General features: G+C 71.5%; 88 protein-coding genes. 43 read left to right on the forward strand and 45 right to left on the reverse strand.

Annotated elements, in window-relative coordinates:
* Positions 1-207: 207 nt before the first annotated feature.
* From AB0M36_RS04500 to AB0M36_RS04525, 6 genes are all read right to left on the reverse strand, one after another.
* A complete protein-coding gene (locus AB0M36_RS04500) occupies positions 208-372 on the reverse strand; it encodes an Imm1 family immunity protein (protein WP_364154246.1) in 165 nt (54 codons plus the stop codon).
* Positions 373-512: 140 nt separating this feature from the next.
* Entirely contained in the window at positions 513-953 is a 441-nt protein-coding gene (locus tag AB0M36_RS04505) for an Imm1 family immunity protein (protein WP_364152310.1), read from the reverse strand.
* A gap of 299 nt (positions 954-1,252) precedes the next feature.
* Positions 1,253-1,669: an Imm1 family immunity protein gene (locus tag AB0M36_RS04510; RefSeq protein WP_364152313.1), complete on the reverse strand. Its 417-nt coding sequence runs from the start codon at positions 1,667-1,669 to the stop codon at positions 1,253-1,255.
* Positions 1,656-2,087 (reverse strand): DddA-like double-stranded DNA deaminase toxin, encoded by a 432-nt coding sequence (locus AB0M36_RS04515; protein WP_364152316.1) that lies wholly within the window; start codon positions 2,085-2,087, stop codon positions 1,656-1,658. The genes AB0M36_RS04510 and AB0M36_RS04515 overlap by 14 nt, the downstream gene beginning before the upstream one ends.
* Positions 2,088-2,159: 72 nt before the next feature.
* Positions 2,160-2,426 (reverse strand): hypothetical protein, encoded by a 267-nt coding sequence (locus AB0M36_RS04520; protein WP_364152319.1) that lies wholly within the window; start codon positions 2,424-2,426, stop codon positions 2,160-2,162.
* Positions 2,427-2,490: 64 nt separating this feature from the next.
* Entirely contained in the window at positions 2,491-2,823 is a 333-nt protein-coding gene (locus AB0M36_RS04525) for a hypothetical protein (RefSeq protein WP_364152322.1), read from the reverse strand.
* 648 nt (positions 2,824-3,471) lie between these two features.
* Between AB0M36_RS04525 and AB0M36_RS04530 the strand changes: the two genes are divergently transcribed.
* A complete protein-coding gene (locus AB0M36_RS04530; RefSeq protein ID WP_364152325.1) occupies positions 3,472-4,677 on the forward strand; it encodes a Tat pathway signal protein in 1,206 nt (401 codons plus the stop codon).
* A 36-nt stretch (positions 4,678-4,713) separates the two neighbouring features.
* The gene (locus AB0M36_RS04535; RefSeq protein WP_364152328.1) at positions 4,714-5,196 is read left to right on the forward strand and encodes an SAM-dependent methyltransferase; all 483 of its coding nucleotides are present in this window, start codon (positions 4,714-4,716) and stop codon (positions 5,194-5,196) included.
* Positions 5,197-5,870: 674 nt separating this feature from the next.
* Here AB0M36_RS04535 and AB0M36_RS04540 read toward each other — a convergent pair.
* Positions 5,871-7,034, reverse strand: coding sequence for an RNA ligase RtcB family protein (locus AB0M36_RS04540; protein ID WP_364152331.1), 1,164 nt, complete (start codon positions 7,032-7,034; stop codon positions 5,871-5,873).
* 442 nt (positions 7,035-7,476) lie between these two features.
* On the opposite strand from AB0M36_RS04540, the gene AB0M36_RS04545 reads away from it, so the two are divergent.
* Complete coding sequence (locus tag AB0M36_RS04545) at positions 7,477-9,066, forward strand: methyl-accepting chemotaxis protein (RefSeq protein ID WP_364152334.1); 1,590 nt, start codon at positions 7,477-7,479, stop codon at positions 9,064-9,066.
* 15 nt (positions 9,067-9,081) lie between these two features.
* On the opposite strand, the gene AB0M36_RS04550 is transcribed toward AB0M36_RS04545, so the two are convergent.
* The 3 genes from AB0M36_RS04550 to AB0M36_RS04560 all read right to left on the reverse strand — a co-directional run bounded on the left by AB0M36_RS04550 (position 9,082) and on the right by AB0M36_RS04560 (position 11,210).
* A complete protein-coding gene (locus AB0M36_RS04550; RefSeq protein WP_364152337.1) occupies positions 9,082-9,447 on the reverse strand; it encodes an STAS domain-containing protein in 366 nt (121 codons plus the stop codon).
* Positions 9,444-10,226, reverse strand: a complete 783-nt coding sequence (locus AB0M36_RS04555; protein WP_364154249.1) for an ATP-binding protein — start codon at positions 10,224-10,226, stop codon at positions 9,444-9,446. The genes AB0M36_RS04550 and AB0M36_RS04555 overlap by 4 nt, the downstream gene beginning before the upstream one ends.
* A gap of 141 nt (positions 10,227-10,367) precedes the next feature.
* Complete coding sequence (locus AB0M36_RS04560; protein WP_364152340.1) at positions 10,368-11,210, reverse strand: nitroreductase/quinone reductase family protein; 843 nt, start codon at positions 11,208-11,210, stop codon at positions 10,368-10,370.
* 329 nt (positions 11,211-11,539) lie between these two features.
* On the opposite strand from AB0M36_RS04560, the gene AB0M36_RS04565 reads away from it, so the two are divergent.
* Both AB0M36_RS04565 and AB0M36_RS04570 read left to right on the forward strand, forming a co-directional pair.
* The gene (locus AB0M36_RS04565; RefSeq protein ID WP_364152343.1) at positions 11,540-12,124 is read left to right on the forward strand and encodes a hypothetical protein; all 585 of its coding nucleotides are present in this window, start codon (positions 11,540-11,542) and stop codon (positions 12,122-12,124) included.
* Between the two features lie 128 nt (positions 12,125-12,252).
* Positions 12,253-13,056, forward strand: coding sequence for a hypothetical protein (locus AB0M36_RS04570; RefSeq protein ID WP_364152346.1), 804 nt, complete (start codon positions 12,253-12,255; stop codon positions 13,054-13,056).
* Between the two features lie 42 nt (positions 13,057-13,098).
* Here the strand turns inward: AB0M36_RS04570 and AB0M36_RS04575 are convergent, their stop codons facing one another.
* The 5 genes from AB0M36_RS04575 to AB0M36_RS04595 all read right to left on the reverse strand — a co-directional run bounded on the left by AB0M36_RS04575 (position 13,099) and on the right by AB0M36_RS04595 (position 16,812).
* Positions 13,099-13,281 carry a hypothetical protein gene (locus AB0M36_RS04575; protein ID WP_364152349.1) on the reverse strand — a complete coding sequence of 61 codons (183 nt, stop codon included), beginning with the start codon at positions 13,279-13,281 and terminating at the stop codon, positions 13,099-13,101.
* A 284-nt stretch (positions 13,282-13,565) separates the two neighbouring features.
* Positions 13,566-13,976 carry an SSI family serine proteinase inhibitor gene (locus tag AB0M36_RS04580; RefSeq protein ID WP_364152352.1) on the reverse strand — a complete coding sequence of 137 codons (411 nt, stop codon included), beginning with the start codon at positions 13,974-13,976 and terminating at the stop codon, positions 13,566-13,568.
* A gap of 266 nt (positions 13,977-14,242) precedes the next feature.
* A complete protein-coding gene (locus AB0M36_RS04585) occupies positions 14,243-15,265 on the reverse strand; it encodes an SMP-30/gluconolactonase/LRE family protein (RefSeq protein WP_364152355.1) in 1,023 nt (340 codons plus the stop codon).
* A 58-nt stretch (positions 15,266-15,323) separates the two neighbouring features.
* Positions 15,324-16,046, reverse strand: a complete 723-nt coding sequence (locus tag AB0M36_RS04590) for a GAF and ANTAR domain-containing protein (protein WP_364152358.1) — start codon at positions 16,044-16,046, stop codon at positions 15,324-15,326.
* Positions 16,047-16,086: 40 nt separating this feature from the next.
* Positions 16,087-16,812, reverse strand: coding sequence for a GAF and ANTAR domain-containing protein (locus AB0M36_RS04595; protein ID WP_364152361.1), 726 nt, complete (start codon positions 16,810-16,812; stop codon positions 16,087-16,089).
* A gap of 245 nt (positions 16,813-17,057) precedes the next feature.
* On the opposite strand from AB0M36_RS04595, the gene AB0M36_RS04600 reads away from it, so the two are divergent.
* Positions 17,058-17,213, forward strand: coding sequence for a hypothetical protein (locus tag AB0M36_RS04600; RefSeq protein WP_364152364.1), 156 nt, complete (start codon positions 17,058-17,060; stop codon positions 17,211-17,213).
* 66 nt (positions 17,214-17,279) lie between these two features.
* Here AB0M36_RS04600 and AB0M36_RS04605 read toward each other — a convergent pair whose 3' ends face one another.
* The 3 genes from AB0M36_RS04605 to AB0M36_RS04615 form a co-directional block, all read right to left on the reverse strand.
* Positions 17,280-22,928, reverse strand: a complete 5,649-nt coding sequence (locus AB0M36_RS04605; protein ID WP_364152367.1) for a peroxidase family protein — start codon at positions 22,926-22,928, stop codon at positions 17,280-17,282.
* A gap of 159 nt (positions 22,929-23,087) precedes the next feature.
* Positions 23,088-23,837: a hypothetical protein gene (locus AB0M36_RS04610; RefSeq protein ID WP_364152370.1), complete on the reverse strand. Its 750-nt coding sequence runs from the start codon at positions 23,835-23,837 to the stop codon at positions 23,088-23,090.
* Positions 23,838-23,866: 29 nt separating this feature from the next.
* The gene (locus tag AB0M36_RS04615) at positions 23,867-25,537 is read right to left on the reverse strand and encodes a multicopper oxidase domain-containing protein (protein WP_364152373.1); all 1,671 of its coding nucleotides are present in this window, start codon (positions 25,535-25,537) and stop codon (positions 23,867-23,869) included.
* A gap of 196 nt (positions 25,538-25,733) precedes the next feature.
* Between AB0M36_RS04615 and AB0M36_RS04620 the strand changes: the two genes are divergently transcribed.
* Positions 25,734-27,452, forward strand: coding sequence for a BTAD domain-containing putative transcriptional regulator (locus AB0M36_RS04620; RefSeq protein ID WP_364152376.1), 1,719 nt, complete (start codon positions 25,734-25,736; stop codon positions 27,450-27,452).
* 55 nt (positions 27,453-27,507) lie between these two features.
* Here AB0M36_RS04620 and AB0M36_RS04625 read toward each other — a convergent pair whose 3' ends face one another.
* Together AB0M36_RS04625 and AB0M36_RS04630 are read right to left on the reverse strand one after the other, a co-directional pair.
* Positions 27,508-29,631, reverse strand: a complete 2,124-nt coding sequence (locus AB0M36_RS04625; RefSeq protein ID WP_364152379.1) for a hypothetical protein — start codon at positions 29,629-29,631, stop codon at positions 27,508-27,510.
* A gap of 96 nt (positions 29,632-29,727) precedes the next feature.
* Positions 29,728-31,140, reverse strand: coding sequence for a PepSY-associated TM helix domain-containing protein (locus tag AB0M36_RS04630; RefSeq protein ID WP_364152382.1), 1,413 nt, complete (start codon positions 31,138-31,140; stop codon positions 29,728-29,730).
* A 206-nt stretch (positions 31,141-31,346) separates the two neighbouring features.
* Here AB0M36_RS04630 and AB0M36_RS04635 point away from each other — a divergent pair, with 206 nt between their 5' ends.
* The 5 genes from AB0M36_RS04635 (at position 31,347) to AB0M36_RS04655 (ending at position 35,381) form a co-directional block, all read left to right on the forward strand.
* Positions 31,347-33,158: an alpha/beta hydrolase gene (locus AB0M36_RS04635; RefSeq protein WP_364152385.1), complete on the forward strand. Its 1,812-nt coding sequence runs from the start codon at positions 31,347-31,349 to the stop codon at positions 33,156-33,158.
* 198 nt (positions 33,159-33,356) lie between these two features.
* A complete protein-coding gene (locus tag AB0M36_RS04640) occupies positions 33,357-33,572 on the forward strand; it encodes a hypothetical protein (protein WP_364152388.1) in 216 nt (71 codons plus the stop codon).
* Entirely contained in the window at positions 33,569-33,853 is a 285-nt protein-coding gene (locus AB0M36_RS04645) for a hypothetical protein (RefSeq protein ID WP_364152391.1), read from the forward strand. Before AB0M36_RS04640 ends, AB0M36_RS04645 begins: the two co-directional genes overlap by 4 nt.
* A gap of 374 nt (positions 33,854-34,227) precedes the next feature.
* A complete protein-coding gene (locus AB0M36_RS04650; RefSeq protein WP_364152394.1) occupies positions 34,228-35,103 on the forward strand; it encodes a hypothetical protein in 876 nt (291 codons plus the stop codon).
* On the forward strand, positions 35,100-35,381 hold the full coding sequence (locus AB0M36_RS04655) for a hypothetical protein (RefSeq protein WP_364152397.1): 282 nt from the start codon (positions 35,100-35,102) through the stop codon (positions 35,379-35,381). The genes AB0M36_RS04650 and AB0M36_RS04655 overlap by 4 nt, the downstream gene beginning before the upstream one ends.
* A gap of 51 nt (positions 35,382-35,432) precedes the next feature.
* Here the strand turns inward: AB0M36_RS04655 and AB0M36_RS04660 are convergent, their stop codons facing one another.
* The 8 genes from AB0M36_RS04660 to AB0M36_RS04695 all read right to left on the reverse strand — a co-directional run bounded on the left by AB0M36_RS04660 (position 35,433) and on the right by AB0M36_RS04695 (position 43,244).
* Positions 35,433-36,293 carry an EamA family transporter gene (locus tag AB0M36_RS04660; RefSeq protein WP_364152400.1) on the reverse strand — a complete coding sequence of 287 codons (861 nt, stop codon included), beginning with the start codon at positions 36,291-36,293 and terminating at the stop codon, positions 35,433-35,435.
* A 165-nt stretch (positions 36,294-36,458) separates the two neighbouring features.
* Positions 36,459-37,133, reverse strand: a complete 675-nt coding sequence (locus AB0M36_RS04665) for an alpha/beta fold hydrolase (protein ID WP_364152403.1) — start codon at positions 37,131-37,133, stop codon at positions 36,459-36,461.
* 37 nt (positions 37,134-37,170) lie between these two features.
* The gene (locus AB0M36_RS04670) at positions 37,171-37,842 is read right to left on the reverse strand and encodes an enoyl-CoA hydratase-related protein (protein ID WP_364152406.1); all 672 of its coding nucleotides are present in this window, start codon (positions 37,840-37,842) and stop codon (positions 37,171-37,173) included.
* A gap of 122 nt (positions 37,843-37,964) precedes the next feature.
* Positions 37,965-38,603 (reverse strand): transcriptional repressor LexA, encoded by a 639-nt coding sequence (gene lexA / locus AB0M36_RS04675; protein ID WP_364152409.1) that lies wholly within the window; start codon positions 38,601-38,603, stop codon positions 37,965-37,967.
* Between the two features lie 55 nt (positions 38,604-38,658).
* Positions 38,659-39,441, reverse strand: coding sequence for an isocitrate/isopropylmalate family dehydrogenase (locus AB0M36_RS04680; protein WP_364154252.1), 783 nt, complete (start codon positions 39,439-39,441; stop codon positions 38,659-38,661).
* Entirely contained in the window at positions 39,326-39,718 is a 393-nt protein-coding gene (locus AB0M36_RS04685; protein ID WP_364152412.1) for an isocitrate/isopropylmalate family dehydrogenase, read from the reverse strand. The genes AB0M36_RS04680 and AB0M36_RS04685 overlap by 116 nt, the downstream gene beginning before the upstream one ends.
* Positions 39,718-41,325, reverse strand: coding sequence for a DASS family sodium-coupled anion symporter (locus AB0M36_RS04690; protein WP_364152415.1), 1,608 nt, complete (start codon positions 41,323-41,325; stop codon positions 39,718-39,720). Before AB0M36_RS04690 ends, AB0M36_RS04685 begins: the two co-directional genes overlap by 1 nt.
* A 14-nt stretch (positions 41,326-41,339) precedes the next feature.
* A complete protein-coding gene (locus tag AB0M36_RS04695; RefSeq protein WP_364152418.1) occupies positions 41,340-43,244 on the reverse strand; it encodes an acyl-CoA dehydrogenase family protein in 1,905 nt (634 codons plus the stop codon).
* A 200-nt stretch (positions 43,245-43,444) separates the two neighbouring features.
* Here AB0M36_RS04695 and AB0M36_RS04700 point away from each other — a divergent pair, with 200 nt between their 5' ends.
* Positions 43,445-44,740 carry a sensor domain-containing diguanylate cyclase gene (locus AB0M36_RS04700; RefSeq protein WP_364152421.1) on the forward strand — a complete coding sequence of 432 codons (1,296 nt, stop codon included), beginning with the start codon at positions 43,445-43,447 and terminating at the stop codon, positions 44,738-44,740.
* On the opposite strand, the gene AB0M36_RS04705 is transcribed toward AB0M36_RS04700, so the two are convergent.
* Positions 44,718-45,872: an alkaline phosphatase PhoX gene (locus tag AB0M36_RS04705; protein ID WP_364152424.1), complete on the reverse strand. Its 1,155-nt coding sequence runs from the start codon at positions 45,870-45,872 to the stop codon at positions 44,718-44,720. The two genes, AB0M36_RS04700 and AB0M36_RS04705, sit on opposite strands and share 23 nt — an antisense overlap.
* Positions 45,873-46,088: 216 nt before the next feature.
* On the opposite strand from AB0M36_RS04705, the gene AB0M36_RS04710 reads away from it, so the two are divergent.
* Positions 46,089-46,895 (forward strand): universal stress protein, encoded by an 807-nt coding sequence (locus AB0M36_RS04710; RefSeq protein WP_364152428.1) that lies wholly within the window; start codon positions 46,089-46,091, stop codon positions 46,893-46,895.
* A 12-nt stretch (positions 46,896-46,907) separates the two neighbouring features.
* Here the strand turns inward: AB0M36_RS04710 and AB0M36_RS04715 are convergent, their stop codons facing one another.
* The gene (locus AB0M36_RS04715; RefSeq protein WP_364152431.1) at positions 46,908-48,410 is read right to left on the reverse strand and encodes an FAD-binding oxidoreductase; all 1,503 of its coding nucleotides are present in this window, start codon (positions 48,408-48,410) and stop codon (positions 46,908-46,910) included.
* Between the two features lie 144 nt (positions 48,411-48,554).
* Between AB0M36_RS04715 and AB0M36_RS04720 the strand changes: the two genes are divergently transcribed.
* The 10 genes from AB0M36_RS04720 (at position 48,555) to AB0M36_RS04765 (ending at position 59,175) form a co-directional block, all read left to right on the forward strand.
* Positions 48,555-50,174 (forward strand): methyl-accepting chemotaxis protein, encoded by a 1,620-nt coding sequence (locus AB0M36_RS04720; RefSeq protein ID WP_364152434.1) that lies wholly within the window; start codon positions 48,555-48,557, stop codon positions 50,172-50,174.
* Between the two features lie 141 nt (positions 50,175-50,315).
* On the forward strand, positions 50,316-51,353 hold the full coding sequence (locus tag AB0M36_RS04725) for a GAF domain-containing protein (RefSeq protein WP_364152437.1): 1,038 nt from the start codon (positions 50,316-50,318) through the stop codon (positions 51,351-51,353).
* A 175-nt stretch (positions 51,354-51,528) separates the two neighbouring features.
* Positions 51,529-52,470, forward strand: coding sequence for a sigma factor (locus AB0M36_RS04730; protein WP_364152440.1), 942 nt, complete (start codon positions 51,529-51,531; stop codon positions 52,468-52,470).
* Complete coding sequence (locus AB0M36_RS04735; RefSeq protein WP_364152443.1) at positions 52,467-53,315, forward strand: ABC transporter permease; 849 nt, start codon at positions 52,467-52,469, stop codon at positions 53,313-53,315. Before AB0M36_RS04730 ends, AB0M36_RS04735 begins: the two co-directional genes overlap by 4 nt.
* Before the next feature lie 471 nt (positions 53,316-53,786).
* Positions 53,787-54,965 carry a S8 family peptidase gene (locus AB0M36_RS04740; protein WP_364152446.1) on the forward strand — a complete coding sequence of 393 codons (1,179 nt, stop codon included), beginning with the start codon at positions 53,787-53,789 and terminating at the stop codon, positions 54,963-54,965.
* Between the two features lie 105 nt (positions 54,966-55,070).
* Positions 55,071-55,724 (forward strand): HNH endonuclease family protein, encoded by a 654-nt coding sequence (locus tag AB0M36_RS04745; protein ID WP_364152449.1) that lies wholly within the window; start codon positions 55,071-55,073, stop codon positions 55,722-55,724.
* Positions 55,725-55,770: 46 nt separating this feature from the next.
* Entirely contained in the window at positions 55,771-56,841 is a 1,071-nt protein-coding gene (locus AB0M36_RS04750) for a hypothetical protein (RefSeq protein ID WP_364152452.1), read from the forward strand.
* Positions 56,838-57,446: a TetR family transcriptional regulator gene (locus AB0M36_RS04755; protein WP_364152455.1), complete on the forward strand. Its 609-nt coding sequence runs from the start codon at positions 56,838-56,840 to the stop codon at positions 57,444-57,446. The genes AB0M36_RS04750 and AB0M36_RS04755 overlap by 4 nt, the downstream gene beginning before the upstream one ends.
* 71 nt (positions 57,447-57,517) lie before the next feature.
* On the forward strand, positions 57,518-58,222 hold the full coding sequence (locus AB0M36_RS04760) for a transporter substrate-binding domain-containing protein (RefSeq protein WP_364152458.1): 705 nt from the start codon (positions 57,518-57,520) through the stop codon (positions 58,220-58,222).
* Complete coding sequence (locus tag AB0M36_RS04765; RefSeq protein ID WP_364152461.1) at positions 58,219-59,175, forward strand: cation transporter; 957 nt, start codon at positions 58,219-58,221, stop codon at positions 59,173-59,175. Before AB0M36_RS04760 ends, AB0M36_RS04765 begins: the two co-directional genes overlap by 4 nt.
* Positions 59,176-59,185: 10 nt before the next feature.
* Here AB0M36_RS04765 and AB0M36_RS04770 read toward each other — a convergent pair whose 3' ends face one another.
* Both AB0M36_RS04770 and AB0M36_RS04775 read right to left on the reverse strand, forming a co-directional pair.
* Positions 59,186-60,076: a sulfotransferase domain-containing protein gene (locus tag AB0M36_RS04770; RefSeq protein ID WP_364152464.1), complete on the reverse strand. Its 891-nt coding sequence runs from the start codon at positions 60,074-60,076 to the stop codon at positions 59,186-59,188.
* 232 nt (positions 60,077-60,308) lie between these two features.
* Positions 60,309-61,187, reverse strand: a complete 879-nt coding sequence (locus AB0M36_RS04775) for a hypothetical protein (protein WP_364152467.1) — start codon at positions 61,185-61,187, stop codon at positions 60,309-60,311.
* Between the two features lie 197 nt (positions 61,188-61,384).
* Here AB0M36_RS04775 and AB0M36_RS04780 point away from each other — a divergent pair, with 197 nt between their 5' ends.
* Positions 61,385-63,385: a S8 family peptidase gene (locus AB0M36_RS04780; protein ID WP_364152470.1), complete on the forward strand. Its 2,001-nt coding sequence runs from the start codon at positions 61,385-61,387 to the stop codon at positions 63,383-63,385.
* Between the two features lie 6 nt (positions 63,386-63,391).
* On the opposite strand, the gene AB0M36_RS04785 is transcribed toward AB0M36_RS04780, so the two are convergent.
* The 5 genes from AB0M36_RS04785 to AB0M36_RS04805 form a co-directional block, all read right to left on the reverse strand.
* Positions 63,392-63,757, reverse strand: coding sequence for a response regulator (locus AB0M36_RS04785; RefSeq protein WP_364152473.1), 366 nt, complete (start codon positions 63,755-63,757; stop codon positions 63,392-63,394).
* 25 nt (positions 63,758-63,782) lie between these two features.
* Positions 63,783-64,922, reverse strand: a complete 1,140-nt coding sequence (locus AB0M36_RS04790) for an alpha/beta fold hydrolase (protein ID WP_364152476.1) — start codon at positions 64,920-64,922, stop codon at positions 63,783-63,785.
* Positions 64,919-66,736 carry a phosphatidylglycerol lysyltransferase domain-containing protein gene (locus tag AB0M36_RS04795; protein WP_364152479.1) on the reverse strand — a complete coding sequence of 606 codons (1,818 nt, stop codon included), beginning with the start codon at positions 66,734-66,736 and terminating at the stop codon, positions 64,919-64,921. The genes AB0M36_RS04790 and AB0M36_RS04795 overlap by 4 nt, the downstream gene beginning before the upstream one ends.
* A gap of 217 nt (positions 66,737-66,953) precedes the next feature.
* Complete coding sequence (locus AB0M36_RS04800; protein ID WP_364152482.1) at positions 66,954-68,399, reverse strand: peptide MFS transporter; 1,446 nt, start codon at positions 68,397-68,399, stop codon at positions 66,954-66,956.
* Positions 68,400-68,451: 52 nt separating this feature from the next.
* Positions 68,452-70,413: a methyl-accepting chemotaxis protein gene (locus AB0M36_RS04805; RefSeq protein ID WP_364152485.1), complete on the reverse strand. Its 1,962-nt coding sequence runs from the start codon at positions 70,411-70,413 to the stop codon at positions 68,452-68,454.
* A gap of 107 nt (positions 70,414-70,520) precedes the next feature.
* On the opposite strand from AB0M36_RS04805, the gene AB0M36_RS04810 reads away from it, so the two are divergent.
* From AB0M36_RS04810 to AB0M36_RS04825, 4 genes are read left to right on the forward strand one after another with little or no spacing between them, the layout of a single operon-like run.
* On the forward strand, positions 70,521-71,753 hold the full coding sequence (locus AB0M36_RS04810; RefSeq protein WP_364152488.1) for a hypothetical protein: 1,233 nt from the start codon (positions 70,521-70,523) through the stop codon (positions 71,751-71,753).
* Positions 71,750-72,289: a hypothetical protein gene (locus AB0M36_RS04815; protein ID WP_364152491.1), complete on the forward strand. Its 540-nt coding sequence runs from the start codon at positions 71,750-71,752 to the stop codon at positions 72,287-72,289. The genes AB0M36_RS04810 and AB0M36_RS04815 overlap by 4 nt, the downstream gene beginning before the upstream one ends.
* On the forward strand, positions 72,286-72,942 hold the full coding sequence (locus tag AB0M36_RS04820) for a hypothetical protein (protein ID WP_364152494.1): 657 nt from the start codon (positions 72,286-72,288) through the stop codon (positions 72,940-72,942). The genes AB0M36_RS04815 and AB0M36_RS04820 overlap by 4 nt, the downstream gene beginning before the upstream one ends.
* On the forward strand, positions 72,939-76,019 hold the full coding sequence (locus AB0M36_RS04825) for a hypothetical protein (protein WP_364152497.1): 3,081 nt from the start codon (positions 72,939-72,941) through the stop codon (positions 76,017-76,019). Before AB0M36_RS04820 ends, AB0M36_RS04825 begins: the two co-directional genes overlap by 4 nt.
* A gap of 28 nt (positions 76,020-76,047) precedes the next feature.
* On the opposite strand, the gene AB0M36_RS04830 is transcribed toward AB0M36_RS04825, so the two are convergent.
* Positions 76,048-77,112, reverse strand: a complete 1,065-nt coding sequence (locus tag AB0M36_RS04830) for a hypothetical protein (RefSeq protein WP_364152500.1) — start codon at positions 77,110-77,112, stop codon at positions 76,048-76,050.
* 386 nt (positions 77,113-77,498) lie between these two features.
* Here AB0M36_RS04830 and AB0M36_RS04835 point away from each other — a divergent pair, with 386 nt between their 5' ends.
* From AB0M36_RS04835 to AB0M36_RS04865, 7 genes are all read left to right on the forward strand, one after another.
* Entirely contained in the window at positions 77,499-78,947 is a 1,449-nt protein-coding gene (locus AB0M36_RS04835) for an FAD binding domain-containing protein (protein ID WP_364152503.1), read from the forward strand.
* The gene (gene xdhB / locus AB0M36_RS04840) at positions 78,944-81,382 is read left to right on the forward strand and encodes a xanthine dehydrogenase molybdopterin binding subunit (RefSeq protein ID WP_364152506.1); all 2,439 of its coding nucleotides are present in this window, start codon (positions 78,944-78,946) and stop codon (positions 81,380-81,382) included. The genes AB0M36_RS04835 and xdhB overlap by 4 nt, the downstream gene beginning before the upstream one ends.
* On the forward strand, positions 81,375-82,223 hold the full coding sequence (gene xdhC / locus AB0M36_RS04845) for a xanthine dehydrogenase accessory protein XdhC (protein ID WP_364152509.1): 849 nt from the start codon (positions 81,375-81,377) through the stop codon (positions 82,221-82,223). Before xdhB ends, xdhC begins: the two co-directional genes overlap by 8 nt.
* Entirely contained in the window at positions 82,220-83,518 is a 1,299-nt protein-coding gene (locus AB0M36_RS04850) for a guanine deaminase (RefSeq protein WP_364152512.1), read from the forward strand. The genes xdhC and AB0M36_RS04850 overlap by 4 nt, the downstream gene beginning before the upstream one ends.
* 311 nt (positions 83,519-83,829) lie before the next feature.
* Positions 83,830-85,386 carry a polymer-forming cytoskeletal protein gene (locus AB0M36_RS04855; RefSeq protein WP_364152515.1) on the forward strand — a complete coding sequence of 519 codons (1,557 nt, stop codon included), beginning with the start codon at positions 83,830-83,832 and terminating at the stop codon, positions 85,384-85,386.
* A 196-nt stretch (positions 85,387-85,582) separates the two neighbouring features.
* Positions 85,583-87,112, forward strand: coding sequence for an FAD-dependent oxidoreductase (locus tag AB0M36_RS04860; RefSeq protein ID WP_364152518.1), 1,530 nt, complete (start codon positions 85,583-85,585; stop codon positions 87,110-87,112).
* Positions 87,113-87,212: 100 nt separating this feature from the next.
* Positions 87,213-87,830 carry a GNAT family N-acetyltransferase gene (locus AB0M36_RS04865; protein ID WP_364152521.1) on the forward strand — a complete coding sequence of 206 codons (618 nt, stop codon included), beginning with the start codon at positions 87,213-87,215 and terminating at the stop codon, positions 87,828-87,830.
* A gap of 158 nt (positions 87,831-87,988) precedes the next feature.
* On the opposite strand, the gene AB0M36_RS04870 is transcribed toward AB0M36_RS04865, so the two are convergent.
* Together AB0M36_RS04870 and AB0M36_RS04875 are read right to left on the reverse strand one after the other, a co-directional pair.
* Complete coding sequence (locus tag AB0M36_RS04870; RefSeq protein ID WP_364152524.1) at positions 87,989-88,648, reverse strand: HAD family hydrolase; 660 nt, start codon at positions 88,646-88,648, stop codon at positions 87,989-87,991.
* A 7-nt stretch (positions 88,649-88,655) separates the two neighbouring features.
* A complete protein-coding gene (locus AB0M36_RS04875; protein WP_364152527.1) occupies positions 88,656-99,665 on the reverse strand; it encodes an amino acid adenylation domain-containing protein in 11,010 nt (3,669 codons plus the stop codon).
* Between the two features lie 81 nt (positions 99,666-99,746).
* Here AB0M36_RS04875 and AB0M36_RS04880 point away from each other — a divergent pair, with 81 nt between their 5' ends.
* Positions 99,747-100,730 (forward strand): pyridoxal-phosphate dependent enzyme, encoded by a 984-nt coding sequence (locus AB0M36_RS04880; RefSeq protein ID WP_364152530.1) that lies wholly within the window; start codon positions 99,747-99,749, stop codon positions 100,728-100,730.
* Here the strand turns inward: AB0M36_RS04880 and AB0M36_RS04885 are convergent.
* Positions 100,700-102,574 carry a PAS domain S-box protein gene (locus AB0M36_RS04885; protein WP_364152533.1) on the reverse strand — a complete coding sequence of 625 codons (1,875 nt, stop codon included), beginning with the start codon at positions 102,572-102,574 and terminating at the stop codon, positions 100,700-100,702. The genes AB0M36_RS04880 and AB0M36_RS04885 overlap by 31 nt on opposite strands.
* Before the next feature lie 267 nt (positions 102,575-102,841).
* Here AB0M36_RS04885 and AB0M36_RS04890 point away from each other — a divergent pair, with 267 nt between their 5' ends.
* From AB0M36_RS04890 to AB0M36_RS04900, 3 genes are all read left to right on the forward strand, one after another.
* The gene (locus AB0M36_RS04890; RefSeq protein WP_364152536.1) at positions 102,842-104,329 is read left to right on the forward strand and encodes an alkaline phosphatase family protein; all 1,488 of its coding nucleotides are present in this window, start codon (positions 102,842-102,844) and stop codon (positions 104,327-104,329) included.
* 98 nt (positions 104,330-104,427) lie between these two features.
* The gene (locus AB0M36_RS04895; protein WP_364154255.1) at positions 104,428-105,753 is read left to right on the forward strand and encodes a GH1 family beta-glucosidase; all 1,326 of its coding nucleotides are present in this window, start codon (positions 104,428-104,430) and stop codon (positions 105,751-105,753) included.
* Entirely contained in the window at positions 105,750-106,985 is a 1,236-nt protein-coding gene (locus tag AB0M36_RS04900) for an MFS transporter (protein ID WP_364152539.1), read from the forward strand. Before AB0M36_RS04895 ends, AB0M36_RS04900 begins: the two co-directional genes overlap by 4 nt.
* A gap of 21 nt (positions 106,986-107,006) precedes the next feature.
* On the opposite strand, the gene AB0M36_RS04905 is transcribed toward AB0M36_RS04900, so the two are convergent.
* Complete coding sequence (locus AB0M36_RS04905) at positions 107,007-110,156, reverse strand: penicillin acylase family protein (protein WP_364152542.1); 3,150 nt, start codon at positions 110,154-110,156, stop codon at positions 107,007-107,009.
* 205 nt (positions 110,157-110,361) lie between these two features.
* A complete protein-coding gene (locus AB0M36_RS04910) occupies positions 110,362-110,838 on the reverse strand; it encodes a GNAT family N-acetyltransferase (protein ID WP_364152545.1) in 477 nt (158 codons plus the stop codon).
* A gap of 122 nt (positions 110,839-110,960) precedes the next feature.
* Between AB0M36_RS04910 and AB0M36_RS04915 the strand changes: the two genes are divergently transcribed.
* From AB0M36_RS04915 to AB0M36_RS04925, 3 genes are read left to right on the forward strand one after another with little or no spacing between them, the layout of a single operon-like run.
* Positions 110,961-111,539, forward strand: coding sequence for a dihydrofolate reductase family protein (locus AB0M36_RS04915; protein WP_364152548.1), 579 nt, complete (start codon positions 110,961-110,963; stop codon positions 111,537-111,539).
* Between the two features lie 10 nt (positions 111,540-111,549).
* Positions 111,550-111,891: a YciI family protein gene (locus AB0M36_RS04920; RefSeq protein ID WP_364152551.1), complete on the forward strand. Its 342-nt coding sequence runs from the start codon at positions 111,550-111,552 to the stop codon at positions 111,889-111,891.
* Complete coding sequence (locus AB0M36_RS04925) at positions 111,881-113,086, forward strand: sigma-70 family RNA polymerase sigma factor (RefSeq protein ID WP_364152554.1); 1,206 nt, start codon at positions 111,881-111,883, stop codon at positions 113,084-113,086. Before AB0M36_RS04920 ends, AB0M36_RS04925 begins: the two co-directional genes overlap by 11 nt.
* Before the next feature lie 41 nt (positions 113,087-113,127).
* On the opposite strand, the gene AB0M36_RS04930 is transcribed toward AB0M36_RS04925, so the two are convergent.
* Both AB0M36_RS04930 and AB0M36_RS04935 read right to left on the reverse strand, forming a co-directional pair.
* Positions 113,128-114,540 (reverse strand): serine/threonine-protein kinase, encoded by a 1,413-nt coding sequence (locus AB0M36_RS04930; RefSeq protein ID WP_364152557.1) that lies wholly within the window; start codon positions 114,538-114,540, stop codon positions 113,128-113,130.
* A 221-nt stretch (positions 114,541-114,761) separates the two neighbouring features.
* Positions 114,762-115,271, reverse strand: a complete 510-nt coding sequence (locus AB0M36_RS04935; protein WP_364154257.1) for an Lrp/AsnC family transcriptional regulator — start codon at positions 115,269-115,271, stop codon at positions 114,762-114,764.
* Between the last annotated feature and the right edge of the window lie 72 nt (positions 115,272-115,343).

Here is a 115,343-nt window from a genome sequence, read left to right on the forward strand (position 1 = left end):
GCAGCGGCTGCAACGCCGCCCACTGCGAGTCGGTCAAGTCGTGGCGCCTCGCTGCCGCTACGCTCGGCACGAGGTCTCCGGAAGGTCTTCGGTTTGCTTGGTCGCTAACCGATCTACCGGAGACCTCAACCTTTACCGATCACCGCCACGCCGCGACGACTTCAAGAGCCAGCCGTTACGAAACACGGCCTAGGTACGTAGGTTTAGTCAGGCGCTTCCCCAGGAAAGGCAAGTGGGCCGTTGGCCGGTTCGAACAAACTCCCGGGCAGCCTCGCGGGCCACCTTCTGGCTGACGCGCAGGGTTTCTGGTGTTTCCTCCGTGGGGACATGTCCATAGTCAAATTCAATGACTTCTCCCTGCCGCGGCTCCAGGTCGGGTTGGTCAGGTACGGAACGACCGCACCGCCTGCAAGGCCAGCGACAATAAGCTTCGCAATCTCAGAAGCCACGGACGATCGTCGCCCAGAAGCCGAAGGCGGGGGTGAAGTTGAAGATGGGCCAGACGATCCGGATCACGGTCGCCGAGTACGCGCCTGTCGACCCGACCCCCAGGACAGGCAAGTAGGGCGCTCGTTCGTCCGGATGAACTCCCGGGCCGCTTCTCTAGCCTTCTCTTGACTTACGCGTAGCGCCTCAGGCACCTCCTCCGTTGGGAGGTGGCCATAGTCGAACTCAATCATTTCGCCGTGCCACGGCTCTAGTTCTGGTTCATATCCGATGCCATCGCCAGGCCCCATCCAAAATACCCTGTTCCGGACCGGGTGCCCGACACTCATATGAAGGCCGATCGGGACGCCAATCTCATCTTCGCCTTTTGTGATGTCAACGACGAAGACGCGTCCTTTCGGGCCGCGCTCCTTTTCCACCCTGTCAAGAGCGGCGTCAAGTTGTTCGACGGTCTCAACATCAACGGTCTTCTTGCCGTTGTCCCATTGCACCTGAAACGCTGTCACCGGGGTTAACCGTCCTTCCGTTGCCTTATCGAGACGTCCTGGCGCAAGCCGAGGGGCAAGGAGCAAGCTGGCACGATCGTCGCGCAGAATCCCAAGCCTGGGGCGACGTTAAGCTCGGGCAGACGATGCGCGTCACGGTCGTGGACTGGCAGCCTGGTGACAGCTCCGGCAGCAGCTCGGTTGACTTGCCGAACATCGACCTGCCGAACCTTTGCCGGCGTACCAAGTGGTGCTGAATCCGAGACGCAGAACAGCCCGGCCCCCAAGCACACAAGGGGACCGGGGCTGGACCGATCTGGCTACGGCTTGTCCCAGAGCAGACAGGTCGGCCGCATGTTTGTCCGAATGAACTCCCGTGCAGCTTCCCTAGCCTTCTCCGGACTGACGCGCAGGTACTCAGGCGGTTCCTCGGTAGGGAGGTGCCCGTAGTCGAACACGATCTCCTCACCATGCCACGGTTCAACGTCAGGTTCGCATCCGATACCGTCGCCGGGCCCAATCCAGATGACCTTATTGCGAACGGGGTGCCCCACAGTCATGTGAAGGCCGATCGGAATGGCGTCGAAGTCCTCTCCATTGGTGATATCGACAACGAACACGCGTCCCTTCGGCCCGCGTTCCTGGGCAACCCTGTCTAGCGCCGCGTCGAGTTGGTCGACGTTTTCAACAGGAATGATCTTCTTTCCGTTATCCCATTGCACTTTAAACGTCACCACGGGGTAGGACCACCCTTCCGTTGCCAATGTACTTCTTGAAGAATCTGAGTCCGCCGCCTTCACGGACATACAGAGTCAGTGTCGATCCTGCCGGTAGCATATCTGGTAGCCGCTCATCGCAGCCATACGGGCCATCGCAAGGATCACGGGTTATAACAAGACTTACGTGTCGCGGACCATTTTGCTCGCGCATCAGCGCTGCTACATGGCCCTCGACATGAGCTAAAGCAATGTTGCCCCTCATGTTCCATGGGCGCGCTTCCATGCGAAGCGTCGCTTGGTTATTGACAAGTTGCCCAACCGCACCGCTGACGATTGCACCAAGATGAAGCGCCTGCCCATTTTCGCCGATGGCGATGCCTGCGACCTCTGCTCCCGGAGGGATTCGAAGCTTTCCCGCAATAGCACGAATAATCAACGGGATTTCAGGCAGGCCCAGTGGTGCACGATCCCCGGATGCCGCTGGGCTGGCCGCACCGCCTGCGCCTCCTCAACCTCCGCCGAACAGCCAACGGGCGTACGAGTTGAGCGATTCCCGAACGCCTTCGATCGCTGCTCGCGCCCGGTCGATGTCTTCCTTCGCAGTGCTGAGCTGGTGGTAGGCGCCCATGATGTAGTCATTCTGGGTTTCCCCGACCAAGCCTTGAATCTGACTCTCCACTTGATCTACCTCGTCGCGCATCGCCGCCAGCGATTGCGCCGGTAAACCGTTCTCTGCGAGCGACAGAATGGCTGACGCTTCGTCCGCAACGGACATGACGTACCCACCTCCGCGTTCAAGAGCACCTAATCGGATATTTGAGCGGGTGGTTCCTTCGTAACTAAGGTCGCTGCCGGATGCGCGCGGACGCCAAACGCTCAGCGCGAAGATAGAACTCGACGGACCGCCAGCCTGGGGCATGTCGCTCGGGCGTGCCGGGTGTGTAGTCGGCGGTCACCTGCCACCACGGCTCACCGTGGTAGGGCAGGAGCGCATTAACGGAGACAATGTGGACCAGGACTGGCCCGATGCCGTACCGATAATTCTCTTCGGGTAAGGCGTACACCTCACCGGGCTGCGGTGGGGTGTAGTCGGTGGCGTCCACTTCACCAATCTCGAATTGCATCGCGGAGCCGTTCGAGGTCACGAATGGTGAGATGCGTTGCGTCGTCATACCTGATGCCCTCTGGCAATGGGACTTTTGCCCGGCCCGCGTACTGGGCTGGCGCGTTCGTCGGCAACTGAGCGCCTGGTATTCGCTGGGGAAGCGTTGGAGTAGGAGGCATGTTGAAACCTTCGCTGCCATTGGATCGACGGTTGTTCCAGGCGCGGCCAGGGCAACCCGCAGGTGCGGCGGGTGCGGCAGAGCCATCTCCGTGCTTGTCGCTGGTGCATCGGATCACCTCAGCAAAGATCAACGGCTCATTGATGGACGCCTTGGAGAGGTCGAACACTGCTCCTGGGCCGAGCTGGCCTGTGACGTTGTACAACGGACAATGGGCCTCGTCGACGGGACTGATCTGCGATACCTTGAGCCAACCGCGGATCGGCCCAGAAGGACAGCGAGTCAAGCCAGGCAACCCGGTGAACGTGGTGAAAGATCCACTCGTCAATGAGGTTGAACGTGCCGACACGACGGACGACCAATACAAGGCTCGCAGGAATAGTCGCCGAGGCCGGCCTCACCCATGGACAACTAGCGCGCGAGATCATCCGAGTGGCAAACGAAGGCAACACGAACAGTGCGTCAGCCCCCGACGTGGCTGGCCTGGGACGCTCCCATGTCTCTCACTGGATTGCAGGCGTCACGCCCTCTGGTCGCATGCCCGCTCTACTCTGCGAAGCCCTATCGCGCAAGCTCGGCCGCATCATCACCTTGGATGAGCTCGGCCTGAGCAGCGATCTGCCCTCCACCAACCACCTGCTCGACTGGGATCTCGATACGGTAGTGGGGCTGACGGATCTTGGGAGAGTGGACGTGAACGCTGCGCGACGGCAGGTACTGCTTGACGTCGCCTACTCGGTTGCCGCACTAGCACTACCCGGTTCATCCTGGTGGACTGAACAGGCTCGGCGCTCGCGGACCCCCATCGACAGCCGGCGAGTGGGCCGCGCAGACGTTGAGGCAGTCCGCGACACTGTCGCCCTGTTCCAGCAGATGGATCAGCGCCGTGGCGGCGGTCATGCTCGAAGTGCTGTCGTCCAATATCTAACTTCAGACGTCGCACCTCTACTGCGCGGCAGCTTTGCACAAGATCAAGTACGGCGTGACATGTTCAGCGCCGCTGGCGAGCTGGCCTACCTATCAGGCTGGATGGCCTTCGACAACGCCGAGCATTCAGTCGCCCAGCACTATTTCAACGCGTCGATCAAGCTCTCCGCCGAGGCGGGTGACGCAGCAATGGCGGGCCATGTCCTGCGGGCGATGGCACATCAGGCAGTCGACCTCGGACACTTCAGGCAAGCACTGAACCTCGCAGCCGCTTCCATGACGAGCGAGCGGTACGGGGCTGCGACTCCCCGAGAGCGTGCTCTTCTAGGAGTGGTACATGCCCGTGCTCTTGCCGCCAACCAGCAAGGCAAGCAGGCCGCGCAAGCGCTGATCCTCGCTGAGGAGGACTTGCGAAGCGCTAGGACGGGAGACGTCGACCCGCAGCGGGTCTTCTTCTTCGGAGAAGCCAGCCTGGCACACGAGACGGCGTGCACGCTCAGAGACGTCAACGACCTGCAAGGTGCCATCAACCATTTTCGGCGGAGCGTCAGGACCCGAAAAGCAGCCTCGTTCACTCGCACACATGCGGTCACCTTGGGTTATCTGGGCGCTACGCAGGCACGCAAAGGGGAAATTGAGGCCGCGTGCCGAACGTGGGCCAAGGCTCTCGACGCAATGGAGGGTGTTCGCTCCGGGCGAACGCGCCAAGTTGCCGCCACCATCCGCTCCACCCTCGCGCCTTTCCGTAGGCGCCAACTGCGATACGTCGCTGAGGTAGACGACCATGCCGCCAACTACCTATCCGCCAGTTCATAGCCAGCCGCAAGGCGACTAACAAAGGGAGCGCAGCAGATGCCGGGTGAGGTCTTCACAGTTGAGCCGATCGCGCACGTCGTGGGTGGGCGTGTCGAGCCGACCGACGACTACTGGGGCGGAACGCATTCGATCATCCGAATCGACGGCAGCAGGTTCACTTCCGATTCCACCAAAGGGTTGGAAGATTTTTCCCATTTAGAGGTGGTGTTCCGCTTCCATCTCACCGACCAGAGCGACCTAAACCTTGGCGCTCGTCGTCCTCGGGACAACCCGCAGTGGCCCGAGGTAGGGATTTTCGGTCACCGCAACATGCGTCGGATCAACTGGCTCGGCGTATCACGCTGCCACCTCCTGAAGGTCGACGGCCTCGACCTGCATGTCGAAGAACTAGACGCAGTGGACGGAACCCCTGTGCTGGACATCAAGCCATGGTTTGCCGAGTTCGGGCCCCGGGGCGAGGTCCGCCAAGCGACTTGGACTACCGAGATGTTGCCGCTCTACTTCGCACAGCAGGCATAATTTGGCCATACCAAGCAGGCAGGGCCGGCGTTCCTCATGCGCGGGGGGTGATCTCGACATGATTCAGGCCGTTCAGATGTGCACCAAGTCTTCCCCGCGCATGCGGGGGGTGATTCCGAGGTTCATGCCCTCGACATCGACTGCACCGGGTGCTCCCCGCGCACGCGGGGGTGGTTCCCCTAGAAGATTGGTGTACCCGTGGAGTCACCTATTGTCCCTGGTCGCTCGGGGGTGATCCCGCCACCACTGGTGAGGTCCAGATCGCGAAGCCGTGTTCCTCGCACTCGCGGGGGTAGGTCGGTCGGGTAGTCAGGCCCCCGAAGCTGTCACGGCAAGCGCGTCGCGTAGAGCTCAGCGGGAGATTCCCAGTCTTTCGGCGGCCTACTGCTGGGTGATCTTGGAGTTCTCCTGCTTTTGCGCCTCCCAGAGGCGCCGGGTTTCAGTCGCCGCCCGTCCGCCTGGCGGGGGAGGCAGGATGCCGAGCGGACCCGCTGAGAGATCATCTGCGGTCGTGGAGGCACCTGGGGTGGTACACGTCCAGGGTCGCGATCTGCGAGCCGCTGACGGCGTTGATCAGCGGCGGGAGTCGGACGCCTGAGGGAAAGCTCACGCGTCGAGGCCCCTTGCAGTCCATGAGTCGAACCGGCGGCGGCACGTACGCACTTGTCGCGCGCTCACCGGTTCCTCGCCGGTCGGCGGCGGTCGCCCCGGTCGCGGTGTTCCCGCGCTCCGGGGCCGACCGTCTTGTACGTGACCAGCGGAACGGTGCTGGCCACCGGCGTGGCCAGGCCGTGCTCCGTGAGATCGGCGATGACCTGTTCGATGCGCTTGTAGGCCGTCGGCGCCTCCTCGAACAGCAGCTGCCGGTCGCCGCAGACCACGACGGAGCCCACCGGTGTGCGGCGGAGCTCCTCGACGGTGTGCTTGGCGCGGCCCCGGCGCAGGGCGTCCGCTCGCGACATCTTGCGGCCGGCGCCGTGCGCGACGGAGTGGCCGGCCTCCGGGCCGGCGTGGGCGGCCACGAGGTAGGAGTGTGTGCCGCGGGTGCCGGCGATGAGCACGTCGCGGCCGTCGCCTCGGGCGGCTCCCTTGCGGTGCAGGTAGATGTCGTTGCGGATCTCCACCGAGTTGTGGCACTCGTCGATGATCGGCTCGGTGGGCGCGGCGCCCAGGACGTGGGCGATTCGGGCGGCCATCAGGCGGCGGTTCAGCGACCCCCAGCGGACGGCCTCGTCGTGGCGGGCCAGGTAGGCGGCGGGATCGGGGGCCGGGCCCGCGCCGTGGACCTCGGTGTGGTCGCGCAGAATCCGCTCGCCCAGGCCTCGGGAACCGCTGTGCACGATGAGGACGAGGTCTCCGGTGGCGAGACCGAGGCGGACGGCATGCTCCGCTTCGAGGATGGCGTCGACGCGGGCCAGCTCGGCGAAGTGGTTGCCGCGGCCGACGGTGCCCAGGCTGTCGGTGTGTCCGGCGGGAATGTCGCCGGGCACCGCCTCCCAGGCCGGGTCGTCGGGGTCCGGCGTGCGGTCCAGGTCGGGGAAGCGGGCCGCGAGTTTTTCGGGTACGGCGCGCTTGAGCTTGATCGGGAAGACGGCGATGCCGCATCCGATGTCGGAGCCCACCAGGAACGGGTACAGCACCGTCGAGGCCATGGCGGCGCCGATCGGCGCGCCCTTGCCGGGATGCAGGTCGGGCATGCCGGCTACGTGGATCATGCCGTCGAGCTCGGCCACCTGGTGGCACTGTGCCACGGCGTCGGACTCGATCCAGCTCGAGGGGGAGGCGAACACGGTGACCGTGGCGCGGGCGGACTGCGGCAGGGACTCCTGCTGAGACAAGGGACGTTCTCCTACGGACGGAAGCAGCTGCGAAGGGCGGGAAGCGGGGTGTCCGTCAGAACGTCATGAGCACCACCTTGGCTCAGCCGCCCCATCCCGGCAACGGAATTTCCGCGGTGAGCACCAATCTTTGCGGGCAAGGCGGTCAAGTAGGCCGGGGTTTTGACGAAGAATCGGGCATCAGTGGCCTGTCCGGGCCGCCGGACCACCGACAGGAGCCGTCGTGACGAGCGCTGCCGTGCCCGCTGAGCCCGCTGAGCCCACCGCTGAGCCCGTTGAGCTCCTTGTGCCCACTGAGCCTCTTGAGCCCACCGGGGCCACCCAATCCACTGCCACCGAGGCCGGTGCGCCCGCTGCGGGCGGCCGTGTTCGGCGGCGCCTGACGGGTGCCGTTCGCCGTCGCGGCCGCCGCCGGCACGCCGCCGCGCCGAGGCGGCTCAGGATGCCCCGCCGGTTCGGCGATCTGCCGACCGGCGTCAAGATCCTTACCGCCGTGGGTACGGCGGCGGTGGTGGCCCTGACCGTCGGCCTGGTCGGCATGCAGGCCCTGGCCGGGGTGAGCGAGTCGGCGCAGCGCATCTACAGCCGCAACGTCGTGGCGGTGAACGCCATCGGGCAGGTGCGCGCCGCCCTGGTCCAGGCGCAGGTCAACGTCGCGAACCAGGCACTGGCCCCCTCTCCGGAGATGAAGATGGCGTTCCGGGACGCCTTCCTGGCCGACGTGCGGGCTTTCAACGCGGCCCTGGCCGCGTACCGGGACAGCCAGCCCGACGCCGACACCGCGACCGTCACCGAGCTCCAGACGCAGTGGCAGGTCTACACCCGCCTGGTGGAGTCGGACCTGATGTCGATCAGTGACAGCCAGGACATCGGTAACTGGACGAAGATCCGCGACACCCAGGTGGTGCCGCTCATGAGCAAGATCACGGCGGATGTCGACGGGCTCGTCGCCGTGGAGACCGCTGACGCGGCGAAGGCCGCCGCGTCAGCGCAGAGCCAGTACGACTCCAGCCGTACGCTGTCGATGGCCTTGTTGATCGGCGGGGTCCTCCTCGCCGCCCTCGCCGGGGTGTTTGTCTCTCGCGGCATCGTCCGCTCTCTGGCCCGGGTCGAGGAGGTCTGCAACGCCCTCGCCGACGGCGACCTCACGCACACCAGCGGCCTCACCGCCCGCGACGAGCCCGGACGCATGGGACGGGCGCTGGACTCGGCGGTCGCCCGGCTGCGGGAGACGGTGTCGACCATCGACGGCTCGGCGGCCTCGCTGGCCGGAGCCTCCGAGGAGATGTCGGCCACCGCACACCAGATCGCCGAGTCGGCCGAGGAGACCTCGCGCCAGGCGATGACCGTCTCGTCGACGGCGGAGCAGGTGTCCTTCAGCGTGATGACCGTGTCGGGCGGCGGCGGGGAGATGGCGGCCTCGATCCAGGAGATCGCCGTCAACGCGGCGCAGGCCGCGCAGGTGGCTCAGGAGGCGGTGGAGGCCGCCGCCGTCACCTCGGCCACGATGAACCAGCTCGGCGTGTCGTCGGCGGAGATCGGTGACGTGGTCAAGGTGATCACCTCGATCGCCGGCCAGACCAACCTGCTCGCCCTCAACGCCACCATCGAGGCTGCCCGCGCCGGCGAGGCCGGTAAGGGCTTCGCGGTAGTGGCGGCCGAGGTCAAGGAGCTGGCCCAGGAGACCGCCCGGGCCACCGAGGAGATCTCCCGCCGGGTGCAGGCGATCCAGGCGGACGCGGGCGGCGCGGTCACCGCCATCGAGACCATCACCGACGTTATCACCCGGATTAGCGACTTCCAGACCACCATCGCCTCGGCGGTGGAGGAGCAGACCGCCACGACGGCGGAGATGAACCGCAGCGTCGGCGAGGCGGCCTCCGGCACCGAGGACATCTCCCGCACCATTCACGGCGTCGCCACGTCGGCCCGGGCCACCAGCGACGGGATCACGGAGACCCAGCAGGCCACGGTCGAGCTCGCCCGGATGTCGAGCGAGCTGACCAGCCTGGTCTCCCGGTTCCGCTACTGATCGGCGGGACGGGGCCTAAGGCTCGCCGGCGGGCTCCAGCAGATGCCCGGCGTCGAGATGGAGCAGGAGCCATCGGATGTGGGCGCGTGGGCCTCGCAGCCAGTACGCCGCGCCCGAACCGGTGACCTCCTGCCGCAGGTGCAGGAACATGCGCGCCCCCGCGATGTCGCAGAACTCGAGGCCGGCGACGTCGATGACCACCTGCCGCACCGGGCGTCGGTCGAGGATCGTCCGCATCCGGGCCGACAGGGTCGGTGCGGTCGCGCAGTCCAGGTCCCCTTCCAGCGCGATCGTCAGCCGCCCGCGCACCGGGTCCGACTCCACGGTCATTCGGGGAGTCGGCGGCACGGTCGCGAAGAAACACTGGCTGATGCTGGTCATCGGCGGCGTGCCCAGGGGTAGAGGGTGGCCCACACCATCTTGCCCTCGCGGGTGGGCAGCGCGCCCCAGAGGGTGGCGGCGGCGTCGACCAGTTGCAGACCCCGGCCGCTCGACGGCTCGCTCGGCATCTCGTCCGGCAGGGGGAGGGGCGCCGGCGTGGCACGCGGTGCGGGTGGCCGGGGCAGGCGCGGATCGCCGTCGGCCACGACCACGTGGATGCCGCTGCTGCGGCGGGAGATCAGCACGGTCATCGGCGTACGGGCGTGCAGCGCGGCGTTGGCGACCATCTCGGAGACGACCAACCGGCCACGGTGCAGCAGCGTCGGCATCTCCCAGGCGGTGCAGACGTCGGTGATCAGGGCGCGGGCCTCCGCGGCGGCCTCGATCTGCGGGGGGAGAAGGAGCCGGTGCCGGTCGGCCGGCGACGGCGGGCCGGTGGCGTCCGCATGGGCCTGATCCACGCTGACGCACACCGGCATGAACCGGGGAGCGCCGAGGCGACGCAGCCGGTCGGCCAGCACGGTGTCGGTCGATACGCAGACCAGGACCTGCACCGGCGGGTCCATCGCCTGGCCGACGCGTCGCGCGGTGAGCCACGCGGTCAGGCTGGCGGCGTGCGGGTCGTACATGCCCTGAAGGTCGATGATGAGCGTGCCGGGATGTTCGCTCATGCATTTGTTGAGGATGCGATGTGCCTCCGCGCCGAGGCACCGGTCCCAGTTTCCGTGTACGGCCATGACCACCGTCTCGGTCTCGATGTCCGCGCTGACGGTCAGCATGGGGTGCACGCAGACATTGCGGTGGCCGTACCAATGAGGGGGCTCACGTGGGTACAACGGGCGTGCTGTCTCGAGAGTGACGGATATTCACCCGATCGGGTCACTCCGCTGCCCGGCCGGTCGGCCGGGCAGCGGCGTCGGTCAGAAGGCTCCCGCTCCATCCAGGACCGGGATCAGTTCCCGTTCTTCGTAGTCCAGGTGGCTTTCGACGGCGGCGGTGAGATCGTCGACCCGACTCTGCACCTCGGCCCGGCCGAGGTCGGCGTCGCCGAGGACGTCCTGGAGTCGGGCGAGGAGTCCGGCGATCTTCTCGTGCTCGGTCCGCAGCCGATCCACCACCGGGTCGAGGTCGGGCCGGAGCCGCTCCACGCCCGGGAACATCGCCGCGTCCTCCATGGTGTGGTGATGGTGCAGGCCACGGCACACGCTCAGGCAGTTGACGCGCAGCTGTGCGCCGAGCACGGGACCCGACCTCGCCACCTCCTCGCGGATCAGCCGCAGTTCCCGGCGGAACGCGTCGTGGATCATCGCGAGCGCCCCGCCGGTGGAGGTGGCGCCCGTCCGTGGCGGGCCGGGTATGGCGGTGAGGGCGACCACCGGCAGGACCCGGGTCGTCTTGGCCTGGTAGTCGGCCCAGCCCGGATCGGCCTCGACCGCGCGGGCGAACAACCGGTCCCGCTCGTCGCCGGTCAGGACGGTCGCCGTGGCCTGGTAGGTGAAGACGCCGTCCTCGACGGTCACGATCGGATCGGCGAGCAGGTTGTGGAACCAGGCCGGGTGCCGCGGCGCGCCGCCGGCCGAGGCGATGACGAGAACCCGGTCGCCGCCGTCGGGCAGGTAGCCGACGGGCGTGGTGTGCGGGCGGCCGGACCGGGCTCCGGTCGTCGTGAGCAGCAACAGTCGGGTGCCCTCGAACCAGCCGCCGACGCGGCCGTTGTTGGCGCGGAACTCTTCGATGATGGGCGTGTGGAAGTCGTTCGGCATTCTCAGCTTTCTTCAGGCAGGAAGGAATGGGGACGGCGTTCAGCCGCGGAACAAGACGATGAGGGTGACGCGAGGTGGTGACGCGGGCAGCGGGCGGCGCACGGGGCCGCCCGGCGATCATGCGTCGGCCGGGTGCCCCACTCGGTAATGGCGCAAGGCCGACCCGGCAGTCACGTCAGACACGCTAGACGCATCGCGCACCTCCAGGCAAGATCCATATTGGTGCGGGCCGGGGTGAACGCGCGGATTCCCGACTCGACGTCTCCCGCCCTGGCCGGAGGCGCTCATACTGCCTTGACCAACAGCCGCACTCGTCCTCGGAGGCAGTCATGCGGCGTCTTCGAATTGTCACCGTCCTCATCGTCCTGCTGGCTCTGACCGGGGCCGGCTCCGCGGGCGCCACGGCGTCCCGCCCGGTGCACCGGCCCGCCATGGCCGCCGCGCCCTACTGCGGCATCACCTGGGGCAGCCTTCCCAAGGCGGGCGGCGTCCACAGCGTGGCCTCCCTGCTGCGCGTCACCACCAGCCGGCAGGAGTGCTACGACCGCACCGTCTTCGAGTTCACCGGTCCGGTGAACGGCTACCGCGTCGAGTACGTGGACGCGGTGCTGACCGGTGGCGAGGGGTTCGACGTCACGCCGTACACGGCGGGCGGGGAGCACCTCGAGGTCGTGCTGCTCGCGCCGGTCTACACGACCGACGGCACGGTCACCTACAACCGCAAGCTCGGCGACCATGCCGTCACGGTGGTGCGCTACAGCACGCTTCGCGACATTGTGTACGCCGGGAGTTTCGAGGGCTACACGACCTTCGACCAGGGTGTCCGGGCCCGACTGCCGTTCCGGGTGACCACCTCGACGGGTTCGGACGGGCACGGCCGGATCACCATCGATGTGGCACACCGCTGGGAGTAGCGGCCCGAACTTGAGTGTTTTCCTCGTGGAAAATGCCACATTCAAGGCAAAAACTGTCATGAGGTACGTGGCCGCGCGGTCCGAACGGCTGAGCTGTTCGCGCCCGCGGCTGCCTACCTTTGGTAGTCATGGACACCGACATTCTCCGCAATACGACCTCGCGCCGGCGCTTCCTCTCCCTGCTGGGCGCGGGCGTCGTAGCCGGCACGGCCGCCTCGGCGGGCCTGGCCGCGCCCGCCCTGGCCGTGGGCGCCGGGACCAGCACGGGCAGCGACCTCGCCGGCTGGACGACCATCGTGGGCGACGGGGTCTACGCCGCCGCCGGGCAGAGCCCCGTCACCGACGCCGACATCGCCGCCGAGCACGGTGGCACCCAGACGCGCCTGCGTGCCAACGTTCGCAACCGTGGCGTGATGGCGCACGTGCTGTCGTTCCACCGGCTCACCGACGTGTCCATGATGGCCATGGCCCACCGGGCCGCGTACTCGTTCCGGATGCCGTTCGTCCCCTCGGCGGCCGGCGGTGCCCGCAACGCGCAGACGGTGGAGGGCGGCCTGTTCGTGTGGGACGGGATCAACACCCGGGTCGACCACGGCACCGCGTTCCAGTGGGTGCTCAACCCGTGGCAGTCGAACTTCGGTGCGATCCTGGTGTGGACCGACGCGGGGTGGAAGCCGGGCGGCTACCTGAAGCCGGACACCGGCTGGCACACCGTGTCCTACCTCGTGGACCCCGCGAACCAGGCGGTGGAGCTGGTGATCGACGGCGTCAAGCTGCCGGCGCCGTACAGCCGGACGCCGAAGAGCGGCTGGGGCACGGACGTCTCCGCCCGCCTGCAGGCCGAGGCGATCTCCATCTGGCCGGGCTCGACGGCGACCTGGGGCCCGCAGCACGAGGCGGAATTCAAGAACTGGAGCTGGACCCGCGGCTGACGCTCTTTCGCCCGGCCCGTGCGGGGCCGGGCGGGAGTCTTATCAACCGTTCTCGTCGAGAATCTCGCGCACCTGCGAGAACATCCGGAAAATCTCGACGCGACCGTCGAGGAAACCCATCCGGTAATCCGCTCCCGTCCGCGGATGCTGCGCCTTTTCCCCATCGCGGCATCCCGCCAGGGCGTCGCCGCGGCCGGCAGCGTACGCCAGCAGCGCGTCGTCCACGAAGCTCTCCTGGGGTGTCACAAGTCCCGCCCTCCCACACCGATCCGCGCGACAATGTCGCACGGCGCGGCACGACGTGACACCGGCTGACCGCCCGACCCCGCCCCGACCGATCCGCCAGTCGACATACCGTCGGTGATCAATCGATCACGTAGGTGCGACAAGCGGCCGACGCCCGGCTCATCCCAAAGGTGAGCCGGGCGTCCGGCAGTGTGCCTGGCTGTCCTGCGGCGAGCGGGTCCCACCCGGAGGCCGAAACCCCGGCATCGCGCACGGGGCCGGCATCAGAAGTCGAAGATCGGTCCCGTCTGGCGCAGCATCTCGCAGCGGTTCGAGAACGTCTCGGTGTAGCGGACCGGGCGCCCCTCCCAGTAGCCGAGGGCGCTCGCGGTGACCGGCTGGTATTCGCGGGTGCACGCGCCGTTGGGGTTCAGGTCGAGCACGCCGAGGTGACCGTTGACGGTCGCGACGGCGGCGCACGCGTCGGCGGCCTGCGGGTGCGCGCCCCCGGCCGGCTGACAGGTGAGCAGTGCCATCCTGGGGTCCGCGCCGGTCTGGTCGTGCACCATCAGCGCCAGGGTGGACGAAGCGGCGCGGGCCGTCGCGGCGGCGGGCGCCGCCGTCGCGGCGAGAACTCCGGTGCCCGTGGCGCAGGCGGCGAGCAGGCTGAGGGCGCCGCGCGTGAATGCGTTCATTTCTTCCTCCTTGAATGGGTCCGTCGTGAGGACCTTGTCGCCCGTGTCGTCGTGTGATCCGGGCCGCCGGTGAGCCTAGGCCGTTATTGCGTCGTTCCAAGGAACTGCCTGTTGCTTTCCTGAGGGCGCACTGTTAACGGTGAGCGACAATTCACGGGTCATTGTGGAGGAAAGAAAAATGACGGGAGTCAGGCGGCCTTCATCATTGCGGAAATCGCACACCGGGCCCGCCGGGAATCACCGGGACCGCCCGGCGGGCCCGCCGATCACGACAGGGACGTGCGGGCGATCGCCTTCTCGGTGAGGCTGCCGAGCCACAGGGTGTCACCGTGCTGGCGCACCCCGGTCGCCATCACATAGCGGCCGGCCGGGCCATGCAGGGCCCGTAGCACGGCGCCTTCGCCGTCGACCTGGGCGGCGATGGTGTGCGGCAGCGGCTGTGGTTGCAGCCGCGAGGGCAGGACGGCCGCCAGACGGCGCAGCATCGGATGCGGCAGCAGCCGTTCGGCCAGGGCCACCCGCGGACTCGCCAGAGCGATCCAGTAGGTGCCGTCGCCGACCGCCGACATGTTGTCCGGGTACGCCGGCAGATCGCGCAGAACCCGCACCGTGCCGTCCGGCAGCGACAGCCGCAGCAACCGGTGGGCCACCGTCTCGCAGAGCAGCAACGCGTCCTCGTCCGGGGTGAGCGCCACCCCGTTGGGGAAGTAGAGGCCCTCGGCCACCACCTCGGTGCTTCCCGAGCCCGGGTCGTAGGCCAGCACCCGTCCGTTGGGGCGGTGTTCCAGCAGGTCGCGCCGCCAGTGCGAGACGGGGAAGCGGTTTGAGCTGTCGGTGAAGTAGACGACGCCGTCGCGGGCGACCGCGGCGTTGTTGCAGAACAGGATGCGGCTGCCGCCGGCCCGGTGGGCGAGGTCGGTGATGGTGCCGTCCGGGGTTACGCGCAGCAGGCCCCGATAGGCGTCGCAGACCACGAGGCTGCCGTCGCGCGGGTCGATCTCGATGCCGAGCGGGCGGCCGCCGGTGGTGGCGATCAGCTCCGGCGTCGCGCCGGGACGGGCGTCGGGTGGCCAGCGCCAGATGCGGCCGTCCTCCGTACCGGAGAAGACATGTCCTTCCGGGCCGACCACGACGTCCTCGGGGCCGTGGCCGCCCGGCACGGCCAGCAGCTCGACGTCGTCGAGCCGGGTGTCCGTCGGTGACCACGCGCCGGTCAGCGGTGGTGGGGTGGTGGCCGGGAGCTTCACGGGACGGATGAGCCAGGGCGCGGGAGGACGCGGAACATTCATGCCATGCATGATGCCCGGAAACACTGACATCGATCGATAGCAACGCCGTGCCGGGGCGTCACGGTCGCAGGGTCGGCAGGTTCGGTAGTCCGGTGACGATCGTGTGGGCGACCTCGCTGAGGCGCCGGTTGTTGTTGCGGGCGTAGAGGCGGATCAGGACGAACGCCTCGTCGGGGTCCACGCCGTGTGACTGGGCGACGATTCCCTTGGCCTGCTCGATGACGACCCGGGTGTTCAGGGCTCCCTGCAACTGCTCGGTGAGGATCTCGCCGCGGCGGATGGCGCGCTCCTGCAGCAGTCCGATGACGGCGACATCGGCCAGGGACTGCACGATCCGGCTGTCCGCGTCGTCGAGCTCGGAGGCGCTGCTGAACACGCTCATGGCGCCGATCACGTCATCGCGCAGGCGCAGCGGGAAAGCGTGCACCGCCTGGAATCCGGCGAGGGCGGCGCGGGGTGCGAACTTCGGCCACCGGTGTGCGGCTTCCGCGAGATTCATGTTGGTCACCGGGTGGGCCGTGCGGAACGCGTCCAGGCAGGGGCCGTCGTCGTGCTGGAGCTGGAAGACCTCCATGAGTCGGGCGTTCTCGTCGGAGGCGGCCATGAAGATCAGCCGGTCATGGTGATCGGCGAGCATCAGGCCGACCGCGCCGGTGTCGAACAGGCCGGCCACCCGCTGGGTGAGCATCTGCAGGAACTCGATGAGATCGAAGTCGTCGACGAGCGTGTCGGCGACTTCGACGAACACCGTCGCGAGCCGCTCGGCAGAAACAGTGGACATGATGCCTACTGCCCTCCTCCGGATACCGTGCCGACGGCGGTCACGACTGGTCACTGTCGAACTGAAGCCTACGCGCCACGACATCGCGCGCGACGTCTCCCAGGCGGCGGTTCTCGGCAAAGGCATGGGCGCGCAGCCGTGCCAACGCGTCGGTCAGCGACACCCCCAACCGCACCGCCACCATGCCCTGGGCCTGGAACAACTCCGCACGGTTGCCCATCGCGTCGTCGAGCCCGGCGGCCGCCGAACCCGGCGTCGCCTGTTCCTGCCCGTCGAGCAGCGTCGTGACAGCCACGTCGGCGAAGATCAGCGCCCGGCGGAGCTCGACGTCCGACAGCAGCCCCGGCTCGCGCCGGAAGACGTCGAGGACGCCCAGGCGCGCCGCGCCGATCTGCAGCGGGAACGCGAACACCGCCCGCAGTCCGTGGTCATGAACGGCCGGCGTATAGCTCGGCCACCGCCTCGTGGCTCCATCCGCCAGATCGGGCACCAGCACCGGTCGGCGAGTGGAGAACGCCTCCAGGCAGGGACCTTCGCCCAGCGTGAACTGCAACTCCTCGAAATGTGCGACCTTCGGATCCGAGGTGGCCGCGATGCCCCGCATTCCGTCCGTGGACATCACGCTGACGCCCACTCCGGAGGCCGACAGCGACCGCCCGGCCGCGCTGCACAGCCGCCGCAGAATTCCCGCGACTCCGACGCCGTCGTCGGCGCGTGCCGGTTCGTTGGCGATGAGGCGCACGACGTGCGCGAGTCGCTCACCCACGGTGCGCACCCGGCACTGGACTGCGCGCGTGGCGGCTGTTCATGGCTGCACCTCTGCCTGAACCGGAAAGCCGCCTGGGGCCAGGGCAGCAGCGTGTCGACTCATTGGTGGTTGCGACGATACGCCGATGGGGCTCCGCGAGCGTGCTGGCAGGCCGAACCTGTTCGTCGAGGAATCGACGCTTTTCGCCATCGTCATGCCGGTGCTCCGATTGCGCCTATGCTGGGGCCATCTACACCGGTTCCGTGCTCATCCACTTTCTCGTCGATGTCCACGCCGCCGCTCCCCGCGCGTCGATCCGCCTACGCCAGGCCAGCGCGATGATCCGGTCCATCGTCGTCGTGGCCGGCGTCGACGAGTTCGTCACCGTAGAGGATCCATTCTCCTCCTGGCTGGACTGACGCCAGCCGGCGGCGCTGCTTACGCAGCGCCGCCGGAGGGTGTGCATCACCAGATATCGAGGGCTGTCACCGCACCCGGACGACGAGGGCCCGGCCCCTGCCCGCCCCGGCCGTGTTGACGGCCTGGACGGTGCAGCGGTAGCGGCTGTTCGCGCCGCTGAAGGTGAACGAGCGGGTCTTGGCTGACACCGTCGTCACGATCGGCGCGCCTCGCAGAGAGCCGTTCGCGGCCAACCGCTGGCGGGTGATCCGGTAGGCGGTGACGGGCGCACCACCCGTCGACGACGGAGCCGTCCACCGCAGCGTCGCCGTGAGCGCGCCGCGGGCCGCGCCCTGGGTGCCGGTGAGGCGCCCCGGCATGCCCGGAGCCGTCCGGGGCGTGATCGTCGCCGAGGCGGACGACAGGGCGCCCGCGCCGATCTCGTTCACGGCCCGTACCCGGAAGCGGTAGGCCTTGCCGTTCGCGAGGCCGGTCACCGACAGCACCGAGGCGGTCGCGGGAGCGGTCCGGGGCTTGCCCAGCGGGGTGCCGGTCGCGCCGTTGAGCACCTGCACCTCGTAGCGGGTGATCGGCATGCCGCCGTTGTTCGACGGCGCGGTCCACCGGACGATCGCGAGGCCCTTGCCGGCGGTGACCCGCCCGACCCGCGGGCTTCCCGGCGCCGTGCGCTGGTCGGCCGGCGGCGTGCCCGGGGTGCCGGGCGTGCCGGGCGTGCCAGGCGTGCCCGGGATGCCAGGCGTGCCCGGGGTGCCAGGGTTGCTGGGCGTGCCGGGGTTGCCGGGCGTGCCGGGGTTGCTGGGCGTGCCGGGCGTGCCCGGGTTGCTGGGCGTGCCGGGGTTGCTCGGTGCGGGGCCGGTCGGGACGACGCGGTTGGAGATCGCCGAGAATTCGCTCGCTCCCGCGCCGTTCACCGCGCGCACCCGGAAGGAGTACGCCGCACCGCGAACCAGTTCCGTGAACGTCAGCTCGGTGGCGTCCGGCCCGGCGACGTCCACGCCGATCACCGTGCCGGTCTCGTCGTCCAGCGCCTGGACCTCGTACCCGTAGACCTCGGTGCCGCCGTCGTGGGCCGGTGCCGTCCAACGGACCACCGCCGTGCCGTCGCCGGCCGTCGCGGTGCCGATCGCCGGGGCGTCCGGTGCCGTGGGGGTGACCGGCCGGGGGTCGGTCGGGTTGGTCGGGTCGGTCGGCGTCGTGGGGGTTCCCGAGCCGGGCTCCACCGGCGTCTCCGGTGCCGGATCCACGGGGGTCTCGCCCTCGCCGTCGCCCTCGTCGCCCTCGCCGTCGCCCTCGTCGCCCTCGCCGTCGCCCTCGTCGCCCGCGCCGTCGTCGTCGCCCGGCTCCTCGGCGCCGTCGTCGTCACCGGGTTCCTCGGTAGCCGGCGTCGGGGTGACCGGTGTCGACCACGCGGTCCAGTCGCCCGGGCCGCTCGCCGTGGTGGCGCGGATCCGGAAGGTCACCGCGACGCTGTTGGTCAGCTCGCGCACCACCAGGCTGCGGGCGGTGGCGTCGGCCACCTCGGTCGTCACGGTCGTGGTGCCGTCGTTGCGCTCCAGCGTGAAGCCGGTGATCCGCTCGCCGGCCGTCTCGGCCGGCAGCGTCCACAGGACCGTGGCCTGGGCGTCGCCGGCGAAGGCGGTGATGCCCGCGAAGGCGACGGGCGCCGTGACCTCGACGGTCTGGTCGGCGAAGGCCAGCTTCTCGATGTTGCGCAGGATGTCGCTGCCGTCCGGGCCCGACACGATCAGGGCGTCACCGAACGGGTCGATGGCGTACTGGTCGCGGGTGCCCGAGAAGACCGCCGTGTCCTGGCCCGCGGCCGGCGCCGTCAGGATCTCGCGGACGACGACGATGTTCCTGGGGTTGATCTTTCCGGCGAAGACGTCGGCCTGGAGTTCGGCCATGCCGCGTGCCGAGCGGATCTCCTTGCCCTCGGCGTCGCGGACGCTGAGCCGCACGTTCAGGTAGCGGTTGCCGTCGATGATGTCGTCGCCCAGCCGGCCCTCGATGGTGTCGTCGCCGGCACCGCCGAGCAGGATGTTGCCCTCGCCCCAGACGTCGCCGCTCAGGTCGCAGGGACGTCCGCTCTGGTTGCTCACCGCGGAGACCGGGGTCGGCAGGTGCGTGACGACCTGGTCCAGGCCCTTGATCCGGGCGATGCCCGCGGCGTCGAGAGCGTCGCAGCCGAGGAAGCCGCCGCCGTCGCCGCCCACCGTGGACGGAATCACGTCGTCGCCGCGCAGGACGTCGTTGCCCGCGCCGCCCGAGAGGGCCTCGACCTCGTTGTAGCGGTCGCGGACGCCGACCGCCAGGACGTCGAGCGGGTTCAGCGGCAGGTCGAGGTCGGCGTCGATCGCCTGGTCGTCGCCGCCCTGGTCGCGGGTCGCCGCGATCGACCAGTCATAGCCGGAGCCGCCGGCGTTCTTCTCGACGCCGGGGCCCTGCACCCCGATGTCGTCGCCGCCCTCCATGTCGTAGTCGTCGTCGCCGCCCTGGCCGGCGAACACGTCGTGGCCGGGCTTGTTGGAGTCGTCGAGGAAGAACAGGTTGCCGCTGTCGCCCTGGAGCAGGTCGGGGGAGTTGCCGCCCTCCATCCAGTCGTTGCCGGAGTCGCCCCAGGCCGCGTCCTCGCCGTCGCCGGCGATGATGAAGTCGTCGCCCTCGCCGCCGAACGTGTCGTTGGCGTTCGCGCCGCCGTTGGTGAAGTCCTTGCCGTTGCCGCCGTTGACGATGTCGAGGCCCGGGCCCGCGTCGATGGCGTCGTCGCCGTCGCCGCCCTTGGGCATGTCGTCGCCGCTGAGGTCGGTGAGGACGTCGTCGCCCTCGCCGCCGAGCGGGTGGTCGTTGCCCGCGCCGCCTTCGAGGACGTCGTCGCCCTCGTTGCCCCAGATGGTGTCGTTGTCGTTGCCGGCGACGACCCGGTCGCGGTTCTCGGTGCCGTTGTAGACGGACTGGCCGTTGATGCCGGGCGCGTCGACGCCGTTGCGGGCCCGGTACCCGATGGTGCCGTCGGCCATCCGGATCAGCAGCGCCTGCTCGTCACAGTCGGTGCCGGGGTCGTCGGTGACCCGGTTGCCGGAGGCCTCGAAGCCCGCCTCGGTGCCGGCGAGGTTGTCGAGCTGGAACTTGCAGTCGGCGGTGGCGAACACGTCGGCCTTGAGGGTGTGCGCCGAGGTGTTGCGCATGATCAGCTCGGCGAAGGAGTTGCCCTCGAGCTGCGTGCGCAGGTTCATGCCGGGCGTACGGGCCAGGTAGTAGAGCCGGTCGCCGTTCTGCAGGTTGGTGAGCTGGCTCTCGAAGACGTAGTCGAAGGTGCTGCCGAGCAGGCCGCCGAAGGGCTGGGTGGTCTCGGCCAGGCCGCCGACCCACAGGTCGACGTCGTCGAGGCCGGAGGTCGCCGGGGTCCAGGCGCCGGTGGCGTTCATGAACGCGGCCGCGTCGGCCGGTGCCACGTCGCCGGGCAGCGGGTCGACGATCGCGCGGGCCGCGGCCCGCTTCGCCGCCACGGTGCTCGCGGCGCGGACCGACGGGTGCTTTCCGTACGCGGCGACGAAGTTGACCAGCGACTCCGGGTGCTTGAGGTGCTCACCCAGGTCGACCCAGCTCCGGTACGGCGCCAGCCGCCCGTCGTTGGTCTTGTCGTGCAGGACGCGGCGCAGGTTGTTCAGCGAGGGCACGCCCTCGGAGCGGCCCCGGGCGAGGTTGATCGCGGCCAGGTCCATCGGCAGGCCGAGCAGGTTGTTGCGCAGCGTGTCGGTCATGAACTCGTCGAGCTCGTTGCCGACCTGGTCGGACATGCCCATGACGATCCCGCCGGCGGCCTGCTCGGGGGAGAGCGTGCCGTTCGCGGTGTACGCCGGCGGGTTGAGGAACCCGTCGAGCAGCGACATCGAGGAGTCCGAGCCGTCCGTGGCCGTGCGGGAGATCCGCTCGGTCAGCATCGAGTGTCCGAAGCGGTAGACCGAGTGCGCGAACTCCGCGTAGACGGCCGGGTTGAGCTCGTTCTGGGTGAACGCGAACGGCTGGAACGGGTTGATGCCCGGCTGGATCTTGCGGGCGAACTCCTCGAAGACCAGGTGCTGGTACTCCATCTCGTCGATGAAGCGGGCCGCCTGGAAGAGCCGCTCACCGTTCCAGGCCGCGCCGAGCTTCCACTCGGCGAGAGCCGGGCCGCCGGCTTCGGTCAGCACCCGCTCGATGTCGCCGACGAGCCGCTCGTGCTCGGAGTGGAAGATCTGGTGCACGGCGGTCAGGCCGATGTTCTCGTTCGCCCGACCGTCGCCGGCGATGTAGTGCGCCGCGAGCATCTCGTCGTCGTACGTGCCGGCGGGCTGGCCCGCGAAGTCCGCGGAGGCGCTCTGGTCGTCGTCGGGACGCGGCGCCACCTTGGCCGTGGCCGGATTGTGGTCGTGGTCGACCGGGGTCGGGTCGGCGTGGTGCGCGATGTCGGTGACGAACGGCGTGTCGAAGTGCAGCGTGTCCGCGGGCACCGGCACCGGGTTCGCCCGGTCGCCCTCGACGAGGCCGGTCGCCGTCACGTACTGCGGCAGGCCGCGGGCCGGGCCCGGGACGAACTTGCCGTACGCGTCGGCGAGGACCGACGGCACGTTCAGCACGTCGGCGTCGCTGAGGGCGAGGCCGAGCCGCTCGCGCGCCTGCCGCTTGGTGTCCTCCCAGGTGGGCAGGCCGCCCGCCGCAGCGGACAGCAGCCGGCCGGTGGAGACCGGGCGGCCCGCGGCGTCGTCGGCGTACTCGCGCAGGAAGACCTGGTGCGCGGCGTGCGACGTGTACGTCTGCGAGAGGTCCACGAACGGGGAGTCGGTGTTCTTGGCGTCCTGCACGTCGTCTGCCGTGCCGAGCTTGCCGTCCTCGCCGGGCTGGTTGGCGGCGCGGGTCAGCGCCATGAAGCGCATCGACGGCGGCACGTAGCGCGCGTCGCCGGGCAACGGGTCGTCGGCCGTGCCCGGGGTCCGGTCGGCGCCGGCGATCAGCGGGTCGTCGGCGCGCAGCGGGACGACCACGGTGCCGCCGCCCTTGACGGTCTGGTCGATGCCGTGGTCGAAAAACTGCCCGAAGAGGGTGAACCAGGAGTTGTAGGGGGCGCTGAGCCCGATGTCGGTGGTGACGTTGGGGATGAACAGCGTCGTCGCGCCGTCGGTTGCCGGGGTGGTGGCGCCGGACTGGCTGCGCACCGGGTTGCCGGCCGCCGCGACCGCCGCCGGGTTGGCCGCGGTCTGGTCGACGATCAGGTTGCTGATCATGCGGGGCTGCGAGTCGACGACGGTGTTGTTCGCGCGCTTGTCCGCGTACGTGGTGGGGAACGCGGGGCTGCCGGGGCCGAAGAGGCCGGCGGGTGCGTTCTCGGCCGCCTTGAAGTCCTTGCCGCTCAGCCGGGGGAAGAGCTGGTCGGCGGCGCCGTACTTCTCCTGGCCGGGCACGAGGTTGTTGCAGGAGCCGTCGACCGTGCGCAGGCCCATCGAGAGCAGCGGGCTCGAGAGCTGGTCCGGCCCGGTGCCGAGCAGCGCCCCGCAGGGGCCGGTCTCGCTGGTGGTCGCCGCCGCGTGCGCCTCGGCGATCTTGATCTGCTTGAGGATGTAGGCCAGGTCGGCGGGCGTGACCGTGAAACCCTGGCCGGCCGGCGCCGCGGCGGCCGGGGTGGCGATCAGGGTCGTCGCGAGCAGGGCGCCGACGGTGAGACCGAGGGGGAGCTTCATGAGGCGTTCTCCGGGGGAGTCAGGGGAGAATCCGTGTGATTCGCACATCCTGGACTTGGCGGGTGTGGTCCGGCTGAGCAGGAGCTGAAGGTCCGGCTGAGCACGAGCTGAAGGCCGCCCCCGACGTGGGGGACGGCCTTCAGGCACGCGTGGAGAAACTCAGCCGTGGTGCGGCCGCGGTCCCTCCGCCAGGTTCGGCAGGCCCTGCGAGAGGTCCACTCCCGGGCCGGGCAGGTTCGCCGACACCGCGACGCGCTCGGCGGGCACCCCGGCGGCCCGGCCCAGCGCCTCCCGCACCGCGAGGATCCGGCCGTCGCTGAGGATCGCGCCGAAATAGCGCACGGTCAGCCCGGATCGCTGCACCGTGGGCTCGTAGTGGTTGAGCGAGTCGGCCAGGATGCCCTCGCGGTCCACGCGGGCCAGGACGTCGGCCGGGGAAACCCCCGCCGCCGGCACGACCCCGAAGGTCAGGTCGTGCACGACCACCGGCTCGACCAGGTAGAACGCCACCGTACGGGGCTGATGGTCGCGCATGAACGCCTCGGCGTCGGCCGCCAGGGTGCCCTCGGGCAGCACGAACGTCAGCTCCGGCACCAGATACTCCAGCAGCTGGGCGCTGAAGACGGCGAACGTCGCGTCCTCGAGCGGGCCGACGCCCGCGGTCTTCGCCGACGCCCGCAGCTCCCGGGCGATCCGCGCGCGGTCGGCGCCCTTCGCCGGGTGGATCGCGATCGCGGCCCGCTTGCGCACCATCGGCCCGTCGTAGCTCGTGGTGGCGAGCTCGTCGCCGGCGTCGTCGGTGACGACCCCGGCCGGCTCCATCGCCTCGGCCGTGGCGAACCAGCCGCCCGCGCGGAGCATCAGCGCCGCGCAGACCAGCACCAGCACCACGGCGACACTGCGCCGCACCCGGGTACGGACACCTCCGGCGGCCGCCATCACGTGCCCAACGGGTAGGACGGGGCATACACGACCGCGCGTTCCGGCTCGTCGTCCACGTACGCCGGATCCGAGCTGATCGGGTCGTTGGCGTTGATGTCCCCGACCGCGAACTGGATCATCATGTCGTTGTCCTCGTGGATGAGGTTGTGGCAGTGCACCATGTAGCGCCCACCCGCGTTGCCGTCGCCGGTGGTGAACTGCATGAGCGCGCTGACCGTCTCGTTCTCGCCCAGATAGAAGACGTCCTTGCCGCCGCCCTCCCAGGCGTGCGCCTTGCGGTCGCGCGTCGTGTTACGGGCGATGATCTTCGAGTCGACCAGATGGATGTGCAGCGGGTGGAACCAGCCCCCGGACTCGTTGACCAGGTCCCAGATCTCCACGGCGTACGGCTTCGGGTTGGCGAAGACCCGCTGGAAGTTCGTCTTCTCGACGTCGTCCCAGGTCTCCCCGTTGATGGTCCACAGGCCGTGCTTGCGCTCCAGCCGCATCGTCCGGCGGGCCGTGGCCATCTCCGGCTTCAGCTCGTTGACGTCGATCGCCCCGCGGTTCGCGAACGGCTGCGGGCCGAGGTCGAGCACCTTGGGGATCACGTACGGGTCCGGCCCGGCCGGATCCGCGACCACCTCGAACTGCATCACCTTGCCGGTGTTCTTGAAATCGGTGTTGTTCTTGTTGCTGAGGTTGCGCAGCTCGATCTTCGTGCCGGGCTTGTACTTGCGGAAGTCGATCAGGATCTCGTATCGCTCGGCGGGCGCCTGGCGGTAGGAGGGCACGGCGGCGACCTTCGGCGTCATGCCCGCGTCCGTGGCGACCACGTGCATGGCGTCGCCGGTGCTGAGCGTGAACCGGTACGAGCGCGAGATGCTCGCCACCAGCACCCGGAACCGGTAGACCCGCGGCTTGACCCGCATCTTCGGCCACGGCACGCCGTTGACCAGGATCACGTCGCCCATGAAGCCCTCGTGGTCCTCGCCGTCGAAGGCCACCGAGCCGTCGGCCTTGAACGCCAGGTCGCTGACGACCAGCGGGACGTCGTACTCACCCTGCGGCAGCTGGGCGCGCTCGTACTTGTCGCTCAGGTGGTACATGGCCGCCAGCCCGGCGAAAACGTTCTGCGCCGTCGTGCGGTGGTTGTGGTCGTGGTACCAGAGTGTGCGGGCCTGCTGCCAGTTCGGGTACTTGTAGGTCTTGCAGCTGCCCGGGTCGGTGTGGTCGTTCGCATAGCCGTCGTACTGCGGCAGCGACGCCGAACCGTGCAGATGCGTCACGCTGCTGAACTTCTTGCCGTGCAGCGGGTTCACGGTCAGCTTGTTCGCGATGCGGATCTCGGAGCGGGTGCCCTGCGGGACCCGGATGGTCGGCCCCGGGAAGATTCCGTTGTAGCCGGCGATCGCGGTCGTCAGCCCGGGCACGATGCTCGCCCGGCCGAAGCACTGGGTCAGCCGGTAGCGGTGGAACGGACCCTGGTCGTCGACGCCCTGCTCGAACGGCATCAGTACCGGCGGCCGCCGGAACATGTTCGTGAAGGGAGTCGGGGTGTTCTTCGCCGCGAGCTTGCTCGACTTGGCGACCACCTCACCGCCGGCCGTCGCGACGATCAGTCCTCCGCCACCGACCGCCAGCGCACCCTTGAGCAGGCCGCGCCGGCTCAGGTTTCCATGAGACATCCGAACTCCAAGCGAGAGACATGCAGGTGAGCGCAGACCTTAGGAACCGGCTCTGAGGTGCGCCGTTGGAAAACCTGGAGTCGCCGGGCGGATCGACGCCCGCCCATTCAGCCGCGCCTCAGGTGCTCCTCAAGGCGGCCCCAAAACGTTCAGCTTCGCGCTCCGCTGCCGATCTGATCCTGTCGAGGAGGTGGCGATGCGCGTCTGTGTGCTCGGACAGCTGACGGCGACGGACGGCGACGGCGTGGTGCTGCCCGCCGGCGAGCTGCCGCGCCGTGCCCGCCAGGTCCTCGGCGTGCTCGCCGCCCGCCACGACCGGATCCAGTCCAAGGACGCCCTGGCCGACGCCGTGTGGGGCGCGAAGCTGCCCGGCAACCACGTGGCCGCCCTCGAGCACTACGTGTCGGTGATCCGGCGGCGCCTGCAACCCGCCGGCAATGCCTCGTCGTGGTTCATCGTGACCCGCAGCGGCGGCTACCTGTTCGACACCAGCCGCGCCGAGCTGGACCTGGCCGAGCTGCGCGCCGGAATTCGCGGCCTGGACGCGCTGGCGCCGGACGGTTCCGAGCGCCTCGTCGCCCACGCCGGGATCCTCACCCTGGCCCGCCAGCTTCCCTTCCCGGAGGACCCTTACGCCGACTGGGCCGAGGCCGCCCGCGCCGAGGTGCAGTTCGCCGCCGTCAACTCGCTGCTCGAGCTCGCCAGGGCCGCGTTGCCGAGCGACCCCGCGCGGTCCCTGCGGCTCGCCCTGGACGCGATCGAGCTCAGCCCGTACCTGGAGAGCGGGTACGAGGCGGCGATGGCGGCGGCGGTGGCCATGGACCGGCCGGACGAGGCGCTGCGCATCTTCGACCGTTGCCGCCGGGTGCTCGACGAGGAGCTCGGGGTGGCACCGTCAGGCGGGCTCGTACGCCTGCAGCGTGAGGTGATGGCCGGGCGGCACGCCGTCGCGGCCGTGGCCGAGCCCGAGCGGGTCGCCGCGCTCGGTGTCGCGCGGGCCGCCGTGTCGCAGGACCGGTTCCTCGGCCGCACCACCCACCTGGGCATCCTGTTCGGGCCGGACGCGCCGCCGCTCGTGCACGTGGTCGGGCCGGCCGGTTCCGGCAAGTCCGCCTTCCTGGCCGAGATCGCCCGGCACGCGCCGGGCCGGGTCGGGATCGGCCACGGCGGCTCGTCCGCCGGGGTGCTGCGGCTGGCCTGGCTGCGCAGGGCGCTGATCGAGCTCGGCGCCGGCCCGGACGTGCTGGCGGTCGTCGACGCCGGCAGTGACCGGCCACTGCGCGGCGACGAGCTGGAGCTGATCGCCGCGGTCTTCGCCGAACCCGAGCCGTCCTTCCTCGCGGTGGACGACGCCGCCGACCTGGACTCAGCGAGCGTCACCGAGCTGGCGTGGCTGGGCCGGCGCTGTCCCGGCCTGCGGATCGTGCTGACCTACTGCTACCCGTCGCAGCTCGTCGGGCGCCCGATGGCCAGCCTGAACACGCCGCTGGTGCTGCGCCTGGGTCCTCTGACGGCCGCGGAGCTGGCGCCGCTGGGCGACGACACCCTGGCCGAGCGCAGCGGCGGAATCCCGGCGCTGCTGGCGGTCGCCTCCCGGCCCCCGGAGATCGCGCACGCGGTCGCGATGCAGATCGCCCGCGAGCGGACCCGATGGATGCCGGACCTCGCCTGGGAGGTGCTGCGGTCGTGCGCGGTGCTCGGCCCGCTGGGCACGGCCGAGCTGGCGCCGCTCACCGGCCGCTCCGTGCCGGAGCTGCTCACCTGCATCGACAGCCTGGTGCACGCCCACCTGCTCAGCGAGGGGCAGGTGGGCGAGGTGCGGCACCGCAGCTCCGTGATTCGCGACGCCATCGCCGAACAGGTGTCCCACGCCTCCAGCGCACACCTGCGCAACCAACTAGCGGCGGCCTCCTAAAGACAGGAGACCGCCGCCGTTGTCCGCACGGCTCAGCCGTGCGCGTTCACCCGCGTCAGTTCGTCACCGTGACCGGCAGCGCGAGCTGCTGGGCACCGGTCGACGAGACGAGGCTGATGGTGCGGATCGTGCCCGGCACCGGGCCGGTCACCCGGACCCTGAACGCCGAGGTCGCGTCCACCGTCGCTGTGCCGATCACCCGGCCGGTGAGCGTGCTGCCGAGCACCACCGTGACGCGCTGCCCCGCATTGATGTTGGAGGCGCCGGACAGCCGCCATTCGTTGGTGCCGGTGCGGTAGCGGAAGGCGAAGTTGGACAGCGTCTCCGCCTGCGGCCGCACGATCACCTGGTCGGTGGCGACACCGGCCGGGTTGCGCACGGTCAGCTCCAGCACGACCGGGTCGTTGTTCGCGACGTACGTCGCGTTCGGGCCGGGCGCCGCGGGCAGCGCCTGGACCGGGTAGACGAACCCGGGCCTGGCCGAGGTCGCGTTGGTCAGGGTGACGGCCGGGCCGGACACCTGACGCCACGAGTACGACTCGGCCGCGCTCGACCTGGAGCCGTCGAGTGCCACCGTACGACCTCGGACGACGGTCAGGTCGGTGCCGGCGTTGGCCAGGGGCACCGTCGACGCGGTCACGTTGACGGTCACGGTCACCGGCACCGCGGTGCCGCCCGGGCCCTGGACGGCCAGGCTGAAGACGTACGCGCCGGGGGTAGTGGGCACGAACGTCGCCAGGGCGGCGGCCGGGTTTGTCAGCGTGACCTGCGGCCCGGAGACCTGCGTCCACGCGTACGTGTCGACCTCGCCGACCGTGGCCCGGCCGTCGAGACGAACGGTCTGCCCGATGATGGCCGGGGTGTCGGCGGTGGCCGCGGCGACCGGGGCGGTCGGCTGGAACGTCCCGCCAGAGCCGATCAGCGGCGCCGTCGCGGTGCCGCCGGCGGCCGAGGTGACCGTGATGGTCGCGGGCGGTGCCACGACGCCGGTGAACGGGGAGCCGGTCAGCGGGCCGAAGCCGGTCACCGACAGCGCCGGCCGGGTGGCCCGGTCGCTGGAGGACGCGGCGACGCTCAGGGTCTGCGCGTCGGCGTCGTAGGCGACGTTCTCGATCCGGACCACGTCGACCAGGGCACGCTTCTTGTGCGTCGCCGGCTGGTCGCTCTGGTTGATCACCTCGACGGTGGCTCCGGCCGGCACGGGGCCGGTGACCGGGAACCGGCCGTAGTAGCGGCCGTTGGCACCGCGCAGGCGGGCGCCGCGGAAGCCGAGCGCGTCGTTGCCGGCGATCTCGATCACCTGGTCGGGTTCGCTGGTCGCGAAGACCTCGACCGCGCCGGTGCCGTCCGGGCCGACGCTGTAGGTCGCCTGGTCGAGGTCGACGCCGGAGTTGGTCGCGTACCGGCCCTGCACGCTGAAGAGATCGGTGAAGCCGACCTCGGACAGCACCGAGCCGGTGACCGGGTCCAGGCGCTCGATCCGCACGAAGTTGGTGTTGTACGGGCTGCCCACGACCTTGTGGTCCACACCCGGGTCACCGGTGTACCCGGCGGGAGCGGCGGGAGCGACGGCGGGGTCCCACTTCAGGAACGGGCCCACCCGCGAGGTGAGCGCCTGACCGAACCCACCGGGCGTGGTGCCGATGTCCTCGGTCATGTTGACGCCCTTTTTGTCGTCGGCGACGATGTCGTCGATGCCATAGGGGTGGGTGATGCGGTAGCGCTCACCCGCGGGGGCGTCGAACCGGATCCGGATCCGGCCGAAGACCATCTGATCGCCCTCGCGCACCTCCTCGGCGGCCCAGGCACCCTCGAGGTCCATGCCGATCGTGGCGTCGACCCCGTTGGTCAGCGTCAGCTCCGCGCCGGCGAGCTGGTAGAAGAACTCGCCGGGGAAGTTGTCGGGGTACGACACCGGCTGGTCCGGGTTCGGCACCTCGTCGGGCAGCGTGGCACAGAGCGGGTCCTCGAGCGTGGTGCAGGCCTCGAGGCGCACGTTGTTGCTGTCGCGGAACCAGGCCGGGAAGCCGTGCTCGGCGATCGGGCCGACCTGGGTGAGCTTGCCGGCCCTCGGCGCCGTGGGCGCCACGGGGACGGCGATCGCGGTGCTGGCCAACGGCGCCACGACCGCCACCGCGACGCCCAGGGCGACCGGCAGGCGAGCCAGTAGTTTCTTCATGGGACTCCTCAGGTGTATCCGGAACGTCACACCCTGCCGAGCCGTCCGGTGGCATCGCTGAGTCCTACCTGAAGCCGTCCTGAAGTGCCTCCCGCCCTACAGCGGTGCGCGGCGGCGCCGGATCGCCCCGGCGGCGATGTCGAAGAGCAGGAACGCCGCCAGCGGGATGCCGAACAGCGGCAGCGCCCAGCCCAGCGCGACCACCGCCGGCACGCCGGCCACGACGCCCCAGGTCGGCAGCTGCTGCCACGCCCCGCGGGCCGGCGGCGCCCCGGCGAGGGCGCGGCGGTCGGCGCGGGTGGGGCGGCGCTGCCACCACATGCGGTAACCCCAGACGATGACGCAGATCAGGCCCACGGCCAGGGCGGCGAGCAGGATCTGGTTGACGACGCCGAACAGGGTGCCCATGTGGGCGTTGATGCCCCACCGGGTCAGCTTGGCGAGCACCGGCCAGTCGGCGAAGTCGACGCGGTCCACGACCTTGCCGGTGGCGGCGTCCACGGCGATGACGTCGCGGCCGACCGGCCACTCGTTGCGGTTCTGGCCGACGGACCACGCCGTGGCCGCGTCCTCGGGGACGGTGATCTCCACGGGGCCGGACAGGCCGTTGTCGCGGGCCACCTTCAGCACGGAGTCGATGGCGGACGGGTCGACGGTCTCGCCGGCCGGGGCCGCACCGCCACCGTGGTGTCCACCCCCGGCGGGGGCGGCGGACCCGTCGAGGGCGGTGGACACCGAGGGGCGGCTGCCCTTGAGCGCGTCGACCGCGGTGCTGAAGTTCTCTCCCGCGTATCGCGACCAGGTCAGACCGGTTGCCGCGAGGACCAGCAGGCCGGCGGTCAGCCAGACGCCGGTGGCGGCGTGCCAGCCGCGGGTACGCCGAACGCCCTTCCGCGCGCTCAGGTCGGGGGTCAGCAGAGCGCGGGCGGTGCGGTTGCCGCGCTGGCGCCGCCACCACAGGATGAGGCCGCCCACGGTGATGACGCCGAGCCAGCTCGCGGCGAATTCCGAGTAGTGGCGTCCGACGTCGCCCAGGTGCAGGTTGCGGTGCAGGTCGTCGAGCCAGGTCTTCAGCGGGGTGCTCGCCCACCACGTGGTCAGCTGGCCCGTCACCGCGCCGGTGTACGGGTTCACGTACACCGTGTGCTGGTGCTCCTCGTCGAGCTCCGGCGACGTGAAGTCGACCTGGGTGGTGGCGTCGCCGTCGCCCGGTCGCACCGCGGTCAGGGCTCCCTCCGGGTGTGCGGCGCGGGCTGCGGCGACCTGCTCGGCGAGCGGACGGGCCGGCGCGCCCGCGTCCACGACGAGCTCGTCGGCGTAGACGGCCCGTTCCAGTTGCGGCGCGAAGACGTACGCCAGCCCGGTCAGCGACGCCACCAGCAGGAACGGCGCGACCAGGACTCCGGCGTAGAAGTGCAGGCGCAGCAGCAGCGGGCCGAAACTCCTCGGCGACCGCACCCGGCGCGGTTCGACCGGGGGTGCGGCGGTGGGAGGGGCGGTGGTGGTCATGGGGGAGCTCCGGTCACGGTCGACTGCGAGGGACTGCAGCGTTGGTCGAGCGTGGTTGCCGATTGGTTCCCGGAGATCCGATCTTCGCCCGGGCGCGCCGAAAGTTGCGTCGGGCACCGGTGCGGATGGTCAAGTGCCGTGGCCCGGTGCCGATGGACAGCCGACGGAAACTCTTCCGGTGCCCGAGCCGCCAGGAGGCGCTTGCAATGTCGCTCACCACTCGTCTGTCGGTGTCGGGGATGGCGGCCCTGATGATCACCGGCACGCTCGTCGCGCCGGCCCCGGCCGCCTCGGCGGCTCCGGCGGTGCCGGGCCTCGCGGCGGCCGCGGTCGGTGACACGACGAGCCCGGAGGAGGCCGAGCGGGTCGACCGCGTGCCGGTCACGGAGCCGGCCTGGTACGGCTGCTCCGCGACCGCCCAGTGCGCCACGGTCGACCTGCCGCTGGACTATGACGACCCCTCCGGCCCGACGGTGGAGATCGCCCTGCTGCGGGTGAAGGCCCGCAAGCCGCAGAGCCGGATCGGCAGCCTCTTCGTCAACCCCGGCGGCCCCGGAGGATCCGGCACCGCGATGGCGGCGGCGGCGCCGATGTTCCTCAGCGACAGCGTCCTCGACCGGTTCGACATCGTCGGGTTCGACCCCCGCGGCATCGGCTCCAGCGACACCGTCAAGTGCTTCCCGTCCACCCGCTCCCAGAGCATCGTGATGGCGAAGATGAGGATGCTCTTCCCGTACGGCGCGCAGCAGGAGAGCGCCTACGTCAAGTCCGTCCAGGCCATCGGGCGCGGCTGCTCCACCACCGGGGCGGCGCTGGCCGGCGCGATGTCCACCGCCGAGGTCGCCCGTGACATGGACGTGCTGCGCCGTGCGGTCGGCGACACCAAGCTGACCTTCCTGGGCTTCAGCTACGGCACGGCGCTGGGTCAGTACTACGCCAACATGTTCCCCGACCGGGTGCGGGCCCTCGCCCTCGACGGCGTCATCGACCCCGTTTCCTGGACCGGCACCGCGGCGACGCAGCACCAGTTGCTGGACGACCGGCTGCGCTCGGCCGACGGGGCGTACCGGGCGTTGCGCAAGCTGCTCGACCGCTGCGACCGGGTCGGCACCCGCGGCTGTGCGTTCTCGGCGGGCGACCCCGTGAAGCACTTCGACGCCATCGCCCGCAAGCTGCGCGCGAAGCCGTTGACCATCTCGCTCGGGGAACTCGGCTCCTTCAAGGTCACCTACGCCTCGTTCATCAACATGATCCTCGGCAGCCTCTACTCGACCGACGCCGGTGACGCCGTCACCTCCCTCGCCGCCGCCGTCGAGATGCTCCTCGCCAACCCGGGGATGCTCAGCAAGCAGCGGCGCGCGCAGGCACAGGGCGTCCTGCTGGATCGGCTCGAGCGGCTGCGGACGACCGGCCGGGACTTCCCGTACGACAACTCGCTCGAGTCGTTCGCCGGGGTGATGTGCACCGACGCGCGGCATCCCGCCGACGCCACGCGGTGGCCGTCCCTGACCGCCGCGTCGGACTCCCGGGCGCCGTACTTCGGCAGGGCCTGGGGCTGGGGCAGCTCGACCTGCGCCGAGGACACCTGGACCGTGCGCGACGAGGACGCCTACGTGGGCCCGTTCAACCGGAACACCGCCGCGCCGGTGCTGTTCGTCGGCAACTACTGGGACCCCGCGACCAACTACCGGCAGGCGGTGTCGGCGTCGCGTCTGCTGCCGAACAGCCGGCTGCTGTCGAGTGACAACTGGGGTCACACCGCGTACGGCACCTCGACCTGCGTCACCCGGGCCGTCGACGCGTACCTGCTCAAGGGCGCCCTGCCCGCCGCCGGCACGCTGTGCCGCTCGCCGCTGCAGCCGTTCCGGATCATCAAGGGCGCGACGGGCTCCGACGAGATCCGGGTGGACGCGGTCGAACTGGCCTCCCGGCCGGTTCCCGCTGCCGGCGAGTCCAAGTCCCTGCCCCCGGTCGCGGGCCTGTACCCGGCGTCGATGCTGCTGACGGATGACCGGTGAGCGCGGGACCAATCGACGTAATGTCATTTTTGGCATACGGCCCGTAACACAAGGTCCCTAGGGTGAGCATCTCGGTGTCCGAACACCGTCACAGGAGGATCGGAGGGGTCGCACCTGTTCGATGATGCTGCTGAGTCGGAGCCCTACGAAGCCTATGTATTCACCGACGATACCTACGACAACCTGCTCACCGCCCAGATGAGCCCCTTGTCGGTCATGGAGGTGCTGCACGCTCACGGGGTGGTACGCCGCCACATCGGGCCGGCCCTGCAGGTCGCCGGGCAGGACCACAAGGGAGACTGGCTCGTCGTGGCGCTCATCGAGGAAAGTGATGACGTCTACACCGTCGCCTCGGCGCGATATCTCGACGACGAGGAGATCGAGGCGATCGCCCGGATCAAGGGGGATGGATGAGTAGATTCGAGGACGCGGCGGCTTCCCTGAACGACCGGGACTGGAGCACGGCACACCGGGACAACCGCCCCCGTGCCGGCGCGGTCGTTCACGCGGTCTCCATGTCCTACGAGACGACCGAGCGCCTGGTCCTCCTGGCGCAGAGCCGGGGTATCAGCCCCAACGAAGTGATCCGTGAGCTCGTCGAGGACTATCTGGACAACGACGGCGACGAGCTGATCACTATGCGGCGCGCCGATCTGCACCGCGCCATCGACATCGCCGTGAAGAACGCCACCTAGCACAGGCTTCTGTTCGCGGTGCCCCACGGGGCGACGCCGGTCTCATGATCCGCCACTTCTGGTTGGCGAGATCGAGGTCGGCCCATCGGTGTGCCTAGGGCCCGATGCCCCGGCAGCCGGTTGAACGCGAGATCCTCGACCCGGCCCTCCCGGCCCGGTCGCCGGTGCTTCGCCGAGCATCTCGTGAATCCGATCCCGCACGGTTTCGAGTGCGGCCCCCGGAATGTGCGAATCCTTACACAAAGATCGCAAGAAAAAGAATTGGTGCTGGCCAATGGGGTCGGCCATGATGCGCTATTTCTGTTCATCGATCCCGGTGGTGCAATCGCCGTCCCTGCGGTGTAAGTTCCTTCCGCGAAGATAGGGAGGTATCGATGCCAAAGGGCCTCGTTAGATTGTTTGTCATCTTTGTAACCGGATTCAGTCTGGTGGCGACAGGTGCGACTCCGGCGCTCGCCACGGAAACCGATCCGCGGACTCCGGCACCGTCGAGCTCGAGCCAGCCGGCGATCGCCGAGGTGGCACCGGCGGAAAGGTCGCTGGCGAATTCCAACGCGGCCACGGCCATGGAATTGGCGCCCTTGGCGCCCGCGCTGCCGCCGGGAGTCAGCACCAAGACCTGGTCGGTGCCGGCGTTCATCGAGCTCTTCGAGAACAAATACGGCCGACCGATGACCGACACCGAGAAGCAGGCCCTGGCCAGGGGATGCATCGGCGTGACAACGGTCAACCTGGAACGCGGAAACATCAACCCGCCGCTCGGCATGTCGTTCGGCGGATTCGACACCGCCCGCGACGTGCAGGACGCGATCAACGACATTCTGGCCACCAACCCGACCAGCGCCCAGTTCGTCAATGCCGTCGAGCGGCACCCGCTGCTGAGCCGGATCGACAATGTGACCCGCTCGCTGCCCAGCGGGCCGACCTCTCAGTGGACCGCCGTCATCTTCTCGAAGCGTTTCTACTCCAAGCAGAACCCGTCGTGGACGGATGAGCAGGCCGAACGGGCGTTCCGTCCGGACCCGGAGACCGACCAGGTGGACATGACGGATTACCGTTACGTGGCCAAGCCCGGATATGTCAATTTCGACTATGGCTGGCTGGACGAAGGCACGGGAAACTGGTGGCACGCGAACCACGCCGAACCGGGAATGAAGGTCTACCAGAGCACCCTGCGGTACTACTCCCGCCCGTTGCTGGATTTCGACCGCCAGGTCTTCTCGGTGACATTCGCCCGGATGCACCCGTGACAATCCACCAGCTCGTGGGCCGGCGCGTGACATTGCGCGGCATCGCGGGCGACGCCGCGGGCGGCGCGGTGCTGGTGGTGGACGTGGACACGCCGGTCTACCTCGAAGGCATGTCCACATGGGGCGTGTTGGCTGGCAGCACGATCGAAATCACCGGCGACCTCGACCAGGCGGAGATCGCCCCGCTGCCGTCGACGCCGGGGGAATTGGCCAGCCACGGAGCTCCGGGAAGCCAGTACGTTCTTCGGAACTACACGCAGCCGCGGCACGCGGAATAGGTTCCTCGAGGGCATCAACCCGGCTCAGGTTGATGCCCTCGAGGCGGGCGGTCAGACGCTTCCCGACGGGGACGAGTGGGCCAGCACGACAGCGAAGAGCAGGAGAGCACCTCCGGCGAGGACGGGGAGAGTGAGCGGCTCCTCGAGGACGGTCGCCGCCAGCAAGGCCGCGGTAAGCGGCTCTAGGAGGGTCAGAACAGCGGCAGTGCTTCCCGCTGTAGTGCGCAGCCCGGCGTAGAACAGCGCGTATGCCACCGCGGTGGTGACCACGCCGAGATACGCCAGCATGCCGCAGGACGCCGCTTGCACGTCGAACCCGATACCGCCGCCGAGCACGGCGAGAGGCATGAGGACGACACCACCGACGGCGGTGGACACAGTCGTCAACACCATCGGCCGCACCCGGTCGGAGATGTGCCGGCTCGCGATGGTGGTGGCGGCGTACCCCACGCCGGAACCGAGGGCCGCCAGAAGTCCCAGCAGCGGTTGTGGTGCCGCGGTGGTCGCGGACGTATGAGGTCCGCCGATCAGCGTCAGTCCCGCGATCGCCGTCGCCAGGCCGCACCCCGTGACGCGGCTGGGAATTTGGCGGGAACGTAGGGCCTCCCAACCGGCGATGAGGACCGGTGCCAGGCCCAGGCTCACGACGGTGGCTACAGCCACACCGCTCATGGCCACGGCATGGAAATAGAGGGCCTGATAGGCGCCCAGGCCGCCGCCGATCAAGATGAGCGGGACCGGCGCGGACCGGAAAGCGGTCGCCAGAGCCCGAAGTCGCGGTGCCGCGAGAACGAGCAGAACCACAGCGGCGATCGCCAGGCGGTAGAACCCGATGCTGAGGGGATCCAGGCCGGTGGATAGGTGCAGGACTTGCACGACGATGCCCGTCGTGCCCCAGAGGAGTCCTGCCACGACGATCGGAAGCGGGCCGTGCCGCCCGCCGCGAGTTGGCTGGCCGGCACACCGTGCGGCCGTTGATGGAATGAGAAATCGAGACATGTGCGCTCCGGGAAAGTGAGCCGTCGACGAGAAAAGTCAGCGGAGCGCAGGCACAAAAGTGAAACCGACCGGTCGAATTCACCGTCGGCTGTCGGCACCCAGCTCCGTCAGGAGCGAGGTGGGGGCAGAATGCCCGGGAACGGCGTCACCGGTGCAACCTATCGCGCCGGGCTCGCTCAGGTGATCGGCAGGGCTGTCGCGACGGGCCAGGCGACGGTCAACGCGCCGGCCGGGACCGTACGCCACCAGGGTGTCCCGCACCGCCCCGCGACGCCGGCCACGAGCAGGTACAGGACCATCAGCGCCGCGATCAGCGGCGTGACGAGGGCGAGGAAGCCGAGGGCCGGGCCGACGAGGGCGGCCGCCGGCGCGACGGCGGCAGCCGTGGCCCGAACCGGCCGACCGGACGACCGCCGCGAGGTCCCGGTCGACGTCGGCGTCGTCGGTCAGCGGCCGGATGTTCGCGCCGTGCCCGGCGAGATCGGGCAGGGCCACCACATAGCCCCGCCGCGCCAGCGTGTCGGCGAAGGGCCGCATGAGCCGGCCGGAGCCGGCGAAGCCGTGCGCGACCACGACGGCCGGACCGGGCGGTTCCGCGCCGGCCGGGCGGACCAGTTCCACCGGTACGCCGCCGACGCGGACCGCGCGCGACTCCAGGCCGGCATCGGCGTGCCGGGCGGTCGCGGCGCCCGCGGCGAGCAGCAGCAGCCCGATCGCGAGGGCGGATCTCCGCAGCAGCAGGCGGGCCGACATGCGCCGCACCGTACCCGCGAGCCGCAATCGCGGCGGGTCAGCCCAGCGGGTTGTCGGTGTCGCGCAGCGTTTCCAGCACGTGGGCGTACATGCGGGCCTTGATCACGCCGAGGGTCGGGCCGGCCTTGCCCGCCAGGGTCTCGGCGAGGGCGATCGCCGTGGGGCGTACCGCCTCCGCCTCGACCGCGTGGTCGACGATGCCGGCGGCGGCCGCGTCGGGTCCGCCGTAGCGGTGGGCGGTGGTCATCGCCCGGTGCGCGGCCTGCGGGGCGAGCCGCGACTGGATCAGCGCGGACATGCCCCGGGTGAACGGGATGTCGATGTCGGCCTCGGGCAGGCACCAGTAGCCGCGGTCGGCGCGCATCACCCGGAAGTCGTGCGCCAGCGACAGCATCGCACCGGCCGCGAAGGTGTGGCCCTGCAGCGCTGCCACGGTGATCACCGGTAGGGCGAGGACGCGGGCGAACAGCTCCTGGACGCTGGCCGCGTACTCCTGGAACTTGTCGGGATGGTCGCCCAGCCACTCCAGGTCCAGCCCGTTGGAGAAGATCTTCCCGGTGGCGGCGGTGACCAGGGCACTCGGGTTGCCGGCCTGCTCGACCTTGTCGAGGGCGGCATGCACGCCGGCGATCCAGTCGGGGTGGAACCGGTTCTCCCCGTCCCCGAGGTCGAGGACGAACACGTCATCGTGACGGTCAAGAGTGGGCACAGCGAGCTCCTAGAAATCGTCGGGCCGCAGTAGGTTACTCCCAAGTAACTTGCCGCGCCAAGAGGAGCCGACGCCGGATCGCGTAGTCCGCGTGCCGGTGGGGTACCGCGCTCTCGTGTCTGTCAGATTCGCCGGAGGACGGAGACGACCCGGCCCAGGATCACGGCGCGGTCGCCGTCGATGGGCTCGTACGCGGGATTGCGCGGCTCGAGCAGCACGTGCCCGGACCGGCGGCGGAAGACCTTGACGGTGGCCTCTTCGTCGATCATCGCGGCGACGATGTCACCGTTGTGGGCCTCGGACTGCTGCCGCACCACCACGATGTCCCCGTCGCAGATCGCCGCGTCGACCATCGAGTCGCCCTGGATCCGCAGGCAGAACAGTTCGCCGCGGCCGACCAGGTCGCGGGGCAGCGTCAGCGTCTCCTCGGCGTGCTCCTGCGCCAGCATGGGGGTGCCGGCGGCGATGGTGCCGACCAGCGGGACCCCGACCGTGTGGTCGGCCTGGCGGGCCGTTGATTCCAGGAACATGCGGACGTCGACCGGGCGGGTCGCGTTGCGGCCGCGGCGCAGGAAGTCGCGGTCCTCGAGGATGCGCAGGTGGCGGCTGACCGATGACGTCGAGGCGAGGCCGACCGCGTCGGCGATCTCGCGGGTGGACGGCGGGTAGCCGTATCTGATCGCCCAGTCCCGGATGACGGTCAGAATCGCCCGCTGCCGCGGCGTCAGCGTGGACGTGTCGAGATCCTCGGCCAGTGACATCTGAAGATCTTGACTGATGAACGGCCTCCGCGTCGTCAGGCGCGCCCCAGGGGGCTCAGCCGACGTGGGCGACCAGCGTCCGGACCACGGTGGCCGTGTCCGCCGTGCCGCCGAGGTCGCGGGTGCGGGTGGCCGGGTCGGCCAGCGATGTCTCGATCGCGGCCAGGATGTCGGCGGCCGCCGCGGGGTGGCCGAGATGGTCCAGCATCATCGCCGCCGACCAGACGGCCCCGATCGGGTTCGCGATTCCCTGGCCGGCGATGTCCGGGGCGGAGCCGTGCACCGGCTCGAACATCGACGGACAGGCGCGGGTGGGGTCGAGGTTGGCCGCCGGGGCGATGCCGATGCTCCCGGCGACCGCCGCCGCGAGGTCGCTGAGGATGTCGCCGAACAGGTTCGAGGCGACGATCACGTCGAAGCGTCGCGGGTCGAGCACCAGCTTGGCGGCCAGGGCGTCGATGTGTTCGGAGTCCCAGCGCACCGCCGGGAAGCGTGCCGCCCGCTCGGCGATCACCTCGTCCCAGAAGGGCAGGGTGTGCACGATGCCGTTGGATTTGGTCGCCGAGGTGACGTACGAGCGCCGGCCGGCGGCGAGTTCGAACGCGTAGTCGGCGATCCGGGTGATCCCGGCGCGGGTGAACACGGACTCCTGCACGGCGAACTCGTCCGGGAAGCCGCGGTTCATCCGCCCGCCGACTTCGCTGTATTCGCCCTCGACGTTCTCACGGACGACGACGAAGTCGACGCTGCCGGGCGTCGCGTGACGCAGCGGGCTCGCGACACCGTCGAAGATCCGGATCGGACGCAGGTTGACGTACTGCCGGAAGGCCCGCCGGATCGCCGATGAGCAGACCCCAGAGGGAGACGTGGTCGGGAACGCCGGGCCAGCCGACCGCGCCGAGCAGAATCGCATCGTACGGACGCAGCACCTCGATGCCATCAGGCGGCATCATCGCCCCGTGGTGGTCGTAGCGACGGCAGGACCAGTCGAACTCGTCGTACGCCAGGTCAAGCCGGTGCCGGGCGGCCACCGCGTCCAGGACGGCCCGGGCCGCGGCGGTGACCTCCACGCCGATGCCGTCGCCCGGGATCACCGCGATGTGCCGCGGCGCCATCAGCCACCCAGCCCGACCGCCGCGACCATGAGCGGCAGCAGGAGCAGGATGAGGATTCCGCCGAGGATGTCGAAGGACACCCCGGAGCGGATCATGGTGGTGATCGGCACGACGCCGGAGCCGTACACCACCGCGTTCTGCGGGGTGGACACCGGCAGCATGAAGCCGAACGACGCGGCGAAGGTGGCCGCCAGCGCGGGCACCAGCGGGTCGATGCCGGCGGCCACCGCGATCGGGATGATGATCGGCACCACCACGGCGGCGGACGCGGTGTTGCTCGTGGTCTCGGAGATAACGATCGCCAGCGCGACCGCGAACGCCGTGATGGCGAACGTGCCGGTCAGCCCCATGGCGCCCGCGCTGCCCCGGCCGATGGTCTCGGCCAGGCCGGTCTTCGCCAGCAGCGCACCGAAGATGATGCCGGTGCCGAACAGCAGGATCGTGCCCCAGTCGATCCGAGCGGCGTCGCTCCAGCTCAGCGTGAACTCGCGGGACCGCCAGTCGGTGGGCAGCAGGAACAGCAGCGAGGCGCCGAGCACCGCCACGATGCCCTCGTTGAGCCGGTTGCTCACCGTCTCGTACGCCGCCGACTCGGCGCCCGCGACCAGCGCGACGATGCCGGGGAGGATCCACAGGGCGACGGTGACGACGAAGGCGATGAGCGTGTTGCGCTGGGCGCGGGTGAACGGGCCGAGCTCGGCCCGTTCGGCCGCCACGTACTGCTCGACTCCCTCGATTCGTCGGATCTCCGGCTTGTTCAGCAGCAGGAGGACCAGGGCCAGGACGACGAACATGGCGACGCAGATCGGTGCCGCGACGGCCGTCCACTGTGCGAACGGGATCCGCCTGCCGGTCGCCTCCTCGATGAGGCCACGGCCGATCAGGTTGGGCGGGGTGCCGACCGGGGTGAGCAGGCCGCCGACGCTGGCCCCGTACGCGAGCATGAGCATCAGCGCGGCACCCACCCGCAGCCGCGTCGGGTCGAACGCGGCCGCGACCAGGCCGCGGTCCTGCATGAGCTTGGCGATGACGGACAGGATGCCGAGCGCGGTGGGCAACAGCATCGCGACCGTGGCGGTGTTCGACACGAACGCCGACAGCAAACAGGTGATCACGCCGAACGCGATGATCACCCGTGGGGTGGACCGGCCGACGCCGGGCAGCGACAGCACCCGGAACGCGAACCGGCGGGCGAGGCCGTGTTTCAGCATGGCCTGGGCGAGGATGAAGGCCCCGATGAACGTGAACACCGTGGACGAGCCGAACGGCGCCAACACGTCGGACGCCGGGGCCACGCCCAGCACCACGATCAGGCTGACGCCGATCAGTCCGCCCACCGGGATCGGCACGGGCTCGGTCACCCACAGCGCGATCACGCCGAGCAGCACTCCGGCGAGCACTTGCTGACCCGCGGGGATGTCCAGCGGCAGGGCGAGGAAGACCAGCGTCACGAGCGGCGCCAGGAAGAGGCCGATGGTGCGCCGGCCGCGCTCGAAGCGTTCCTCGGCCGGTGACAGCTGCTGTTCACCCAGGCTGCGGTAGGTGCCTCCGCCCAGCAACCGTTGGTCGACGTCGGTCCGCGCTGGGGTGTCGTCCGTCGTGGACATCCGGGCGCCCCCGCTCAGTCCCGTGGCGGGATCCGCCGGCGTACGTCGTCCACGGTGGCCGGCCCCGGTTCCCAGGCGGCCACCCAGGCGCCCTCGGTCGACGGCGGGATCATGCCTTCCTCGAGGAAGGCGTAGCGGCCGTCGAGCACGCGCCGCGCCGCCTTCACGTCCAGCGCGTCGGTGTTGTCCCAGAGCGCGGCGAACAGCGCGTCCGCCCGCAGCCTCGCCTGCCGGCAGAAGAGATCGGCCAGCTCCATGCCTTCCCTGGTGTCCCGGCTCTGCGCGCGGGCGCGGACACACACCGCCGACATCGCGAACAGTTCGGCGCCGATGTCGACGATGCGGCCGAGGAAGCCCTGCTTGTGTTCGAGCCGGCCCTGCCAGCGCGACATGCCGTAGAACGTCGACCGGGCGAGTTTGCGGGAGGCCCGTTCGACGTACCTGAGATGGGCGGCGAGCGGGCCGAACTCGGCGTACCCGGTGGGCACCTGGCCGCGGCCGACGGCCAGCGTGGGCAGCCACCGGGCGTAGAAGGCGCCGGCTCGTGCCCCGGCGCGGGCCTTGCGGCCGAGCCCGGCCGTGGGGTCGATGATGTCGCCGGCGACCGTGAGGTGAGCGTCGACCGCCTCGCGCGCGATGAGCAGGTGCATGATCTCGGTGGAGCCCTCGAAGATGCGGTTGATCCGCAGGTCGCGCAGGATCTGCTCGGCCTCGGACCCGCGTTCGCCGCGGGCGGTCAGCGAGTCGGAGCGCTCGAAGCCGCGGCCGCCGCGGATCTGGATCAGCTCGTCGGCGACCCGCCAGGCCATCTCGCTGGCGAAGAGCTTCACCAGCGCCGCCTCGATCCGGATGTCGTTGCGGTCGTCGTCGGCGATGACGCAGCAGAGGTCCAGCATCGATTCCATCGCGTACGTCGTCGCGGCGATGAAGGCGATCTTGCCGGCCACGGCCTCGTGCTGCCCGACCGGGCGGCCCCACTGCACCCGCGCGGTCGACCATTCGCGGGCCACGGTGAGCGAGCGCTTGCCGGCGGCGACGCACATGGCGGGCAGCGACAGACGCCCGGTGTTGAGGGTGGTCAGCGCGATCCGCAGACCCTTGCCGAGGCCGCCGATGAGGTTGTCGGCGGGCACGAACACGTCGTGGAACCGGGTCAGGCTGTTCTCCAACCCGCGCAGGCCGAGGAACGAGTTGCGGCGTTCCACCGTGATGCCCGCCGAGTCGCCCTCCACCACGAACGCGGTGATGCCCTTCTCCGGCACCCGGGCCATCACCACCAGCAGGGTGGCGACCGTGCCGTTGGTGGCCCACAGCTTCACCCCGTTGAGCCGGTAGCCGCCCTCGACCGGCTCGGCGATCGTGCCCAGGCGTGCCGGGTCGGAGCCGACGTCCGGCTCGGTGAGCAGGAACGCCGACACCTCGCCCGCCGCCAGCCGGGGCAGGAACGCCTGCTTCTGCGCGGGGGTGCCGAACAGCTTGAGGGGCTGCGGCACACCGATCGACTGGTGCGCGGAGAGCAGGGCGGCGACGGCGGGGCTGACCGAGGCCACGAGCGTCAGGGCCTTGCAGTAGTGCAGGTGGGAGAGGCCGAGGCCGCCGTACTCCTTGTCGATCTTCATGCCGAACGCGCCGATCCGGGCCAGGCCGTGGAAGACCTCGTCCGGGATGCGGTCCTCGCGCTCGATCCGGGCGCCGTCGACCTCCGTACGGAGGTATTCCGCCAGCCTGACCAGGAACTCGTCGGCGTCGGGGCGAGGCTCGGCGGCGGGCCAGGGATCGATCAGGTCGAGCGGGAAGTGGCCGAGGAACAGCTCGCGGCCGAAACTCGGCTTTCGCCATTCGGACTCCCGGGCGGCCTCGGCGACCTGTCGCGCCTGCTGCTCGGAGACATCGGCCGACTTGCGCTGCGTCGTGGTCACGGTTTTCCCCTTCGACCCGGTACGGCTCGCTAGCCGCCACGCTACTCACGTCTGTTACCGAGCGGTAGCCCTCTGTGTGCACTCGTCCCCGTCGATGGCCGGGATCGCTGAGGTTGCACGTTCGCACCCGTCACGGGGCTCATGCCGGACGGTCACCGGCCGATCGGTGAGCTTGCAGCGGCGGATCGAGCGGGTGGTGTATGAGCGAGAGCGACGGACGGGCGGAGATCCCGGCCCTGGGCAACGCGGGAGACGCGGGGTTCCAGGCGCTGGTCGAGCTGTCCCCGGACATCATCTTCGTGATCTGCGAGGGCTACCACGTCTTCGCGAACGCCCGCGGGCTCGCGGCGATGGGCGCTCGCACCATCGCCGACCTGCAGGATCGCCCGGCGATCGAGTTCATGCACCCCGACTACCGGGACCCCGGCACGCGGCGGATGCGGTCGCTGACCGCCGACGGCGAACCCTTGCAGTACGTCGAGGAGAAGCTGGTCAGTCTCGACGGCGTCGTGATCGACATCGAGGCCGCCGGGACCCCGCTGGTGTTCAACGGCCGCCCGGCGGCGCTCATCGTCGCCCGGGACATCACCGCCCGCAAGCGGGCCGAGGCCGAGCTCGCGGCGGCTCAGCAGTGCTTCCACGCGGCGTTCCAGCACGCGCCCACCGGCATGGCGATCCTCGACGGCGAGGGCGCGGTCGCCGAGGCGAATCCGGCTCTCGAGGAACTCCTGGCCACGCCGGCCGAGGACATCGTCGGCAAGTCGTACTGGCACTGGGTCGACGTGACCGACCGGAACGTCGCTCGCGGCGCCTTCCGTGACCTGGCCGACGGACGGGTCGAGTCGTGCCGCGGTGACGTGCGCTTCCACCGTGCCGACGGCACGAGCCGCTGGGTGCACGTCCGCATGGCCGCGCTCGCCGACAGCGGCTCGTTCGTGGCGCACCTCCACGACGTGACCGCCGCCAAGGCGGCCGAGCAGGAACTCACCCAGCAGGCCCGGACGGACCCACTGACCGAGCTGCCCAACCGGGCGGCCCTGCTCAGCCATCTGGACGACGTGCTGGACCTGCGGCTCACCCAGGTGGCGGTGCTCTTCCTGGATCTGGACGGCTTCAAGAAGATCAACGACGAGTACGGGCACGCGGCCGGCGACGAACTGCTGCGGCTGATGGGCCGGCGGCTGCGCGGCGCGATCCGGTCGGAGGACATGATGGGCCGGCTCGGCGGCGACGAGTTCGTCGCCATCCTCACCGGCCCGGACTGCGAGCAGCGCGCCCGCGGCATGGCCGCCCGGATTCGCGGCGTGGTGCGCCAGCCGGTGCTGCTTCCCGTCGGCGTGGTGTGTGTCGGCGCGAGCGTCGGCGTGGCCGTGGGAACCGGGATGGATCACGACGCCAAGAACCTGCTGGCCGACGCCGACTCGGCGATGTACCAGGCGAAGACCGCCCGGTACGGCGCCAAGGCGCTGGCGGCTACCGCCGGAACGGCCCGCTGACGCAGTAGGTGATCCCGCCGGACGACAGCCCGCTGGTGCCCCGCTGCGACGAGAAGTAGAGGCGGTCCCCGGCCGGGGTGAAGGCGGGACCGGTGATCTCGGAGCCGTTGTGGCCGGTGACCCGCAGGAACACGGAGACCTTGTCGTCCGGGGTGATCACGCAGATGTCCATCGTGCCGCCGTCCTCGGCGACAAACAGGTCGCCGCCCGCCGTCCCGGTGATGTTGTCCACGCCGGTCAGCGGCGCGGGGCCCGGGTTGACGAGGTCGTCGTCGTAGGCGAGCTCGTAGGTGCCCGCGATCAGGTTGACCTGCCAGATCCGGTTGTCGCCCTTGGTGGTGAACCAGACCGTGTCGTCGGCGTAGTGGCAGCCCTCGCCACCGTTGAACGACTTCGCGCCGGAGACCTGGCGGCGGGTCGGCCGGGGCGACCCGTCGGGGTCGGGGACCTGGGCCCAGGTGAAGGTGCCCGAGGTCGCGCTGCCGGCCCGCAGCACCTCCAGGCGGCCCGCGGACAGGTCTCCCCAGGTGGTCGGGACGAAGCGGTAGAACTTGCCGTCCGACTCGTCCTCGGTGAGATAGACGACCTTCCGGACCGGGTCCGCGGCCGCGGCCTCGTGCTGGAAGCGGCCCATCGCCGGCCGGGCCACCGCCGCGCCGCCCAGGGGATAGGTCTCGAACACGCGTCCCCGGGCCACCTCCTCGCAGGACAGCCAGGTGTTCCAGGGCGTCTTGCCGCCCGCGCAGTTGCGATTGGTGCCGGAGAGGATGCGGGACGCGCCGGCGACCGCGCCGGTTGAGGAGAAGGCGATCTGTGAGGCGCCGCCGCTGCCGTTGACCTCGGAGTTCGACACGTAGACCCACCCGGTGCCGTTCGCGAAGACCGCGCCGCCATCGGGGGCGTCATGCCAGGTGTACGAGGTGCCCGGCACCGTCTGCCGCGAGCGGGCGACGACGGCGCTCGTGAAGCCGGCCGGCAGCTGGATGCCGTTGGCGTCGGCGGGCAGCAGGGGACCGTACGGCCCGACGGCGTTCTGCGCCGGTGCCCCGTAGGCCGCCGACCATGCCGTGAACGGCAGGGCCACCGCTCCCGCACCGACCACGGTCGCTCGTAACATTGTTCGCCGATCCATGGATCCTCCTCGATGGTTGTGAACGGAATTTAGCCTCCGAGGTCTTGATGGCGGCGAGGCGCAAAGTGAACTTCTGGCACACGGTGCCGAATCACCTCTCCACAGAGGGGGGACGCCATCTCTTGCCAACCGTGCCGAAGAGAGTGAATCTGAGCTGTGCCGCCGTGCCTCGGGCGGCGGCGACGGCTGACCCTGCCGACTCGCCAGGAGGCGACCATGGTCAAGACTCGGATAGTGGTCGGCGTGGACGGTTCCGCCGGCGCGGTCGCGGCGGTGCGGTGGGCCGCGGTCGAGACCCGACTCCGCGGCGCCGATCTGCGGGTGGTGACCGCGCACCACCGCCTGTCACCGACCGCCCGGTCCTCGGCGGACGAGGAGGCGGCGACCGGCATCCTGCACGCCGCGGTGACCCAGGCCCGCTCGGTCGTGCCCGACATCGACGTCCGCGTCCTGGCACTGCCCGGATACGCGGTGCCGGTGCTGCTGCACGCCGCCGAGGAGGCCGCGCTGCTGGTCGTCGGCAGCCGGCCGAGCAGCGGCCTGCCCGGGCTTCCCCACGGATCGGTACGCACCCAGGTCGCCACCCGCGCCAAGTGCTCGGTGGTCGTCGTCCGCGGCCGGCCCGGCCCGGACGCCGGACCGGTGGTCGTCGGTGTCGGCGAGGACGGCGGCACCGCCCAGCCGATCATCGGCCGCGCCTTCGAGGAGGCCGCCCTGCGCGGCGCCCCGGTGCTGGCGGTCACCGCGCAGGACGGCGCCCGCCGACCCAGCCCGTCCGCCGCCGAGGTCCTCGGCGCCGATCTCGACGACTCGCTCGATCCGTGGCGTCAGCGGTTCCCGGATGTCTCGGCGGCCCGCGAGTTCGCCGGGGGCGATCCCGGCAAGGTGCTGGTGGAACGCTCCCGACAGGCGCAACTGGTGGTGGTGGGTCCGCGCCGGCACGGCTTCGAGGGGGTCATGCTCGGCGCCGCCGGAACGCGGCTGGTGGAACGCGCCGACTGTCCGGTTCTGATCGCGCGCTGACGCCGGCGCGCGTCAGATCGCGTACGGCGACCGGAACAGCCGCTGCGGGTCGACGGCGGCCCGGACGCGACGCAGCCGGGCCAGCTGTCCACCGTGGTAAAGGGGGACCAGCGCCGGGTCCGGCTCGAGGTAGTTGACGTAGCGGCCGGCCGACCACCGCCCCATCGCGCGATGCCCGTCGGCGATCCACCGGTAGGCGTCCGCCGCCGTGGCCGCGTCAGAGGTCGGAGACTCGACCAGCCACTGCAGCATGGTGTGCGCGCCCCGCCACGCGAAGGCGGTGGCGTCGGGCCTGACCCGCCCCAGCGCGCCGGTCATGCGCTTGAGCTTCGCCACCCCGGGGCGGCGCGCCCGGGCTCGGCGCTCCACGGTGGCCAGCAGCGCCGCGACGCCCGCGCCCGGCAGCACTCGCGGGAAGATCTCGCTGCCGATCAGCTCGGTGGACCGGGTCGCGCAGGACGTGGCGTCGTCGCATCCCGCCCGTTCGTGCACTACCTCCAGGTAGGAGAGGCGGCGCAGCGTCACGGACCGCGGCTCGCGCCCGATGGCGCGAACGATCGCCGCCACCTCGGCGTCCGGGTCGCCGTCGAGCACGACGCCGGAGATGCGTACGGACAGCCGCCCGCGCGCGTCGGCGGCGAACTGGCACGACGACCAGGTCTCGTCCGGCGCGACCGTCAGCCGGGCCTGCCAGCCGGCCGCGACCCGGGCGGCGTCGCTCCAGGGGTACGCGAGCACGAACCTGCCGACCGGCGTCGCGCGATGGGTGCGCATGCGCCAGGCGGTGACCACGCCGAACTGCCCGCCGCCGGCGCCGCGCAGGGCCCAGAAGAGATCCGGCTCCCGGGCGGCGTCCACGGTGCGGCGTCGGCCGTCGGCGGTGACCACCTCAGCGGCGGACACGACGTCGCAGGTCAGCCCGTACGTTGAGGCGGCCATGCCGATTCCGCCGCCGAGCGTGATGCCGCCGATGCCCACGCTGCCGCACGAGCCCGACGGTACGGCCACGCCGTAGGTGTCGAGCCGGTTGTAGACGTCGATGAGCCGTGCCCCACCGCCGATCGTGGCGCTGCGGGTCGCGGCGTCGTACGCCACGGTGTCGAGGCGACGCAGGTCGAGGACGACGCCGGTGCGGCTGGTCGACGCGCCGACGTAGGAGTGGCCCCCGCCGCGGGGCACCACCGGCAGCCGCAGGCGGCGGGCGAAGCGGACGACCTCGGTGACGTCGGCGCCGCTCGCGCAGCGGACGACCGCGGGTGGGCGGACGCCGTCGAACCGGGGATCGACGAGGCGCCGGGCGGTCTCGTAGGCGGTGGTGCCGGGCAGTTCGACCGTTCCGTCGAGGGAGGCGGCCAACGCTCGCCAGTCGGCCGGCCTCGGCCCGCGGCCCGCGACGTGTCCGCTGGGGCCCGCGAGGTGCTCGCCGTGGTTCGCGGCATTTCCGCTGGAGGGAAGGGCGGTGGCGACCAGGCCGGCGGCCCCGGCTCGGATCAGGGCGCGGCGTGACAACGGCATGCCGGAATCCTCGCATACCGGTCATATAGCCCGTCATTGCTCCCCGTTTGCTCCCCGGCGTGCGCTCAGGCGTGGTGGTGATCTTCCCGATCAGACCGACACAGCTCCGCCGTGACGGCGGGACCCACGGGCTCAGGAGTGGCAGTGCGATATTTCCGCGACGTCAGCGTCGGCAAGCGACTCGGGTTCTCGTTCTTCGTGCTGGCGGTGCTCATCATGCTCGCCGCGGGCGCCGGTTGGTGGGGGCTGAACAAACAGGACGACGCCCAGCGTCGGCTCGCCGCCATGGAACAGGTTCGCGACGACGTCCAGCAGATGAAGTACTTCGCCGCCGACGTGACCGGCTGGCAGGGCCTGGTGGTCTCCGACGCCGGCGCGTTCGGCTTCGCGTACGCCACCGGCAAGGACGGCTACAACCGTCAGGGCTTCCTGGAGTCCAAGGCCAGCATCTACGCCCTGTTCGACACCGCGCACGCCGGCGACATGACGGAGGCCGAGCGCGCCAAGTTCGCCGCGTTGCGGCCCGCCTGGGACGACTTCTTCTCCTGGGACGACAAGCTGATGCAGTGGCTGGAGGCCGACGACCAGGCCGCCCGCGCCAAGGTCATGACCAGCATCAACGGTGGTGAGGCGGCCAAGTCCTACGGCACCGTCCTCGACATCACCGCCGAGCTCGAGGAGTCCGTCGACAAGCGGGTGGCCGCCCTGCGCACCGAGGCCGCGCAGGTGCGCGCGACCAGCCTGCTCGTGCTCGGCGGCGCCCTCGCGGTGGCACTCGTGCTCGCCTTCGTCATGGGCGTCGGCGTCACCCGTTCCGTCGTACGCCCGCTGTCGGTCGTGGTCGAGGCGCTGCACCGGCTGGCGGAGCGCGACCTGACCGCACGGGCGGAGATCCGGTCGAAGGACGAGATGGGCCGGCTCGGCGAAGCCCTCAACAGCACGGCCGGTGCCCTTCGCGACACCGTCTCGGTGATCGCCGGGCATGCCGGGACGCTGTCGACCGCCTCCGAGGAACTGTCCGTGGTGTCGACCCAGATCGCGGCCTCGGCCGAGGAGGCCGACGCGCAGGCGAACGTGGTGACCGGTGCCGCCACCCAGGTGTCGGGCAACGTGAACACGCTGGCCGCGGGCAGCGAGGAGATGGGGCTGGCCATTCAGGAGATCGCCCGCAACGCCGAGGAGGCGGCCCGGGTGGCCGAGGAGGCCGTCACCGCCGCGCGGGACACCACCGCGACGGTCGGCAAGCTCGGCGCCTCCTCGGCGGAGATCGGCGACGTGGTCAAGGTGATCACCTCGATCGCCGAGCAGACCAACCTGCTCGCCCTCAACGCCACCATCGAGGCCGCCCGCGCCGGCGAGGCCGGCAAGGGCTTCGCGGTGGTTGCCGGCGAGGTCAAGGACCTCGCCCAGGAGACGGCGAAGGCCACCGAGGACATCGCGCGGCGGGTGCAGTCGATCCAGTCCGACACCGACAGCGCCGTCGGCGCTATCGGGCAGATCAGCAGCGTGATCGACCGGATCAGCGACTCCCAGAACCTGATCGCCGCCGCCGTGGAGGAACAGACGGCGACCGCGACCGAGATGAGCCGCAACGTCGCCGAGGCGGCGGACGGCAGCCGGGAGATCGCCGCCAACATTGCCGGCGTGGCCACCGCCGTGGCGACCACCACCATGGGGGTCACCCAGGCGCAGCAGGCCTCCGCCGAGCTGGCGCGCATGAGCAACGAGCTCCAGCACCTGGTCTCCGGCTTCCGGCTGTCATGAACTGGACAAACCGCCCGCCGGCTTCCGCCGGCGGGCGGTCAGGTTTAGCTGTCAACCTTTTGTCCCGAGTCCGCCGTGGTGGCTAAATCGTTCTACGGTGGAGGAACACAGTCGCGGGGGCAAGCTGAGGAGTGAGCCCCCATGGTGCCGTTATCCGCGGCCGGCGCGTCATTGCTGGATGAGATCGTGGAGATCGCGCTGATGCCGGGAGGCCCCGCGGAGCGGGCCCGGGCGCTGTTGGAGCCGCTGCGGCGGATCACCCCGTGCGACGCCGTTCTCATCACCGCCTTCGACCCGGAGCTCAAGACCCAGACGCCGCTGCTGAAGGACGGCTACAGCGACGCGATGTCGCGGGCGCTGGACGGTCCGCGGTTCGCCGAGGACGCCGAAGCGGCCGGACTGCACAGCCCCCGCCCGCACCTGCGGGTCATGGACCTGTCCGCACCCCCGGAAGCCCTGCCGACGTGGTCACAACACCTCTACCCCGCCGGAATCCGTGAAGGCCTCCGCACGGGCCTGTTCACCCGCGACGGCCGTTACGTCGGCGTCGTCAACACCTGCAGCGCGGACCCTCGCCCGGCGACCGAGGAGGCGCGCGCCCTGCTGGGCCACGCCGGCCCGTGGATCGCGCACGCGATCGACCCGCTGCGTACGGTCAACGCCATCGCCGCCCTGGTGAGTGACGCGGTCGCCGGAGTGGCACTCACCCGCACCGGCAACACGGTGTCCCTGACCGGACTGCCCGGCCACCCGATCCTCGTCCCCGGCTCATCGCTGATCATGGCGGCGGCGGCCAGGGTCCCGACCGAGAACCCGCTCACCACCTTCCTGTGCCCGGCCGCCGGCTCCGAAACCGAGCTGTTTCGCGTCAGCATCCTCACCTGTCCACCGGAACCACCGGGATATCTGAGACAGGTGGTGCTGTTGTCGCCGGCGCCATACCCGTACGGGCTGACGCGCGACCAACTGCGGGTCCTCGGCATGCTGGTCGAGGGATGGCCGCCGGCCCGCATGGCGGCGGCCCTGAAGATCGACCACCTCGTCCTCGCGGATCACATCGACGACATCGTGACCAAGCTCCGCGCCACCTCCTACCATCTGGCAGCGGCCCGAGCGCTGCGCCGGGGCTTCTACATCCCCGCCGCCCTCCTCTCGGCGGCAACCTCCGAGCGCGGATAAGCCGACCCCCCACACCGAAAAGGCGGTGTCACATACGGGGCCCCGGCGGTGCTCTGAAGATATGGAGGAAGAAGCCGAGCTCGCAGGGCGCCCAGGGTCACCACCGGCGGCGGTCCTGTCCGTGGGCGACCGCGGCCGGGTGACCGGACGAGCCGTATCCAAGGACGGCGGTGCCGTGACGACCCGCCCGCGGCCAGGAGGCGTCCGAGGCGATCTCGAGGCGGTCTTCCGCTCGGCATACCCGCGGGTCGTGGCTGTCGCCGCCCGGGTGCTCGGTGCGCGTGACGAGGCCGAGGACGTGGCTCAGGAAGTGTTCCTGACGTTCGCGCGGTCCTCCGTTCCCGCGGGGGAGGCGACGGGGTGGCTCTCCGTCGCGGCGGCGCATCTCGCGCTCAACCATCTTCGGTCCGGCCGTCGTCGTGCCGCGCGTGAGGGGTCGGCGCTCTTCCGCTATCAGCCGTGGCTCACCGCCGCCGAGGTGCTGGCGCTGCACGTGCGCCTGGCGGGCACCGCGGTGCCGGCGCGGGACCAGCGCGAGTGCCTGGGCACCGTCGGGCTCGCCGACCGCGCCGGTGACCGGGTCGGCGGGTTCTCCAAGGGCATGCAGCAGCGTCTCGGGATGGCGGTGGCCCTGGTGGCCCGACCGGAGCTCGTCGTTCTCGACGAACCGACCAGCGCCCTGGACCCGATCGGTCGGGCCGACGTGCGGGACCTGCTGCTGGCCCTGAAGGACCGTGGGGTGGCCGTGCTGCTCAACTCCCACCTCATCGGCGAGGTGGAGCGGGTCTGCGACCGGGTGGTCATCCTCGACAAGGGCCGGGTCGCCGCCTCCGGCACCCTCGATGAGCTGCTCGGCGGGCGGGAGCTGAGGCTGCGGCTCGACGCCGTGAGCGCGCCCGCGGAGGCCAGGTTGGCGGCCGCCGGCCGGCTCACCCGCAGCGGTGACGCGTTCACCGTCGAGCTGCCCGCCGAACCGGACGCCACGACCGTGCCCGACCTCGTGGCCGACCTCGTCGGGCTCGGCGTGCGGGTCCACGCGGTCGAGCCGGCGCGGATCAGCCTCGAGGAACGGCTTCTGGACATTCTGCGTACCGGCCCCAGCGAGGAGCAACGATGACCGTTCGTACCGTGCTCGCCGTCGCCGCTCTCACCCTGCAGGAGGCGTCCCGCCGGCGGGTGCTGCGTTCGCTCGCCGCGCTGACCGTGGTGCTGCTCGCGCTCAGCGCCTGGGGGTTCTCCCGGCTCGACGCGGAATTCGGGGGGCTCACCTCGGGAGAGGCCAAAGTGGCCGGCTCCACGGTGCTCAACCTGGTGATGTTCGGCCTGAGCCTGATCGCCGCGCTCGGCACCGCGTTCCTCGCCGGCCCGACCGTGGCGGGAGAGATCGAGTCGGGGATCGCGCTGTCGGTGCTCGCGCGCCCGATCCGGCGCTCGGCGGTGTTGGTGGGCAAGTGGCTGGGGCTGGTGGTCTTCGGCAGCGGGTTCGTGTGCGTGGCCGGCCTGGCCCAGTTCCTCATCGTCCGGGCCACCGTGGGCTACTGGCCGCCGCATCCGGCGACGGGCCTGGCCCTGCTCGCGGCCCAGACGACGGTGCTGCTCAGCCTGGGCCTGCTGCTGTCCACCGCGATCTCGCCGATGGCCTCGGGCATCGTGGCGGTCGGCCTGTTCGGCGCCACCTGGATCGCGGGCGTGGTGGGCTCGGTCGGCGACGCCCTCGGCAACGACAGCGTGGCCCAGGTCGGCACCGTCTCCCGGATGGTGCTTCCCACCGACGGCCTGTGGCGCGGTGCCATGAACTCCTTCCAGGACCCGACGCTGCTGCTGCAGGTCGGCTCCGGGATCGAGGAGTCACCGTTCCTGAGCATGGCCCCGCTGGCCGGGACCTATCTGGCCTGGACCGGCGTCTGGATCGTCCTCGTGCTCGGCCTGACGGCGTTCGCCTTCCAGCGTCGGGACCTATAGGCCTGATATGAGAGATTAGTTCTGTTCATACAAGTATGAACGGACGGTCGGAAAATTTTTCTCAGATTTTTTCCACCGTCCTCACGCGACTGTCCTTCCTGGACTGTTAAGGACGGTCGTGACGGACCGTGACGCCGGCCACTCCGGCGCCCGCCCGGCCGGGCGAGGTGCGAACGAATCGCCTGCTCACCCGGCGGATGCCGGACGTTTCTGCGCGGGTCCGCGCGAGACGTCCGTCCCGCATTCTGGGCGCGCTCCCAGCGGAGCCGTTCTCGGCTCCGGGTGCGGAGCGGGCGGGCGATCGAGGGCCGTTGGTTCACGTATCGGCGGTTGTGAACATCGACCGATTGTTATTAGCGTGCCAACCACTCAGTTGATCCGCTTCACCGAACGGGCAGCTACAGCCAGCCGAACGGTGGAGTAGGCAGTCAGGGAGGCACGTTGCGAGATCGCAGGAAAACGACGCGTCGGGTGTTGGGTGCGACGACCATCGCGGCTGGTGCGCTGGCCGCGGCAGTGGTGGTCATGCCGGCCAGTGCGACGACCACACCGCAGTCGGACGGGGTCGGCACGGTCCACGGCGCCGGCGCGGCGGATGCCGTGGCCGACCGGTACATCGTGGTGCTCAAGCCCGGCGCCGGAAAGGTCTCGGCGGCCGCCACCCGGCTCGCCGGCCGGCACGACGGCACGGTGCAGCGCACCTTCAGCCACGCGCTGCGGGGCTTCTCGACCACGATGAGCGCGGCCGAGGCGCAGCGGCTGGCCGCCGACAAGAACGTGGCCTCGGTGCAGCAGGTCCGCCGGCTGCACACGATGGACACCCAGACCGACGCCGGTTGGGGTCTGGACCGGGTGGACCAGGCGGCCCTGCCGCTGGACAAGTCGTACACCTACCCCGGCACGGGCAAGGGGGTGCACGCGTACGTCGTCGACACTGGCATCCGCACCACCCACGAGGACTTCGGTGGTCGCGCGGAGAGCGGCTTCGACGCCGTCGACGGCGACACGGCCGACGACTGCAACGGACACGGTACGCACGTCGCCGGCACCATCGGCGGCACGAAGTACGGCATCGCCAAGGAAGTGAAGCTGGTGGCCGTGCGGGTGCTGGACTGCGAGGGCTCGGGCACCACCGAGCAGGTCGTCGCCGGCATCGACTGGGTCGCCGGCAACGCGGTCAAGCCGGCCGTGGCCAACATGAGCCTCGGCGGCGGCACGGACGCGGCCATCGACACCGCCGTGAAGGGCGCCGTCGGTGCCGGCGTCACGTTCGCGGTGGCCGCCGGTAACGACAACGCCGACGCCTGCGAAGGCAGCCCCTCCGGGGTGGCCGAGGCGATCACCGTCGGTGCGACCGCCGACACCGACGCCAGGGCCGACTTCTCCAACTTCGGCAAGTGCCTGGACGTCTTCGCTCCCGGCCAGGACATCGCCTCGTCCTGGATGGACAGCGACACCGCCACCAAGACGATCAGCGGCACGTCGATGGCGTCCCCGCACGTGGCCGGCGCCGCCGCCCTGGTGCTGGACGCCAAGCCCGAGGCCACCCCGGCCGAGGTCGCCACGGCGCTGACCGACGGTGCCACCGGTGACGTGGTCACCGACCCCGGCACCGGCTCGACCGCCAAGCTGCTGCGCATCGGTAGCTGACTCCACCGCTCGACCCCCGCGGCGGCGGGCTTCCGGCTCCCGGAGGTCCGCCGCCGTCCTTCTCTCCACACCCACGCTGTGCGAATCGACCCCTGGAGACCATCGATGCGCTTTTCCCGTGCCACCGCCGTCGCCGTCGTGGCTGTAGCGGCGACTGCCGCCGTAGCCGTACCCGCCCTCGCCGACGATGTGCCCGCGGTGCCGACCGTTCCCGCCGTACCGTCGAAGGCCGTCGCGCAGGAACAGTTGAACGCGCTGGCCGTCGACGCCGAGGGCTCCGGCGACGGCTACTCCCGCGAGAAGTTCCCGCACTGGGAGAACGTCGAGGGCAGCTGCAACACCCGCGAGACCGTGCTGCAGCGCGACGGCGACGCCGTCGTCGTCGACAATTCCTGCCAGCCCACCTCGGGCACCTGGCGCAGTCCCTATGACGGCGAGACCTGGACCGACGCGGCCGACGTCGACATCGACCACCTCGTGCCCCTGGCCGAGGCGTGGCGCTCGGGCGCCGACGCCTGGACCACCGAGCGCCGCGAACAGTTCGCCAACGACCTGGCCCATCCCCAGTTGGTCGCCGTGACCGACGATCTCAACCAGGCCAAGGGCGACCAGGACCCGGCCGAGTGGCAGCCGCCCCGCGCGGACTTCCAGTGCGCCTACGCCAAGATGTGGATCACCGTGAAGCACTCCTGGCAGCTGACCCTGCAGGATGCCGAGAAGTCGGCGTTGCAGGCGACCCTCGACGGTTGCGCCTCCTGATCCCTCCCTCGAGCAAATTTAGGTCGGATGACCTATAGTGCGGACCATGTTGATCCACGATCCGGATGGTCCGATCCTGCTCGCCGGGGGATACGGCGTCGTCGGCGCCGAGCTCGCCCACCTGCTGCACCAGCACCACCCCGAGTCGCCGCTGCTGCTGGCCGGCCGCCATCCGCGGTCCGCCGGCGGCAGCGGCGCCGCGGTCGCCGCCGCGACGGACGCCGGCCTTCTCCGCTGGGACCTCGCCGACCCGGCACCGCCCGTCGCGGTCCGCGCCCTGATCACGACCGTGAACGACCCCGCCGACCACGCGCTGCGCGGCTGCCTCACGGCCGGCGTGCCATACGTCGACATCACCCGCTGGACCAGCCGGCTGCAGGCGGCACTCGCGCTCACCGCCACCGTGCCCCCCAAGGCGCCGGTCGCGCTCTCCTCGGGCTGGATGGGCGGCCTCGTGCCGAGGATCGTGGGCCATCTCTGCGCCACGGTGGGCGGCGCCGCCGAGATCGATGTCGCGATCCGTTACGACGTACGGGACCGGGCGGGCGCGGACTCGGTGGAGTTCCTCGACCGCCTGGGCGTCGACTTTCCCGCCCGGGGCACGGACGGAGAGCGGATGGTGACTCCGCTGACGCAGGTGCGCACCGTGGCGATCGGCGCCGACCGGGTGCGGGTCGCGCGCATCGATACCCCGGAGCAGTTCACCCTGCCCATGACGCTGGGCGCTCGACGCAGCGCCACCCGGATCGGGTTCAGTGCCGGCTCGGCGACCGGGGCGCTGCTGACGTTGCGGCGCCTCGGCTTCTTCCGCGTGGCCCGCGGCGACCGGCTGCGCGGTCTGCGGCGCTCATTGATCTACCGTCCCGGCCCCGGCGGCGAGGCACGGCTGCGCATCGACGTCGCCGGACCGGAAGGGACCCGGACGGTCACTGTCGGCGATCCTCGCGGGCAGGCGCACCTGACGGCGGTCGGGGCGCTGCTTTCGCTGCGCGATGCGCTGGCGGCCCGCGGTGGCGTGCTCTTCCCTGAGTTGTCCGCGTCGCCGGACCTCCTGGCGCAGCTCGGCACCCTCGGCGTGCGGGTCGACGCCGAGGTCGGCCTGGAAGCCGCGGCGTGACCGGGGCCGATCCGGTGGGGGCGGCGGAGGCTCTGCCCGCGCGGCGGCTGACCGCTAAGGGGGCCGAACGCCGCCGCCGGATCCTGGACGCCGCGACCGAGCTCCTCGTTTCCGAAGGCCACGCCGCTCTCACGCTGCGCGGCGTCGCCGCTCGGGCGGAGATCCGCCTCGGCAATCTCCAGTACTACTTTCCGACCCGCGGCGACCTCGTCGCCGCGCTGCTCGACCGGCATCTTGTCGCGGCCCTCGACCGACTGCGCGGACCACTCGCCGCGCGGGACGCCGCGACACTGGTCCGGCTCCTGCTGGACGAGCATCTCGACCGGTCCCTGACCGTGCTGTTCACCGAGGTGTGGGCACTCGCGGGCCACGACGAGGGCGTGGCCGTCGCCGTCCGCGCCTTCTACCGCCGCTACGAGGAGCTCGTCGCCGCCGCGGTCTCCGGGCGTCGCCCGGACCTGACACCCACGGAGGCGGCGGCCCGGGCCCGGGTCTTCGTCAGCCTCATGGAGGGGGCGGCGCTGTTCCGCTCGGGCATCGCGGGCGACCCGCAGGCCGACTCCGACCAGCTGGTGTCGTCACTCGCCACCGGTCTGCTGGAGTAGCGCGACCGGCGGCGGATTTGCCCGTGGACGTACCGGGTATGAGCAGATCTTGCCGATGGTGAGGAGGTCGGATGCGGCGCGGCGTCAGTCTGCTCGTCGTGGTGGTGCTGCTGGTCGGCGGTTGCGGGTGGCCGCGTGACACCGGCACCACCCTCGCGGACGTCCGCGACGGCGTCCTGCGCGTGGGCGTCACCGAGAGCCCGCCCTGGGCCTGGGCACCCGATCAGGGCGACCCGCAGGGTGCCGAGGTGTGGCTGGTGCAGCGCCTGGCGCAGCGGCTGGGAGCCCGGATCGAGTGGTACCCGGGCTCGGAAACGGCGCTCATGCCGGCGCTGAAGGACCGCGTCCTCGATCTGGTCGTCGGGGGCCTGGACGCGCAGTCGCCGTGGATCGAGCACGCGTCGCTGACCCGCCCGTACGTGACGACGCGGACGTTCATCGCCGTGCCGCCCGGTGTGGCGGTTCCCGACGACCTGTCCGGTGTCCGGATCGCGGTGCCGGCCGGCACCGCGGAGGTGGCGGCGCTGACCTCGGAGGATGCCGACGTCGTGGCGGTGCCGGAGGTCACGGGCAGCGAGGGACTGCCGGTCGTGGTGGGGGAGTGGCGGCTGGGCGACAAGCTGCGGGCGTCCGAGCACGAGCTGGCCAAGCAGGACCATGTGTGGGCGGTGCCGCCGGGCGAGAACGGCTGGCAGGTGCAGGTGGAACACTTCCTGCTCGACCTGTCTCACGACGAGGTGACCGAGCTGCTGCTGCGGGCGGAGGACGCGCGGTGAGGGTCTCCGACCGGTTCGAGCTGCCACCCGACAAAGCCGCGCTGCATCGCCGGGCGGTACGGCTCGAGTGGTGGACGATCCTCTTCTTCGTGGTCGCGATCACGATGCTCGCGGTCACGTTGGGCCAGTCACAGGCGATGAAGGCGGCGTGGATCGAGGACATGCTGGGCCTGGTGCCGCCGGCGGCGTTCCTGATCGCGGCCCGCTACCGGACGCGTACGCCGACCACCCGCTTTCCGTACGGATATCACCGCTCGGTGAGCGTCGCGTTCCTGGCCGGAGCCGTCGCCCTGTTCGGCCTCGGCGGTTACGTGGTGTACGACTCGGCGATGCGGCTCGTCGCGCGGGAACGCCCGCCGATCGGCCTGGTCGAGGTGTTCGGGCAGCAGATCTGGCTGGGCTGGCCGATGATCGCCGTGCTGTTCGCCACGATGGTTCCGGCGATCATGCTGGGCCGGGTCAAGCAGCGGATCGCCCGCGACCTGCATGACAAAGTGCTCTTCGCCGACGCCGAGATGAACCGGGCGGACTGGTTGACCGCCGGAGCGGCGATCCTCGGCATCCTGGGCATCGGCGCCGGACTGTGGTGGGCCGACGCCGTCGCGGCGCTCATCATCGGCGCCGACATCGTCCGCGACGGAGTGCGTACCCTGCGCGGCGCGGTGGCGGATCTGATGGACGAGCGACCCCTGGTCGTCGACGGCAGCCGGCCGCACCCCCTGCCGGACCAGCTGCTCATGGCGGTGCTCGACCAGGACTGGGTCGCGGACGCCTGGCTGCGCCTGCGCGAGGAGGGTCACGTCTTCGCCGGCGAGCTGATCGTGGTGCCCCGACCGGACACCGACAGCCTGGTGGAACGGCTCGAGCGGCTGGAGAAGTTCGCCCGCGGCTTCGATTGGCGCATGCACGACCTGGTGATCGCCCCCGCGTCCCGCATCGAGGGCAAGCCCTGAGGGGTCGTGCTCAGACCCGGTTGCCCGCTCGCAGGTCGGTGGATTCCGCGTCCGCGGTGTAGCCGAGGAGGTCGATCAGGTTGCCCGTGGCCTTCGCGAAAGCATCCTGGATGTCATCGTCGAAGTGGTTGCGCCAGTCGCCGGGCCGTCCCTTGCGGTAGTGCGACACCTCTCCCGCGCCCTTACGGTTGTTCATCTCCGAGAAGCTGTACCGGGAGAGAAGGGTCGTCAGCTCGCGCTGCGGGATGACGATGCCGCAGTGGCGCATCAGCTGATCCACCTGCTCGGTCTGCCGGGGCCCGGTCAGGTCCTCGTATCGGAACAGGCGGACGACGCCGGTGTCCGGTGCGGTGGCCCATGACCGAAGTGCCTTGAACGTGCCCTTCTTGGCGAGATGGTCGATGAGATACAGCATTCCGTCCTTGAACGGCTTCTCCTGGAGCACCGCGCGGACCTTGGGGATGTCGCCCATGGGCGCGTGTGACTTGCGCGTGGAGAAGTAGCTCGACACCACCATGTCGCGCGGGTCCCGCAGGACGAAGAAGGCCCGGTGGCTGTCCGGCTTCGGGATGGCGTCGAAGCGCTGGCGGGAGAAGAAGAGCGACAGGGCCACCCGGTCGCGCGGGCAGACCTGCGGGTGGCTCCAGTTGTAGAACCGGGGGTCATAGGTGGGCAGCCCGGAGTGGCGATACACGATGGGATCACTGAACAGCGCTTTGACCCATTGGCTGGCCGTCTTACGCACCGCGCAGTGATAAATGTTCACGTATTCGCAATGGGAAACCACCGGAACCGTGAGCCGCAATCTGGCGTTGTGTGCCTCGAGCATTGTGCGACGCACCACGACCCGCATGGAATTGGGCGTGTGCTGCTTGGCGTACATGACAGTGCGATTGAGCATCGTTCAGGCCCTCGTCCTACCGCGCAGAAATAGCCACAAGGGGGTCGATTTCCCTGCTCACTGCAGGTTCTTCTCACCGCCATGCGACACCTTGCAGGTAGCGCACGTTACATCAACACCGTGTAAACTGCCAGCGTTGCGGCCCGAGCCCAACCCGCGTGAGAGATCACGGATAAGGGCGCCGAAAAGATCAACAAATACGATCTCGAATTGGCATCGCCGGTGGTCGGCCTCAGGACAGGGCGAAATCTCCGCTGGCGTCCACCGAGGCGGCGTCCGCCGACGGCGGCTCCTCGCGGATGCAACCGCCGGACTTGCCCACCACCTTCAGACCGGTCCGGTCCCCGGCCCCCCAGACGGCCTTCTTCCGGCTCATCACCGGGTACATGATCTGCTTCGGGTCGTCGATCGACGGGTGGGCCAGGCCCACGGCATGCCCGAGCTCGTGCATCAGGAGCTGGCCGCGGGTGCCCTGCCAGCCCACCCGGGGTCCGGCGCCGAAGCCGCCCTTCACCGTCACGCGCGTGTTCAGCACGACACCGGCCCACCGGATGTGGCCCACCTTCTTGCCCTTCGCGGTGTACCCGGTGGTCCACGCGGGCCCACCCACCCCGGCCGGGCCGTCCTTCGGCAGCCATTCGCTCTGCTTGCCCGGGGTCACCCACGCGACCACCAGCTGGGTGTTGGCCGGATAGTCGGGGTTGTACCCGGCCTTGGCGTGCGGCACGGCGTTGGTCTTCCCCCGGTACACGAACCTCAGACCGCTGGCTTTGCTGACCCGCCGGATCGCGCCCTTGAGGTCCTTGAGCGCGCCCTTCGGCGCCCGGGCCGGATTGAACCGGTAGCCGATGGCCGCGCACGGGTTCCAGCGGGCGATCGGGTCGCCCATGGTGGCGTACGCCTTGCGGTTGCCCGGCGCCTTGGCCCACGCGAACGCCGTCCCGGCCGGAAGCATCGGCTGGGTGACGGCGGTGTGCGCCACCTGGATCGCTCCCACCGTGGTTCCCGGGACGGCGTCCGCCCGCGCGGGCGCCGGTGCGGCGGCGGAGGCGCAGCCGGTGGCGACGACGGCGAGGACCGCGGCGAAACGGTGCCGGAGGGGGAGCGACATGACTTCTCCAGTGGTCGGGGTAGCCGCCTGATCGGCAGTCCGGTCCCGAACCTGTGAGAACTCGCCGGCTCGACGGCGTCGGCGGCGGACGCAACGCAACGGCAACCCGACCCCTCCCCGGCGGATACCGGAACCGGGCCACTCTGAACTCGCGTCCATCGGTCACCTGCCGCCGGCGCGGGAAGGTGGGTCGCCGGATGACATTCGAGGTGCGTCTCTTCGCCGCCGCAGCGGTCGCCGCCGGTACGTTGGCCGCCGCCGTGGCGAGCGTGCCGTCCACTGTCACCTCGGCACCACCGGTGGCGCAGGACGCGGCGCCCGTCTGGACGCCCGTCACCTCGGGTCTGACCGAGAACCCGAACGAACTGCTGCCGGAACACATCAGTGCCCGGGAGCCGGTGAGCATCGTCAGCACCGCGCTGGATTCCACCGGCCGGCCGGTGGTGACCACCCGCAGTGCCACCGATCGGGAACAGGCTCAGCTACTGATCCGCGCCGGGCAGCGGGCACCGGGCGCGGTCGTGGTCGAACTCGACGTCCCCGTCCGGCAGCTGGACGCGCCGACCGGAACCGACCAGTACCGCGCCTCGCAGTGGGACTTCGGCAAGCTGCGGACCGCCACCGCGTGGCAACGCTCGACCGGCGCCGGTGTCACGGTGGCGGTCATCGACAGCGGCGTCGAAGCCTCCCACCCCGATCTTGCCGGCAACGTCCTGCCCGGCATCGACCTGGTTGCCGGCACGTCCGGCGTCAGCTCGGATCCCAACGGGCACGGCACCCACGTCGCCGGCACCATCGCCGCCGTCACCGGCAACGGCACCGGCATCTCCGCCATCGCGCCCGACGCGCGCATCCTGCCCGTCCGGGCCCTCAACGCGTCGGGCAGCGGCGTCATGTCCGATGTGGCGACCGGCATCGTCTATGCCGCGGATCAGGGAGCCCAGATCATCAACATGTCCCTCGGCGCGCCCAACCAGGTGGCGTCGGTGACCAACGCCATCGCCTACGCCCGCTCCCGTGGGGTGGTCGTGGTCGCCGCGGCGGGCAACTACCGGACCAACGGCAGCCCCACCATGTGGCCGGCAGCCGACCCCGGCGTCATCGCGGTCGCCTCCACCGACTCGACGGACACCTACAGCGGCTTCTCCAACCGGGGCAGCTACGTCGACGTGGCCGCGCCCGGCACCGGCATCCTCAGCACGGTCCCCGTCGCCAGGGGCGGATACGCCTACTACAGCGGCACCTCCATGGCGTCGCCCCACGTCGCCGCGGTCGCCGCGCTGCTGAAGGGTGCGGATTCCGCCCTGACCCCGGACGAGATCGAGCAGGCTCTGACGGGTACGGCCACCGACCTCGGCGCCGCCGGATGGGACGCCGACTACGGCCACGGCCGAATCAACCCGGTGGATGCCCTCGCCGCGGCAGTGCCCGTGGCCGCGCCGACCACCGCCCCGACGACCTCACCGACCCCGGCGGCGCCGACGACAGCGCCGACGTCGAACGCGCCGACCTCGGCTCCCGTCGCCCCGTCGCCGACCGTCGAGCCCACGGTCGCGCCGACGGCCCCGAACCCGCCCGTCGTCCCGTCGCCGACCGCCACCCAGACCCTCGCGCCCACCGTCACCCCGACCGCCGCACCTACCCCGACCAGCACCCCCACGGCGCCCCGGACGACACCCGTGGTGTCCGGCAAGGGGTCGGCGCGGACGGTGGACTACGCGACGGCGGCCACCACGACGTTCACCGTGACCGCGGGGAAGCAGCCCTGGGCGGGCCGGCCGGCGTCGATCTGCGTCGCCGGACCGACCGGGGGATTCCGCTGCACGGCGACCACGACATCGGACACCGGCACCGTGCGACACAGCCAGGCGGTCACCAGCCGCTACTCCGTCAGGCTGGTGGTCGCCGCGACGGCAACGTCGCACCAGGTGAGCTCGGCGACGTTCACCTACGTGCCGCGCACCGTCGTACGCCTGACCAAAGGCGGGAAGGGCGCGGTGACCGCGACCATCCGGGGTGCCGCGGGGCAGACGGTGCGGTTGCAGCGCCTCGACGGCCGGTCCTGGGTCACCGTGGTCAGCTACCGCGCGACGGAGCGGCGTGCCATCGCCCGGCTCCGGACGGGGTCGCAGTACCGGCTCGTGGTGACCACGACGCCGTCCGTCGTCGGCGCGGTCAGCGCGGTCGTCCGCCTCTGACCGGCGTCAGCGCTGAGAGGCGCTGCGACTGAGCAGAGCCTGCACGTGTGACCGCAGGCGGGAGGGGCTGAACGGCTTCTCCAGCCAGCGGTCCACCGAGAACAGGTCCCGGTGCTTGTCGGTGCCGGTCAGCAGGATGATGGGCACCTCGGCGATGGTGTGGTCCTCGCGCATGGCCCGGACGAGTTCCAGGCCGGTCATGCCGGGCATCATCTGGTCGGTGACCAGGAGATCGGGCTGGTTCTCGCGCATCGCCGTCAACGCCTCGGGCGCGCTGACCGCGGACAGAACCTCGTGACCGTCGACGCGCAGGGTCGTCTCGATGAGATCCCGCACGTCGGTATCGTCGTCGACCACCATTATCAGAGCCATGGCGCCCTTCCTGTGTCTGCCCAGATTATGAGGCATCCTGGGTGTCGGCAGCGGGGAACCTCTGATTCAGCCACCTGAAGAGGTCCGGGAGCACCGCCCGCCAGGTGGCGAAGTTGTGCCCACCCGGCCGGTCGTCGACGACCGTCGCCGTGTCCGGTGCGTGCACCAGCGGCCTGAAGGCCCGCAGATCCCGCTGTGCCGCGCGATCGCCCGTTCCGGCGAAGAGGAACAGGTGCGTCGGTGCGGGCCGGCGCTGACCGATCATGATCCGCGGGTCGTTGGCGCGGCGCAGAGCCAGGTTGCCCTGGTAGAGGTCGCCGGTCGACCGGTCGATGAGCGGCCGGAAGTAGCCGGACAGGACGCCGGCGGCCGAGAACCGGTCCGGGTGGCGCAGGGCCAGGTTCGCCGCGCAGAAGCCGCCCGTCGAATAGCCCACCAGGGACCAGTTGTCGCGGCCGCCCGCCGCCCGGAAGTTGCGCTCGATCACCTCGGGGACGTCGGAGGTGAGGTAGGTGTCGGCCCGGACACCGAGCGCGGAGTCGACGCATTCGCTGTCCCGGCCCCGGACGGGGTCCTGCTCGACCATGACGCCGATCACGGGTGCCAGCTGTCGCGCGCTGATCGCCTGGTCCAGCGCGTCGGGCACGCCCATGGTCACGCGGAAGCTCTCCGGGGTGCCCGGGTATCCGGCCAGGAACATCACGACGGGGAACTTCTGCCGGGCGGCCGGGGGAGAGGTGTAGGCGGGGGGCAGGTAGATCTGCGCCGGGAGCGCGTACCCGGTGCGCGCGCCGGCCAGCAGGGCCGGGACGACGGTGCCCTTGCCCTGCTGGGCGGGGTGCTCGGCGAGCCAACGGGCGAGATCGTCCTTGCTGGTGCCGTCCGAGGTCAGCTTCGGCGAGCCGGGCGGGATCGAGGACGCGTAGCTGTCGGTGTTGCCCTGACCGAACAGTTCGCCGAGGGTGACGTAGAAGTTCGCCTGCCGGTTGATGACGGAGGCGATGCTGAGCAGCACCAGCAGTTGGACGAGGATCAGCCCGAGGGCGCGGTGCGGGGTGCGGATCCGGCCCCGGTCCCAGAACTTCGCGGTGGCCACCGCGGCGGCCACGGTGAGCCCGATGAGCAGACCGATCACCCAGCCGCTGGTGATGACGATGCCGCTCACTGGAGCACCCCCGTCTGCGCGGTCTGCTTCAGGCCGGTCGGCACCACGGCCTCGGCGCGCGGCGTCGGCACCGGGCGTCGTTGTCCCGGGGGCGCGATGAACCCCTCGGCGATGGCGGCGGCGACTCCCACCCTCGGCAGGTCCCGCCCACGCGGATAGCAGACGAAGCGGGGCAGCCAGGTGGGCTGGTATTTCTCGTTGGCCCGGTAGAGCGACTCGAGCTGCCACCACCGGGAGGCGAACATGAGTGCGGCGCGCCACCAGCGCAGCAGCGGGCCGGCGCCCAGCTGCTCGCCGCGGGCGAAGGCGGAACGGAACATCGCGAAGTTGAGGGAGACGCGTGTGACGCCCATCGTCTCGGCCCGCGCCAGCAGCTCCACGATCATGAATTCGAAGGTTCCGTTGGGGGTGTCCGGGTCCTTGCGCATCAGGTCCAGCGAGAGGCCGTCGGCACCCCACGGGACGAAGCCGAGCACCGCCACGGGGCGGGCCTGGGCGTCACGCACCTCGACCACCACGTATTCCAGGTCGTCCGGGTGGGCGAAACGACCGAGGGCCATGGAGAAGCCACGTTCCACGGGGCCGTCCCGCCACTGCTCGGCGTGCCGGCAGAGCTCGTCCATCGTGCTGGGCGCGACGTCTCCCACCCGGTGGATCAGGACCTCGTAGCCGGCCCGCTGGACCCGGTTGACGGCCTGGCGGACGGCGCGCATCGGCCGTCCCTCCAGGCTGAACTCGTCGGTGCGCAGCACGGCCTCGTCGCCGATCTCCAGCACCCGCAGGCCCGCCCGGGAGTAGGCCCGTGCCCCGGCCGCGCCGGCGCCCAGGACGGCCGGGATCCAGCCGTGCGCCTCGGCCTCCCGCCGCCATGCCTCGATGGCGCCGGACCAGTCCGCCTGGACACCGATCGGATCCCCGCTGGCCAGGCTCACCCCGTTGACCACGCGGTAGCAGACGGCCGACTTGCCGGTCGCGGACAGGATGGTCGACTTGTCGTCGCGCAGGGCGAAGTATCCGAGCGAGTCCTGACCGCCGTGCTTGGTGAGCAGTTCGCGCAGCTGAGGCTGCTGGGTGCTCGCCACGCGGTCACTCCCGCGACCCGGGCGCAGGCCCAGGTAGGCGGCGAGGATCACGATCGCCGCACCGGCCACACCGACGCTCACGGCGACCCAGGTCGGGGGTGCCGCCTCCAGGTGCGGTTGGCGGATCCCCAGGAGCCCGCGCACCAGATACCAGGCGCCGCAGACCGCGCGGTGGGTGCCGCTCGCGGTGCCGGGGCTGAACGCCGTCAGCATCAACCAGCTCGCGACCGGTCCCAGCACGACGAGCGAGGCCAGCAGCGCGGTGGTCGACCGGCGGGGCCGGGGCCGCGCCGCGGTGAACTCGCCACCCGCGGCCAGGACGACGGCCAACAGCAGCACGCCGACGCCGAGCCGCAGGCCGGTGCCGTGTCCGCCGTAGCGGTGCGCGCTCTCCACCATGGTTCCGGCGGCCACCAGCGCGATCTTGACGGACATCAGGCCCACCAGCCAGAGCCAGGCGGTGCGCTGCCGGCGGCTCAGGCCGCGGGCGACGATGAGGTAGAGGACGCCGCCCGCCGCCGTACTCATGGCGGGAAGCCCGGACCACAGCGACGCGTCACCGGCGAGATCGGCTCGGATGGCGCCCAGGGCGGCCAGGATGCCCAGTGCTCCGACGACGCCGCACAGCACGGCGGCGACCGTAGGCACCCGCCGACGCCAGTTCCGCCAGGCGGCGGACCGCGGCGCGGCCTGCTCCTGTCCCGTTGCCGAACCGGCATCCTGTCGTGCCACAACACCCTCCCCGTCGATATGGCGGCGATCCCGCGGCGCTGCCGCGCACAAGATCAGCCATTGATCGAGAGAGTGCCATCAGTGCGCTACTCCCGGCATCCGTCGAAGAGCAGACCCGTCGCGCACGCTCTCCACCGTAAGGTGGAGCAAAGCCCGATACATGTACGCATCGACGCGTCCCACTTACGCACCGTCGCCGGACCCCGGGCACTGTCGGCTACCGGACCCCGTCCATCAGGCGGGTGATCGACCGCGTGCCCAGCGCCAGCGCCGAGCCCAGGACGATCGCCACGACACCGAGCACCCCGAAGTACGCCACCTCGCCGTCGGCGCTGTAGTAGCGGGCCAGGACGCCCGACAGCGCGGTGCCCAACGCCACGGACAGGAAGAACAGGGCCACCATCTGGGTCTGGAAGGCGCGGGGAGCGAGCTTGGTGGCCAGCGACAGCCCGACCGGAGACAACAGGAGCTCGGCGACCGTGAAGACGAAGAGGATGCCGGCGAGCGCGAGCAGCGGAGCGCTGTTCGGCCCACCCCCGGCCAGCGGCAGGAACAGCAGGAAGGCCACACCCATGATCGCCGTGCCGGTGGCGAATTTCACCGGGGCGGACGGCTGCCGATCGCCGAGCCGGGTCCACAGCGCGGCGAACGCCCCCGACAGCAGGATGATGAACACCGGATTGATCGACTGGACCCAGGACACCGGCAGCTGCCAGCCGAGAACCGTACGGTCGAGCCGCTGGTCGGAGTAGAGCGTCACGACCGTGAACTGCTGCTGGTAGAGCGACCAGAATGCGGCGCTGGCGAGAAACATCGGAATGAACGCCAGCACCCGCCGCCGCTCCGTCCGGGTGATCTCGCGGCTGGCGAGGATCACCACGAAGTAGCAGACGGCGGCGGCCGCGCTGACGACCACGACGATGGTGGCGAGCCGGTCCGCGGCCAGCACGCCGGTGGCCGCCAGGATCGCGATGGTCGCGGCGACGACGCCGAACGTGACGGCGGCCGCCGCGCGCCTGCCGGCGGGAAGCGGGTGGGGCACCTCGCGCGCCGAGTCCGGCAGGCGGCGCCGGCCCACGGCGTACTGGGCCAGGCCGATGGCCATGCCGACCGCGGCCAGGCCGAAGCCGACGTGGAAGCCGGCGGTCTTCTGCAACAGGCCGGTCAGCAGCGGCCCGGCCAGGGCGCCGAGGTTGATGCCCAGATAGAACAGGGAGAAGCCGGCGTCGCGCCGCTCGTCGCCCTCGGCGTAGAGGGTGCCGACCAGAGAGGTGGCGTTGGCCTTCACGCCGCCGCTGCCGATCGCGATGAGCACCAGGCCGACGGCGACGCCCGCCAGCCCGGGCAGGGTGGCCAGCGCGAGGTGCCCGCACATCACCAGCACCGCGCTGAGGAACAGGACGCGTTCGGAGCCGAGCAGCCGGTCGGCGAGCCAGGCGCCGAGGATCGTCGACAGATAGACGGCGCCGCCGTACGCGCCCACGATGCTGGTGGCGGTGTCCTCGCTGATCCCGAGGCCCCCGTCGGCGGCCGAGTAGTACAGATAGATGAGCAGGATGCCCTGCATGCCGTAGAACGAGAACCGCTCCCACAGCTCCACCCCGAACAGGGTGGACAGCGCACGGGGTTGCCCGAAGAAGGTCTTCTCCTGCGTCACGGTCATGGTGCGGGCGCTACCCCGAGAGGCCGCCGGGCAAACGACGGCCGTCGATCGCTCAGGCGCGGAATTGACCGACCAGCGTCTTGAGCTGCCCGGCGAGCCCGGCCAGTTCCTCGGCGGCCCGGCCGGTGTCGGCGCTGCCCGCGGTCGTGTGCTGCACGGCCTCGGCCACCGAGCCGATCGTCGCGGCGATGTCGGCTGAGCCGGATGCGGCTTCCTCGACGTTGCGGCTCATCTCCCGTGTGGTGGCGGTCTGTTCCTCCACGGCCCCGGCGATCGTGGTCTGCAGCTCGTTGATGCGGTTCACGACGTGGGCGATCTCGTCGATGGCGGCGACGGCCGCCTGGGTGTCCGCCTGGATCGTCTGCACGCGGTTGGTGATGTCCTCGGTGGCCCGGGCGGTGTCCTGGGCCAGGTCCTTGACCTCCCCGGCGACCACGGCGAAGCCCTTGCCCATCTCGCCGGCGCGGGCCGCCTCGATGGTGGCGTTCAGGGCCAGCAGGTTGGTCTGCTCGGCGATGCTGGTGATCGCCTTGACGACCTCACCGATCTGCACGGAGGATTCGCCCAGCTTCGCCACCGTTCGGGTGGTGGCCAGGGCGGCCTCGGTCGCCCGGCCGCCCACCTGGGCGGCCTCCGCGGTGCTGGTCGAGATTTCCCGGATGGAGGCGTCCATCTCGCCGGCGCCCACGGTCACCGTGGTGATGTTGCCGGACACCCGCCCGGCCGCCTCGGCCACGACGTCGGCGCGTTCGGCGGTCTGGGTGGCGTTGGCCCGCAGTTGCTCGCTGATCGTGCTCAGCGACCGCGCCGAGGTGGAGACCTGCTCGGCCTGCTCGTCGATGCGGCGTACCAGGTCGGCGATCTTGCCGGTGAAGCGGTTGAAGGCGGCGCCGAGCTGACCGATCTCGTCGCGGCGCGACTCGTCCACCCGCTGGCTGAGGTCGCTCTCGCCGCCGGCGATCTCGGCGAGCCGGTCGCGCAGCGACAGCAGGGGCTGGGTCAGCCGGGTGCCGAACACCCACACCACGGCGCCGGCGACGAGGAATGCCAGCACGGCGGCGATCAGCAGCGTCCGGCGCAACGAGCTGGCCGGCACGGTGATCGAGGCGTCGGGCACCGCGACGAGCAGCGCCCAGGAGTCGCCGGTGCTCAGCGCGACTCGCGCCACCACCGCCGTGGCGTCCTCACCCAGGTGGTCGTCGCGGCCGGTCCAGCGCGCCGCGCCGGCCTCGCCCAGCGCGGCGGGGACCAGACCGGCGACCTCGCCGGGCAGCGGCTTGCCGAGCAGTTCCGCGCGCGGATGGGTCACGACCACGCCGCCGGCCGTGACCAGCGAGAGATAGCCGGTGTCGTACGGCTTGCGCGCGCCCAGCTCGGCGCTCAGCTCGGCCAGGGCGAGGTCGACGGTGACCACCCCGGCGAACGCGCCGTCCACCATGATCGGGGCGGTGGCGGTCGTCATCACCACGTCCTCGCCGTTGATCGGGTAGACGTACGGGTCGACGACCAGGCTCTTGCCGGTCTTTCGGGGCACCAGATACCAGTCACCGGCGCCGGGAGTCTCGTAGTCCACGAGCGGGTCGGACTTGAGCGCCTCGCCGTCGCGGTACCAGTACGGGATGAACCGGCCGGTCGCGTCGCTCGGCGCCTTCTTGCGGAACGCCGCGTCCCGGCCGTCGAACGCGTTCGGCTCCCAGCCGGTGGACATGCCGACGAATTCCGGATGCCGGGCGAGCGCGTCGCGGACCAGGTAGCTCGTCGCGGTCCGGTCGGTGATCCCGGAGTTCTTCAGCGTGACCATGGCGCCCGCCAGCTCCTCGGCGGCGTGCACGGCGTTGTCGATCCGGGCGGCCACCTGGCCGGCCTCGCGGCGTGCCAGCTCCTCCATGCGGGCACCGGCCTGCTCCAGGCTGAGCGCGGTCGTCCGCATGGTGGCGATGGTCACCAGGGCGCCCAGCGCCACAGCGATGATCACCAGCACGCTCGCGACGAGACGGGTACGGATGCCGTGCACGGGTCCTCCAGGCGATTCGCGGGAGACAAGGGATAGCCCCTCCCATTTGTCCATCGGCAGCCAGGACTGAATGGCTGAGCGTCCCGCGGGCCGTGCACAATCTGCCGATGACCTTGACGGGAAGTGCGGCGCTGCCGTTCGAGGAGCACACCGCCGGGTCCGCTGTGCTGGGCGTATACCGGCAGGTCTTCGCCGTCCTGGCCCGGGAGGCCAACGCGATGGTCGACGACGCGGAGGTGGTGCGCGTCGACGAGTCGATCCTCACCGCGTTCGCGGACGCCGGCCCGGCCGGGCTGACGGTGGAGCAGATCATCGCCGCGTGCGGGGACACCCCGGCGGTGGCGGTCCGGCGCCGGTTCGAGGTGCTGCGGTCGTATCGGGCGGTGACCCGGGTGAACGAGCGGCCGCACGAGATGTACTACCAGGCGGCGTTCGCGCCGTACGTGATGCTGCTGTTCCTGCGCCGACTGGCGCGGACCGGCGGGCTCGGGGAGCTGCACCGGATGTTGTCGATCGCCCGGCTCGCGGTCGACGACGCGGCCACGACCCGCGACGACGCCCGCGCGCACCTGCGCGAGATGACGAACGTGTTCCGGCTGCTGGCGAACCCGATCATGCAGCTGGCCAAGGGCGGGACGGTCGAGTCGCTGCGCTCGCAGGCGCAGCCGATGCTGGGTAACAGCGAAATGCTGGACCAGGCGAGGCTCTACCACAACCGGGCGGCGGACCGGTGGCCGGACCTGCTGAGCGAGTGCACCGAGCTGCGGATGGCGCTGGGCGCCTACCGGGACGCGGTCACCACGGCCGCGCGCCGGCTGATCGACCAGGCCGGCAAGACCCGGGCGCTGGGGCTCCTCCCGGCCGAGCGGTGGCGCAGCTTCGCCCGCGACGGATGCGTCGACGAGCTCGCGGCCGCGGCCGACGGTCTGCTGTTCGACGCCCCGGACCCGTACTTCACCGCCGACGATCTTCTCGACGCGGTCGAGGAGGGCCTGCACAGCGACGCGGGCCGCACCCCGCCGCCGCGACCGCGCATCGACGACGACGGCCCGATCCCCGACCGGGCGGGTGCCGACGCCGAGGCGGCGGCGCTCGCGGTCCGCGCGGAGCGGCTGCTGGAGGGCCGGGACCAGGTCGGCGTCGCCGAGTTGCTCGCCGCCGCGGGGGGCTGGCCGGCCGCGCGGCGGATCCTGTCGGACCTGACCGCGATCCAGTTGCGGACCGAGCTGCCCTACTCGCTCACCTGGGAGGACGGCTTGCGCGTCGAGGCGACGTCCGAGCTGACCTGGGTCACCGACGGCTGGCTGCGGCGGCGCGGCGAGGGCTCGGTGCCGGCGTGAACGAACGGGACACCGCCCTGTGGTGGGCCAAGGCCCGGTCCGGCGGACCGCAGCAGGTGTCGGCCGGCACCGCGACCCCGGCGGGGATGCGGCGCCTGATCGAGTCGGACGCGCGGTCGGTGTGGTTCCTGCCGGCCGTCCCGAGCGCCGCCGGCCCGCAGGTCCTCGCGGAGTACGGCCAACCGGCGTCGACCTGGCCGGACACCGCGGGCACACTGCGGGTCTTCGCCGCCTGCCTGCGCTGCTGCTGGCCGGACCCGGGAACGGATCCGTGGCCGGGGCGCCCGGCGGAGCTCGCGCACGTCGATTGGGTCCTCGAACTGCTCCACCCCGCCCGGGACCGGATCAGCCGACAGCGGCTCCTGACCGCCGGGCTGCGGCGGTTGGAGACGGCCCGGTGGGTGCTGCCCGCGAGCGGCACGGTCCGGCTCGGCCCGCGCGTCGCGATGTGGGGACCGTTGGAACTGAGCACGGTCCGGGAGCTGTGGCGGCTGATTCCCGACCCGGCCGCCGACGAGCGGCGGGAGCAGCCGTGACCGATCCGAATCCGGTGTTCGACGCCGTGCTGGGCGAGCTGACCGACCGGCAGCGCGAACACGTGGAAGCGGCGTACGCGCTGCTGGAACACTCCCGCGAACCGGTCCACCGCCAGGAGCTCCCCGCGTTGCGGGAGCCGACCAGCCGGGACGGGCTCGAACGGCTGCTGCGCCGCACCGGCCGGGTGCTCGTCCAGGTCGACGACCTGCGGTTCACGACGGGCTACGACGACGCCGTCGCCGAGGAGCTGACCGCGAGAGGCTGGCAGCCGCTGAGCGCGGTCGAGCGGGCCGTGCTGGTGCTCGTGCTGGTCTACTCGGTCGCGATCCCGCGCAGCGAGGAACGGCTCGGCCAGGACTCGTGGACCAGCACCTACCCGGCGACGGAGCAGGACATCCTGCGGGCCGGCAAGGTCCCTCCGGTGGCCGCCAGGGCCGCGCTGAGCAAGCTGGTGTCGGCGGGGGTGCTGCGCCGGGTCCGCGGCGGGGACACCGACGGCGGCTACGTGCCCGGCCCGCAACTACTGCGCCTGACGCCGGCGGCGCGGGCCCGGTTGCAGGACCAACTGATCCTCGCCGCCGCACCCGACCATCCACTCGCGGCCGCGATCCGCCGACGACGTGACAGCACGAGCAAGGAGAACAACCGTTGACGGCACCTGGTAGCGGCCCGGACGGCGGCGTGGAGGACCTCGTCGGGCGCAGGGTGCTCGTCGGCATCCAGATGATCAACATTTCCCGGTTGTCGACCCATCCGGTGCCGATCACCTCCCGCGGCCTGATCACCGTCGCCGGGCAGGGGCCTTCGGACTCCAACGGCGCCGGGAAGTCGTCGTTCATCGCCGGCCTCAGCCTGCTGCACGCCGACGACCAGTGGCGCCTGCAGTCCGGGGCGCAGGCCGCCGCCGAGCTGCTGTTCACCGCCGAGCTCGCCGGGCAGGAGTCGCTGCACGCCAACGCCGACCGGGGCTACCTCATCGGCGTCTTCGTCCCGCCCGGCGGCGACACGGTCGCCGACCTCGAGGCGGACACGCTCACGGTGTGGCTGCGGATCAACCGGCAGGCTCCGCACGTCGAACTGCGGTGGGCGCACCGGCTGCACGTCGCGTACGGCGACACCGAGAACGAGCGCGCCTCCGGCGCCGACCAGCTCTGGAACGATCTGCCGCGCAGCAACGGACGGACCGACATCCGGGCCAACCGGCTCTCCCGGACCCTGTACGGCGGCACGGTCCGCTGCGTGTCGTTCCTGTCGACGTCGGTGCGGGCGAGCCTGACGGCGAACCTGCTCGCCCAGCCGCTGAACGAGCTCACCCCGGAACGCATCTTCGACGCGGTCGGCGCGCTGACCGGCCTGAACCGGGAGATCGACGACGAGCAGAAGGCCCGGCAGAAGGAATACCAGCATGCCGTCGACGCGCGGCAGGCGCGGGAGGAGTACGCGCTGTGGAACGACCGGATGGCCGCCACCGAGGACGCCGTCCGGTCCCGGGAGCAGGCCCGGACGCTGCTGGACGAGGCGCGTGACAGCTGGACGTCCCGGTGCGCCCGCCACCTCGTCGACGGCGTCGCCCAGGACGCGGACGTCGTGGCCGATCTCGACGCGCTCGAGAGCCGCCGCGCGGAGCTCGAGGAGCAGATCGAGACCGCGGCCGGCGACCTGGCCCGGCTGACCGACGACACGACGTTCGAGGAGAGCTACCGCCGACGGGTCCGAGAGCACGAGGACGCCCTGTCCGCCGCCGAGGACCTGCGCACCCAGCAGAGCCACAACGTCGGACAGCTCGAGCAGCTGACCGCCCGCATCCGCGCGCTGCGCGAATCCGCGGCCGCCGCGGACGGCCGGACGCTCGGCGAGTCCGAGGCGGAACTGCGCGACGCCCGGGACGCGATCCGCGACGCCGAACGGCGCAAGGGCGTCACGGAGCAGGGCGTGACCGGTGCCCGCGCGGCCCTCGCCGCCGCCGAACGGGGCGAGGACGTCGCGGACCCGCAGGTGCGGGCGCTGCGCGACGGCGGGGTCACCGGTGTGCCGCTCGTCGACGCGGTCGCTCTCACCGAGGAGCAGCGGCCGGTGTGGGAGGCGCGGCTCCTGCCGTACCGTCACGCCGTCGTGGTCGCCGACGCCGACGCGGCGATCAAGGTTCTCGCCGACGTCCCCGGGTCGCTGCTGGTCGAAGCGGACCCGCGGCCCCAGCCCACCGGAGCCGGCCTGCCCGCCGCGGCGGATCCGGCGCTGACGGTCAACCGGTTCCTCGGCGTGCTCCGCGACCGTGCCGACGCCGCGCATCACCTCGACGCGGACGCCGGCGTGCACGGCATCGCCGGGTTCGCCGAGGCGATGACCGGCCGCGCCGGCCGCATCCAGGCCACCCGGGAGGCGCTGCACCACGCGTCCCTTGCCGATGAGGCCGCCGACGAGGGGATCCGGGCGGCGATCGGTGCCCGGGACCGCGCCAGCGAGCACGTGCGGGCCGCCCGGGCCGCGATCGAGGCCGACAAGCTCGACGGTCAGGTCGGCGAGCTGCGCGCCACCAACGCCAAGATCAGCGGGGCGCTGGAATCGCTCGCCGGGCAGCTCTCGCGGACCAAGGCCGGCTACGAGGTCGCGCTCGGTGAGCGCAACGCCCGTGACCAGCGGATCACCGCCGCCCGCACGCAGCGGGACAACCTGCGCCGCGAGCTGGAGCACAACCGTGCCTCGTGGCGGCTGAAGACCGAGGAACGGGCCGCGCTGGACCTGCCCCGCCGGCACGACGCCTGGAAGGGCACCGTCGCCGCGGCGGAGCAGCACCTGCTCGCCCTCGACGAGCGGGAGCAGAAGCGCACCACAGCGGAGTGGGACGATCTGTGCGCGTACCAGACCGATCAGGCCCGGCGTGCGTGCTTTCCCCCGGCAACGCCGGAGGAACAGGTCCCGGAGGAGTTGCGGGTCGTCGAGGAGCAGCGCCGTGATCGCCGGTCCGGCGCGTACGTCCGGCTGATACCTCAGGTGCTGCGGATCGTCGGCACCTATCTGGACGAACTCGCCGAGCTCGACCGGCAGACCATCGAGCAGATCCACACCGAACGCGCCACCCGCACCCAGACCCTGCACAGCGCCGAGACGCACCTGCGGGAGGCGGAGCTCGCGTCGGCCGTCCTGCGGGCGACGCTCGCCACCGCGATCAGAACGAAGCTGCGGCAGGTCGCCGTCGAATTCGACAACCTCGACCAGGCGTACGGCGGCTACGGCGCCGGCCTCGACTTCCCCGAACCGGAGGCGCCGGCCGATCCGCAGAAGCCGTGGCAGTGGACGATCACCCCACGGTGGCGCCGCGGCGAGGGCAAGCCGCTGTCGTCGTACCGGCTGCGGGGCAACACGGCGCAGATGGACGACAAGGCCGTCAAGCTGGTGTGCGCCGCCGCGCTCGCCGGGTCGCACAACCGGCCGCTGCTGCTCGTGCTCGACGAGCTGGGCCGCAACCTCGGCTCCGCACACCGTCGGGACGCGGTCGCCCTGTTCGAGAACATCGGCCGCGACCGCGCGATCAGCGTCGTCGGCGCGCTGCAGGACGACATGGAGCGGTACGCGATCGGCTCGTCGAGCCTCTACATCAAACTGCGGCGTACCTCGGACGCGTTCCCGTACAACCAGGCACCCGTCGTCGTCGGCAGCGAGGCGGAATCGGCCCGCGTCGCGCTGCTCGCCGACTGGATGACGTCCTACCGCCCGCCCCCGCGCACCTGACGCCTCGCGGGGGCGGGGCGGGACGGGATCAGCCCAGTCGCAGCGCGAGCGAGGCGGCGTTGCGATCCGACGGATCGATCCGGAGGGTGTAGGTCCCCGCCGGGAGCTTCTCCTGCCCCCACCAGCGCGACGGGTCATACAGCCTGCGCTCGTCGCCCTCGCAGGTCTCGCCCATTCCGAGGCTGCCGTCCGCCGCGCGGAGCGTCACCGACACGTACGCCGAGGTGGACTGACCGCAGTAGAGGACCGGCCAGCCCTCCTCGGCCAGGATGAAGGTCACGGTGGCGTTCTGCCCGGGGGCCAGGTCGAGGGCGAGCGGCCCGCCGTTCGCCGTCAGCGTGCCGGTCAGGTCGGCCGGCACCCGGTAGAACTTCACCTTCGTCGAGTAGGCCGGCCGGTAATCGTCGTAGTTCAGGACCAGCCGGTACTCCCCATCGGCCGGCAGGGCCGCGTCGACGACCTCCCAGTAGGGGCCGTTCGGGTCGCCCCACCGCGGGTCGTGCGTGGCGCAAGACCCGCTTCCCGCCGTGGGGAGCTCCTTGTGGTCCGGGCCGAACAGGGCGGTCTCGAGGCGCCACTCCCTGCTCTGGCACTCCAGGTAGACGCGCTCACCGGCCCGCGCCCGGAAGGACACGACGGCGTTGCGCGGCGCGGCGTCGGGCGACACCTCGGTCACGGCGCCCCCGGCGGCCGGCACGTGGAGCCGGCTTTCCAGCGCCGTGATCCAGAAGGTGGCGTTCACCCCCGACGAGAAGTTCATCCGATAGACCCCGGACTCGGACAGCATCAACAGCTCCAGCGCACGGTGCCGGCGGCCCTCCACACCGTCCGCACACGCCACCCGGGTGGTCTCCCCGGACGGCGCGACGAGCTGACCCCACGGCCTAGTGCCCGCGTAGGAGCAGTCCACGACGAGCTGGGCGCCGCCCCACGCGTCGAAGCGGACCTCGGCGTCGCCGGTCACGGCGACCGGCTCGCCCGAGCCGTAGGACCAGACCACCGGCCGGTCGGCGGCGTGGGCGGGAGCTGCCCCCACGACACCGGCCACAGCGGCCAGCAAGAGTGCGGCGGCCCCCCGCAATGACAAACGCATATGTGTGCCCCTTCAATCGGCGAATGTCTCTTTGTCGGCCCGCAGTCTCACCCAAAGAGCGCCGCTGTGTATGTAGGGGGTCTTCCTAGATATTTCCGGCCCTGGGGGATAATGGGCGGCGGAATCGGCTCCGCATCGCGCCGCTCGTCGGCCGCCATGCGGACGTCCCCCGCTTCTTCGCCGGTGCCGGCCGCTCGCCGGGATGCGCTGATCGTGCGGGCTGCCTTCCGGCCCGTGCTCTCGACTTGTAGAGTCGGCACCGGCTCGGGCGGTTGTTCACATGGATAACCAGCCGCCCCTGCGTCATCCGTCAACCATGTGTTTCGGCCCGGAGAACACCGGCCTGAAGAAACACTGTACGTGGAGACGGCTGACGGGAGCTGATCATGGGCGCTGCCGGGATCAGGGTTAACGGGCGCGACCTCGCGCTGGGGGACGTCGCGCCCCACACGACCGCGCTGGAGTGGCTGCGGGAGCAGGGGCTCACCGGCTGCAAAGAGGGCTGCGGCGAGGGCGAATGCGGTGCCTGCTCCGTGCTGGTCGCGCGCCCCGGGGTGGACAGCCCCACCGAGTGGGTGGCGGTCAACGCCTGCCTGCTGCCCGCGCTCGGGCTCGACGGCCAGGAGGTCGTCACGGCCGAGGGGCTGGGCAGTCCCGAGCGGCTGCATCCGGTCCAGCACGAGATGGCGGTCCGGGGTGGCTCCCAGTGCGGATACTGCACGCCCGGCTTCGTGTGCAGCATGGCCGCCGAGTTCTACCGGCCCGGACGGCAGGCGCCCCGGGACGACGCCGAGGCGGACCACGAGCACGGCCCTAACGGGTTCGACCTGCACGCGCTCAGCGGCAACCTGTGCCGCTGCACCGGATACCGGCCGATCCGCGACGCCGCGTACGCGCTCGGACAGCCGGCGCCGGACGATCCCCTCGCCGGCCGCCGGCGGGAGCCGGCGGCATCCGCCCGGCAGACCCGTGTCCGCGGGGAAGACGGTGAGTTTCTCCGGCCGGCCACGCTGTCCGAGGCGCTCGGGCTGCTGCGCGAGCGGCCCACCGCCACCGTCGTCGCGGGCTCGACCGACTGGGGCGTCGAGGTCAACCTGCGCGGCGCCCGCGCCGACTGCGTCATCGCGATCGACCGGATTCCCGAGCTGCGGGAGCTGACGGTCGGCGCCGACCATCTCGAGATCGGTGCCGCGCTCACCCTCACCGAGATCGAGCGCCGGCTCGACGGCCGGGTGCCGCTGCTCGGCCAGCTTTTTCCGCAGTTCGCCTCCCGGTTGATCCGCAACAGCGCCACCGTCGGGGGCAACCTCGGCACCGGCTCTCCGATCGGCGACCTGCCGCCGGTGCTGCTGGCGCTGGGCGCCGACGTGGTGCTGGCCGACGCCGACGGCGAGCGGCGGGTGCCGCTGGCGGACTACTACACCGGATACCGGCGCAGCGTCCGGCGTCCGGACGAGCTGATCCGGGCGGTGCGGATCCCGCTGCCGCTCGCCGGTCTCGTGGCCTTCCACAAGATCTCGAAGCGGCGCTTCGACGACATCTCCAGCGTCGCTCTCGGGTTCGCCCTGGACGTGGTCGACGGGACGATCGTGGGGGCTCGCATCGGCCTCGGCGGTGTGGCGGCCACGCCGATCCGCGCGGCCGCCACCGAGGCGGCGCTGGAAGGGCAGCCCTGGACAGCGGAGACGGCCGAGGCGGCCGCGCGGGTGCTGCGCGGGGAGGGCACACCCCTGGACGACCACCGGGCCAGCGCCGGCTACCGCGCCGCGATGCTCGGCCAGGCCCTGCTGAAGCTGTACGCCGAGAACCCGAGCCCGCAGGAGGTGGCCCGATGAACGCTCTGTCCGAACGACCGGAGAACCCCGCCGTCGGCCTCGCCGTGCCGCACGAGAGCGCGGCGCTGCACGTCACGGGGGCTGCCCTCTACACCGACGACCTGATCCACCGCACCAGGGACGTGCTGCACGCCCACCCCGTCCAGGTGCCCCACGCCCACGCCCGGGTCACCGCGCTGCGGGTGGCGCCCGCGCTGGAGGTGCCCGGCGTCGTCCGCGTGCTCACGGCCGCCGACGTGCCCGGCGTCAACGACGCCGGGGTCAAGCACGACGAGCCGCTGTTCCCGGACGAGGTGATGTTCTTCGGCCACGCCGTCTGCTGGGTGCTCGGCGAGACGTTCGAGGCGGCGCGGCTGGGCGCGGCCGCCGTCGAGGTCGACGTGGAACCGCTGCCGTCCGTGGTGACCCTGCGGGAGGCGATCGCCTCCGAGAGCTTCCAGGGCGCCACGCCGCAGATCGTGCGCGGCGACGTCGAGGCCGGGATGGCCGGAGCCGCCCACGTGTTCAGCGGCGACTTCGAGTTCGCCGGGCAGGAGCACTTCTACCTGGAGACGCACTGCTCGCTGGCGTACGTCGACGAGGCCGGGCAGATCTTCGTGCAGAGCAGCACGCAGCACCCGTCGGAGACCCAGGAGATCGTCGCGCACGTGCTGGGCCGCGCCAGTCACGAGGTGACCGTCCAGTGTCTGCGGATGGGAGGCGGCTTCGGCGGCAAGGAGATGCAGCCGCACGGCTTCGCCGCCATCGCGGCGCTCGGGGCCACGCTCACCGGCCGTCCGGTGCGGCTGCGCCTGACCCGTACCCAGGACCTGACCATGACCGGCAAGCGCCACGGCTTCCACGCCGAGTGGCGGGTGGGCTTCGACGAGTCCGGCCGCCTGCGGGCGCTCGACGCGACGCTGACCTCCGACGGCGGCTGGAGCCTCGACCTCTCGGAGCCGGTGCTGGCGCGGGCGCTGTGCCACACCGACAACGCCTACTGGCTGCCGCACGTGCGGCTCACCGGCCGGATCGCGCGCACCCACAAGACCTCCAACACGGCCTTCCGCGGCTTCGGCGGACCGCAGGGGATGCTGGTCATCGAAGACATTCTGGGCCGGTGCGCGCCGCTGCTCGGCATCGATCCGCTCGAGCTGCGCCGGCGCAATTTCTACGAGGCCGGGCAGAGCACGCCGTACGGCCAGCCCGTGCGGCACCCGCAGCGCCTGTACCGACTCTGGGACCAGGTCCTCGAGAGCGGCGCGGTCCTGGCCCGGCAGGAGGAGATAGCCGCGTTCAACGCCGAGCATCCGTACACCAAGCGGGGGCTGGCCGTGACGCCGGTGAAGTTCGGCATCTCCTTCAACTTCACCGCGTTCAACCAGGCGGGCGCGCTCGTGCACGTCTACAAGGACGGGTCGGTGCTGATCAACCACGGCGGCACCGAGATGGGCCAGGGGCTGCACACCAAGATGGTGCAGGTCGCGGCCACCGCCCTGGGCCTTCCGATCGATCGGGTACGGCTGGCGCCGACGCGTACCGACAAGGTGCCCAACACCTCCGCGACCGCGGCGAGCTCGGGCGCCGACCTCAACGGCGGGGCGGTCAAGCACGCCTGCGAGCAGATCCGCGAGCGGCTGGCGCAGGTGGCCGCCACGATGCTGGGGGTCAACGCCGCCGACGTCCGCTTCGTCGACGGCGTCGCGCGGGGAGTCGGTGCCGCCGCGGGCGTCACCTGGGAAGACCTCGTCCGTGCCGCGTACTTCCAGCGCGTACAGCTCTTCGCGGCGGGCTACTACCGCACCGAGGGGCTGCACTGGGACTCGTCGGTGATGCGGGGCTCGCCCTTCAAGTACTTCTCCTACGGCGTCGCGGCCGCCGAGGTCGAGGTGGACGGCTTCACCGGGGCCTACCGCACCCGCCGGGTGGACATCGTGCACGACGTGGGCGACAGCCTTTCTCCGCTGATCGACATCGGGCAGATCGAGGGTGGTTTCGTCCAGGGGGCCGGCTGGCTGACGCTGGAGGACCTGCGCTGGGACGTCGGCACCTCGGCCGCCCGTGGACGGCTGACCACCCAGGCGGCGAGCACGTACAAGCTGCCGAGCTTCTCGGAGATGCCCGAGGTCTTCAATGTCACGCTGCTGACCGACGCCGAGGAGGACGGGGTCGTCTACGGCTCCAAAGCGGTCGGGGAACCGCCGCTCATGCTGGCCTTCTGCGTCCGGGAAGCGTTGCGCCAGGCCGCGGCGGCGTTCGGAGAGGCCGGGGTCAGCGTGGAGCTCGCCTCACCGGCCACGCCCGAAGCCGTGTTCTGGGCCATCGAACAGGCCCGCGCCGGCGACGGCGGAGGCCACACGGTCCAGGCGGATGTCACCCCGCCCGGCCCCGGTGCCGACGCGCATCCGCTGCGGCCGGAGTCGGAGCAGGTGGGCCAGGCGGTGAGTCGTGTCTGACCGCGGCTGGCTCGCCGCGGTCACCCACCTGAGGGCCGTGCGCGAGCCGGGCGTCCTGGTCACCCTGATCTCGGTGCGGGGCCACGCGCCCCGGGCCGCCGGTGCGAAGCTCGTCGTCGGCGCGGCGGACACCTGGGGATCGATCGGCGGCGGCAATCTCGAGGCCGTCGCGATCGACCGGGCGCGCGCGCTGCTCGCCACGGGTGGCGCGGTGCCGGAGACGTTCACGCTCGCGCTGTCGGACAAGGCGCCCTACGAGCACGGCGTGCAGTGTTGCGGGGGGAGCGTCACGGTGCTGCTCGAACCGCTGCCCGTGGTGCCGGCCGTGGCCGTCTTCGGGGTCGGTCACGTCGGCCTGGAGCTCGCGCGCGTCCTGGCCCGGCACGATATCGAGCTGCATCTCATCGACACCCGCCCGGAGCAGCTCGCCGACGCCCGCCTGGCGCCGCTCGCCGACGCGGTGGCCGGCGTACACGTCCACCGGGTCGCGGTGTTGCCGGAGATCGTGCTGGGGGAGCTGCCGCCGGGCACCCACGTCCTGATCATGACCCACGACCACGCGGAGGACTTCGCGCTCTGCGACGCGGTCCTGCGCGGCGGCGGGTTCGCGTCCGTCGGCCTCATCGGCTCGGCGGGCAAATGGGCCCGGTTCCGCGCCCGGCTGGCCGCGCAGGGCCACGACGACGCGACGATCGCCCGCATCACCACGCCGATCGGACTCGCGGACATCCGCGGCAAGGAACCCGCCACGATCGCCGTCAGCGTGGCGGCCGACCTCCTGCGCACGATGGAACGAGAGGCGTCCGCCGCCGTTCCCCTGACCATGGATGCCGATAAATGACCCTCTTCCGCGCCCAGACCATCGACACCCCGGAGGATCCGTTCCGCGGTGGCGCGCTGCGCGCCGACGCGGACGCGGGCCTGCTCGTCGAGGACGGCGTCATCGTCGAACGGGACAGCTTCGTCCGCCTGCGGTCCCGGCATCCCGGGGCCGAGCTGGTCGAGCTGACCGGCGGCGTCCTGCTGCCCGGCCTGGTGGACACCCACGTGCACTTCCCCCAGGTACGGGTCATCGGCGCGCTCGGCATGCCGCTGCTCGAATGGCTGGAGCGGTGCGCACTGCCCGAGGAGTCCCGGCTCGCCGAGGTGGCGTACGCCCGCGCGGTCGCCGCCGAGTTCGTCGACGCTCTGATCGGCGCGGGCACCACCACCGCGCTGGTCTTCGGTTCCCACTTCGCGCCGGCGATGGACACGCTGTTCGAGGCGGCGGCCGCGAACGGCCTGCGCATCACCAGCGGCCTGGTGGTCAGCGACCGCATGCTCCGTGCGGACCTGCACACCACCGCCCAACGCGGATACGACGAGGGCCTGGCGCTGGCCCGGCGCTGGCACGGCGTCGGACACAGCCGGTACGCGGTGACCCCACGGTTCGCGCTGTCGTGCGGTGACGAGCTGCTCGCCTCCTGCGGGGACCTGCACCGGGAGCTGACGGACGGCTGGTTCACCTCGCACATCAACGAGAACCTCGACGAGGTCGCGACGGTCGGCCGGCTGTTCGACGGCGGCAGCTACCTCGACAGCTACGACCGGCACGGTCTCGTGGGCCCGCGCAGCGTGCTGGCCCACAACGTGCACCCGACGGACGCCGAACTGAAGCGGCTGGCCGACGCCCGTACGAGCGTGGCGCACTGCCCGAGCAGCAACGCGGCGCTCGGCAGCGGCATGTTCCCGTTGCAGCGCCACCTGGCACACGGCGTGCCGGTCGCGCTGGGCTCCGACGTGGGGGCGGGCACCGGCTTCTCCCTGCTCAAGGAGGGGCTCCAGGCTTACCTCACGCAGCGGTTGAGCGGCCCGGACGGCGTCGCGCTGACCGCGGCGCACCTGCTGCACCTGGCCACCGCGGCGGGGGCGGAGGCGCTCGGGCTGCGCGACCAGGTGGGCGACCTGAGCGTCGGCCGGCGCTTCGACGCCATCTGGGTCCGGCCGACGCCGGGCACGCCGCTCGACATCGGCATGCGGCACGCCACCGACCCCGAGGACGCCCTCGCGAAGGTGTTTGCCCTGGGTACCCCGCATGACGTGGCCCGTGTCTGGATCGACGGCACACGGGTGGACGGAGCCACCGCCCCCGTGTAGCCGCCCGGTGCCCGAGGACCAGCGGGAGGACGTCCGCGCGACCGGCAAGCAGGGCGTGGACATCGCGGCCGTGGGGACCCAGGTTTCCGGCGCGGCCGGCACCACCGTGGACGCGACGGTCGGCCTGGTCAACAAGGCCCAACGCCACCGGCACGGTCGAGGTCAACCCGACCCGCAACCGCGAAGGCTTCAAGAAGGACCTCAACCGGGCCAACGACAAGGCCGCGCGGCGCCCGCCGCGCATGTGCCCTCGTAGCCCTCGCTAGGATGCGAATCCCTCGATCTTCGCCGAGGCCACGGGAGGAAATTTGATGGACCACCGTTTCGCTCGGCCACTAGCGGGCCTGGTCGCCGCGGGCGCGGCCGCGCTAGGGCTGGCGGCGCCGGCCTACGCCGACCCGGCCAACGCCGTGACTGTGAGCCTGACCGACACCCTCGTCGCTGTGGGTGCGCAGACCCCGCTCCAGCCGGTGCTGTCCGCCGAGCGCGACGCGAAATTCACCAAAACCGCGATGACCTACGAGTTGTCGGACGGCCTCGCCGGCGTCAGCCTGGTCAACCCGGACTCCGCGGACTGCACCAGCGCCTCGCCGACCAAGCTCACCTGCACCGCGTCATGGATCGACGTCGGTCCGGGCGGCGTGGACGGCTACCTCGTCGGTGACCTCAAGGCCGACAAGACCGCCGTGGCGGGCGCCACCGGCACCGTGAAGCTGACGTTCTCCGCCGAGGGCGTCGCCCCGGTCGTCAAGACCGCCAAGGTGACCGTGGCGGACGGTGTCGATCTCGCCGCCGGCGGATCCCTCGAGATGAGCGTCGAACCCGGCGCGACGTTCACCGCGCCGCTCCAGGTCGCCAACGCCGGCAAGGGTCCCGTTCGCGGCGTCGGCCTGTTCTTCGGCACGGACTACGCCTTCCAAGCCACCGAGCAGTTCAGCAACTGCGTGTACGACGGGGACCGGCTGCGCGGTTGTCTGTTCGATCAGGAGCTCGACGCCGGCGCGGCCTACGAGCTGCTCCTGCCGTACCGACTGCGCAAGGACACGTACGCTCCCAGGAACGTGTCCGGTGAGTTCCAGTGGATGACCGCCGACGACTACCGGGCGTTCGGCGAGAAGCTCGCCGCCGACGGGCACAAGTTCGGCAAGGCCGGCAGTGGCTCGGCGTTGCAGCTCAAGCCGAAGTCCGCCCTGCGCGCCGCCGCCGCGCAGACCGACGTCGATCCGGCCAACAACTGGCAGCGGTTGGTCGTCCACGCGACCGGCAAGCAGGGCGCGGACATCGTGGCCGTGGGAGCGAAGATCTCCGGCACGGCCGGCACGACCGTCGAAGCGGCGGTCGGCCTGGTCAACAAGGGCCCGGCGACGCTGGACTGGAGCCGGGTGGGAAGCGCCGCGAGCAATGCGGTGGTCACCATCCCCAAGGGCAGCAAGGTGACGACCGTGCCGGCCGGCTGCCGCCTCGTCGACAAGGACGACTCGCAGGGCGACAAGAAGAAGGTGCAGTACTTCTGTGAGTCGGAGTTCCTGCTCCTCGCCGGCGAGACCGTCACCTGGAAGTTCGGCCTGAAAATCGAGAAGGTCGTGCCCAACGCCACCGGCGCGGTCGAGGTCAACCCCTGGCCCGGCGACCAGTTCAAGAAGGACCTCAACCGGGCCAACGACAAGGCCGCGCTGGTCCTCAATCCGGCCGACGCCCAGCAGGGCGGCAAGGGCGGCAAGGGCGACACCGGCGGTGCCGGCGCCGGTGGCGGTCTGCCGGTCACCGGTCCGCGGGGCGTGACCCTCGGCGTGACGGGCGCGCTGCTCGTGGCGGCGGGTGCGGTCGCCCTGTGGCTGACGCGGCGGCGTACCCGCGCCGAAGGCTGATCCGCACCGTTTCCGTCGGCGGGCGTCGTACCCAACAGGGTGCGGCGCCCGCCGTGCATGTTGCTTCGGTCGGTGTCTACGTGCGCTCATTTTCTACCGTGGTGGCGATGTTGATCTAGCATCCTCGCCCCGCCGGCGGCGGCGCCACAAGCGCGTCGACGGCCAAGGGCGGGACCGCGGACCAGAAAGGGACGTCATGCAGCTCGCGTACCGCTATCCGGTACGGACCGTAGGAGTGGTCGGCGGAGGAATCATGGGCAGCGGCATCGCCCTGACCTATGCCCTCGCCGGACACGATGTCGTCGTGGTGCGGCGCAGTCCGGAGGGTTGTCGCGCCACCGAGGACAGGGTGAGCGGCCTCGCCCGTCAGCTGGTTCGGGCCGGTTCGCCCGATGCCGGCCGGATGTCCACAGTGCTGCGCCGGATCCGCACGACCACGGATCTGACGGAACTCGCCGTCGTGGACTACGTCGTGGAGGCGGTTTCCGAGGACGTGGCCGTCAAGCAGGCGGTGCATGCCACTCTCGACGACATCGTCGCCCCGGACGTGATCGTGGCGAGCGCCTCGACCGCGATACCGGTCGACGTGCTGGCGGCCGACTGCAAGCACGTCGAGCGGGTGCTCGGCACCCGGTTCTACCTGCCGGCTCCGCTGGTTCCGCTGGTCGACGTGGTGCGCGGCGCGAAGACCGCCGAGGCCGCCGTCGAGGTGGCCGCCCGCCTGCTCGGCGGCGCGGGCAAGCGTGCCGTGACGTTCGACCAGCACGCGGCGGGCGCCGTCGGCCCCCGGCTGCAGACGGCGTTGATCGGCGAGGCGCTGCGCATCGTCGACGAGGGGCTGGTCTCGCCGGAGACCGTCGACCGGGTTCTCACCTCGGGCATCGGCCGGCGGTTCGGTGTCACCGGAATTTTCGACCGGCTGGACTTCGCGGGGCTGGACACCGTCGCGGCGACGCTGCGCAGCCTGGGACGGCCGGTGCCGGCGCCCATCGAGGAGCGGCTCCAGCAGGGCCAGTTGGGCGTGAAGAGCGGCACCGGCTTCTATCGGTGGACCGAGGACCGGGTCATCGCCGTGGAGGACGCGCTCGCCCGCCAGTTGACCGCACAGGCGGCCCTGGAGCGCGCCTCGGCGCCGGCCGCCGTCGAGTCCCAGGTGGTGGTCGTGGATCCGACGGTGTTGCGCCCGTTCCTCGACGCGGCGGTGGAGGCCTACCGGTCCTGCACGCCGGAAGAGCCCCCGGGCTGCTTCGCGCTGCTGGTCGGCCGGATGGAGGCGGACCGCATGGTGGTGGAACGCGCGGTGCTGGCCCGCAACGTGCGCGGCTCCGACCAGGCGGCGGTCGGCGAGTACGAGTCCACCATCGTGCCGTGCTTCGGCGAGGCCTACGACAACGCGCACCGGGGCTTCTGGTGCCACGCCGTGGACCAGTTGCGGGTCCACCGGGAGGCCGAGGCGGACGGGCTGGAGGTGCTCGGCTCCATCCACCTGCACCCGGACTGGCACCGGATCGGCCCTCCCGCCGAGCGGGGCATGCGGATCAGCCAGCATCCGACCGCGATGGACGCGTACATGATCCAGCAGACGCAGTGGCCGCTCAACCTGATCTGCTACGTCGAGTCCTCCGGTGAGGACTGCTCGTACACCATCGGTGCGTGGGCGCCGCCCGCCGACGGCGGCAACCGGTGCAAGGAGCTGACGCTGCACTGGAGTGTGCCCGCCCGGTAGGCCTGTGCCGGGTCGCGGCCGGGTCGCGCCACGATGTGCGCGACCCGGCGGCGCGGGTAATCCGATCGCGCACCCGGGCGACCTGTGTGATCCTCGGCGGATGCCCCAGCCGATCCTGCGTACGGCCCGCCTGCTGCTCGTTCCGCTGGCGGATCGACACCTCGACCTGGAGGTTCGGCTCGATGCCGACCCGGAGGTGTTGCGCTACATCAGCGGACGAGCGCACTCCCGGGCCGAGGTGGTCGACTCGCACGCTCGGCGGATGGCGTCGGCGGCCCGAGTCGACGGCCTGGGCTACTGGATGGCGTTCGGGACGGGTGACGGCGGCCGTGACTCGACGCCGCCCGAGCGCGAGGACGACGGTGAGTTCGTCGGACTCATGATGCTTCCGCCGGCGCACGGCCCCGACCAGCCGGACGACCCGACCGTCGCGGATCTGGGCTATCGCCTCGTGCGCCGGTTCTGGCGCAAAGGCCTGGCTACCGAGGCGTCCCGGGCCCTGCTGCGGCACGCCTTCGACACCGTCGGACAGAACCGGGTGATCGCGCAGACCATGGCGGTGAACAGCGGGTCCCGAGGCGTGATGAGGGCGATCGGCATGCGCTACGTGCGTACGTACTTTCCGTCCTGGGACGAACCGCTGCCCGGAGCCGACCTGGGCGAGGTGGAATACGAGATGACCCGCGCCGATGCCGGCGCGATGGGCACCCGCCTCTAGGCCAGGCCCGCCGCGGCGAGGCAGGCCAGCAGCCCGCAACGCACCAACTTCACCGCCACCCGGGCCACCGCGGTGCACGCCCCCGGCGTGGTGGCGACCCGCGACGCGTTGCACCAGGCCGCGGCCGCGATCGCCGCCCAGCGCGCCGACCTCGTGGTCTAGAAGACCAGTTCGCGCAGGGAGCGCACCCGCGGCACGTCGACGCCGGGGTGCTCGTCGCCACGGTCCACGAGGACCGCGGGCAGCCCGACGGCCCGCGCCGCGAGGACGTCCTTCGACAATGAGTCACCGACCATCAGGGCCTCGGCGGCGTCGCAACCCAGCAGCGCGAGGGCGTGCTGGAAGGCGCGCGGATCCGGCTTTCCCGCCGGCAGCATCGACGAGGCCACCATCAGGTCGATCTCGGCGTCGAGGCCGAGCCGGTCCAGCTTGCGGCGTTGCTGGCCCTCGTCGCCGTTGGTCAGCACAGCGACCGACAGTCCCGCCGCACGCGCCCGGCGAAGGGCCGGAACCGAGTCGTCGAAGACCGCCCAGCCGGCCTCGTAGCGTTCGAGATAGCCCGCGAAGAGCGCGTCCGCCTCCGAATCGGTCAGCGCGGCGGCAAGGAACTCGCGGACCCGCTCCCGGCGCTGCCCGTCGAAAGTGAGCTCACGCCGCTGATAGCGCGCGAGGTGGCGGGCGGCGACGCGCGCCCAGCGCGGTGCGACCTCCGGATCGGTGACACCGAGCTCCGCGGCCCACGCGAGGACCGCCTCGCGGGAGGCGGTCGCTTGGTCGATCAGCGTGTCGTCGAGGTCGAACAGTACGGCGCGCAGCACCGGGGAATCATGGCACGGTGTCCGTTCCGGGGCTGTACACCTCCCGGTCGAGCAGGTGCAGCGGGGCGGCGCCCACGCCCGCCGCGTCGAGGGCGTCCCAGTAGGCGGCGGCGACGTCCGCGTCCACCGGCCCGCACACCAGCGGCAACCCGGGTGTCGTCGCGTGCAGCAGCGACTCCAGCTGACAGGACGCCACCGTGTCCGGCAGACCTGGGCGGGCGGCGGCTGGCAGGCCGGCGGCGATCACCCGTTCGACCGGGCCGCAGTGCAGGAGCCCGCCGCCCACCACCAGCACGTCGCGCCGGTCGCGCATCCGGGCCAGCGCCCGTGCGGTGTCGAAGCAGTGCGGGAACGAGTCGTCCACCACGACGGTGCCCGCTCGCAGGCGATCGACGTCCAGCGTGCCGGGACCGCCGCTGGTCGCCGCCACGATGACGTCCGCCCGGTACACCGCCTCCGGTGCCGCCGGGTCGGCCGTGACTATCTCGATCGGGCCGGCGTAGCCGTCGGCCCGCAGGTCCGCGGCCAGCTCCGCGAGCCGGGCGGCGGTGGCCGGAAGGTCGCACAGCAGCAGCCCGGCGGGCGCCTGCCCGGCGCGGGCGAGCAGCAGCCGCAGCGACGTGGCGCCGATGGAGCCGACTCCGACGACGGCGAGCACGCTGTCGGCCAGCGGACGGCCGCCGGCCTCTGCCGCGGCGAGCGTCGTGCGGACCACCGAGGCGGCGGTCACCGCGTGGCCCGTGGTCACCCGGGCCGCCGAGTCGACCCGCCGCGCGACGGCTGCGCCGTACCCGGTGAGGGCCGGGATCATCCCGGCCAGCGACACGCTGCGGGCGCCGTGGGCACAGGCGAGGTCGACCGCGGCGGCGCTGTGCGCGGCGAGGTCCGCGTCGGTCAGCTCGTCGGCGAACCGGGGCAGGCACACGAATCCCGACCGGCCGAGCGGCGTCACGGCGGTTTCCAACAGCCGCGGGCCACCGTCGGGGAAGAGCGCCGCCCGGACAGCCTCCCGGTCCAGGTCGGGCAGCGCGCGGCGTACCCCCTCGGGAAGGTTTCCCGCCAGGGCCGCGAGGTGCGCCGGGGCCGGAAGGTAACCCACGAGCGCGGCATCCAGCCGATCGGTCGCCGGCGCCGCCGCTTCCAGTCGCGACCGCAGTTCGGCGGCGAGCCGGTCGAGGGCCTCCGGTGCGACGCGGCCGCGCAACGTCAGGCGCAGGCCGCCGTCGACCGGGCGGACCGCCAGCAGCACCTCGGTGCCGGGCGGCACGGCGAGTTCGGCGTCGACGTCGTCCCAGGACAGCCGCAGGGTGTCGCCCCGCAGCGGCCCCAACGCGTCGAAGTCCAGATAGGTGAAGAAGAACCGCCACCCGCGCGGGGCCGTGAAGGTGTGGGCCCGGGCCTCCCGCACGGCGGCTGCCGTAGTTAGCAGGTCGTCGCCGGGCTCCGCGGTGCCCGTCCGGACGGCGACCGCCGTCGCGCACGGACCGAAGACCCGACCCAGGTCGGGCAGCGCGTGGTCGCGGCCGGTCACCGCGACACCCACCACCGGATCCGCCCGGCCGGTCGCGAGCAGACTGCGACCGTACGCGACGAGCACCGGAACGAACGGCGTCACGCCGGCCGCCGCGGCCTGGCGCCGCAGCCCGGCCGCCGCGGCCGCCGGGAGCGTGAAGCCGGTCGCCGCCACCGCACCGAAGGAATTTCCGTCGTTCTCCACGGGTACGGGGGTGAGCCGCTCCAGCAACGCCACATAGTCGCGGAAGGTCGACCGCAGCGGCGGCAGGGCGTCGGCGCCCCGGTCGTACGCCGCCAGCAACTCGCGGGCCAGCAACGCGACGCTGTATCCGTCCCCGACCAGGTGGTGGGCGTGCAGGATCAGCACGTGCTCCCGCTCGGTGACCCGCAGCAGCCGCAGCCGCACCAGAGGCCACCGCGCCGGATCGAACCGGTGGTCGCGTTCCGCGTCCAGTTCGGCCGCGAGCGGGCCCGGTGCGGCGTCGTAGCCGACGACCAGCCGGGAGGACGGCGGCAGCTCCCGCTGCGTCGGCGGCCGCGCGTCGGGGCGGAACACCGTCCGCAGCATCGGATGCCGCGCGACGAGCGCGTCGACGGCCCGTTGGAAGCGCTCCAGGTCGAGCGGCCCGTGCAGCCGTGGCGCGGCCAGCCAGGTCGACGGGGCGCCGACGGCGTCGGCGAGCAGGAAGCCGCGCTGACCGGAAGTCAACGGAAACTCCGCGTCGACCGTTGTTCCCGGCGCCGCGGGCTCGGCGCGTGTCGCGTCGATGACGGCCGCCAGCGCGGCCAGCGTGCGGTGCCGGTAGATCACCGTCGGACGGGGAAGCACCGGCAGCCGCCGCTCGAGTTCGGCGAACAGCTCGAGGACGCCGATCGAGTCTCCACCGAGGGCGAAGAAGTCGTCGTCGCGCCCGACCTCCGGCACGCCGAGCAGCCCCGGCCACACCTCGGCCAGCACCCGTTCGGTCCGGGTGACCGGCGGTGCGGCGGGTCGGTGCTCCGCGGCGCCCGGCGCCAGCAGCGCCCGGTCGACCTTGCCGGTCGCGGTGAGCGGCAACGCCGCCACGACCTCGACGCGGGCCGGCACCAGATAGGACGGCAGCAGACCTTCGAGGTACGCGCGCAGCTCCGCCCCGCCCGGCCGGAGGCCTCCTCGCGGCTGGACCCACGCGAACATCCGCCCGCCGTCGACGCGTACGGCGCAGCGGTCGACGGTGGGATGCCTGCGCAGCACGGCCTCCACCTCGCCCGGCTCCACCCGGTGCCCGTGCAGTTTCACCTGGTCGTCCACGCGCCCCCGGAACCACAGCACGCCGGCTTTGTCGCGGTGGGCGCGGTCGCCGCTGCGATACCACCGCATCCCGTCGCGCTCCACGAACGCCGCCGCGGTCTGCTCCGGATCGTCGAGGTAGCCGGCGGCGACGCCGACGCCGCCGAGGTAGAGCTCTCCCACCTCGCCGGGTCCGCATTCGCGGCCGTCCGGGCCGATCACCTCGGCCAGGGCTCCGGCGATCGGCCGCCCGATCGGCAGCCGCACCTCGTCGTCGCCGGGACGCCGGTCGATCACGTGAGCGGTGGCGTTGATCGTCGTCTCGGTGGGGCCGTACAGGTTGGACAGGCGCGCGCCGGGCCCGACCAGGTCGAACCAGCGACGGACGTGGGCGGCGGACAACTCCTCGCCGCCGACGTGCACCCAGCGCAGCGCCAGATCCGGCCGCCGGCTGCGTTTCTCGGCCGCGCCGAGCAGCCGCTCCCACAGCGTCGGCACCGAACTCCACACGGTGATCCGGTCGCGTTCCACCCGGTTCAGCAACTCGTCGGGGTCGCGGACGGTGTCCCGGTCCCAGGCGACGACGGTCGCGCCGACCAGCAGCGGCGCGAGCAGCTGACGCACCGAGGCGTCGAAGCAGATCGACGCGGTCTGCGCCAGCCGGTCGCCGGCGGAGTAGCCGAACGTCTCCACGGCCCAGTCGAGGTAGTGGGCCATCGCCGCGTGGTGGACCACGACGCCCTTGGGCCGCCCCGTCGAACCGGACGTGAAGATGACGTAGGCGTCGTCGTCGGGCCCGGTGGTCACCGCCGGCGGTTCGGCGTCCACGCCGTCGCCCGTCTCGATCAGGGTGAGGTCGCCGAGGGCGGCGGCCGCGTCGCGGGTGCCGTCGTCATGCACGACCACGTCCACCCCGGCACGGGTGAGCTGGTCGATCAGCCGGGCCGGCGGGTGCGAGGCGTCCAGCGGCACCCACGCCGCCCCGGCCCTGCCGATGGCGACGACCCCGACGACCGTGTCGGCGCCGGGCCCGGTGAGCAGGCCGATCCGACGTGCCCCGGTCGCCGCCAGCCGAGCGGCGAGCCGGTCGGAGGCGACGTCGAGCTCGCCGTAGCTCAGCGCGACGCCGTCGGTGAGCACGGCGGTCGCCTCGGGGGTGCGACGGCACTGCTGGCGGATCCGTTCGGCCACCGGCAGTGGCCCCGCCACGTCACCGGCCAGCTCGCCGAGCTCCGCGAGATAGTCGGCGGCGAACCGCCGCACACTGGCCGGCTCGAACAGCGAGGTGGGGTAGTTCCACGAGAAGTGCAGCGCGCCGTGCGCGTCGAAGCACACCAGGCCCAGCCGGGTCGCGGCCGACGCGGTGCCGGCGGTGGTCGCCACCACGGGGTGAGCGGCGGCGCCGGTGCCGGGGAAGCGGGCGAAGCTGAAACTCGCCGGGCTCGCGGTGCGCGGCCCGGCGCCGCTCGCGGCCAGCATGCGGGCGAGGTCCACGGTGGAGACCGAACCGTGCCGCTCACTGACCAGCCACGCGTCGCGCAGTCGCCCGGCGAGCGCGACCGCCGGCTCGTCGGCGCGCACGTCGGCGAGGACCGGAAGGGTGTCGGCGAACGGGCCGACCATCCGCTCCACCGCCGCCAGCCGGGCGGTGCGGCCGGCGCGGGCGACCGCGACCGGCACGGCGGCCTGGCCGCTCCACCGGGACAGGCACCGCACATAACCGGCCAGAAGCAGGTGAAACAGCGAGAGGCTCCCGGCCCGGGCCCGCGCGGTCAGCCGCGCGCTCAGTGCCGGGTCGGCCGACACCTGGTGCATCGCGTACGGCGGCGCCGGCTCGCCGTCGGGGTCACCGTCGAACGGCAGAGCCAGCCCGGGGTACGCCGCGAGCGCCTCCCGCCAGTACGCGAGATCCGCCGAGGCCGGCGCCGACCGCGCTGCCTCATGGTCGGCGAAGGTCGCGGCGGGCGGCGGCGACAGGTCCCGCGCGGCATAATGCGTCCACAGCTCGTCGCCGAGGATCGCGAGGCTGTATCCGTCGACGGCGGCGTGGTGCGCGACCACCAGCAGGTGCGCCACCTCCGGTCGGGCGACGGCCAGCACCGCCCGGATCGGCGCCTCCCGGGTCAGGTCGAAGGTCCGGTTCCGCAGGGCGACGTCGAGCGCCTCCACCGGCCCGTCGAGCTCGGTCACGGTGAACCACGCGGGCCGGCCGGGGTCGGGCGCGGTGAATCGCTGCCCCTCGGGGCCGAACCGCACCCGCAGCATGGGGTGGCGCCGCGCCAACTCCGCGAAGGCCCGCGCCAGCCGGTCCGGGTCGACCGGTCCGGCCACGGTCTGCCGCACGGCCGCGTAGGCGGGCACGCGGGGATAGAGCCGGCCGGTCGTGGCGAAGGCGCGCTGCACCGGACCGAGCGGGAAATCCGTCGCACCCGCCAGGTGCCGGGCGATGTCGCCGATCGCGCGGTGCTCGAAGAAGAGCGTGGTCGAGCACGTGCGGCCGAGCCGGGACTCCAGCTTCTTGACCAGGTCGACGGCGGTAAGGGAGTCGAGCCCGAGGGCGAGGAACGGCTCGTCGACGCCGATCGTCGCCGGTTCCCGCCCGAGTGGGCCGCCCAACAGCTCCCGCACGATCGTCACCACCTCGTCGTAGCCGACCCCGGCCGCGGGCGGATGCTCGGGGACGACGGCCGGGCTCTCGGAAGGCACCGGTGCGTAGTGGCTCGCCTCGACCGACCGGCGGGGCACGGTGACCAGCACCTGCGGGGCGCCGACGGCGGCGGCCGCCCACAGGGTCGCGGGCAGGTGGTCGAGGGACAGCGTGCCCTCGTCGCCCGCACCATCTCTCCCGCCTCCGAAGCCGTGAACCGTGGCGAGCCCGCCGCCGGTCAGCACCGGCAGGTTCACCGCCACGAACCGCAACCCGGTCCGGGCCGCCCGCTCCGCTGTCGCGAACGCGTCGAGATAGGCGTTGCCGGCCACGTAGCCGCCGACCGCACCGGCGAGGCCGGGCCGCACGGACGAGACCGACGACAACGCCAGGAACAGCGGGTTCTGCGCCCGTACCGCCTCGGCGAGCAGGTGCGTGCCACGGACCTTGGCCGCCAGGTCCGCCGCCAGGTCGGCCGGGGTCTTGGTCCGTAGGCCGCCCGGCCGCACGACGCCGGCCGCGTGCACCACGACGTCGAACTCCCGCCCGGCGACCAGTGCGGCCACGTCCGCCTCGACCGACACGTCGGCGCGGCGGTATTCCACCGACGCGCCCAGCGCCCTCAGCTCGTCGAGCAGCGCGGCGGGTGCCGCCGACCGCCCGGCGAGCAGCAGGTGTGGGCTCCCACGGCGGGCCAGGTCCCGGGCGATCGCGGTGCCCGCGGCGCCGGCGCCGCCGACGATCAGGTACCGGCCGTCCGGCGGCAGGTCCACCGGCCCGGACGGTGTGGCGTCGACGAACCGGCGGATGAGCCGCCGGCCCGCCCGCCACGCGACGACCCGCGCGGGCCCGGGCGCCGGCGGGTCGGCCGACTCGCGGGCGACGGCCTCGCTCCGGAGCTCCTCGGAGTCCAGGGAGGACAGGTCGACGACGCGGACGCCGAGACCGGGGTTCTCGTCCGCCAGTGCCATCGCCAGCCCGGCCCAGACGGCGTGGGCCGGGTCGGGTCGTTCGGTGCCCGTACCGGTGGCGTGAAGGTCCTCGGTGACGACGAGGAGATGACCTGTTCGCGGGGCGTCGGCCAACGCGGTCGCGGCCGGGTCGGCGCCCTCGGCCCGCAGGACCCGCACCGGTGCGGGCGTGCCGTCCGGCTCCGGCGCCGGCACCCAGCGGGGCGTCGACAGCGTGGGAGACACGTCGGTCACCCAGTACCGCCGCCGTTGGAACGGGTACGTCGGCACCTCCACCCGCCGGGTGCCGGCGTCGAGCAGCGCGCGGTCCAGCGGGGCGCCGCGCTGCCACAGGTCACCGGCCGTCGTGAGCAGGGCCCGGGCGTCGCCGCCGGCCGGCCGTACCGTCGCGTCCGCGATCGTCGACGCCAGCGCGACGCTGGCGCCCACCTCGACGAAGGTGTCGAAACCGGCTGCCCGCAGCCGGTCCACCGCGACCCCGAAGCGCACCGGCCGCACCGCGTGGTCCGCCAGATAGGCCGCGTCGAGGGCCGGGCTCCACTCGCCCGTCACCGTGCTGAGCAGCGGCACCTCCGCGGGCAGCACGGCCGGGGCGAGGCGGCCCAGCGAGGCGGCCACCGGTGCCATCGTGGGGGAGTGGAAGGCGTGCGAGACGGCGAGCCGGCGGCCGGCGACGCCGCGGGCGGCCAGCCGCCGCATCGCCTCCTCGACCGCCTCGACCGGCCCGGCCAGCACCACCTGGTGAGGGCCGTTGTCCGCCGCGAGAACCACCCCGGCGTCCAGGACTTCCGCCACGGCGTCGGCGGTGGCCGCCACCGCGACCATCGCGCCCGGCGGGGCCAGCGTGGCGGTCAGCCGGCCCCGAACGGCGGCCAGCCGCACCGCGTCGACCGCGGTGAGCATCCCGGCGGTCACGGCGGCGGCCAGCTCGCCGACGCTGTGCCCGGCGACCGCCTCCGGGCGGATGCCGTAGGCGCGCAACTGAGCCGCCTGCGCGGCACCGAAGGCGACCACCAGCGGCTGGGTGACCTCGGTGCGGGCGAGGTCGCCGGCCGGCACCGACGCGTCGACGCACCACTCGAGAAGGGTGCGGCCGGCGATCGGCCCGACCGCCGCCGACACCTCGTCGAGGACCGCGCGGAACCGCGGCGCGGACGCGTACAGCGCGGCGCCCTGACCCGGACGCTGGGTGCCCTGCCCGCCGAAGAGGAACGCCACCCTCGGGCGTCCCGCGCTCGGGCCGCCGGCCACGGCCGTCAGCCGTTCGGCGAGGTCGCCGTCGGCGACCAGCGCGGCCCGGTACGGCCCGTCGTCCCGGGCGGTCGAAGCGGCCGCGCACACGTCCGCCTCGCGCGAACCGGGATGGGCCCGCAGGTGCCGGGCGAGGTCGTCGGCCACGACCCGCAACGCCGCCGCGGAACGGGCCGACAACGTCAGCAGGTGCGGCCCGGGTTTCGGGGCCGGCGCCGCGGCGTCCCCCACGGGGTTCGGCGGCGCGGCCAGGATCGCGTGCGCGTTGGTGCCCCCGAAGCCGAACCCGTTGATCCCCACGACACCGGTGCCGCCCCACGGCCGCCGCGAGGTCACCACCTCGAACCCGGCCCGGGCCAGATCGAACCGCGGCGACGGGCGGTCGTGGTGTAGCGACGGCGGCAGCTCGCGGTGCCGCAGGGCGAGGATCACCTTCACCAGGCTCGGCAGGCCGGCCGCGTGGAGCAGATGACCGATGTTGGTCTTCACCGAGCCGAGCAACCGGGTCCGGCCACCCGGCAGGGGCGCGAACGCGTACGCCAACGACTGCGCCTCGACGGGGTCGCCCACCGCGGTCCCGGTCCCGTGCGCCTCCACGTAGGACACCTCGGCCGGATCCACGCCGCAGTCCCGGTACGCCCGCGCGATCACCTCCCGCTGCAGCAGCGGGTTCGGTGCCATCAGGCTCAGCGAGCGGCCGTCGTTGTTGACGGCCGTACCGCGCACCACCGCCAGGACGCGCTCGCCGTCCGCGTCGCCGAGCCGGGTGAGCACCAGCGCCGCGCCGCCCTCGCCGGGCACGAAGCCGTCGGCGTCCGCGGCGAACGCCCGGCACCGCCCGGTCGGCGACAGCGCCCGCGCCTCACCGAGCAGCCGCTCACCGGTCGGCGTCATGAGGTTGACCCCGCCGACGACCGCGACGTCGCAGTCGCCCGCCGCGAGGCTGAGGCGGGCCAGGTGCAGCGCGACCAGCGCCGACGAGCAGGCCGTGTCCACCGCGAGCGCCGGACCACGCAGGTCGAGCAGGTGTGCCACCCGGGCGGGCAGGAGGCCGCGCATCGTGCCGGTCATCGCGTGCGGCCCGCTCGCACCGCTCGCGGCCACCAGTTCGGCGTATCCGCTCTCACCGACGGCCGCGAACACGCCGATCCGGCGGCCGTGGCGGCGCGGCCCGGCAAGCCCGGCGCGTTCCAGCGCCTCGTGCGCGAGCTCCAGGAAGACGCGCGCGTGCGGGTCGAGGAAGCGTGCCTCCGCCTCGTCGATGCCGAAGAACTCGGCGTCGAACAGCGCCGGGTCTTCGAGGAAGGCGCCGTGGCCGCCGTCCCACCGGGTCACCCGGGCGACGCTGTCCCGGCCGTCGACCAGGTTCCGCCAGAACTCCTCGGGGGTGTCGGCGTCCGGGAAACGACACGCCATCCCGATGACCGCCAGCCCGGTGTCCGGACCGGAGCGCGGTGCGGGACGGTCGGTCGGGGTGGCCCCGACGGCCCGGGCCGTCGGGGCGGCCAGCAGCCGGTCGGTCAGGTCCCGGACCGTGGCACAGTCCCGCAGCAGCACCGGATCGAGCGTGCGCCCGAGAATGTCCTCCAGCGCGGCGAGCACCTCCATGGCCGCCAGCGACGAGCCACCGATCGCGAGGAACCGGTCGGCCGGTCCGATCCTCTCCTCGGGAACGCGCAGGACGCGCGACCACACCTCGCGTACGGTCCGTTCCAGGTCGGCGCGGCTCTGAGGGGCCCGACCCGGAGCGGCGACCGGACCCGGCGGCGACCCGGCCGGCACGACGACGTCGTCCTCGATGCGATCCCGCAGGGACTGACGGCGCAGCTTCCCGCTGGTCGTGCGCGCGAACGCCCCGTTCGGCACCACCCGCACCTCGACACCGTCGTAGCCAAGCGCCTCGGCGACCCGGGCACGCACCCGTTCGCCCGCCTCCGGAACCGCTCGCACGGACGGCGCCGCCAGGAACACCACGACCCGTTCCCGGCCGCTCACCCGGTCGGTGGCACCCACTACGGCCACCGGTCCCGGCCCGAGCCCCGGCGTCGCCGTGGCCACCTCTTCGAGATCGCTGGCGTGGAAGGTGCGCCCGTGGACGAACACCACGTCCTTCTCCCGGCCGGTGACGCAGAGCCGGCCCGCCCGCAGAAATCCGGTGTCGCCGGTCCGCAGCCAGCCGTCGACCAGCGCGGCGGCGCTCGCGGCCGGGTCGAGGTGGTAGCCGCGGGTGACGTTGGCGCCGCTGACCTGGATGTGGCCGACGAGGCCGTCCTCGACCGGCCGGTCGTCGGAGTCGACGATGCGGATCCGGCAGCCCGGCACCGGATGGCCGACATCCATCAGTTCCACGGCGGGCGTGCCGGCACCCGCCTCGACCGCGACACCGCGGGCCAGCGCCGCCCGGCTCAGCCGGATCGGGCGGGCCAGCTCACCCACCGGCGAGAAGGCGACCGCCACGGTCGCCTCGGCCAGCCCGTACACGGGTCGCAGGGCTCGGGGGTCGAGTCGGGCCCGCGCCAGCTTGGCGGTGAACGCCCGCCACACCGCCGGCGAGATCGGTTCGGCGCCCACCATCATCATCCGTACGCCGCTCAGGTCGATCCCGTCGAGCGTCTCGTCGGCCACCCGCCGCGCGGTCAGGGCAAGGGCGAAGTTGGCGGCCGACAGGACCGTGGCCTGGTGCTTCGCCGCGATGCGCAGCCAGCTCTCGGGTCGCTTCGCGAATGTCAGCGGGCTGATCCGCACCTGTCGGCAGCGGCGGTGCAGCGGCACGAGGTGGGTGCCGATCAACCCCATGTCATGGAAGTAGGGCATCCAGGTCACCACGACGTCGTCGGCGCTCAGGGCACTGGCCAGCGCCGCCTGTTCGAGGTTGGTCACCAGGTTGCCGTGGGTCAGCTCCACCCCCTTCGGCGTCGCGGTGCTGCCGGAGGAGAACTGCAGCATGGCCAGATCGTCGGAGGCGACCGGGGCCGGCTCGGCGAGCGGCGTCGACCGACGCAGAACCGACCCGGAGAGGAACCGGGCGCCGTCGAGGACGGGGTCTCCGGCGAGCGGCGCGTCACCGAGAAGCGTCGCGACGGCGGCCAGGCGGGCCGGTTCCGGCGGCAACGGCACGGGTACGACCCCAGCCAGCACCGCGCCCCAGAACAGCGGCAGGAACTCGGCGCTGTTCTCGGCCACCACGAGCAGCGGGTCGCCGGCGGCCAGTCCCGCCCGGCGCAGTCCGCCCGCGATCCGCAGCGAGTCGGCGTACAACTCGGCGTAGGTCGTGAGGCGTTCACCGCCGGAGTCGTCGACGTGCACCACGCCCCGGTCCGGTGCGTGGGTCGCGGCCCGGACCAGCACGTCGGTCAGCGTCATGAACACTCCTGGGAGTCCGGCGGGTCAGGACACGGCGAGCGACACGGTAGCCCCCACGGGATATCGAAGTACGCTGCGGGGATGACGGTGCCGCATCTGCACCAGCGCTATCCCTCGATCGTGGGACGTCTGGAGTTCCGGCGTCTCGGCACCGCCCCGACACCGGTCCGGCCGGCCACCGACCTGCCCGGCGTCTGGGTCAAGGACGACGGCGGATACGGCACGCTGTACGGCGGCAACAAGGTCCGCAAGCTGGAGTGGACGCTGGCGGACCTGCTGCGGCGGGGCCGTCGCACGGTGGTGACCGCCGGCGGCACGGGCAGCCATCACGCCGTCGCGGTGGCCCGCTATGCCACCGACGCCGGCCTGCGGGTGGCGGTCGTCGCCCTGGAGCAGCCGCATGACGACCACGTCGAGCGCCAGGCCGCCGCCGTGCGCGCGACCGGTGCCACCGTACGCCGGGTGGGCAGCGTGCCGGCCGGTTACCTCGCGGCCGGCCTGCTGCTCGCCCGCGCGGCCGTCACCGGCGGGCGCCCGGGTCTGCTGCCGATCGGGGGATCGAGTCCGCGTGGCTGTCTGGGCTATGTGGAGGCCGCCTTCGAACTCGCCGCCCAGGTCGCCGCCGGTGCGCTCCCGGCGCCGCGGCAGGTGGTCGTGCCGGTCGGCTCGGGCGGCACCGCCGCCGGGCTGGTCCTCGGTCTGGGCCTGGCCGGCCTGCCGACCCGGGTCGTCGGTGTGCTGGTCAACGACCAGACCCCGATGGGCGAGCCGCAGGTGCGCCGCCTCGCGGAGGCGACCGCCCGGCTGCTGCGCCGCAGCGGCGCCCCGCTGCCCGATCCGGCCCCGATGGCGCCACTGACCGTCCGCGCCGACTGGCTCGGCCCGGGCTACGGCCACCCGACGGACGCGTCGCTGACCGCGGCACCCTGGCTCGCCGCCCACGCCGGCGTCCGCATGGAACCCGTCTACACCGCCAAGGCAGCCGCCGCCCTGCGTGACCTGAACGAGGCGGAGGTGGATGACGGCCCGCTGCTCTACTGGCACACCGCCGACGAGCGCTCGTGAGGCTGGGCGGTCGTCGCCGCCGTGAGCGCGTGCTGAATGCCGTGTAGCAGTTCCGCCGTGGTGAACGGCTTGACGATCAGGGGATGGCCGTGGTCGTGGATGCGTTCCATGTTCAGGTGTTCCTCGGCGTAGCCGGTCATGAACAGCACCGGCAGCCGGGGATGGAGCCGGCGTAGCCGGTCGGCGAGTTCGATGCCGGACGTCTCGGGCATGATGACGTCGGTCAGCACCAGGTCGCACGGCTGCCGCGCCAGCAGCTCCAGCGCGGCGCCGGCCCGGGAGGCCGTGACGGCGGTGTAGCCGTTGCGTTCGAGCATCTGGGCCGCCAGTTGCCGCACGCCGTCGTCGTCCTCGACCACGAGGATGCGTTCGCCGTGCCCGGGTTCCGGCGTCTCGCGCGCGATGTCGTCGGTGTCCGAGGCCCGCTCGGCGAGGGGAAGCAGGATCCGCATCGTCGTGCCGACGCCCACCTCCGAGTACACCTTGATGCTGCCTCCGGCCTCGGTGACGACGCCGTACACGGTGGCCATTCCCAGGCCGGTGCCGTGGTCCTTGGCCTTCGTGGTGAAGAAAGGCTCGAAGATGCGCTCGACGACCTCGGGGCTCATGCCGGTGCCGGTGTCGATGACCCGCAGTTGGGCGTAGCGACCGGGCGGCAGGGTGGTCGTGGCCTCGACGAGCTCCGCGGCCAGCTCGACCGGTCGCGCCTCGATGGTCAACTTTCCGCCGTCGGGCATCGCGTCGCGGGCGTTGACGACGAGGTTGAGCAGGATCTGGTCGACGCGGCCCCGGTTGGCGAGGACGACCAGGGCTTCGTCGGCGGGACGGCTCACCAGCTCGATGTGCTCGCCGAGGGAGCGGGCCAGCAGGTTGCGGGCGTCGGTGACGACCTCGTTGAGGTCGATCTCGTCGGTCCGGGCCGGCTCGGACCGGGCGAAGAGCAGGAGCTGGCCGGTCAGCTGCCGGGCCTGGTCGGCGGCGGCGCTGATCCGGCTCAGGTCGTCACGTGCCTGGTCGTCGCTGACCCGCTCCGCCACGAACTCGGCGTAGTTGAGGATGATCGCCAGCAGGTTGTTGAAGTCGTGCGCGACCCCGCCGGCGAGGTGTCCCAAGCTTTCCAGGCGCTCGGCCCGCGCCGAACGTTCCCGCATCGACTGCCGTTGCCGCTCGGCCTCCTTCTCGGCGGTGACGTCCCGCTCGATGGCCGACACGGCCACCACCTTCCCGTCGGGCTCATGAACCGGCGATACGGTCACGGAGACGTCTATGAGTGTGCCGTCCCGCCGGATCCGCTGCGTTTCGACCCGCCAGACGCGTTTGCCGGCCCGTACCCGCTCCAGGACGTCCGCCAGATTCGGCAGCCGTTCCGGAGGGATGATCATGGAGACGTGGCGTCCGATCGCGTCGGCCTGGCAGTAGCCGTACATCTGCTCGGCGGCCGCGTTCCACGCGGTGATGACGCCGTCCAACGATGACACCATGACGGCGTCGCCGGAGGTCTCCACGACCGAGGCCAGCAACGCCTGGCTCTGCGCACCCCGCCGCGCGCGGCGTTCCAGCAGTTGGCGACGGTGTGCCATGGCCATGCTGAGGGCCGTCACCCCCACGATCACCATCAGCCGCACGAGCTGGTTCGGGGTGAACGCCAAGCCGTGGATGGAGGAGACCACCGTCGCCGTCGTGAGCGCGTACCCACCGACGGCCGCAACCGCGCGCGGGCCGGCGGAGACCGCGGCCAGGCAGGGAGCTATGGCGGTGGCGCCGAACAGCAGCATCCGCGGCATCAGCACGTCGATGACGATGACGGCGTTGACCAGCAGGATGGGGATGATCAATGTGACCACCGACGGCGCGACTCTGGTCGCCGTGCTCCTCGGCGTACGGATGAGACTCGACCACATGGCGCTCGCCCCGCTTACCGCCGCCGACGCCACTCGCCGGACCGGCTCTCCGCCCCACGGTAGGACGCCCGGGACGGGCGCTTCGCACAATGGCCGAGCCCTGGCCGAAAGGCGGATCTTCCGCTCCCTCGATCGGACACCCGCTGGCGATCAAGACAGGCATCGATCACTCTTCACGAGAAAGACCGACATCGATGTCCGGAGGTTCGCATGAAACGTTCCGTCGTGCGCGGGGGCCTGGTCGCCGCGCTGCTGGCCGCCGCCGCCTTCCCCGGCGCTCCAGCCGCCTCCGGAGCCGCGGCGCCGGTCGCCAAGCTGCTGGTCGTGGGGATGGACGGGCTCAACTGGGACAGCGTGGTGGCGGCGGACGCGCCCCAGCTCGACGCCCTCGCGGCGCGGGGGACGCTCGGCCGCAGCCTGGTGCAGTGCCCGTCGTTGGCCGACTCGTCCAGCGGCCCGGGCTGGTCGAGCATCGCCACCGGCGTCTGGCCGGACCGGCACGGCGTGCGGAACAACAGCTTCGTGGGCAAGCGGTACGACACCTATCCGGACTTCCTGACCCGGCTGGAGCGGGCGAACCCGGCCTACGCCACGTACTCCGCCGTCGACTGGGCTCCGCTGCACCAACAGGGCACCTTCTCGCCCGAGGTCGACACCCGGGTCACCTTCGACGGGGACGCGAACGGCTACGCCGGCGAGGACGAGAAGGTCACCGTGGACGCGGTGAGCCGGCTGGGCGCCGGCGGTCCGGACGCGTCGTTCGTCTATCTGGGTCACACCGACGTGGTGGCGCACGCCGTGGGCACCGGCGGGCGTTACCGGGCCGCGATCGAGAAGCAGGATCAGCAGCTCGGGAGGATCCTGGCGGCGGTGCGTTCGCGGCCGACGTACGCGAACGAGGACTGGCTTGTCATGGTCACCACCGACCACGGGCACCGGGTGCCGTTCGGCGGGCACGGCGGCTGCCGCGTCGACGAGCGCGGCACCTTCCTGCTCGTCGCCGGCTCCGGGATCGAGGCGGGCACGCGGACGGACGTCCGGCAGGTGGACCTCGCCGCGACGGCGTTGCGGCACTTCGGCGTTTCCGCGGCCCTGGACGGCGGGACCGTCCGGGTTCGCTCCACCGACCCGTTCGACGGCCTGGCCCTGCGCACCCGGGTGGACGAGACCGGCATCCCCTCCACCCTGGCGGGCTGGACCCCGACGCCCCCGGCGGGCTGGTCGGTGGACCGCGGCGCGATGCCGGCCGGCGGGGTCACCGAGTGGCGCGGCTGGTCGTTCGCCACCGACGAGTTCTGGAGCCGCACGCAGAGCGACCAGGAGCGCGAGAACGCCGTACGGACGCGGGGCGTCTTCGCCGTCGCCGACAGCGACGAGTTCGCCGACAAGTCCGGCGGCACCAGCTTCGACTCGACCCTCGTCTCGCCGGCCTACCCCGTCACGGCGGGCGGCGACCTCCGACTGAACTACGTGACCCATTACCGGCAGGAGGGCGCGCAGAAGGGCGACGTCCTCGTCTCCTTCGACGGCGGCGCCGACCGCCTGGTGAAGCGCTATTCGGCGGACGCGCTCGCCACGGTCGAGTCGGTGCCCGTCGCGGTGCCGGCCGGCGCCACCACGATGACCGTCAAGTTCCGCTTCTACGACGCGAGCAACAACTGGTTCTGGGTGATCGACGATCTGACGGTCGCCCGGTGAGCTAGGGATGGCGGCGCGGCTCAGGGGCTCGCCGAACGCGGGTCGCGCCGCTAATCTGAGCCGGACTCATCTTCGAGGAGGCCGGAACCGTGGTTGCCCTGCCGAATTTCCCCCCGAATTTCCTGTGGGGCGTCTCCACCGCGGCCTACCAGATCGAGGGCGCCGTGCACGAGGACGGCCGAGGTGTCTCCATCTGGGACACCTTCAGCCACACCCCGGGCCGGACCCACGACGGCGACACCGGCGACGAGGCCTGCGACCACTACCACCGCTGGGAGCGGGACGTCGATCTCATCGCCGAGCTGGGCGTCGGTGCGTACCGGTTCTCGATCGCCTGGCCGCGGGTGCAGCCGACCGGCGCCGGCGCGGTCAACGACAAGGGCCTGGACTTCTACGACCGGCTGGTGGACGCGCTGCTGGAACGCGGCATCGCGCCGGTGCCGACGCTGTTCCACTGGGATCTGCCGCAGGCCCTGGAGGACGCCGGTGGGTGGCTCTCCCGCGACACCGCCCTTCGGTTCGGCGACTACGCGGCCGTGGTGGCCGACCGGCTCGGCGACCGCGTCGGTCGCTGGATCACCCTGAACGAGCCGATCGTGCACCTGGCCGAGGGCTACGCGTTCGGTCGTCACGCCCCGGGCCGCGAGCTGATGATGGACGCTCTGCCGGTGGCGCACCACCAGCTGTTAGCCCACGGGCTGGCGGTGCGTGCGCTGCGTGAGCGGGGCGCCGCCGAGGTGATGATCACCAACAACTGCACGCCGGTGTGGCCGGCCGGCGACAGCGAGGACGACCTCGTGGCCGCCGCCGTCTACGACGGCTTCCACAACCGGCTCTTCCTCGACCCGGTCCTGACGGGCGAGTACCCGCCGTTCGCCTCCGGGCTCGCCGACGCCGGCATCGTGCACGACGGGGACATGGACCTCATCGCGACGCCGATGGACGCGCTGGGCATCAACTACTACAACCCCACGCGGGTACGGGCGGCGCCGGACGCCGCGCCGCTGCCGTTCGAGATCGTCGAGATCGACGGCGTCCCGCGTACGGCGTTCGGCTGGCCCGTGGTGCCGGACGGTCTGCGGGAGCTGTTGGTGGGCCTGCGGGATCGCTACGCCGGCGCGCTACCGCCCATCTACGTCACCGAGAACGGCTGTTCCACGGTGGATTCCCCCGAGGCGGACGGCCGGGTCCACGACGTGGAGCGCATCGACTACCTCGACGGTCACCTGCGGTCCCTGCACGAGGCGATCGTCGCGGGCGTCGACGTGCGGGGATACTTCGTCTGGTCGCTGCTGGACAACTTCGAGTGGGCGGAGGGCTACAGCCAGCGCTTCGGCCTCGTCCGCGTCGACTACGACACCCAGCGGCGAGTTCCCAAGGACTCCTTCGCCTGGTTGCGCGCCGCCCTCGCCGAGCAGAAGTGACCGCGTACGCCGGCACCGCCGACCCGCCGCGGGTGCGCGGACGCTGGATCGCGCTGCTGTCGGTGGCCAACCTCGGCCTGTGGGTGGGCTACTACGCCCCGCTGCAGGTGCTGCTGCCCAACCAGGTCGAGGACCTGGCCGGCGCCGACAAGACCACCGCGTTGGGCGTCATCACCGGCGTGGGCGCGCTGGTCGCCGTCGTGGCGGGCCCGGTCGCCGGGGCGTTCTCCGACGCGACGACCGCCCGGACCGGACGGCGGCACACGTGGACGGCGGTCGGTGCCCTGACCGGCCTCGTCGGACTGGTCCTGCTGTCCGGGCAGCGCACCCTGCTCGGGCTGACGCTGTGCTGGTGCCTCGCGCAGGCCGGGCTCAACACGCTCCAGGCTGGCGTCACCGCCATCGTCCCGGACCGTACGCCGGTGACCCAGCGCGGCCGGGTGTCGGGCTGGGTGGGGCTCGCCCAGTCGGTCGGGGTGGTGCTCGCCGTCCTGCTGGTCACCGAGGTGGTGACCGGGCTGACCGCCGGTTACCTGCTGACCGGTCTGCTGGTGGTGCTCGCCGCCGCCCCGTTCGTGCTGCTCACCCGGGACCCGCCGGTCACAGCGGAGTTCGCGCCGCGGTTCACCGCGCGCTCGGTGCTGACCGCGTTCCGCTTCCGCCCGGGAGAGGCCCCGGATTTCGCCTGGGCGTGGGCCACGAGGTTCCTCGTCCAGCTCGGCAACGCGATGGCGACGCTGTATCTGCTCTACTTCCTGCGCGACCAGGTCCACCACCCCGACGCCGAGCAGGGACTGCTCCTGCTCGTGCTGGTCTACACCGCCGGGACGGTGCTGACCGTCGTGGTCGGGGGAGTCGTGTCGGACCGCATCGGCCGGCGCAAGCCGTCGGTCATCGTGTCCGGATACGTGATGGCCGCCGCGGCGGTCCTGTTGGCGCTGTGGCCGACCTGGCCCGGCGCGCTCATCGCGGCCGCCGTGCTGGGGCTGGGCTTCGGCGTCTACCTGTCGGTGGACCAGGCGCTGATCACGCAGGTCCTTCCGGCGGCCCGGGACCGCGCCCGCGACCTCGGCGTCATCAACATCGCCAACTCCGCGCCGCAGGTGCTCGGCCCGGCGCTGGCGTTCCCGATCGTCGCCTATCTGGGCGGCTATCCGGTGCTGTTCCTGACGGTGGCCGCGGTGACCGTGCTGGGCTCGGTGCTGGTGACCCGCATCCGCTCGGTAGCCTGAGCGGATGCGGGCCGTTCGCGCTCAGTGCGAGTACAGCTCCACCTCGGAGGCCGAGAACCCGTAGGAAGTGGCCCGGCTCAGGGTCAGCCGCACGTAGCGGGCGTTGGCAGCGGCGAAGGTGACGTTGTCGACCCCGCCGTTCCCGCCGGTCACCGCGGCGACCTGGGTCCAGGTGCTGCCGTTGGGAGAGACCTCTATCTTGTACGCGGTCGCGTACGCGGACTCCCACCGGATCACCATCCGGGCCACCGGCCGGCTGCTGCCCAGATCGACGCGCAGCCACTGGTTGTCGGACCACCAGCTCGCCCAGCTCGTGCCCCGGTCGCCGTCGACGGCGTGCGAGGCGGGATGGCCGGGCAGGGTGGTCGACGCGGTCGCCGGGCGTCCGGCCGCCAGGTTGCTCACATCGTCGCCGCGTCCCGCCGGGAAGGACACGACCTGCTGATAGGTGGGCCGGTTCTGCCAGCTGGTCATCGGGTGGGTGAGGCCGCCGAGCGGTGACTGCAGGATGGCGTCGGCGCACCACTGGTCGCCCGCGGCGCAGTGCGAGTCGCCGGGATAGGTGGTGGTGGCCGGCACCGCCAGCGCCGCCGTGAGGCTGGAGAGCAGGGCACTACGGCAGGCGCTGAGGTTCCCGTTGCCGCAGTACCTGCTCGGCCACTGCGGCACGCTGTCGCCGAGGACCGCGCGCAGGTCCTTCTCCACGTACCCCCACCAGCCGGACTGGAAGGCCGAGCCCTCATGGCCCTGGCCCGTGGACGGCGACTCGTCGATCGGCAGCGTGTTCGCCAGCGTCTGGTAGAGCTCGTCGCCGAGCGGTGCCTTGAACTGCGCCGGCACCAGCAGCGGCCACCAGGCGTCGAGGATGCGGATGGCCTCGGCGTCGGCGTAGACCTTGCTACCCGGAGCCGTCTCGACCCGCCGGGTGCCACGCTGCTGCCACGCGCGCAGCTTGGCGAGCGCGGCGGCCTGCGCCGGGTCGGTGACCGCGGCGGTGTCGATGACGCGCAGCAGGTCGTCGAGAACCTCGATGCCGCGCAGGTCGGTGATCGCCGCGGTCTCCACGACGTTGAGCAGCCCGGCCCGGTCGAACGTGCGGCCCGCCGCCAGAGCGGCCTTGATCGGCCGGTCCAGCAGGTCGGCGCGGTGCACCGCGCCGTAGCTGAAGTTGCCGTCGGACGCGGAGAAACCCTCCGCCTGCTTGTTGTTCCAACTGACAAAATAATCCTGGTTGACCGCCTGCGGATGCACGGCCGCGGGATGGTACGCGGCGACGTTGGTCGCCGGATCCCAGCCGGTCCATTCGTACGCGGGCCGCGCCCAGGTCGGCAGGTTCGGGTCGGCGTCGGCGGAGCGGACCGGCATCGACCCGGACAGGAAGTACGCCGTGTCGTCGGAGTTGACGTAGAACCAGTTGAACGCGAACGAGATCTGCGACGCCGCTGCCTGGAACGCCGCCGGCGTACCCATCTGATCGGGTTCGTTGAACATCTGGAAGCCGAGCGCCGAGTCGGCCTCGTGCCGGTATGTCGACCGCAGGCTGGTGAACGCGACCGGCTTGCCGCCGACCAGCCCGCGCGACGACACCAGACCATATTTGGTACGCAGCATCGTGAGCCGGTAGGACCCGGCCGGGGTGGGGTCGGCGGTGCTGGGCGTCCACGCGTTCGACCTGGACAACGCCTCCATCGCCAGGCACTGGCCGTGGTAGAGGTAGTGCGTCGACGCGGTGGTCGGCGTGCCCCCGCCGGGCTCGCACAGCTCGGCGGCGAACGTGTCGGTGATGTCCTCCCCGGCCGAGGTGGCGCTCCACGCGTAGTCGGGTCCACGTCCCAGCAGCGTGTAGAGGTTGAGCCCCGCGAAGGCGGCGCCCCGGCTGCTGATCCCCGGGCCCTGCAGCTCCTGCAACATGAGCAGTTGCGGCGCGAAGTAGCCGGTCTGCGGCCCGAAGACGGCGATCGGGTGGCCCGTTGACGAGTGCGCGGCGGACACCACCGCGGCGTTGGACATGCCCCGCCTGCCGTCGAGCGTGAGCTTGCCGAGAGACTCCCCGATGGCGCTCCTGCCGCCCTTGGCCGACGTCGCCCCTGAGGTCTGGTCGTAGACGAGCGGCTCCCCGACGACCGTCCCCGCGTCGGGCATCGCCACCCCGCTGGCGTTGCGGTTGTCCGGCGTGTACGGGAAGGTCTGCCCGTTGTGCACGGTCAGCACGGTCTCGGGGTCGTTCTGCGAGCGGAACGTCGTCCAGACCGCGTCACCGGCGACCTCGCCGTACCTGGCCCGCGCGGCGATCCGGACCAGGGCGGACTGGATCTCGCCGCCGCCACCCCCGCCGAACAGGCCACCGATGACCCCACTGATGGCGATGAGATCGGTCAGCTGGAAGTCCTCCGGGCCGCCCTCGTTGGTGATCGGATCGAGGTGGCCGGTGAGCACGTACTCGCCGGGACAGTTGCGGGCGCCCATGCAGTCGGCGATGTACTCGTTGACCCCGGCGATGTAGGCCTGGACGTCCGCGTAGAGCTGCGCGCCGCGCGGCCCCGAGGCGCGCAGCGCGTCGATCTGCGCCTGCAGGTCCGCCTCGGTGTACGGCGAGTTGCGCCACACGCTCTGTTCCAGCGAGCGGTTGCCCGGGTTGCCGCCGGCGAACGGGGTGAGCTGCCCGCGGGCCACGTGGCGCATCAGGTCCATGAGGAACAGCCGGTCCTCGGCGCCCACGTACCCGGCGCCGAACATCGTCCCGGCCCGGGTGCTGCCGGTGACGTGCGGAATGCCGAGGGCCTTGTCGCGGACCACGGTCACGTCGGAGCGCGGCTGGTAGCTGCGCTCCACCTCGCCGGGCGCGACGCCGAACGAGCCGTCGTTGAAGAACGTGCCGATCTGCTCGGCGGTGAGCCCGGTGTGGTGCACGAGATCGGCGTAGCGCCCCAACTGGTCGCTGGCGTGCCGCGGCATGCTGCCGAGGGTCTGGTGGGCGATGATCTGCACGAGCGTGGCGGTGCCGTTCTCCCCCGGCGGAAGAATGTCGTTGCACTCACCGAGGCAGTAGTCGGTGTTGGTGGCGGCGACCGCGGTGGCGGGAGCGCCGGAGACAGGGCTGACGGTGATGGTGGCCGTCAGCAACAGCGTGGTGGTCAGCACCGCGCGCAGGCGCGGGAGGCGTCGAGGCATGGGCGGGGTCCCTTCCGGGCCGCATGACGCGAGAAAATTTCATACTGCTAACCATCTATTTACGGGTGTGCCAAGACTTTGACAAGAGTCGATTTCTGCGGCCTCCGGCAGATGGCACGAACGGATCAGAACCCGCCGCGAGCACCGGCAGCCGCGGAGCTACCGGTCCGCGGTCGGTCGTCCTCGACACGGCCCCGCCCGGGGGTCAGCGATGGCATGTGTCGAGTTCGCGGTAGTAGAAGTACATGGGTTCGCTTGCGCCGGGCTCGGTGTGGGTGAAGCCGTGCGCTTCGTAGAAACGGCGGGCGTCGGTGTCCTCGCCGTCGACATTGATCTCGAGGACCTCCGCGCCGCGGCCGCGGGCCAGCCGGCACGCGGCTTCCAGCAGGGCGTGGCCATAGCGGCGGCCGCGCAGTTTCGGGCGCACGTACAACTCGTCGAGCAGGGCCACCGGCCCGTCGGACCAGACGTTGGGACGGAAGGACAGCACCGCCACGCCGGCGGCCGGTTCGCCTGTCAACAGGACCGCCAGTCGGCCTCCGGCGACGAGTGCCGGCAGGCGCCCGGCGAGGACGGCGGCGCCCGGCGTCGGGGTGTCGAACTCGCGGTTGAAGGCGTCCAGCAGCTCGGCGACCGTGGCCGTGTCGGCGGCGGTCATCTCCCGTACCGGGTGATCGGTCATCTCCGTACGGTCGCGTCCACGACGACGCGTCGCAACCGAAATCTTGGCCGGGATGTCGATCTGGCGGGTGCCGGTTCGTGTAGGGGCTGAGCAAGTAGGCCACCCGGAAGGAACACGAAACCATGGGCAAGATCGTGATCTTCGAGAACGTGACTCTCGACGGCGTCATGCAGGCGCCGGCGGCGCCGGAGGAGGACACCCGTGGCGGGTTCGCACACGGCGGCTGGGCGGCACCCTACGCCGACGAAGTGATGGGGGAGAACGCGGCCAAGAGCATGGCCACGACCCAGGCGCTGCTGTTCGGGCGGCGGACCTACGAGCAGTTCTCCAGCTTCTGGCCGCAACAGGCCGACGGCAATCCGTTCACGGAGGTGCTCGACAACACGCGGAAGTACGTGGTCTCGACGACGCTGACTGATCCGCTGCCGTGGGTGAACTCGAGCTTGCTGGCGAGCGTGGACGAGCTGACCGACGTCAAGCAGCGCCTCGACGGAGACCTGGTGGTCCTCGGCAGCGGCGAGCTCGCCCAGGAGCTGATCCGGCGGCAGCTTGTCGACCGGTACGTGCTGCTGATCCATCCGCTCACGGTGGGCAGTGGCGCCAAGCTGTTCCGGGAGGGCGATCCGGCCGGTGCCCTGCGGCTGACCGACAGCCTGACCACCGGTACGGGCGTGGTCATCGCCACCTACACGACCGCCTAGGGTGGGCCGCATGGCGCGCTACCTGCTCAGCATCTACCAGCCGGATGGGGACCAGCCGCCGCCGGAAGTGCTCGACCCGATCATGGCGAAGCTGGCCGCCCTCAACGACGAGATGCGTGCGGCCGGTGCGTGGGTGTTCGCGGCCGGACTGTTCCCGCCGAGCACCGCCACCGTCGTGCGATCCCGCGACGGCGACACGCTGCTGACCGACGGCCCGTTCGCCGAGGGCAAGGAACATCTGGGCGGGTTCACGGTGATCGAGGCGGCCGATCTCGACGAGGCACTCGGTTGGGCTGGCCGGCTGGCGGCGATCACGACACTGCCCGTCGAGGTACGGCCCGTTGCGGGCTGATCAGGCGGCCGTCGAGCGGGTGTTCCGGCAGGAGTACGGACGCTCGGTGGCCGTGCTGGTCCGCGTCCTCGGTGACATCGATCTGGCCGAGGAGGCCGTGCAGGACGCCTTCGCCGCGGCGCTGGAGCGCTGGCCGCGGACCGGCCTGCCGCCCAGCCCAGCGGGGTGGATCATCACGACGGCGCGGAACCGAGCCGTCGACCGGACGCGGCGCGAGGCTGCCCGGGGCCGCAAGCACGCCGAGGCCGCGCTGCTCGCGGCGGCGCCCGAGCCGGAATCGGAGGGGCCGGTGAGTGACGACAGGCTGCGGCTCATCTTCACCTGCTGCCATCCGGCGCTGAACCAGTCGGCACGGGTGGCGCTGACGCTGCGGCTGCTCGGCGGGCTCACCACCGCGGAGGTCGCTAGAGCGTTCCTGGTGCCGGAGGCGACCATGGCCCAGCGGATCGTGCGGGCCAAGGGCAAGATCCGCGACGCGCGGATCCCGTACCGGGTCCCTCGCGACGCCGACCTGCCCGACCGGCTGACCGCCGTCCTGGCCGTGGTGTATCTGATTTTCAACGAGGGATACCAGGCCGGCTCCGGCGAGCACCTGGTGCGCGCTGAGCTGTGCCGGGAGGCGATCCGGCTGGGCCGGCTGCTGGCGCGGCTGATGCCTGACGAACCCGAGGTGCTCGGGCTGCTGGCGCTGATGCTGCTGATCGAGGCCCGGCGGCCGGCCCGCGTCACCGCCGCCGGCGAGCCGGTGCCCCTACCTGAACAGGATTCCGGCCGCTGGGATGCCGAGCTCATCGGCGAAGGCCGCGATCTCGTGCGCCGGTGCCTGCGCCGCAACCAGCCGGGCCCCTACCAGATCCAGGCGGCCATCAACGCCGTGCACAGCGAGCCGCCGACCGACTGGGCACAGGTGCTCCGGCTCTATGACCAGTTGCTGGCCATCGCGCCCAGCCCGGTGGCGGCCCTGCACCGGGCGGTGACCGTGGCCGAGGTGTCCGGGCCGGCATCCGGGTTGGCCATCGTGGAGCGGCTGGAGCTCGCGCACTACCAGCCGTTCCAGGTCGTGCGCGCCGACCTGCTGCGGCGGCTGGGCCGGATCGACGACGCGGCCGAGGCATACCGGGCGGCCATCGACCTCACGGGGAACGAAGCCGAGCGACGCTACCTGACCCGCAGGCTAGAAGACCTGAACGCCTAGGTCGTGATCAACGTCGGCGACGGTGCGACGGACCAGTGAGGTCACGTGGCCGTGTCGGCGAGGACGACGACCTCCGGGGGCGGCGTGGACGCCGGCGGCAAGGTCGGCGGTGTCGTCGGCGTGGTCGGGTCCGGGGTCTTTGTGGTTTCCGTGGTCGGCGTCACCGTCGGGGTCTGCGTGGGGTCCGTCGTCGGCTTCGTCGTGGTCGTCGGCGTCGGATGGCCCGTGGTCTGGCCGGGCGTCGGCCGGGTCGTCGGCGCCGTGGTCGGGTGCCCGTTCACGGGGGCGGTCGTCGGCGCCGTGGGGCCGGGCGGCACCATGACCTCTTGGATTCTGGCGGCCGGGGGCTTGCGGACCGGTTGCTCGCCCTCCGTGGGGACGTCGCGGATCGGGTCGGTCGAGGTCGGTCGCGGCGCGACCTGCGGCGTCTGGGTCATGCCGCCGGCCGCGCCCTCGGCGGCGGCCTCCGCCTGGCGGCCGTGCGGGGCCGCGACTCCGTTGGCCACCTGGAGGCCGAGGATGCTGACGAAGGCCGTGGCGACGGCCATCGAGGCGGTGACGGCGGCACGTCGGCGCGACCGCGCGCGCCGGGGGGCGGGAATGGTGGTGACGAGGGCGACCGCCGGGCGCACGGTCGGCACCTTGCCGATGGCCCGCCGGAGGATCTCCGCGGCGGCCGCGGCCGACGGGCGCCGGTCGGCTGCCTCGGCGGTGCAGTCCTCGTAGAGTCGGACGATCTCGCGGGGGAGTCCGGCGATGCGCGGCAGGCGTGGCGTCCGGCCCACGTGGCGGGCGGCGAGGATCTCGCCGACGCTGGTGCCGGGCCAGGCCCGGGAGCCGGTGAGGCATTCGAACAGCAGCAGGCCCAGCGCGTACACGTCGGCGGCGGGGAAGGTCGGCTCGCCGCGCAGTTGTTCCGGTGCGAGGTTCGCCGGGGTGCCCCAGAGCCGCCCGTGGGTGTCGAGGCTGCTCTGGCCGGCGACGGCGGCGATGCCGAAGTCCAGGACCTTGACGCCGTTGGGGGTGAGCATGACGTTGCGGGCCTTGACGTCGCGGTGCACCAGGTTGCGCCCGTGCGCGGCGGCCAGGGCGGCGGCGGTGTCGGCGCAGATCGCGACGGCTTGCGGCCATTCGAGCGCCCCGGTGCGGGCCAGCTCGTCGGCGAGGGTGTCGCCCTCGAGGAACTCCATGACGAGGTACGGGACCTGCTCGCCGCCCTCGGTCGCCTCGCCGTAGTCGTAGACCCGTGCCACATTGGGGTGGTTGAGGCCGGCCGCGGCTCGAGCCTCGCGCAGCACGTCGACCGCGGGCTCTTCCGAGCCGGGCCGGTACGGCGAGAACAGCTTGATCGCTACGGTGCGCTTGAGCGTGCGGTCGAAGCCGCGGTGCACGACCGCGCTGCCGCCGCGCCCGACGGGGTCTTCCACCCGGTATCGGCCTGCGAGTGATCGCACGATGATCCCTCCTGACCGTCAATCCGTTGGTGGCCCCGCGCCACTACTCACCGTGCGAATCCGCGCGGAGTCGTCCCGGCAGTGCGGGGTTCGACCACGGCGAGGATCGCCCTGTGTGAATGGCCGACATCGTACCCGACCTGGGGAACTGGCGAACACCGGTCGGGACGGGCTAGATCACGAAGGATTTTCACGGTGCGTGACGACGAATGGGGTGTTGATCACCCTTCGCCATCGCCGTACGGAACGCCCCGGCCGGTCCGTTCCTCGAACACCAGCCAGGTGCGGGTGGTACGTACACCCGGAATGTCTTGAATGCGGTCCAGGACCACGTCTCGCAAAGCGGTGTTATCCGGCGCCCGAACCAGGGCAAGAACATCATTGTCCCCACCGATCAGGGCGAAATGCTCCACGTACGGAATCTCGCTAATCCCGGCGGCGACCAGTCGCCACGCGGTCTGATCAATGGTGATCGCGACGTACGCGGTTGTTCCCAAACCGATGCTGTGGGGGTTCAGTTGGGCGGTGAAACGGCGGATCGTGCCGTCATCCACCATCCGGGCGACGCGGGTGTACGCGTTCGACCGGGAGATGTGCGTGCGTTCCGCCAGCGCCCGGATGGAAATTCGCCCGTCCCGCTGCAACTCACCGAGCAGGGCGATGTCGGTCGGGTCCAGCGGCCCGGCAGAACGTCCAGCCGGAACGTCCGCGGGAGGTCTGTCCGAGGACATTTCGCCGCTCCTCTGCGCCTCTGCCGGCAATTCGTCTGCGATCACCCTGCGCTCTTGACCGTACATCGCCCC

The sequence above is a fragment of the Actinoplanes sp. NPDC051346 genome, from assembly GCF_040682215.1.
Lineage (GTDB): Bacteria > Actinomycetota > Actinomycetes > Mycobacteriales > Micromonosporaceae > Actinoplanes.

What these genes read in the sequence shown, in the direction of transcription:
- AB0M36_RS04770 (WP_364152464.1), bottom strand. Translation starts at nt 60,076, where the DNA reads ATGCTCAATCGCACTGTCATGTACGCCAAGCAGCACACGCCCAATTCC.
- AB0M36_RS04630 (WP_364152382.1), bottom strand. Translation starts at nt 31,140, where the DNA reads ATGACCACCACCGCCCCTCCCACCGCCGCACCCCCGGTCGAACCGCGC.
- AB0M36_RS04525 (WP_364152322.1), bottom strand. Translation starts at nt 2,823, where the DNA reads ATGACGACGCAACGCATCTCACCATTCGTGACCTCGAACGGCTCCGCG.
- AB0M36_RS04545 (WP_364152334.1), top strand. Translation starts at nt 7,477, where the DNA reads ATGCCCCGCCGGTTCGGCGATCTGCCGACCGGCGTCAAGATCCTTACC.
- AB0M36_RS04910 (WP_364152545.1), bottom strand. Translation starts at nt 110,838, where the DNA reads ATGACCGATCACCCGGTACGGGAGATGACCGCCGCCGACACGGCCACG.
- AB0M36_RS04935 (WP_364154257.1), bottom strand. Translation starts at nt 115,271, where the DNA reads ATGTCCTCGGACAGACCTCCCGCGGACGTTCCGGCTGGACGTTCTGCC.
- AB0M36_RS04570 (WP_364152346.1), top strand. Translation starts at nt 12,253, where the DNA reads ATGGACACCGACATTCTCCGCAATACGACCTCGCGCCGGCGCTTCCTC.
- AB0M36_RS04855 (WP_364152515.1), top strand. Translation starts at nt 83,830, where the DNA reads ATGGACCACCGTTTCGCTCGGCCACTAGCGGGCCTGGTCGCCGCGGGC.
- AB0M36_RS04640 (WP_364152388.1), top strand. Translation starts at nt 33,357, where the DNA reads ATGAGCCCCTTGTCGGTCATGGAGGTGCTGCACGCTCACGGGGTGGTA.
- AB0M36_RS04705 (WP_364152424.1), bottom strand. Translation starts at nt 45,872, where the DNA reads ATGGATCGGCGAACAATGTTACGAGCGACCGTGGTCGGTGCGGGAGCG.
- AB0M36_RS04915 (WP_364152548.1), top strand. Translation starts at nt 110,961, where the DNA reads ATGGGCAAGATCGTGATCTTCGAGAACGTGACTCTCGACGGCGTCATG.
- AB0M36_RS04590 (WP_364152358.1), bottom strand. Translation starts at nt 16,046, where the DNA reads ATGTCCACTGTTTCTGCCGAGCGGCTCGCGACGGTGTTCGTCGAAGTC.
- AB0M36_RS04645 (WP_364152391.1), top strand. Translation starts at nt 33,569, where the DNA reads ATGAGTAGATTCGAGGACGCGGCGGCTTCCCTGAACGACCGGGACTGG.
- AB0M36_RS04810 (WP_364152488.1), top strand. Translation starts at nt 70,521, where the DNA reads ATGACCTTGACGGGAAGTGCGGCGCTGCCGTTCGAGGAGCACACCGCC.
- AB0M36_RS04715 (WP_364152431.1), bottom strand. Translation starts at nt 48,410, where the DNA reads ATGCCGTTGTCACGCCGCGCCCTGATCCGAGCCGGGGCCGCCGGCCTG.
- AB0M36_RS04750 (WP_364152452.1), top strand. Translation starts at nt 55,771, where the DNA reads ATGTTGATCCACGATCCGGATGGTCCGATCCTGCTCGCCGGGGGATAC.
- AB0M36_RS04550 (WP_364152337.1), bottom strand. Translation starts at nt 9,447, where the DNA reads ATGACCAGCATCAGCCAGTGTTTCTTCGCGACCGTGCCGCCGACTCCC.
- AB0M36_RS04650 (WP_364152394.1), top strand. Translation starts at nt 34,228, where the DNA reads ATGCCAAAGGGCCTCGTTAGATTGTTTGTCATCTTTGTAACCGGATTC.
- AB0M36_RS04745 (WP_364152449.1), top strand. Translation starts at nt 55,071, where the DNA reads ATGCGCTTTTCCCGTGCCACCGCCGTCGCCGTCGTGGCTGTAGCGGCG.
- AB0M36_RS04585 (WP_364152355.1), bottom strand. Translation starts at nt 15,265, where the DNA reads ATGAATGTTCCGCGTCCTCCCGCGCCCTGGCTCATCCGTCCCGTGAAG.
- AB0M36_RS04620 (WP_364152376.1), top strand. Translation starts at nt 25,734, where the DNA reads ATGCGCGTCTGTGTGCTCGGACAGCTGACGGCGACGGACGGCGACGGC.
- AB0M36_RS04880 (WP_364152530.1), top strand. Translation starts at nt 99,747, where the DNA reads ATGACGGTGCCGCATCTGCACCAGCGCTATCCCTCGATCGTGGGACGT.
- AB0M36_RS04875 (WP_364152527.1), bottom strand. Translation starts at nt 99,665, where the DNA reads ATGACGCTGACCGACGTGCTGGTCCGGGCCGCGACCCACGCACCGGAC.
- AB0M36_RS04860 (WP_364152518.1), top strand. Translation starts at nt 85,583, where the DNA reads ATGCAGCTCGCGTACCGCTATCCGGTACGGACCGTAGGAGTGGTCGGC.
- AB0M36_RS04555 (WP_364154249.1), bottom strand. Translation starts at nt 10,226, where the DNA reads ATGCTGACCGTCAGCGCGGACATCGAGACCGAGACGGTGGTCATGGCC.
- AB0M36_RS04735 (WP_364152443.1), top strand. Translation starts at nt 52,467, where the DNA reads ATGACCGTTCGTACCGTGCTCGCCGTCGCCGCTCTCACCCTGCAGGAG.
- AB0M36_RS04835 (WP_364152503.1), top strand. Translation starts at nt 77,499, where the DNA reads ATGGGCGCTGCCGGGATCAGGGTTAACGGGCGCGACCTCGCGCTGGGG.
- AB0M36_RS04775 (WP_364152467.1), bottom strand. Translation starts at nt 61,187, where the DNA reads ATGTCGCTCCCCCTCCGGCACCGTTTCGCCGCGGTCCTCGCCGTCGTC.
- AB0M36_RS04690 (WP_364152415.1), bottom strand. Translation starts at nt 41,325, where the DNA reads ATGTCCACGACGGACGACACCCCAGCGCGGACCGACGTCGACCAACGG.
- AB0M36_RS04615 (WP_364152373.1), bottom strand. Translation starts at nt 25,537, where the DNA reads ATGTCTCATGGAAACCTGAGCCGGCGCGGCCTGCTCAAGGGTGCGCTG.
- AB0M36_RS04665 (WP_364152403.1), bottom strand. Translation starts at nt 37,133, where the DNA reads ATGTCGGCCCGCCTGCTGCTGCGGAGATCCGCCCTCGCGATCGGGCTG.
- AB0M36_RS04920 (WP_364152551.1), top strand. Translation starts at nt 111,550, where the DNA reads ATGGCGCGCTACCTGCTCAGCATCTACCAGCCGGATGGGGACCAGCCG.
- AB0M36_RS04850 (WP_364152512.1), top strand. Translation starts at nt 82,220, where the DNA reads ATGACCCTCTTCCGCGCCCAGACCATCGACACCCCGGAGGATCCGTTC.
- AB0M36_RS04530 (WP_364152325.1), top strand. Translation starts at nt 3,472, where the DNA reads ATGCCCGCTCTACTCTGCGAAGCCCTATCGCGCAAGCTCGGCCGCATC.
- AB0M36_RS04520 (WP_364152319.1), bottom strand. Translation starts at nt 2,426, where the DNA reads ATGTCCGTTGCGGACGAAGCGTCAGCCATTCTGTCGCTCGCAGAGAAC.
- AB0M36_RS04700 (WP_364152421.1), top strand. Translation starts at nt 43,445, where the DNA reads ATGAGCGAGAGCGACGGACGGGCGGAGATCCCGGCCCTGGGCAACGCG.
- AB0M36_RS04560 (WP_364152340.1), bottom strand. Translation starts at nt 11,210, where the DNA reads ATGCCGAACGACTTCCACACGCCCATCATCGAAGAGTTCCGCGCCAAC.
- AB0M36_RS04685 (WP_364152412.1), bottom strand. Translation starts at nt 39,718, where the DNA reads ATGGCGCCGCGGCACATCGCGGTGATCCCGGGCGACGGCATCGGCGTG.
- AB0M36_RS04580 (WP_364152352.1), bottom strand. Translation starts at nt 13,976, where the DNA reads ATGAACGCATTCACGCGCGGCGCCCTCAGCCTGCTCGCCGCCTGCGCC.
- AB0M36_RS04905 (WP_364152542.1), bottom strand. Translation starts at nt 110,156, where the DNA reads ATGCCTCGACGCCTCCCGCGCCTGCGCGCGGTGCTGACCACCACGCTG.
- AB0M36_RS04535 (WP_364152328.1), top strand. Translation starts at nt 4,714, where the DNA reads ATGCCGGGTGAGGTCTTCACAGTTGAGCCGATCGCGCACGTCGTGGGT.
- AB0M36_RS04890 (WP_364152536.1), top strand. Translation starts at nt 102,842, where the DNA reads ATGAAACGTTCCGTCGTGCGCGGGGGCCTGGTCGCCGCGCTGCTGGCC.
- AB0M36_RS04780 (WP_364152470.1), top strand. Translation starts at nt 61,385, where the DNA reads ATGACATTCGAGGTGCGTCTCTTCGCCGCCGCAGCGGTCGCCGCCGGT.
- AB0M36_RS04710 (WP_364152428.1), top strand. Translation starts at nt 46,089, where the DNA reads ATGGTCAAGACTCGGATAGTGGTCGGCGTGGACGGTTCCGCCGGCGCG.
- AB0M36_RS04625 (WP_364152379.1), bottom strand. Translation starts at nt 29,631, where the DNA reads ATGAAGAAACTACTGGCTCGCCTGCCGGTCGCCCTGGGCGTCGCGGTG.
- AB0M36_RS04800 (WP_364152482.1), bottom strand. Translation starts at nt 68,399, where the DNA reads ATGACCGTGACGCAGGAGAAGACCTTCTTCGGGCAACCCCGTGCGCTG.
- AB0M36_RS04785 (WP_364152473.1), bottom strand. Translation starts at nt 63,757, where the DNA reads ATGGCTCTGATAATGGTGGTCGACGACGATACCGACGTGCGGGATCTC.
- AB0M36_RS04725 (WP_364152437.1), top strand. Translation starts at nt 50,316, where the DNA reads ATGGTGCCGTTATCCGCGGCCGGCGCGTCATTGCTGGATGAGATCGTG.
- AB0M36_RS04635 (WP_364152385.1), top strand. Translation starts at nt 31,347, where the DNA reads ATGTCGCTCACCACTCGTCTGTCGGTGTCGGGGATGGCGGCCCTGATG.
- AB0M36_RS04760 (WP_364152458.1), top strand. Translation starts at nt 57,518, where the DNA reads ATGCGGCGCGGCGTCAGTCTGCTCGTCGTGGTGGTGCTGCTGGTCGGC.
- lexA (WP_364152409.1), bottom strand. Translation starts at nt 38,603, where the DNA reads ATGTCACTGGCCGAGGATCTCGACACGTCCACGCTGACGCCGCGGCAG.
- AB0M36_RS04605 (WP_364152367.1), bottom strand. Translation starts at nt 22,928, where the DNA reads ATGAAGCTCCCCCTCGGTCTCACCGTCGGCGCCCTGCTCGCGACGACC.
- AB0M36_RS04865 (WP_364152521.1), top strand. Translation starts at nt 87,213, where the DNA reads ATGCCCCAGCCGATCCTGCGTACGGCCCGCCTGCTGCTCGTTCCGCTG.
- AB0M36_RS04565 (WP_364152343.1), top strand. Translation starts at nt 11,540, where the DNA reads ATGCGGCGTCTTCGAATTGTCACCGTCCTCATCGTCCTGCTGGCTCTG.
- AB0M36_RS04830 (WP_364152500.1), bottom strand. Translation starts at nt 77,112, where the DNA reads ATGCGTTTGTCATTGCGGGGGGCCGCCGCACTCTTGCTGGCCGCTGTG.
- xdhB (WP_364152506.1), top strand. Translation starts at nt 78,944, where the DNA reads ATGAACGCTCTGTCCGAACGACCGGAGAACCCCGCCGTCGGCCTCGCC.